This is a genomic window from Massilia phyllosphaerae (genome assembly GCF_034659755.1).
Classification (GTDB): Bacteria; Pseudomonadota; Gammaproteobacteria; order Burkholderiales; family Burkholderiaceae_D; genus Telluria; species Telluria phyllosphaerae.
This window is the reverse complement of the sequence record NZ_JAXSQX010000003.1, coordinates 510,182-625,524: the sequence shown is the minus strand read 5'-3', so window position 1 is coordinate 625,524 and position 115,343 is coordinate 510,182. Positions and strand designations below refer to the sequence as shown.

Here is a 115,343-nt window from a genome sequence, read left to right as displayed (position 1 = left end):
TGAAGCCGGAGAACATGCCTTTCGATGGCAAGCGGATGATTTATGGCGGGTTTGAGATGGTGGTGGATGTGTGATGCCGATTGCATAAAAAATCCCCGCAACCTGAAAAACTGCGGGGATTCTTTCATCGGTACGTGAAAAACGCGGCGCGATCAGAACGGTTATCCCCACCAAAATTGTGGGTTGCGCCGACCCGCCACTCCCGAAACGCCCTTGAGTTAGCACTGCATATGTTGGTTGCAGCATAAATCTTGGATTCCTCGGTCAAACAGCTGTTTTATCATCAGTTTGTGGGTAGCTGCTCATTCGCCAGTGGCTAGCCAGCTTTGGGGGAAATACGAGCGGCGCAACCGCGTCCGGCCGCCTATATGACAACGGCCGATCCGAATTCTGGTTTGGGTCGCCAAGGCCTACCCTAGAACGTGGATAGTAGGATCGACCTACTGGATTTCAGCGCCAGTTCATCAGGAATGAATGCGCAGCGGCAGAACATCGCCAGGATATTCTGATCGGCAGCGAATTCGCTGTAAATTTTGGGTGAGTCCTTAGTTCATCGTTTATGCAAGGTGCGTGATGCAGATCAAGCTTATTTGAAGCCCAAAAAGCTTGGTTCATGATCTGATGCCGGGGTAAGATTGACGCAGTCTAGGCATCTCTACATCATCATGACCTTCGTCGCCGTCTTGTATTCGGATACGCATCCGCTGATCTTGGTCGATTCTCTGATTTCGAGGCCGGCCAGCGCCGCCGGTGGCATTGCTACGCCGCTGCTCGATACGCTCGATACGCGAGGTGGACTTGGTTACCAGCCCGTGGGCCTGGGCCGCAAGTTTTGGCTGCTGCCGGACAGGAGTTTGTTTTTGTATTCCGGTACGGTCGGTTCGGCGCAAAAATTATTCGATTATTTGTGTACGCTCTTGTCGCCTACGCAGCCTTATGGCCGTGAGATACACCAAGATGCCAGGGAATTTCGTGCAAGGCGTACCGATAAAGCCTTTTCATTCCTGGTCGTGACGCCAAACGGCGAGGACGTCGAGCTGCACCACGATGGTGAGGTGCATCATGATGAGATTCCTACCTATGGTTACGTGCTGGCGATCGGCAGCGGCGCGAAAGAAGGGCTGGAGATTCTGCGGCGGCGTCCTGGCGTGGAGCCCGATTCATCGGATGCGGTAATCGGCAATGCGCTGAATGCGGCAGCGCGCCTGACGCAGGATTACCAGGACGACTGGGGTACCGGTTCGAAGATGTCAGCCGCGTCCTGCGGGGGCTATTTCGAGGTGGTTCCGCCGACAATGTACGAAAGAAGCTACGAATACCTGTATCGCGGTACGGCTCAGCTGTTTCTGAGGTGCGATATTCAAGGGATCCGCTTGAGCCGATTCATCGCTGCCCATCAAAAGGACGAAGAAACCGTCATCGTCGCCGGCAGCGATTTGGCCATTCCGATCGGGGATCTCGGATTTTCCGTTGACCCGGCATCATTACGTGAATATAAGATACGTGCCGATCAAAAGGACAGCGTCAATTCGGTGTCTTTCGACGGCCATTTGTCGTTCGGACATATCGCGTTCCTGATCATTTACGTCGAGGGCTTGCCTGATTGCGGGTTGGCGCATCATGCGTTCCGCACGCTCAGCGTATCGAGCCGCGGTGGCGATCCCATTGCGCTGTTACAGGAGAACGACGACCCTTGGCGGGTCGATGCCACGGGATCGCGGGTCAGCATCGGCCATGTCCTGTTCGAGATTATGGCGATGAAGCCGGCTGACAGTCCTTTGCGCCAGATAACTGATCGCGTCAGAAAGCACATGGTTTGCGGGCGCTGCGCGAGCGACGGGGTGAGCTGACACGTGCTGAGTCGAGCGGCGAGCGAAGGATGGTCAGGCTTCGCATTCTTGGTAGTTTGGGTCCGCTGTTGCGTTTAACCCGCCGGTAATTAATAGCGCCTCAAAGACGAATTTTGGTGACGGGGCCTGGACATTAAAGTCTCTTAGTGCTTATTGACCTTCCTGCGAATGGCGGCGGTACTTAACGCGCGGGGAGGGAGAAATGACCGACTGAAGATTTGTGTCCATAAACGAATTTGTGGACACAATTGATTGTGCCGAAAATTCAATCATGGCCGAGTTACCTTTTGCTCGTCCAGACGGTGTTCAGTAGACGCTTACAGTTAAAAACACTTCAAGGTCTGATCTGTCCATAAGCTCCAGAGCCAAGCGCTCTGGTGACGGCCGGGTTGCTAAGGTGTGCGCGCCGGTACTTGACACTGCTTTAAGCTGGCGGCGATCTGATCAAGCGCATCAGTCGTCTTCTTGATCAAGTAATCCGGCGCGGTGCCGGTCATGCCCCACTTAGCAAGGTGCTGCTCGAACATGAACGAACTGGTTGCGACGAATTTCGTCATCTATCAACCTTTTTTGCCAAGTAGTAGTTGAGCTGGAACCACACTAAACCACAAAACAATGTGTTGGTAAAGAAAAGCCCACATTCCTCACGGAAGTGGGCTTTATCAACAAAAATATAACGATATGGGCCTCAGAACGGAATATCGTCATCCATATCCGAGAAGTTCGCAGCCGGCTTCGGTTGCGGACGGGCTGCCGGTGCCGGCGGCGCCTGGCGCTGCGGGGCCGGACGGCTCGGCGGGGCGTCGTAGCCGCCACCAACGCCACCACCGTAGCTGTCGTCGCCACCGTAGCTGTCGCCGCCGCCCATGCCCTGGCGGCCGCCCAGCATCTGCATGTTTTCAGCAATGATGTCGGTGGCGTAGCGTTCGATGCCGTCTTTATCGGTGTACTTGCGGGTCTGCAGGCGGCCTTCGACGTAGACCGACGAACCTTTTTTCAGGTACTGGCCGACGATTTCGGCCAGGCGGCCGAAGAAGGAAATGCGGTGCCATTCGGTCAGCTCTTTCTGCTCGCCCGAGTTGCGGTCCTTCGATTTGTACGAGGTCGCCACCGCGATGTTGGCGATGGCGTCGCCGCTCGGCATGTAGCGGATTTCCGGATCGCGGCCGAGATTGCCGACGATGATGACCTTGTTGACTGATGCCATGGTGAAACTCCTAGGTTGATCCCCGGCTCTGCGTGTTGACTAAGTGCCGGAGAGGCTGTTGATTTGCGTCCGTTATTATGCCTGTTTGCTTGCCCCGATAGGCAACTTTTTGCAGGTGTTGCAGGCTGGCGGACGCCCCGTTTCCCGACATCCGCTCAGACCACGAAAATGGGGGCGGAGTGCCCCATTTGGAAGAGATACCGGTCAAAATTCCCGAGGTAACAATGCGCTAATTAATGGCGCGTCATGACTGCAGGTTCACCGCCGTGACTGCCCCTTCGAACGGCGTGATGTACAGCACCCCGTTCGGCGAGATCGACAGCCAGCCCCCCTCCGGCGTGCGCCACACGACTTTGCGGGTCGCGATGTCGATGGCATAGGTTCCGCTGTTCGACTGCGGCGTGCTGCTGATGAACAGCAGGTTCCTGGTAGCCAAGATCGCGTTCGACCCTGACGTCGGTGCCGGCGTCGGCATGCTCCACAGCAGCTTGCCGGTTGCCCTGTCGATCGCCTGGATCGCATCGCTGGCAATGCCGTACAGTACGGGTCCCGGCGGCGCGGCCAGTTCCAGCAGTTCCGGACCCTGCCACTTGAAAGTGCCCCGTTTCAGGTCGGTCGCCACTAGGCCGCCCGCGGCGAGTGCGTAGGCGCTGCCATCCGAGACCATGCCCGGCATCGGCGCGTCGGTGAATTGCCGGTGGTGCTCGAGCACCGTTTTGCCGGTGCGGGTATCCACGGCGAGCAGGCCGCCGCTGGAAAAAGCGGCGTACACCCGGTTACCCTCGACGGCCGGGGCAAAGGCATGGTTCGCGGCGCCGGCCCACTCGCTTTCCCACAGCAATGCGTGAGTGGAAACATCGAACTTCGCAAGCAGTTTGCCGCCGGCGCGGTCGTTCACGTAGATGCCGTCACCCGCGATGACCGGGGCCATGCGCAGGTCGGCCGTCGAGTGGCCGGCCGTGCGCCGGGCCGGCATGGTCCGCTTGTCGAGCAGTTTGCCGGTGCGCTGGTCGAAGAACCACAGGGCGTCGCCGTCCAGGCCGGCGGCGCTGCTCAGTACGACCTTGCCGTCGTGGGTGGCCGGCGGGTCGACGATGTCGGGCTGGCCGAGCAGCGCGGTCCAGTTTTGCTTGCCGCTCGCTTCGTCGATCGCATGCAGGCGCCAGGTGCCGGCGGCGTCGCGGACCACGGCGAAAGCCTGTCCACCGTCGAGCGCAAGCTGGGCCTGGGACACCGCGGCGCCGGCAGGCAGCGGCCAGCTGAAGCGGCGCGAGAATTTTGCCGGATCGAAGGTGGCGGGCACGTAGTTGGTGTGCCCCGGATTGCCGCCCGTCGTCGACCAGGCGGGCACGCCCGGGATGGCGGACAGCGCCGTCAGTCGGGCCGGCGCCGGCTGCGGCGCCACGATGGCGGGTGCGTCCACTTGCACCGTCGCCGTCGCCGTGGCCGTGGCCGTGGCCGCGGGCAGGCTGGCCGCGGCGCGGTCGCCGCTGCTGCCGCAACCGGCTTGCACAATGGCGAGCATGATCAGGCCAAGCGGACCCAGAACGGTTTTCATGATTGAAGCCAGGAACGAAGTATGAAAGGGCGGGAAGTATTCCACTGACAGCCACACCACTCAATTCCATAGCCTCAGATACCAAAAGTCATTAAGTAATTCATACTTTTTATAAATCACCATCCATGCACCACAAATTTATTTTCAGATTTTGATCGCTTTGTCATTGAAGAGCGCTTGAAACAGCCCACATAGATGCGGTCCCCGTGGAATCCGTTGCGTCTGCTTGCAAGACTGCCATGCAAGGATATTCACGCTGGCACGAGCGCTTCAGCGGCACGTACGGGCAAGAATAAAACCGGCTATAGTTAACGGTTCTCCCCGATTGGCCCGCCCACCGCGACAGTCTCGTGCGCCGGCCCTCAAACCATGTGAAAGGCTTCAAAACAAGCTAATGGAAGAAATCCGAATCCGCGGCGCCCGCACGCACAATCTCAAGAACATCAACCTCGATCTGCCGCGCAACAAGCTGATCGTGATCACCGGCCTGTCGGGTTCCGGCAAGTCCTCGCTCGCGTTCGACACGCTGTACGCCGAGGGCCAGCGCCGCTATGTCGAATCGCTGTCGGCCTACGCACGCCAGTTCCTGCAGCTGATGGAAAAGCCGGACGTCGACCTGATCGAGGGCCTGTCGCCCGCGATCTCGATCGAGCAGAAGGCGACATCGCACAATCCGCGCTCGACCGTCGGCACCGTCACCGAGATCCACGATTACCTGCGCCTGCTGTACGCGCGCGTCGGCACGCCCTACTGCCCGGACCACTCGCACGAGCCGCTGGCCGCGCAGACCGTGTCGCAGATGGTCGATGCCGTGCTGGCCATGCCGGAGGGGACCAAGCTGATGATCCTGGCGCCGGTCGTGGCCAACCGCAAGGGCGAGCACGGCGACCTGTTCCAGGCGATGCAGGCCCAGGGCTTCGTGCGCTTCCGCATCCAGAGCGGCACCGGCACGGCCAAGATCTACGAGATCGACGACCTGCCCAAGCTGAAGAAGACCGAAAAGCACACGATCGACGTCGTCATCGACCGCATCAAGGTCAATGACGAGATCAAGCAACGCCTGGCCGAGAGTTTTGAAACCGCGCTGCGCATCGCCGACGGCCGCGCCGTGGCGTATGAAATGGATACCGAGAAGGAGCACATCTTCTCGAACAAGTTCGCCTGCAACGTCTGCGGCTATTCGCTGCAGGAGCTGGAGCCGCGCCTGTTCTCCTTCAATAACCCGATGGGCGCCTGCCAGGAATGCGATGGCCTGGGCCACATCGAGTTCTTCGATCCGAAGCGCATCGTGGCTTTCCCGAACCTGTCGCTGGCGTCCGGCGCCGTGAAGGGCTGGGACCGCCGCAACCAGTTCTACTTCCAGATGCTGACCAGCCTGTCGCAGCACTACGGCTTCGACCTGGATAAACCGTTCGAGCAGCTGCCGAAGGCGGCCCAGGATGCCGTGCTGTTCGGTTCCGGCAAGACCGCGGTGCCGTTCGCCTACGTCAACGAGCGTGGCCGCACCGTGATCCGCGAGCACACCTTCGAAGGCGTGGTGAACAACCTGCAGCGCCGCTACCGCGAGACCGATTCGATGGCGGTGAAGGAAGAGCTGGCGAAGTTCATCAACGAGAAGGAGTGCCCGACCTGCAACGGCGCGCGCCTGCGTACCGAAGCGCGTTACGTCAAGATCGGCAACGGCGCCCAGCAGCGCGCGATCTACGAGGTCGCCAAGACCCCGCTGCGCGACTGCCTGAAGTACTTCGACGGCCTGGAACTGACGGGCGCCAAGAAGGACATCGCCGAGCGCGTGATCAAGGAAATCGTGGCGCGCCTGAAATTCCTGAACGACGTCGGCCTGGATTACCTGTCGCTCGACCGCAGCGCCGACACCCTGTCGGGCGGCGAGGCGCAGCGTATCCGCCTGGCGTCGCAGATCGGTTCCGGCCTGACCGGCGTGATGTACGTGCTGGACGAGCCGTCGATCGGCCTGCACCAGCGCGACAACGACCGCCTGATCGCGACGCTCAAACATTTGCGCGACATCGGCAACAGCGTGCTGGTGGTCGAGCACGACGAGGATGCGATCCGCACCGCCGACTACATCGTCGACATGGGGCCGGGCGCGGGCGTGCACGGCGGCGCCGTGATTGCCGAGGGTTCGCTCAAGGACATCATGAAGAACAAGGAGTCGCTGACGGCGGCTTACCTGTCCGGCAAGAAGAAGATCCACGTGCCGAAGAAGCGCACCGTGGCCGATCCGGACCGTCAGATGGTGATCACCGGCGCCACCGGCAACAACTTGAAGAACGTGTCGCTGGAGCTGCCGGTCGGCCTGATGACTTGCGTGACCGGCGTCTCGGGTTCGGGTAAATCGACGCTGGTGAACGACACGCTGTACCCGGCCCTGTCGCGCCACCTGTACGGTTCGCAGACCGAGCCGGCGCCGCACGACGCGATCCACGGCCTCGAGCACTTCGACAAGGTGATCTCGGTCGACCAGGCACCGATCGGCCGCACCCCGCGCTCGAACCCGGCGACCTACACCGGCGTGTTCACCCCGATCCGCGACCTGTTCGCGACGGTGCCGACCGCCAAGGAGCGTGGCTACAGCGCCGGCCGTTTCTCGTTCAACGTCAAGGGCGGCCGCTGCGAAGCCTGCCAGGGCGATGGCGTGATCAAGGTCGAGATGCACTTCCTGCCGGACGTGTACGTGCCGTGCGACGTCTGCCACGGCAAGCGCTACAACCGCGAGACGCTGGAAGTCCAGTACAAGGGCAAGAACATCACCGAAGTGCTGGACATGACGGTGGAAGATGCGCACGAGTTCTTCAAGCCGGTGCCGGTCATCGCGCGCAAGCTGCACACGCTGCTGGACGTGGGCCTCGGCTACATCAAGCTGGGCCAGAGCGCGACCACGCTGTCGGGCGGCGAGGCGCAGCGCGTCAAACTGTCGCTGGAACTGTCGAAGCGCGATACCGGGCGTACGCTGTACATCCTGGATGAGCCGACCACCGGTCTGCACTTCGCCGACATCGACCTGCTGCTGAAGGTGATCCACCGCCTGCGCGACCAGGGCAACACGCTCGTCATCATCGAGCACAACCTGGACGTGATCAAGACCGCGGACTGGATCGTCGACCTGGGACCGGAAGGCGGTGCCGGCGGCGGTACGATCGTGGCGCATGGTACGCCGGAAGAGGTGGCGGAGAATCCGGAGAGTGTGACTGGCAAGTACCTGAAGCCGTTGTTGAAGCAGTAAATGGCGTGGTGGCAGTGCTGTTTTGGCCTGCTACCCTCGCACGTCGCCCCTGCGAAGGCAGGGGCCCAAGTTGCACGCGTTTCGACGGCGCATCGAACTTGGGCCCCTGCCTTCGCAGGGGCGACGTTCATATTGAGCAGGCCTCAATTTGTCCAAGCGTTATTCTGCCGTATAAAACGGCTGCCGCACCCGCACCGGCCGCACATCCATCCTGATCCGGTAAATCGAAAACGCATCCTCGCGGTTGGTGGCGAACTCCCCGCTGTCCGGCATCCGCGTGAACGTGAACTCGAACCCACGCTCGGCCATCGGGCTGCCAGGCGCATCGAAAGCCACGCCGACCGCGCGCTGCTGGTCGCTGTCCACCAGCTTCTCCAGCAGATTCACCACCGTGGTGTTCCCCAGGATATCCGTGTAAAAAATCGGCGGGCGGTGCTCGGGTACCGCTTCGTTGATGCGTTCCTTGCCCGGCCCCGGGTAAAAGGTGCGGGTGGCCAGGTTGAAACGGTCGCCGCTGTCCAGGTAGCTGATGCGCGCGTTGGCAAGGTTGAAGCCGGGCTGCGTCTTGTCGCTGGTGGCCTGCGCCAGCTCGAGCACGATGGCGCCGCGGTAGCCGATCATGGTCACGTCGCGTCCCGGCCCGATCACGGCGGCGGTGTTCTCGTCGATCCCCAGTCCCAGCACGTAATGCTTGGCCAGCATTGCCGGCAGCATGCGCGCGAAGCGGCCGCGCACCAGCAGGTGCTGGTCGACGAAGACGTCGTCGCCGATGAAGCCCAGGCCCGGTGCCACGTCCTTGCCGTCGACCACGCCGTTCTTCAGCACCGGCAGCACCTCCGCCGGCGGATCGTAGAACATGGTGCTGCTCATGATGGCGGCGCCGGCGCTGGTGCCGGCGATGACGCCGCCGCGCCGGTACAGCGTCCACAGCGCGTCCAGTACGGCGGTGTTGCTGCCGTCGGGGTGGCGCAGCGCCGCGGTGATGCGGGCCTGGTCGCCGCCGGTGAAGAACACGCCGCCGGCATCCGCCAGCGCGCGTGCCAGCGCCGGATCGTCGGCATCCTTGCGCACGTCGCGCCCTGCCAGGCGCGGCGCGATCGGCACCACGAAGGCTTGCGCGCCGTGGCGGTTCAGGTTCGTTACAGTGAGCTGGCCTTCGCGCTCGGGATTGCCGGCCGCCGTCGCCAGCACCGCGATGCGCGCGCCCTTGCCGCCCGCCAGCGCGACGATCTTTTGCCACACCGCGGCATTGTCGGCCTGCAGGCCGCCGCCGATGATGACCAGCGATCCCTTGGGCGCCTCGGCAGCCGCCGCGCCCGTCACCACAGCGCCGGCCAGCGCCAGCGCAAAACACAGTCGCTTCAACATGGCCGGCCCATCACTTGAACGCGTAGTTCACGCTCACGAAGGCGCTGCGGCCGCGCGGATCGGTGTAGCTCGGGTCGTAGCCGGCCAGGAAGAAATATGCCTGGTTCGAGAACGGCGGGTCGGTGTTCAGCAGGTTCAGCACGCCGGCGCGCAGCTTCAACTGTTTATTGATCGCCCAGCTGCCGGTCAGGTCCCACAGCGAGTACGACTTGACGTGGTTCGGCGGCAGCAGCGCGTCGGTGTACGGGTCGTAGGTCGTGTTCTGGTCGGTGTAGCCGGACGAGTACTGGTTCGCCAGGGTCAGGCTGTACGGCCCCGCATCCCAATCCAGGCTGATGCGGTGGCGCCAGCGCTGGATCACCTGGTCGTTCAGGAACACGCCGAGGTTGGTGCGATAGGGTTCGTCCGGACCGAACTGGCGATCGTAGCGCAGGATGTAGGTGCCGGACAGGCTGAGACCCAGGCGTCCCCAGGCGCCGCGCTCGCTGTGCCAGTCGGCGCCGAGGTCGATGCCGGCCGTCTTCAGGCGGCCCTGGTTTTCCTTCATCAGCAGGATGTTGGAAATGAAGCCGTCTTCGTCGCGCTGGATATACTTGCCGTTGTAGGCGTCGGGGTTCTCGACGATGACCTGCTCGCCCAGCGTGCTGATCACGTCCTTCTTCTCGATGTTCCAGTAGTCGATCGAGAAATTGGTGCGCTTGTCCAGTTCCACCACGGCGCCGAGCGTGAACTGGCGCGATTTCTCCGGCTTCAAATCCGGGTTCGAACGGCGCTCGACGTTCCACTGGTCGGTACAGGTATCGATGCTGCCTTCCTGGCGCACGCACTGCGGGTCGGTCAGGATGCCGGCCGAGGTGCCGAAGATGGTCGGGCGTTTCAGGTCGGACAGCGAGGGCGCACGGAAGCCGGTGCCGGCCGAGCCGCGCAGCAGCAGCGATTTAATCGGCTGCCAGCGCACGCCGATCTTCGGGTTGGTGGTGTTGCCGACTTCGCTGTAGTGGTCGTAGCGCAGCGCGAACTGCATCTCGAGTTCCTTGGTCAGCGGCGCGATCACTTCGGTGAACACCGAGGCCACCTTGCGCGCATCGTCCAGCGTTTCGACGTCGGCCAGCTGGCCCGGCGCCAGCGTGCTGTCGCGGTCGCCGGCGATGTTGTTCGAACGGAGCAGGTCCGACGGATTGAACCGCTGGCGCTCGTGGCGCAGCTCGCCGCCGACCGCCAGCGCCAGGTCGCCGCCGGCCAGCGTCGACAAGGAGCGCGACATCTTGCCGTCGAGCGAAGTCGACACGCCCTTGGCCTTGCGCGCCTCGTCGTTGATGCGGATGCCGTTAATCAAATCCTGGCCGGCCTGCGACGACGGCGCGAACGGATTGACGGTGCCGCTGCGCACCGCCGCGTCGAACTGGTCGTACAGGACGTAGCCGTTCACGTACTTGTCGTTGGCGCGGTTCTCGGCGCGCGACAAGGCGACGTCGTAGTCCCAGCCCTGCAGGGTGCCGCTGGCGCCCAACACCAGGCGCTGGCCGGTGCTGGTTACTTCGTTGCTGCGGTTGCCGGCTTCGGCCATGCGATAGCGGATGCCGCTGAAGGTAGCGGGCAGGCCGGGACCGGTCAGCGCGTTGCGGTAGGCGGCCGGCAGGATGCTGACCGGCAGGTTGCGGATGCGGACCGGATTTGGCGACAGCACATACTTGGTGCGGGCCTGGGTCTGCACCAGTTCCGCGAACAGCTGGTTGTCCGGATCCAGCTGGAAGGTGGCGCGGCCGATGAAGCCGATCTTGCGCGACTCCGGATAGATCTCGGTGTCTTCCATGTAGTCGTAGCTGCAGCCGGCCGCGCCACCAGGGCCTTTTTCGGCATACACGGTGGCGGGCGGATTACAGTCCGGTGCGCTCGGATTGACCCGGCTGACCCGGCTGCCGGCGGGCAGCAGGCCGGCGCCGATCAGGGCATTGCGCTGGGCGGCCGAGATGTCGATATTCGCCGGGAAGGTGTTACTCGACATCTGCGCCGGCAGCGTGGTGGCCAGCGGACGGTCGCGGATGAAGCTGCGCTGGCTGGAGCGCATGCGATCCAGCTGTTGCACGTCGAGCACGCCGAACACGTTGAAGCGGTCATTCGTCAGGCTGCCGGTGCCGGCGCTGATGCTGGCGGTGCGCTTGCCGGCGCCGCCCTGCTCGGTGCCGGCGGCGGAGGCGGCCACGTCCACGCCGGTGTAATCCTTGCGCGTGATGAAGTTGATCACGCCGCCGATGGCATCGGTGCCGTAGATCGCGGAGGCGCCGTCCTTCAGCACCTCGACGCGCTGGATCGCGCCGGCCGGGATGTTGTTCAGGTCGACGCCGGCATTGTCGCCCGGCGACGCGAAGTTGGCCAGGCGGCGGCCGTTCAGCAGGATCAGCGTCGACGACACGCCAATGCCGCGCATATTGGCGCCGTTGAAGCCGCGCTGGCCGGAGGTGCTGTCCGAGATGCTCGGGCCGTCGGTCAGCGGGGCGGTGTTGGCGCTGATGTTCTTGACCAGTTCGGCGGCGGTGGTGGCACCCATCTTGTCGATGTCCTCGCGCGTGATCAGCTGCACCGGCAGCGCGGTCTCGCTGTCGATGCGCTTGATCGACGAGCCGGTGATCTCGACGCGCTGCATTTTCGGTGCTTCCTGCGCCCACGCGGACTGGCCCATCAGGCCCAGCGCGGTGGCCACGGCCGACGCCAGGACGGTCTTCGACATCTGCTTCATATGCAATGCTCCCTCTCTCGGTGGGTGACTCAGGATTTTTTGGTGCCTCTTTTTTGGGTGCTGCCGCGGATCTGGTGTTCGCCAATCAGGTAGGCGGCAATCGCCCCGGTATGGCGCGCCGCCTTGGCGACATTGGCTTTGTTGGATGTCATCAGCGATACCGCCAGCGCTTCGATGACCGCCAGCGCGGCGCTCGAGCTGCTGGGCAGCACCGGGTGCGTGCTGTGCGCGTACAGCACGTGGTGGCCCAGCGCCGCCAGCGGGGACGCGGGCGAATCGGTAATCGACACGATGGTGGCGCCGCTGTCGCGCGCGAAGCGGGTCAGCGACACCGCGTCCAGCGTGTAGCGCGGCAGCGAGATCACGACCAGCACATCCTTGGCGGTGATGGTGGCCAGGTGGCTGGCGGCGACCTCGGTGCCGCCGCCGACGGCGACGTCGATCACGTGGCGGCAGAACGGCTGCAAATGCATCGCCAGCGCGCCCGCCAGGAACGAGGACAGGCCGAAGCCGAGCACGTACACCGCGCGCGCCTTGGTGAGCATGGCGCCGATGCGGTCGATCCGGTCGCCGGCCAGCGCGGCGCTGGTGGCGGTGATGGCCGCCTCGGCATAGCCCAGGCTTTCCAGTGCCGGAGATTGGACGGCGCGGCGCGCGATGGTGGAACGCAGCTTCTCGACCGGCTGCAGCACCGACTGCAGCGTCTCGGCCACCGCGCCGCGCATCGCCGCGTAGTTCCGGAAGCCGAGGTCGCGCGCGAAGCGGCTGATGGTGGCGGTCGACACCGCGCAGGCCTCGGCCAGTTCCTCGACGCCGAGCGCGGTCACGCGCACCTGGTTGCGCAGCAGGTAGTCGGCGATCGCGCGATTCGACGCCGAGCCCTCGGCCAGCATGCGCCGCAGGGCCTGACCGAGCCCGGACTCGGCAAAGCCGATGTCGGGCGTGGCAGCGCTGGAGGAGGCAGCAGGGGTCATCGTCGCCTTGGAGAAAAAATTAGCTTTTTTACTCTAATCTAGTTGCATTCAAGAACTCAACAAGATTCTGAAAATAATCCTTCATCGATTTACCTTGTGTAAAAATTCATACATAATCGATCGAACAGAGCCATCGACCGGCGTCCGGAGACTGCAATATGCCTATACAAACCCATGCGATTGCAGACGAACCCGGCATCGCCGCCTACGCGCTGACGTCCTGCCATTACGGCAGCTCCGGCCGCGGTAAAAAGGCGTACATCCAGGCCTCGCTGCATGCGGACGAGGTGCCGGCCATGCTGGTGGCCCACGTCCTGAGGCGCGAACTCGAACGGCTGGATGCCGCAGGCCGCATCCACGGCGAGGTGATCCTGGTGCCGGCGGCGAATCCGATCGGCCTGTCGCAGCTGGTGCACGGCACGCCGTTCGGGCGCTTCGACCTCGGCACCGGCATCAATTTCAACCGCGATTTCCGGCACGTCGCCGGCGAGCTGGCGGCCAACCTGGCCGGCCGCCTGGGCAGCGACGCGGCCCGGAACGTCGCCACCATCCGCGCCGCGGCGCGCGCCGCGGTCGACCGCTGGGATGTCAGCGGCGCCACCGCGGTCCTCAAGAAAACGCTGCTGTCGATGGCGATCGACGCCGACGTCGTGCTCGACCTCCACTGCGACAACGAAGCGCTGCTGCACATGTACGCCGGCACCGCGCTGGCCGCGCGCGCCGAACCGCTGGCCGCCCTGCTCGGCGCGCGCGCCCTGCTGCTGTCCGGCGCCTCCGGCGGCGAGCCCTTCGACGAAGCCTGCAGCCGCCTGTGGTGGGACCTGGCCGCTCACTTCGGTCCGGCGATCCCGATCCCGCCGGCATGCGCCGCCATCACGGTGGAGCTGCGCGGCGAGATGGACGTGCGCTACGACTACGCCGAACGCGACGCGCAGGCGCTGCTGCGGTACCTGGCGCACGAGGGCGTGCTCGACCTGCCGCCGGCGGCGGCGCCCGACGCCCTGTGCGCGGCGACCCCGCTCGAAGGCGTCGAGCCTTTATATGCGCCGCAGTCGGGGGTGCTGGTGTTCCTCAAGGCGCTGGGCGACCAGGTGCTGGCCGGCGAAGCGGTCGCCGACCTCGTCAACCCGGTCAGCGGCGCCACCACCACCCTGCGCGCACAGCGCGGCGGGCTGCTGTTCGCCTCCACCGCGCACCGCCACCTGCTGCGCGGCATGCAGGTCTGCAAGCTGGCCGGCGCCACGCCCTTCCGTAGCGGTTCCCTGTTAAGCCAGTGAGGCTATGACCATGCGCCTGCGCCTGCCCAATACCTTTGTCCTGCTGTTCGCGATCCTGGCGCTGATTGCGCTGGCCACCTGGCTGATCCCGGGCGGGAAGTACGATACCCACCTGGTGAACGGCAAGCAGCTGATCGACCCGGCGTCCTTCCACTATGTGGCCAGCAGCCCGCAGGGCCTGGTGGCGCTGATGAAGGCGCCGATCAAGGGCTTCGTCGAAGCGGCGCAGATCATCGGCTTCGTGCTGATCGTCGGCGGCGCCTTTGCCGTGATCCAGAAGACCGAAGCGATCGATACCGCGATCCGCTCGATCGCCAGGGCGCATGCGCACTCGCCGCTGATCCGCGCCACCCTGATCCCGGTCTTCGTCACCCTGTTCTCGCTCGGCGGCGCCACCTTCGGCATGAACGAGGAGGCGATCCCGTTCGTGCTGATCTTCGTGCCGCTGGCGCTGGCGCTCGGCTACGACACCGTGACCGGCGTGTCGATTCCCTTCCTCGGCTCGCAGGCCGGCTTCGGCGCCGCCTTCCTGAATCCATTCAACGTCGGCATCGCGCAGGGCATCGCCGGCGTGCCGGTGTTTTCCGGGATGGGCTACCGCCTGATCGTGTGGGTGACGGTGACCGCGGTGACGATCGCCTTCCTGATGTGGTACGCGGCGCGGGTCAAGCGCACGCCGACGCTCAGCCCGACCTTCATCCTCGACCAGGCCAAGCGCAAGGAACAGCCGGCCGGGCTGTCGGTGGAGCACCCGAATGCGCATATGCCTGAACGCTTGAGCCGGCGCCATGTCGCGGTGCTGGCGATCTTCGCGCTGTCGCTGGGCGCGATGGTGATCGGCGTCGTGAAGTTCGACTGGTTCGTCGACGAAATCGCCGCCCTGTTCCTGGCGATGGCGATCGTCGCCGGCCTGGTGGCGCGCCTCGGCACCGACGACTGGGTAAGCGCCTTTATGCAGGGCGTGAAGGACCTGGCGCCGACCGCGCTGGTGATCGCGATCGCGCGCGCCACCATGATCATCGCGCGTGACGCCCACATCATCGACACCATGCTGCATGGCCTGATGCCGCTGGTAGCGTCGAGCCACCCGGTATTCGCCGCCCAGAAGATGTACCTGATCCAGTCGGTGATCAACTTCTTCATCCACTCGGGCACTGGCCAGGCTGCGCTGACCATGCCGATCATGGCACCGCTGGCCGACCTGGTCGGCGTCACGCGCCAGACCGCGATCCTCGCGTTCCAGCTCGGCGAGCTGTCGACGCCGATGCTGCCGACCTCGGGCATCACGGTCGGCGTGCTGGCCCTGGCGCGCGTGCCCTGGCTGACCTGGGCCAAGTGGATGATTCCGCTGCAGCTGATCTACCTGGTGCTGGCCCTGCTGCTGCTGGTGCCGCCTTGCTTGATGCAGTGGAGCTGAAACACTACCGCTGCTCTCCGCACCACTACCGTCGCCCCCGCCTGCGCGGGGACGACGTTACGCGTCACTTCAGAGCGCCGTCCCGATCTTCACCAGCACCACATCGTTGACCCGCATCGGCACCTGCACGCTTGCCGTGCCATTCGCCCCCACCTTCACCTGGCGCGTTTCCGGCTTGTCCACGGTCAGCGCCTGCAGCTGCGCCACCTGCGACTGGGTGAGGCTCTTCGGCTTGCCCATCTCCAGGTAAGCGGTGTGCGCGTCGTTGGCCTTGAAGCCGGTGCGGTACACCTGCATCGTGTAGCTGCCCGGCTTCATCCCCTTCAGCTCCAGCGCCAGCGGGGTGCCGGCGCGGGTCGGCTGCACCGTCGTGTAATACGGGCGGTTGCTCTTGTTGCCCTGGTCCGGCTTCTGGAAGTCCCAGGCCAGCACCTGCACCCCGCCCTTGGCGTCGCGCGCGACCCAGGACTGCGCATCCGGCGTCTTGACTTCCTGCTCGCCCAGCTGGTGCAGGTATTTGTAGGCGAACCAGGCCGGCTTGCGAATGCCCTGCGGGTTCATCAGGCCGAAGCCGCCTTCGAAGGGCGCGGTCGGCGGACCCGGTTCCTCGAACAGGTCGGAATAAGTCCAGTAGCTCATCCCCTGCAACTGGCCTTCGCTGCCTTTCAGCTTGCTCAGGATGTAGGGGGCGCTCAGGTACGCATCGTGCACCGGGTCGCGCGGCGTGTAGCTGGTGCTCCATTCGGTGAAGTACAGCGGCAGCTTGGGCAGGTAGGAGGCTTCGATTTCGCGCCTCACCTTGCGCACGTCGCCGACGATGGCGTCGTCGGACGCCGACAGCTTGGTGTCGCCCTTGCCGTTTTCGTCGAGGAAGCCGCCATCCACGCCATAGGTGTGGGTGGTGATGAAGTCGACCGCCGCCCCGCTCTTCTGCGTATGCGCCAGGAATTCCGGCACCCAGGCCGCGCCCGCGGTCGACGGCCCGCCCACGCGCAGCTGCGGATCGATCGCCTTGATGGTGCGCGCGGTCAGGTCGTAAAGCGCAAAATAGGCCGGCTGGTCGGCCTTTTCCCAGAAGCCGTCCAGGTTCGGTTCGTTCCACACCTCGAAGAACCAGGTGCGCACTTCGTCCCGGCCGTAACGCTGCTGCAGGTGCCGCACGAAGGCGTCGACCAGCGGCGCCCACTGCGCGTGGTCCGGGTGCGAGGTATTGCCCTTCCAGTAGAAGATGCTGTTATCCGAGGTCTTCATCGCTTCCGGCGTGAAGCCCAGTTCGACGAAGGGCTTGATGCCCATGGCGAGCAGCTTGTCGTACAAATAATCGATCTTGGTCCAGTCGTAGACCGGCTTGCCGCCGACAACTTTATAAGTGCCCAGCACGTCGTGGAAGATGCCGTGGAAGCGGATGTAGCGGAAGCCCAGTTCGTCCTTCGCAGTCTTGAGCTGGGCCAGGCTGTCGTCGCGGATCAGGGTGCCGGGAAAGTCGGAACCGACCGAGAGGTCGGCGAAGCGGTCGCGCGTCACGGTAGGCGCGTTGAGGTCGATCGGAATGCGGCGGGCGGCGTTATCGGCGGCCAGCGCCGGGACATTCAGCGTGGAAGCGAAAGCCAGCGCCAGGGCGCTGCCGAGCAGGGTACGACGTGATCGCATGCTTGTTATCCTTTATGGGCGTCGGTTGTCTCCAAATGAATGTTTGCGCTAACAATTCATTTCGCACAAGAATAAAGGATAAATACTGCGAAGTAAAACAAAACGGCCGGCATCGCCATGCCGGCCGTTTCATCAGGTTTGCATACTTGCCAACTAGGCGGCTTAGCCGTCGATGTGCACCGAGACGCCGGTATTGCTGTACTCCAGCGACGCCTTGTAACCATCGGCGCTGACGCCGCTGAACACGCCCTTGCGCGCTCCTGCGCTCACGACCTGATACGAGCTGCCGACGCTCGGCTTGAAGCCGTTCGCGAAGGTCAGGCGCAGGGTGCCGCCGACGATGGTGAGCGTGCCTTTCACGCTGAGGCTGCCGGCATTCGCGGCGCCCAGCGTGATCTGCAGCGTGCCCTTGTCGAGCTGGGTGTAATTGCCGCCCACGGTGACCGGTGCCGCTGCGCTGCTGGCCACGGTGGCGCCGCCGGCCACATACACGTCGCCGCTGCCGAAGGCCGTCGGCGACAGCGCCTCGAGCGTCCCGCCTTCGACCTGGGTGCCGCCGGTCCAGCTGTTGTTGCCGCCCAGTTTCAGGGTGCCGCTGCCCTGCTTGACCAGCTTGCCGCTGCCACCGATGTCGTTGCGCCAGCGGTCCGAGGCGTTGAAGCCGCCCTTGCTCCCATCCATGTTCAGCACCACGTTGCCGCTAAAGGCGGCGTAGCCGTCGGCGGCGGCGAACAGGTTCAGGCGGCCCCAGCCTTCGGCATCGTCCAGCACCGGATAGCCGGACGCGATCGCCGTGGTCTTCAATACCACGCGGCGCTGGGCGTCGCTCAGGTAAGGCAGGCGGGTTTCGAGCAGCACTTCGGCGCCCTTCGGCACCACGGCCGGCGCATTGGTGGCACCGGTCTGCGGCAAACCATAGGTCATGCGGCGCACGTAGTTGGCCTTGCTGGCGGCGTAGTCGGCGAAGCGGTCGTTGGCGGCGGTGCCCGACACGGCATACGCCGCGAAGGTGTCCGTTGTGGTGTTGGTCAGCTTGATCAGCGTCGTGTGGGCCTGGGTCACGGCGGCGGCACGGGTGGTGACGCCGGCGGCGATGATGTTGGCGGCGGCGACGGCCTGCGCCTGCACGCGGCCGCCCATCACGTCCAGCGGCGAGTGCATGCCGGCCAGGATGCGGCTTTCGCCCAGTTCCAGGCCACGGCCGACCAGTTCCTGGTAGCGCTCGGGCAGCACGTAGGCCATGCCGACCGCGTTGCGGGTCGCCTCGGCCGAGTGGCCGCTAGGGAAGCCGCCGTCGCTGACCGGGGTCGTGCTCTTGGCCGGCACCAGCGCCGGCAGCACCGCGACCTGGCTGCTCCAGCGGTAGGGACGCGCGTACTTGTAGAAGCGCTTGGCCGGTTCGGTCGACCCGTTGCCGCCCATCGCATTGACGAAGTCGACCACCTTGCCGAAGTCGGCATTGGCATCGCCGCCGACGCCGTTGTTGTTGCCGCCGTCGTCGTATTTGACGGTGGTGGCGTCGGCCGGCACGTTGGTGATGGTGGTGGTCGCGCGGCTGGCGCTGCGCCAGGCGTCGGTCAGCGGACCCATGCCTTCGGTCACGCTGTAGCCCTTGTTGCGGCGGTCGTCGAGGTAGGCTTGCACGCCCTGGGCGGCGCTGCGGCCGGCGGTGGCCTTGACCACGTAGTCGATGTTGGCGCTGTGCACGGCGGCGTTGGCGACCGTGCCGCCGTTGCTGCCGTCGTTCGGTACGCCGGTCCAGCTCGATTTCACGACAGCCGGGAAGCCGTCCATCGCGGGTGCGCTGACGTCGGCATCGACGAGTTCGGTCAGCGGTTTCCAGACGTTGAGCATGCCGCCCAGCACGCGCACGCCGGCGTTCGTGGCCAGGGTCGCGTAGCGGGCATCGCCGCGCTGGTTGCTGGCGGCGCTGTCGACGAAGGCCGTGACCTGCGGTACCGGCGCCGTATCGGCTGCGCCCTGGTCGGCCGGCGCGGCCGGGGCAACGCTGACGGGCGTCAGGTCCGGGCCGTCGTTGCCGCCGCCGCAAGCGGACAGCAGCACCAGGATGGCCCCGGCAATGGCGTGGCGGGACGTAGTATGGGCAGTACGGAATGGGGACGTGCGCAGCATGCTTGCTCCAGAATAGTGAACATCGAGTGACGCGCATTATTCCGATGCAATGTGACGTGGCGATGAACATGAAAAAAGGGACAGGCAAATGCCCGTCCCTTCTTCGCTCTTCTTCTTGATATTCGCGGCTGCGGTCAGTGCCCCAGCCGTCGTCTCCCCGCCCGGAACGCTAACAGAACCTTCATGGCTACGTTGTGTCGTCTCGCCGTACTAGCGTACTGTCTTCGACGACACGCCTTGCCCTGAAGGCCCTGTTAGACGTTCCTACTTCTCCGACAGAAATATTTTAACTGGACAACCTTTCTTCCAGCGCACGTTTGGTTGCCACCAGTTCCTGGGGCAATCCATACGCCAATTTATCGAAGAGTTCGGTATGCAGCTTCAGTTCGTCGCGCCAGGCGTCCTTGTCGATGGAGGTGATGCGCTCGAAGGCTTCCTGGCTGAAGTCGATGCCGGTCCAGGTCAGGTCGCCGTACGACGGCGTGGTGCCGAAGATGTGCTCGACGCCGCTGGCCTGGCCCTGCACGCGGTCGAGGATCCACTTCAGCACGCGCATGTTGTCGCCGTAGCCCGGCCATACGAAGTTGCCGGCCTCGTCGGTGCGGAACCAGTTGACGCAGAAGATCTTCGGCAGCGCCGCCGGATTCTTGGCCTGCACTTTCTTGCCGAGGTCCAGCCAGTGCTGGAAGTAATCGCTCATGTTGTAGCCGATGAAGGGCAGCATCGCGTACGGATCGCGGCGCACCACACCCTGCTGGCCGGCCGCGGCGGCGGTGGTTTCCGAGCCCATGGTCGCGGCCATGTACACGCCTTCGGTCCAGTCGCGCGCCTCGGTCACCAGTGGCACCGTGGTCGAGCGGCGGCCGCCGAAGATGAAGGCCGAGATCGGCACGCCGGCCGGATCGTCCCAGGCCGGGTCGATCACCGGGTTCTGGGTCGCGGCCACCGTGAAGCGCGCGTTCGGGTGCGCGGCCTTGGTGCCGGACGCCGGAGTCCAGTCCTTGCCCTGCCAGTCGATCAGGTGCGCCGGGGCTTCCTTGGTCATGCCCTCCCACCAGACGTCGCCGTCATCGGTCAGGGCGACGTTGGTGAAGATGACGTTTTCGCGCAGCGACGCCATGCAGTTGGCATTGGTTTTTTCATTGGTGCCCGGGGCCACGCCGAAATAGCCGGCCTCCGGGTTGATGGCCACGAGCTTGCCGTCGGCACCCGGCTTGATCCAGGCGATGTCGTCGCCGATGGTCGTGACTTTCCAGCCCTCGAAACCGGCAGGCGGGATCAGCATCGCGAAGTTGGTCTTGCCGCAGGCCGAGGGAAAGGCGGCCGCCACGTATTGTTTTTCGCCCTTCGGCGACTCGACGCCGAGGATCAGCATGTGTTCGGCCAGCCAGCCGGTGCCGCCGCCCTTCGCTTCCTGGTAACCCATATTGGAGGCGATGCGCAGCGCAAAGCATTTTTTGCCGAGCAGCGCATTGCCGCCGTAGCCCGAGCCGAACGACCAGATCTCGCGGGTTTCCGGATAGTGGACGATGTACTTGGTGGCATTGCACGGCCAGCGCACGTCCTGCTGGCCGGTGGCAAGCGGCATGCCGACGCTGTGCACGCAGGGGACGAAGTCGCCATCGCTGCCCAGTACGTCGTACACGGCGCGGCCCATGCGGGTCATGATGCGCATGTTGACGGCAACGTACGGCGAATCGGACAGTTCGACGCCGATGTGGGCGATCGGCGAACCCAGCGGGCCCATCGAGAACGGCACCACGTACAGGGTGCGGCCGGCCATGCAGCCGTCGAACAGGCCATGCAGGGTCTGGCGCATTTCCTGCGGATCGGTCCAGTTGTTGGTGGGGCCGGCCTGCTCTTTGGTCGCGGAGCAGATGAAGGTACGGTCTTCGACGCGGGCGACGTCGCTCGGGTCGGAGCAGGCGAGATAGGAATTCGGGCGTTTTTCGGGGTTCAGGCGCTTCATCGTGCCTGCCTCGACCATCTGGGCGCAGAGGCGGTCGTATTCTTCTTCGGAGCCGTCGCACCAGTAGATGGCGTCGGGTTTGGTGAGCGCCGCGATCTCGGACACCCAATTGATGAGCTTGTTATGCTTGATGTAAGCTGGGACGTTCAGTGCGGCGACGCCATGCATGACAGGTTGATTCATGAGGTACTCCAATGCCAATAAAGAAATCTTGGCGACTCCGAAACCCGGCGCGTCCGCTGCCGTCATGGCGATGCGGTCCGGCTGTGCGCGCTGCAGCGTTTCGCGGTCCCTGTTGTCTTATCCGGACGCGGCTGCCCTGCAGGGTTCGCGATGCGGACGATGGACGTATATCGTACTGGCCGCAAAAGATATCAATCAGACATCGCGGTCTCTTATTTCTGATGGATTCTACACCCGTACCAATGCGTTTCAAATGCTTCAACAACAAAAATGTAGGAATTTTGGTTGACTAATGTAGTAGGCTATTTTTGCTTTTTCAGATCCTGTCATTTCATTACGTCCAACAAACAAACTTCAGCGAACTCCCATGAAAATAGCGATTCTCGACGATTACCAGGATGCAGTCCGCAAGCTCGACTGTTTCAAATTACTGGACGGGCATGAGGTCAAGGTGTTCCAGCACAGCGTGCGCGGACTCGGCCAGATGGCGATCCGGCTGGCGCCCTTCGATGCCCTGGTCCTGATCCGCGAGCGCACCGCCCTGTCGCACGCGCTGCTGGCAAAACTGCCGAACCTGAAACTGATCTCGCAGACCGGCAAGGTGTCCGGCCACGTCGACGTGGCGGCGGCAAGCGAGCGCGGCATCGCGATTGCCGAAGGCGTCGGTTCGCCGGTGGCGCCGGCCGAGCTGACCTGGACGCTGATCATGGCGGCGTCGCGCCGTATCGTCCCGTACGCAAACAACCTGAAGGATGGCTTGTGGCAGACGGCGTCGATCAACCCCGACCTGAACGGGCTGGGACGCGTGCTGCGTGGACGTACCCTGGCGATCTGGGGTTACGGCAAGATCGGACGTCTGCTGGCCGGGTACGGCAAGGTGTTCGGCATGCGGGTCATGGTGTGGGGCAGCGACAAGAGCCGGGCGGCGGCCGAGGCCGATGGTTTTATCGCGGCACCGTCGCGCGAAGCGTTCTTCGAGGATGCCGACGTGCTCAGCCTGCACCTGCGCCTGGCCGATGCCACGCGCGGCATCGTGACAGCAGCGGACCTGGCGCGCATGAAGCCGGATGCGCTGTTCGTGAATACGAGCCGGGCCGAACTGGTGGCCGAAGGCGCGCTGGAAACGGCGCTGCAGCAGGGGCGGCCGGGGCAGGCGGCGCTGGATGTGTTCACCAGCGAACCCCTACCGGCCGAAGCTGAACTGTTGAAGATGCCGGTGGTGCTGGCAACGCCGCACTTGGGCTATGTCGAGAAGGACAGCTACGAGATGTATTTCCGGGCGGCGTTCGAGAACGTGGTGAATTTCGCCAACGGAAACCCGACCAATATCCTGAATCCCGAAGCATTGACGCAGTAATGCATACGCCGGTTGAACGCGTGGACAGCGGAGCTGTCCACCCTACTGGTGACGCTAACGTTACGGGTAGGGTGGACGGATTTCCCGTCCACGCGTTCAAGCGGTCGATGATTCGCCAGCAGCTTAGCCCAGCTCCGGCTCGCCCGTGAAATTCGGCTTGCGCATCGGCATTTCGTGGCGGCGGGTCCACAGGCCGGCCCAGCCCGGTGGCCAGGAAATGGCCGGCCCGGCATATGCCGGCAAGCCGGCGCGCACCGGCACCACGGGTACCGGCGGCATCTCGATCAGGCCGCCGTCTTTCGATGGCGCCATGTCGAAGCTGTACATGTAACCCGGCAACAAAGCATCGCATACGCCGGCGAACCAGGCGGTGTGGTCTTCGTCGCGGCCGAGCGCGCGCGCCAGGCCTTCGGGGTCGAACTTGGCCAGCGCGTGAATCAGTTCCTCGGTGGTGGCGCCGGGGGCGTCGCCCCAGCCCATCACCGGATTGCCGTTGTAGTCGGCGCCCGAACCGTACCAGCCTTCGCGCCAGGGGCGCTGCATCCAGTCGCGCTGGCCTGTAAACAGGTGCCAGCGCCAGTGCAGGCCGGACGCCTTCGGCCAGGAATGCAGGTACAGCCTTTCATAGCCGGCCATGTGCAGGTCGCGCACCATCGCCATCAGGCGCGCGTGCGGCATGCGGTCCGGCGGCGAGCGGCGGAAGCGGATCGCTTCGCCATCGGCGTGCTGTACGTCGTCGGTCGACAAGTTGAGGTCGAGCGGACGCGATTCATTGCCGAAACGTGCAGAAATCCAGCCGGTCAGCAGGTTGACGTGGGTGATGACGCCATAGCCGCGATGGCGGTGAAAAATGACGGTTCCGGGGGCGACGGGTTTCATGTGGGGCGATCAGTATGCTCATCCAATCCTGCCGATTTTAGCGCAGACCCATGGGGGTACACTACCGTTTGCGGCTATCATTACCCACCTTTTTTCACTGCCTTTCCAAACCATCATGACTTTGCGGATCATCGCCACCGGCGGCACTTTCGACAAACATTACAACGAGCTCAACGGTGTTCTCGGCTTTGCCGAGAGCCATTTGCCGGACGTTATCAAACGCACGCGCATGACCATCCCGGTCGAGCTCGAAGTCGTTTCCCTGCTGGACTCGCTCGAGATGCAGGATGCCGACCGCCAGCGCGTGCTGGGCGCCTGCCAGGCAGCGCCGGAAAGGGCGATCGTCATCGTGCACGGCACCGACACCATGCGCGAAACCGCCGAGGTGCTGGGTGCGGCCGTGAACGACAAGACCATCGTGTTCACCGGCGCCATGATTCCCTACGAAATCGCCAATTCGGATGCGCTGTTCAACTTCGGCTTCGCCTGCGGCGTGGCCCAGGTCCTGCCGCCCGGCGTGTATGTGGCAATGAACGGCAAGATTTTTAGTTGGGACAATGTGACCAAGAACCGCGCAGCCGGTGTCTTCCAGTCAGCCTGACCGGGTCGGCCTGACCGGGCGCCCGATCGTCAAATCTGGCACTTGACAATGCACCTTTCCTAAAGGCTCCAGAACGCTGCGCATTTTCGTCCCTTTTTATAATTGCTTTCCCATGAAAGCAGGAGGAACAAGCGATGAATGAGCAGCGTCCCACGTTAACCACCCGCCAAGGCCACCCCGTCCGCGACAACCAGTCGCTGCGTTCAGTGGGTGAACGCGGCCCGGCGACCCTCGAGAACTACCAGTTCATCGAAAAGATCACGCATTTCGACCGCGAACGTATCCCCGAGCGCGTCGTGCATGCACGCGGCACCGGTGCCCACGGCTTCTTCGAAGCCTATGGCACCATCGGCGACGAACCCGCCACCAAATATACCCGCGCCAAGGTCCTGACCGAAACCGGCGTACAGACCCCTGTCTTCCTGCGCTTTTCGACCGTGATCGGCGCCAAGGAATCCCCGGAAACGGCGCGCGATCCGCGCGGTTTCGCCATCAAGCTGAAAACCGTCGAGGGCAACTGGGACCTGGTCGGCAACAACCTGAAGGTGTTCTTCATCCGCGACGCGATCAAGTTCCCGGACATGATCCACGCCTTCAAGCCGGACCCGGTCACCAACCAGCAGGAACCGTGGCGCTTCTACGACTTCATTGCGAATCATCCGGAATCGCTGCACATGGTTACCTGGGTCAAGAGCCCATGGGGTATCCCGGCCAACTACCGCGAGATGGAAGGTTCCGGCGTCAACACTTATAAGCTGGTGAACGACCAGGGCATCGCCCACCTGGTCAAATTCCACTGGCAGCCCAAGCAGGGCGTGCGCAACCTGACCTCGCAGCAGGCCGCCGAGATCCAGGCCCACGACACCAGCCACGCCACGCGCGACCTGTACGATGCGATCGAGCGCGGCGACTATCCGGAATGGGAACTGTGCGTGCAGCTGATGAGCGACGGCGAGCACCCGGAACTCGATTTCGACCCGCTGGACGACACCAAGCGCTGGCCGGAAGACCAGTTCCCGCTGCTGAAGGTGGGCCGCATGGTGCTGAACAAGAACCCGGACAATGTCTTCGCTGAAACCGAGCAATCGGCCTTCGGTACCGGCGTGCTGGTCGACGGCATCGACTTCTCGGACGACAAGATGCTGCAGGGGCGTACCCTGTCCTACTCTGATACCCAGCGCTACCGCGTCGGCCCCAACTACCTGCAGCTGCCGATCAATGCGCCGCAAGAAAAGGCGCGCGCCCGCACCAACCAGCGCGATGGCCAGATGGCGTATGCGATCGACGATGGCGGCGAGAACAAGCACCTGAACTACGAACCGAGCCTGATCGGCGGCCTGCAGGAAGCGCCGCAGCCCGAGAAGGATTATCACCAGTACGTGCAGGGCCACCTGGGCCGCTACCAGACCACCAGCACCGCCGCCGACTACAAGCAGGCCGGCGACCGCTACCGCAGCTTCGAGGACTGGGAGCGCGACGACCTGGTCGCCAACGTCGGCGGCGACCTCAAGAAATGCCCGGAAGTAATCCAGCTGCGCATGGTCTGGCACCTGTGGCATTGCGACGAGGATTATGGCCGCCGCGTGGCCGAGATCGCCGGCATCGACCTGGAAAAGGCGAAAGCACTGCCCCCGCTGCCGGGCAAGCCGGCACCGCACGCGAATCGCCAGGGTGCGACCTATACCAGCGGACAGTCGGAAAACGGCGACACCGGCGGCGTGAAGGAGCCTTCGACCACCGAGGAAGTGGCTGCGGCCAAGTAATCGTTCGCGTCTGAAAATGCAAACGGCCCGGATGCGAATCCGGGCCGTTTTTCATATAGCAAGCGCTACGTAGGGTGGACGGCTCTGCCGTCCACGCGTTCTACTGGCTTTCGATTGGCCGAAACCTCTGTTCATACAGGATTTGAACGCGTGGACGGGAAACCCGTCCACCCTACCTGGTCTACCTTAAGCTTTTGCTTCCCCACCCAGCGCTTCCACCAGGTCCGCCAGCATCTTGGCCAGCTCGCCGGTCATCAGCATGATGTCGTTATCGAAACGCTCGTCGTCGCTGTAGGTGATGGTTTCGCCTTCCTTGATCACGTCCAGCGGCTTGATGCTCTTGATCGCCAGCTGTTCGGTCAGCACGAAGGAGATGCGGCTGTTCCAGGTCATGGCCAGGCGGGTGCACTGCTTGCCGCCGGCGATGTGGCGGCGGATGTCTTCCGGATCCAGCGAGTGCTTCACGTAACGCACGGTGGCCTTGCTCTCGCCGGTGGCGCGCAATTCCGTATCCTGGTCGATCGTGAAGTTGTACGGCGCCTCGTCCGATTCCAGCCAGCCGGTCATGACCGCCACCGGCGAACTTTGCACACGCACCGATTCCAGCGGCATCTTGTCGACTGCTTTCAGCAGCAGCTTGATGATGTCGTCGGCCTTGTTCGGGCTGGCCGCGTCGACCACCAGCCAGCCGTTGACCGGGTCGATCCAGGCCCAGGTATTGCCGCGGATCGAAAATGCGCGCGGCAACAGCTCATCCGCCACGCGTTCCTTCAGTTCTTTCATCGCCTTCTTGCCCGGCGGGAAGCCCTGCTGCTCTTCCAGCTCGGCGGCCTTGGCCTTGGCGACCTGGTTGATGACCGAGCTCGGCAGCAGTTTCTTTTCGGTGCCCAGCATCATCAGCATCTGCTTGTTCACCACGTGCACCAGCTTGCCGTTGCCGCGCGGCGAATCCCAGCCCTGCTGCAGCAGTTCGTTGCTGTTGGCCGGCACGAAGGCTTGCGACGCCAGCGCTTCTTCCAGCTGTTCAGGGGTATAGGCCCAGGGAGCGGGCAGGCGGTAAATCTGAAGATTCTTGAACCACATAAAGTTGCTTTCGGTTATCTCTAAAATCCAGGGGAACGACATTCTACACGCTGCCGCGTGGCTCATTTCACGTGACAGGGCAGGCTTTTTTAATGTGTTGCAGGTTCGTCAAACAGCTTGAGCTGTTCGACGACCTCGGTGTCGCTGAGGCGTACGCCGACGCCCAGCAGGCGCACCGGACGGCTGGCGCGCAGCCAGCCGGTTTCCAGCAGCCGTGCAAAGATCTCCAGGTTCGGCGCATAGCCGACGCACTCGACCGTCGTCTGCTGGAAGTCGGAAAATTTAATTTTCACGAACAGTTTATTGATGAAACGTTCGGCGCCGTTGCGCTTGATGCGGCCCTGCAAATGCTCCATCAATTCCGGCAGCAACGCCACGCAGGCGGCCAGGTCGGGCACGTCCGGCGTATAGGTTTCCTCGGTGCTGATCGACTTCCGCTCGCGCACCGGATTCACGTCGCGGTGGTCGATCCCGCGGCTCAGCTCGTACAACCGGGTCCCGAAGGAACCGAAGTGCTCCTGCAGCTTCGCGATCGGCCATTGGCGCAGGTCGCCGCAGGTGTCCAGGCCCAGGCGGTTCATCTTGGCGGCGGTGACCTTGCCGACGCCGTGCAGCTTTTTCACCGGCAGCACCGCGACGAAGGCATCGACTTCGTCGGGCCGCACCAGGAACAGGCCGTCCGGCTTGTTCCAGTCGCTGGCGATCTTGGCCACGAACTTGTTCGGCGCCACGCCGGCCGAGGCCGTGATGCCGACGGTCTCGAAAATGCGGCGCCGGATCTCCTGCGCTATCAGGGTGGCGCTGCCCTTGCAGTGGGGCGATGCCGTCACGTCGAGATAGGCTTCGTCCAGCGACAGCGGCTCCACGAGTTCGGTGTAGTCCTGGTAGATCTCCATGATCTGGCGCGAGGCGATCCGATACTTTTCCATATTCGGCGGGATCACCAGCAGGTCCGGGCACAGCTTGATGGCCTGGGCCGTCGCCATCGCCGAATGAATGCCGTAGCGGCGCGCTTCGTAATTGCAGGTGGCGATCACGCCGCGCTGGTCATGGCGCCCGCCCACCGCCAGCGGCCGGCCGCGCAGCGACGGGTCGTCCCGCATCTCGACGGACGCGTAGAAACAATCGCAATCGCAGTGGATGATCTTGCGGACGGGAGCGTTCATACTGTAATTGCATACAGTATCACTGAATTGATACGCAGATGCAAGATGTGCGTTCTGCCGATGTCAGCGTGGGCTCGGGGAGCCCACCCTACGGCTTCCACGGCATCGTAGGGTGGGCACGCCGTGCCCACGCGGCGTCATGCATGGACGTTACGCCACAATTCAACGGGTCGAGCTGGAATAGCTGCACGCCTTGACCACGTTCGGCAGCGGATCGCCGAAGGTCGCATTCGAGCAAGCCGCCGAGCCGGTGAACACGCGCGACACGAAGCTGTTGTTGGCGCCGTAGCGCACTTCGCGCGTACCGCTGAACGAACAGGTGCCGCCCTCGTTCGCGCACGCGGTCCAGGTCACCGGTGCCGGCGCTTCCACGGTCGCGCTCGAATAGCTGCACGACTTGACCACGTTCGGGATCGGGTCGCCGAACACGGCATTGGTGCACGCGGTCGAGCCGGTGACGACCTTCGTCACGAAGCTGTTGTTGGCGCCGTAGCGCACTTCGCGTGTACCGCTGAACGAGCAGGTGCCGCCTTCGGGCGCGCAGCTGGTCCAGGTCACGGCCGGGGCCGGCGAGGAGGTGCCTGCCAGCGCCGCGTTGACGGCGGCCTGGGCATCGACGATGCCGGCGCCGCAGCCGTTGCAGGCGGCCGGGAAGGCGCGCGCCGTGGATTTCAGCGTCGCCTCGACCTGGTCCGGGGTCAGGTTCGGATTCGCCGCCAGCATCAGCGCGGCCACGCCGGCCACGTGCGGGGTGGCCATCGAGGTGCCCATGTAGTAGGCGTAGCTGTCGGCGGCCGGTGTCGAGGTACCGCTGTTGAGCGTCGACAGGATGCCGGCGCCGTTGTCGCCGCCCGGCGCCGCCACGTCGACCACGCTGCCGTAGTTCGAGTACGAGGCCTTGCCGCCGCTGCGGCCGACCGCCGCCACCGCGATCACGCCGGCGCAGTTGGCCGGGCTCGAGTTGGCGGCGTCGACGTTCGAATTTCCTGCGGCGACCACCACCACGGCGCCGCGCGAACGGGCGCCGTTGATGGCATTCTGGGTGGTCGTGTCGCAGCTGCCGCTGCCGCCCAGCGACAGGTTCAGCACGCGTGCCTTGTTGGCGTTGGCCGGCACGCCGTTGACGCTGCCGCCCGAGACCCAGACGATGGCGTCGGCGATGTCGGAGGTATAGCCGCCGCAGCGGCCCAGCACGCGCGCCGGGACGATCTTCGCGTTGTAGGCGATGCCGGCGATGCCCACGCCGTTGTTGGCGCGCGCGGCGATGGTGCCGGCCACGTGGGTGCCGTGCCAGCTCGAGGCCTGGTCCTGGCCCGGGACGCCCGCCGCGCAGCTGCCGGCCGGGGTCCAGTCGCCCGGGTCGCTGGCGTCGCTGTCGCGGCCGTTGCCGTCGTTGGCGATGCTGGTGCTGGCGATGAAGTCGTAGCCTTGCAGGATCTGGCCGGACAGGTCGGCGTGCGGACGGTAGCCGGTGTCGATCACGGCGACGTTGATGCCGCTGCCGGTCGAGCGGTCCCAGGCGCCGGTCACGTTGATGCCGCCGGTGGCTTCGTACAGGTCCCATTGCTGGCTGTAGCTGGGATCGTTCGGGACCGCCATCGCGGTCATGATGCGGTCCGGCTCGGCGTAGTCGACGCTGGCGTCGCGCGCCTTGAGTTCCGCCGCCAGCTGCCTGGCCTCGGCCAGCGACATGGTGCGGCTGAGCTGCAGCACGTTGGCGCCGGTCGCGGTCGCGCGCAGCGCGCGCAGGGTCATGCCGAACTGCTGGCCGGCACGGTCGATCACGGCCTGGCGTGCGGCCGACAGCGCATTCGCCGGCACGGCGGCCGGCGCCTTCAGGCGCGAGGTGTCGACGGCGTCCTTGTAGCGGACGATCAGGCGGTCGGTCTGGGTGATGTAACGGGTCGGGTTCGCCGCGTCCTGCTGGCCTGCGCTGGCGGCCAGCGGGCCGCTGACGGCGAGCGCCGCCATGCAAAACTTCAACACGGTGGCGATCTTGCTGTGCTGTGTCATTCTGCTTCCTCTCGGGGTTACTCTTGATGAGCCGAACCCGCAAGCCTAGCCGAGAATGCTAGCGTTGAGTCTGCTTTAGTGACGTTCGCAACGGGAAAATTTTTGTCAAGTTATTGATTACTAACGAAAAAGTGATCATATAAACAAAAAAAGGCGCTCCGGGGAGCACCTTCTAATCAAAGCAACAACAAGCGTCGCGACTTTACCAGGACAGCTTCAGGGTGTACTTGCCGCTGGTCGAGCCGGTACCGCCGCTGTAGTACACCACGCGCACGTAGCGTGCCGCGGTCGTGCTGCCGGTGTTGGCCGAGCTGGCGCTGTCTACCGCGCCGGCGCCGTTTTCGCTCAGTGCCAGCTGGGTGCCCGCATTGTTGTAGATGTACAGGTCGTAGTCCGAGCTCGCGTTCGGGGTCAGCACGGCGCTCAGGGTCTTGCCGGCCGGGACCTGCACCACGAAGTAGTCGGTGTCCGAGGTGCTGGCCATGGTGCCATTGACGGTGGTGCCGGTGGTGGTCACGCTGTTGGCGGTGCTGAGCGTGTTGTTCGACTCGGCTTCCGAGACCGTCGGACCGGTGCTGGTGCTGCTGCCGGTGGCGGCGTCGACCGCGGCCGAGGCATTCACGATGCCGGCGCCGCAGCCGCTGCACGAGGCCGGGAAGGCGCGCGCGCTCGACTTCAGGCGGGCTTCGACCTCGTCCGGCGTCAGCGCCGCGTTTTTCGCCAGCATCAGCGCCACCACGCCGGCCACGTGCGGGGTCGCCATCGAGGTGCCCATGTAGCCGGCATAGCTGTCGGCGCCCGGCGCCTTGGTGCCGGCGTTCAGGGTCGACAGGATGGCTGCGCCGCTGTCGCCGCCCGGCGCTGCCACGTCGACGATGGTGCCGTAGTTCGAGTAGGACGCGCGGCCGCCGGAGCGGTTGGTCGCCGCCACCGTGATCACGCCCGAGCAGTTGGCCGGGCTGCTGTTGCTGGCGTTCTGCGCCTCGTTGCCGGCCGCGACCACGACCACGGTGCCGCGCGAACGGGCGCCGTTGATGGCGTTCTGGGTGGTGGTGTCGCAGGCGCCGCCGCCGCCCAGCGACATGTTGATCACCTGCGCACGCGCCGCGATGTTCGGCACGCCGGACACGGTGCCGCCCGAGGCCCAGATGATGCCGTCGGCGATGTCGGAGGTGTAGCCGCCGCACTTGCCGAGCACGCGCACCGGCACGATCTTGGCGCCGAAGGCGACGCCGGCCACGCCGCTGCCGTTGTTGGTGAGCGCGGCGATGGTGCCGGCCACGTGGGTGCCGTGCCAGCTCGAGTTCGAGGCCGGCTCGCCGGCGCCGCATTCGCCGGCGGCGGTCCAGTCGCCCGGATCGCTGGCGTCGCTGTCGCGGCCGCCGCCGTCGTTGGCGATGGTGGCGTCGGAAATGAAGTCATAGCCGGCCAGGATCTGGCCCGACAGGTCGGCGTGCGGACGATAGCCGGTGTCGATCACGGCGACGCGGATGCCCGATCCGGTCGACTTGTCCCAGGCCGCCGGCAGGTTCATGCCGCCGGTGGCTTCGTACAGGTCCCACTGCTGGGTGTACATCGAATCGTTCGGCGTCAGCAGCGGTTTCATGATGCGGTCCGGCTCGGCGTATTCGACGTTCGGATCGCGCGCGGCCACCTCGGCGGCCAGCTTGGCGGCGTCGGCCAGCGTGGTCTTGCGGTCGAGCTTGATCACGCGGGCGCCGGTGCCGATGCGGTGCGATTCCTTCATCAGGAAGCCGAACTGCTGGCCGGCGCGGTCGAGCACGGCCTTGCGTGCGCTCGACAGTGGCGCAACGGACAGCGCGGAGGCGGCAGATGCCTTGCCGGCCTTGACCGCCACCGGTGCGGCTTCGTCCTTGTACTTGACGATGATGCGATCGGTCTGCTCCACGATTGCCATGCCGCGCGCGGCGGGCGTGGCGGCGTCGTTCACGGACACGCCCGCGCAGGCGGCCCCGGCACCCAGGCCGAGGACGGCTGCGGCGCACAATTTCAACACTGCGGGATACATCGATTGCTGAGACTTCATGTTTCTTCCTTAGGTAAGAAAAACACAAAAGCTTTAGGTTTCCGCAAGCACCTTAATGCTTGAGATCTGATTGTCCCGGTGCGGCATCGATACACCGGGCGTCCGTCTTGACAGCGGACAAACCAGACTACTCCTGCTCAGCAATGTGTGGATGAATTTCACAATTGTATTCAATGCATATACAACACAAAAACCCAGTATTTGCGTAAAAACCTAGATTCTTCGGCGCCGGATCAACTAAACAGAATGAAATATTGCCTAAACAACGCCAAAAAATCACACAATCGTCAGTACTTCCAGATCACGAAATGTCACAATCGTATTGAGTCATAGCAAATAGGCCACACTATTCTGTGACAAATAAAAAAGGCCGCGATTGCTCGCGGCCTTTTTCGTCACACAGCTGACGGGATCAGAAGTTGCCCTTGAACTGCACACCGTAGGTGCGCGGCTCGTTGGTGAAACCGGTCAGGTTGTTGAAGTCGATGGCGCCGGTGATGCGGCGCTGGTCGAGGATGTTGCGGCCGAAGGCGGCGATTTCATACTTGCCGCCGGCCCAGTTGTAGCCCACGCGCAGGCCGCCTTCGGTCAGCGGCTTGCCGGTGTACTCGACTGCTTCGTACAGGAAGAAATTGATCTTCGTACGGTAGGACCAGTCTGTGAAGACGAAGAACTCGCCGTCGCCCATCGGGATGCTGTAGCGCGCGGTGGCGTTGAAGATCCACTTCGGTGCCTGCGGCAGCGGGTTGCCGTTGATCGACACCAGGCCGTTGGCGCCGACCGGATCGGTGACGGTGCCGGTCGTGGAACGGGTCACGTACAGGTTCGGGTCTTCGATCTTGGTGAAGTTGTAGCTGGCGCTGCCGGTCAGGCGCAGCGACGGGCTGACGATGCCTTCGACGTCGAACTCGGCGCCCTGGCCCTTGGTCTTGTTGGCGTTGATCAGCTTGGTGATGTTCGAGTTGCCACCCACCACGGTCAGCTGCTGGTTCTTGACTTCGTAGTCATAGATCGAGAAGTTGGCGCGGGCGCGGCGCTCGAACAGGTCGGCCTTGATGCCGGCTTCGTACGAGGTGATGGTTTCGGCATCGGCCACGGTGACCGGCACGGTCGCCGACGCGGCGGCGATACTCGGGGCGCGGAAGCCGGTCGCCACGCGGGCGTAGGCGTTCACGTCGCGGTTGAGTTTATAGGTACCCGACAGGTCCCAGCTGACCTTGCTCTTGCTCTCGCTGACGCCGGCCGGTCCGATCAGGGTGACGTTGGTATGCTCGAGGGTAGTGAAATCCTTCTTGTCGTCGGTGTAGCGGATACCGCCGCGCACGGTGAGGTCGTCGCTGACCGTGTAGTTCACGGAACCGAAGGCGGCCCAGGCCTTGTTCTTCTGGTTCGAGACCACGCGCGAGGTCTGCTGCTGGGCGTTGTTGAAGTTGTCGCTGCCGCCGGTCGCATCCTCATCGAAGTAGTACAGGCCGGCCTGCCAGTTCAGCGGACCCGCGTTCTTCGATTCGACACGGAACTCCTGCGAATACTGCTTCAGGTCGGTCATGCGGCTGGCGGTCTGCACCTGGAAAGGCACGCCCGTCTGGCCCGGGACGCCGCCGTCGATGTCGCCGCGGCTGTTGTAGTGGTTGACGGTCTCGTAGCCGGTGATCGAGTACAGCTTGACCGCGCCCAGGTCCCACGACAGGCGCATGTTGGCGCCTTGCGTCTTCAGGTCCTGGCCGTTGAGGGCGTTGCTGACCAGGCTGTCGAGGTCGGTACCCGGCGCGAAGCCGTTGGTGCCGCGCCCGATCAGGTTGGCGCGGAACAGGCGCGCGCTGCCGGTGGTGGTGCGCTGGTGCACGTTGAACAGCGCGTTGAAGGTCGAATCCGGGCTGTACAGGAACTGCACGCGCTCGGCGTGTTCGTTGTAGCCGTCCAGCTCGCCGGTCTTGTTGGTTTTCGCCACGTCGCTGTAGTTGTCGACGTAGTCGTCACGGTGCTGGCGCAGGGTCGAGACGCGCATCGCCCACTTGTCCGACAGCGGCACGTTGACGGCGCCGTCGACGTTGGCGGTCCCGTGGGTGCCGTACGACAGGTTGTAGTAGCCCTCGACCTTCTTCAGGTTCGGCTTTTCGGATTCGATCTTGACCACGCCGGCCGGGGTGTTACGGCCGAACAGGGTGCCCTGCGGGCCGCGCAGCACTTCGACGCCGGCGACGTCGAAGATCGGGAAGCCTTTCAGGATCGGGTTTTCCTGCACGATGTCGTCGACGATCAGCGACACCGGCTGCGAGGCGAACAACGAGAAGTCGGTGTTGCCGTAGCCACGGATATAGAAACGCGGGAAGGTGCGGCCGTTGGAAGACTCGATGTTCAGGCTCGGCACTTTACCGGCCAGCAGACGGATGTCGTCGCCGCCCGATACCAGCACGTCCAGCCGTTCGCCCTTGATGGCGGAGACCGATACCGGCACTTCCTTGATGTTTTCGGTACGGCGCTGGGCGGTCACGGTGACCGTCTGCAGCTCGTTGGCCTGGGCTGCCTGGGCCAGGGCGGAGCCAGCCGGCAGGACGGACAGTGCGAGCAACGCACCATGCGCGGCAACGACGCGCTTGTGCATCTTGGACATCTTGATCATTGAGTTTTCCTAAGGGAAGGGTGAAAGAATTCCGCGTGTCTCCGCTATTTCCTTCGGCCGCCTTAAGTCGGCCTGCGCCGGCAACGCATCTTGTTGACGTCTATATATTGCCGGTTTGTAAAAGCATAATTGTCGGGCATGTGCATAAGCTTATGCAAGAAATTACGCAGTCCATACGCAGGCATACAACAGCCAAACAACAGTCACCCGGCAATCACCGAGCATGCGTGGCGCGCAGGGGCAAACCCGAAATGTTCACTTTTTTCGGTAAAGCCCTTGCATCATTTCAAATGGATACGCTATGATGCGTGCCTCTTCGGACGTGATGACAAACGCCTGACAGAGAGACTGGATAGTGAATCCGGGCGCTTAGCTCAGTTGGTAGAGCGGATCCCTTACAAGGATTAGGTCGGGAGTTCGAGCCTCTCAGCGCCCACCAGACAGCCTCTCGAAGCACGAAGAAAAGATCAGAGTAAAACGGAGCGGTAGTTCAGTTGGTTAGAATACCGGCCTGTCACGCCGGGGGTCGCGGGTTCGAGCCCCGTCCGCTCCGCCAGTATTTGGTAGTACCGAAAAAGGTCCGATTCGTCGGGCCTTTTTTCGTTTTTGCTCCGCTTATTTTGCTCCGCTTATTCTGAATCTGACTCAGGAAGATCTTGGTGCACACCTACACCCGGTTCCGGATCCGGCTCACGCTGCAGACGCTTGCCCAGCTGACCGCGCGCCTGCGCAGTTCCGGCGAAATCGTGGTGCTGGCGCTCGGTCAGGCCCTGCTCGGCCTGCTGGCCGTGGCGGCGCTGCCGCCGATGTATTTCACCTCTTATCCGCCTGCGACTGCCCTCGGCCTGCTGGTACTGCATGCGCTGGCGATGAGCCTGCCCGTGGCGCTGCTGCGGCCGCGCATCCTGCCCGCCGCCGTGCAGGCCTGGCTGGCGCCGCTGCCGGTGCCGCCCACCCTGCTGCTGCGCGCTTCGCTGCTGGTGTCCGGCCTGCTGCTGGCGCCGCTGGCGCTGGCCTATGCCGCGTCGCTGGCGATCTGGCTGCTCCAGCACGCGCGCCCGGCCTGGCTGCTGCCGCTGCGCGCCGTTGCCGGCACCTTGCTCTCGTTCCTGCTGACCTGGGCCTGCGCCTGCGGGTTGCTGGTGCACGGCGCCCTGCGCCCGCCGGCGCCGCCCCGCGCATCCTCCAGCGCTAGCGCCGCCCGGTATGCGGCACGCCCGCGGCCGGGCTGGCGCTTCCTGTGGCATCACCTGTTCTGGCTGCCGCTGTGGCGCCAGGGCAGCCTGGCCGGACTGCGCCAGGCGGCGCTGCTGGGCGGGACCGTCCTGGCGGCCGCGCTCTGGATGGCGGGGCCGGCGTTGCTGCCGCGTCCGGCCGGCGCGATCATGGCCAGCGTGCTGCTGGTGCTGCTGGTGCACGAGGCCGACGATGCGCTGCGCAGCCAGCTGGCGCGCTTGCATGCCGCCACTGCCGGCCTGCCGCTGATGGCGGGCACGCTCGGCTGGCGCGCGCGCGTCACGCTGCTGGCCACACTGGCGCCGCCCCTGCTGGCGCTCACCGCGGGCGGGCTGGCGGCCGGCGCCTGGACCCATACGGCGGGCTACGCCTGGCTGGCGCTGGCCTGGATGGTGGCGCCGCTGCTGGTGTGCACGCCGCCGTTCACGCCGCGCGGCCGCATGGCACTGGTCGCATTCTTCATGCTGGTGTTGTGCGCAACCGGAAGCAGGATATGGAATTAGACAATAAAGTGCAGCCGCAGATCGAGGTCGATGCCCTCGCCTTCCACTTCAAGACACGCAGCGTGTTCACCGGCCTGGACCTGCGCCTGGACGCGGGCCTGACCTGGCTGCGTGGACGCAATGGGCGCGGCAAGACCACGCTGTTGAAACTGCTGGGTGGGGCGCTGGCGCCGGCCGGCGGCAGCATCCGGCTGAACGGCATCGACAGCCGGCGCGACGCCCTCGCCTACCGCCGCCACACCTTTTATTGCGGCGGCGAAGCGCCGGAACTCGACTGGCTGACGGCCGGCGAATGGCTCGACCTGCACCTGTCCCTGTACCCGCAGGCCGACCTGGCGGCGCTGCAGGCCAATCTAAATTTGTTCCACATCGCCGACGTGGCGCGCCAGCCGGTCGGCGGCCTGTCGCTGGGCCAGTATAAAAAGCTGCAACTGTCCCTGGCGCTGGCGCTGCCGGTGCAGCTGCTGCTGATCGACGAGCCGTTCAACGGCCTCGATGCGCAGGCGGTCGAGGTGCTGCAGCAAGACCTGGCGCGGCGCGCAGCCGCGGGCGCCAGCTGCATCGTGCTGACCAGCCACCTTGCGCTGCGCGTGGCCCCGACCGTGACGCTGGACCTGGACGCGCAGCCCGGGGTGCCGCTTTAAGTTTGCATCAGGCCAGCGCCAGGCGGCCCGCCGGCGCCGTCATGTGCCGCGCCTGCCCGCGCACGTCGCCATGCGCCAGCTTGAAGGTGCCGACCACCTGTTCCAGCTCGCCGGCCTGGTCCTGCATCGCCTGCGCCGCGGCGCTGGCCTGCTCGACCAGCGCGGCATTCTGCTGGGTCACGCGGTCCATCTCGACGATCGCGTGATTCACCTGCTCGATGCCGGCGCGCTGCTCTTCGCTGGCGTTGGCGATCTCGTTCATGATGACGGTCACCTGGCCGATACTCCTGACGATCTCGGTCATGGTGGTGCCGGCGCGGTCGACCTGGCTGCTGCCGGCCTGCACCTTCTGCACCGAGTCGTCGATCAGGGCCTTGATCTCCTTGGCCGCGGTGGCCGAACGCTGGGCCAGGTTGCGCACCTCGGAGGCGACCACGGCAAAGCCGCGGCCCTGCTCGCCGGCGCGCGCCGCTTCCACCGCCGCATTCAGGGCCAGGATATTGGTCTGGAAGGCGATGCCGTCGATGACGCTGATGATGTCGACGATCTTGCGCGACGAGGCATCGATCGATCCCATGGTAGCGACCACTTCGGCCACCATCGCGCCGCCCTGGCCGGCGATGCTGGACGCTTGCGCCGCCAGCGTGTTGGCCTGGCGCGCATTTTCCGCGTTCTGCTTCACGGTGGAGGTCAGTTCTTCCATCGAGGCCGCGGTTTCCTCGAGCGAGCCGGCCTGCTGTTCGGTACGCGCGGACAGGTCGTGGTTGCCGGCCGCGATCTCGCCGGCAGCGACCGTGATGGTGCCGGTGCCGCTGCGCACCCGGCCGACGATTTCGGCCAGGCTGTCGTTCATCGCGCCCAGCGCGCGCATCAGCTGGCCGGTCTCGTCGCGGCTGGCGGCCTGGATACGGCTGCTCAAGTCGCCCGACGCGACTGTTTCGGCCAGCGCCACGGCCTGGCGGATCGGCACCGTGATCGAACGCGTGATCAGGATGGCGCAGGCGATGCCGAGGCCGATGGCGGCCAGCCCGAGGACGATCATGAGGGTGCGCGTGCTGGCGTAGGAATCGAGGATGCTGGCGGCGACGACGTCGGAAGCCTCGATCTGCATCTTCGCCATCTTGGCGATGGCGCCCTGGTAGGCCGCATTGCGTGGCAGGATCTGCTCGTGGTAGACCCGCGTCGCCAGTTCGGCGTTGCCGTCCAGCTTGGCCTGGAACAGGGCTGCGCGCGCTTCCAGGTAGCGGGCGCGCTCTTGCTTGACGACGTTCAGCTGGGCCTTGACGCCTTCGTTGCGCAGCCCCTTTTCGATCTCTTCCTGCAGCTGCGACGAACGGCCGGACGCATCCTTCATGCGCTGGATGATGTCCTTGACGGTCGCGATGTCGGACGCCACATAGGCGGTTTCGAGGCGGGCCGCGCTCAATTCGATGACGCGCCCCCATTCGGCCATGCTGCGCTGGTTCTTGATGCTGGTATTCACCAAGCGGTAGGTCAGGTCGCCCGCCGACTGCATGCGCGCCAGCGCGGTCACGGTCAGCACGAGCAACAAGGATAGGACAATGGCAAAGCCGATGCCGAGCCGGGCACCGATCTTGAGGTTCTTCACGGGTGGATTCCTTCTGATGGAGCAGCGCGCCGGAGGCGGCGACGCAGGAGACTTGCTGGTGACGCCGGGGGATCGCCCCGGTCAGGCTGCGGTACAGCGCGGATGGCTGGTGCAGCACGCAGGCAGTATAACAGCGCAGTGCTGAATTTTGATGCCCTGCGGCAAAATTACGACAGGTATCCGGCGCGCAGATGCCACGATTTACAGGCTGTTCACGCCCGTTTCAGCATCGCCGGTCCGACTTCGACGCGGTTGCGTCCACTGGTCTTCGCCACATACAGGGCGTGATCGGCGCGGGCCAGCGCCGCCGTCAATTCCTCGCCCGTGTCGATCATTACCAGGCCGATGCTGACCGTCATCCGGTAGCTGCCGGCACAGGACAGCAGTGGCGCCTCGGCCACTGCGATGCGCAAGCGTTCGGCCGCGTGCAGCGCGCCTTCCAGTCCGGTCCCGGGCAGCGCCAGGGCGAATTCCTCGCCGCCGAGGCGGCCCATCAGGTCATGGTCGCGCAGCACGCCGCGCGCGGTATCGGCGAACACGCGCAGGGCCTCGTCGCCGCAGGCGTGGCCGAAGCCGTCGTTCAGGCGCTTGAAATGGTCGAGGTCGAGCATCATCAGCGCGATCGGCTTGCGCAGGCGCAGCGCCAGCAGGCGCGCGCTTTCGGCGCGTTCGAAGAAGGCGCGCCGGTTCAGGGTGTCGGTCAGGCCATCGATGGTGGCAAGGCGCTGCATCTGCAGGTCGTCCTTTTGCTTGCACAGCAACAGGAACCCGAAGCCATTGACGATCATCATCATATAGCTGAGCAGGTAGGTCGCGCCGCCCACCGGCGTAATGGCGACGTCCAGCCGCCCATGCTCGAACACGATCCAGGCCCCGATCGCCAGCGCGAACAGGGCGTCGTTGACGCCGATGATCCGTTGCAGCAGCGATGCCCCGCGCTCGCGCAGCAGGAGCACCGCGGCGCCGGCGGCGAACCACGCCATGATGATGGAAACGATCCATTGCATCTGCAGGCGCGACACGCCGGCCGCCATCGCCCCCACCAGCACCAGACCCGACGCCAGCGCAGCCAGGTAAGCCAGGCGGCGCCAGTGGGGCATGCCGAAGAACAGGCAGTAAGCGGCCACTTCGATGATCACGCCGCCGATCCAGGCGAACGGCGTCAGTACGTCGATCACGGGCAGGTTGACGACCGGCGCCAGCCACCAGCACGCCTGGCCGACCCCGCCCAGCAGGCGTGCCCACATCCAGTAGCGCAGCGCAGGGGTATTGTCGACATTGCGCATGTAGCCCGCCATCAGCAGGGCAAACACAATGTTGCCGATACCGATCGCCAGCATGAAGGTTTGATTATCGATCACTGATTATCCTCGGGGCGCTATCCATACAGCATCGATATATTTTATATAACGCATATTTCCCAAAAGAACTATATTACACAACTTCAAGTTGGGGGTATGCACGGCAGGATTCCCGACCCGGGCGACATATGTTGCTTCACAGCAGCGCACACTTGAAAACAGTTTGCCTTACAGCAACCAGCCATTCTATAGTGACAGACCTTACCAAGACGAAACATTTATGCCACAAGGTTGCAAAGAATGAAACTCAACCGCATCGGCATCGCCCTGATTGCAGGCGCATTGGTCGTCATTGCCTTGGTCGTCATCCTCCTCGTGCATCGCCAGCAGTCCAGCCGCAGCGCCGAAGTACGCGCCAGCGGCGTCAGCCTCGTGCGCGCGCTCAGCAGGATCCCGTTCAAATATCTCGACAGTGACTCCCAGGGTCCGAGTGTACTGAATACCCTGTTCGCGTACCAGAACAATGGTGAGCTCGCTTATGCCGCCATCCTGGATGCGAACGGCCGTACGCTGGCCGACGTCGCCGGCCGCGGTACCTTCGTGCCGGGCGCCGCACTGCCGCCGGAAGCGGCCACCAGCTTCGGCCAGCGCACCCTGCCGAACGGACTGATCGAGTTCTATGGCCCACTCGATGACCGCAGTGCAGGCCAGGCTTTCGTGCGTGTCGGCTTCCACCAGCCGGGCTACGCGGTGCTGGCGCGCGACGTCCAGTTCATGGCCTTGCTGGCGCTGACGATGTTCCTGCTGGTACCGCTGGTGTATATCGTGATCAAGCGCGAAATGGCGCCGCTGGATGCGCTTGGCCGCCAGTTGCGCCAGCTCGGCGATGTTGGAATTGCACAACAGGCGAGCGCCAACGACGTGCGCGAACTGGCCGGCAGCCTGCAGGCCTACCTGCAATTCGCCAGCCAGCGCATCGTCCAGCTCGAACGCGGCAGCCTGAACGCCAGCGCCGACAACCAGGTCCTCCAGTACGGCAGCAAGAAGCTGACCGCCGCCCTGCAGTCGCTGCCGGACGGCCTGCTGATGCTGGCGCCGGGCGGCCTGGTGACCTTCGCCTCGGACAAGGTCGAGCCCCTGCTCGGCGTCGCCGTCGACGCCATCCTCGAGCAGCCGGTCGATGCCTGGTGCCGCGATCCGGCGCTGCGCACCCTGCTCGCCCGCTATGCCGGCAACCAGCGCGACACCCTGCATGCGCACAGCGTCGACTTCACCCCGGCCAACGTCGAAGGCAAGTACCTGTCGGCGACGGTACAGCCGCTCACGGCGGCCCACGGCGCGATGGCCTTCGGCACCCTGGTGGTGCTGCGCGACGTCACCCGCGAACAGCTGGCGCGCCAGGCCGGCAACGATTTCGTCGCCCACGTCTCGCACGAACTGAAGTCGCCGCTGAACGTGATCGGCATGTACGCCGAAACCCTGGCCGATGCCGATGCCGACGACGAGACCCTGCGCGTCGAATCGCTGAACGTGATCCAGGACGAGATCGAGCGCATGAATGCGCTGGTCGGCAACCTGCTCAACGTCAGCAAGCTGGAAACCGGCAGCATGAGCCCGGAACGCAACCGCGTGCGCCTCGACGATTTGCTGCGCGACGCCTACGAGCACGCCCTGCCGCGCGCCGAAGGCAAGCAGCTGCGCGTGTCGCTCGACCTGCCGCGCGAGCTGGAAGCGGTGGCGATCGACAAGGACCTGTTCCGCATCGCCCTGAACAACTTGCTCACGAATGCCATCAAGTACAACCGCCCGGGCGGCAGCGTGCTGCTGTCGGCCCGTAACGAAGACCACGAGATCGTGATCAGCGTGCGCGATACCGGCATCGGCATCGCCGGCGCCGACCGCGAGCGCGTCTTCGACAAGTTCTACCGCGTCAGCGAGCGCGATGCCAAGGTGGCGCGCGGCGGCCACGGCCTCGGCCTGTACCTGGCGGCGCAGATCGTCGAACTGCACCACGGCCGCATCGCGCTCGACAGCGAACCCGGCATCGGCAGCACCTTCTCCATTCACCTCAAGATTGCGCCCGCAGCCACCGGCGTGGTGACCTTATGACCCAACGACATATCCTGCTCGTCGACGACGAACCCCACGTCACGCGCGTGCTGCGCCTGGCACTCGAAAAGGCCGGCTATGCCGTGACGGTCGCGCACGACGGCCATGCGGCGCTGGCCTGCATGGCGCAGCAGCTGCCGGACGCCCTGATCAGCGACATCCAGATGGACGGCATGGACGGACGCACCCTGTGCCCGCTCGCGCGTTCCACCTATCCGGACCACGACTTCCCGATCTTCGTGATGACGTCCATGACCGCGCTCGAGGAGCGCGACTGGGCACGTGCCTTGCCCAACACCGAATTCCTCGAAAAGCCCCTGAGTCCGCGCCAGCTGGTGGCGCGCCTCGCCAGGTGCTTCGCCTGATACCGCCGGAGCCTCCATGTCCCTCCTTCTTCCCTCCCTGCCCGACCTCGATCTCGATTACGACCGCTACGCCCGCTGGCTGCAGCGCAGCTGCGGCAGGGAACTCGCGCTGCTGGTCTGCGACGCCGCCGGCATGCCGTGCTGGACCGCGCCCGGGCACGACGACCTGGCGGCCTGGCTGGACGGCCTGGCCGCAGGCGGTTTCGCCTGGAGCGCCAGCGGCGACGGCATGCAACGCCATGACGCCGGCGGCTTTTCCCTTTTATATGCGCCGGTGACGGTCAAGGGCAAGGTCGCCGGCTGGGTCGGCGTGCGCGAAGCCGCCGCGGCGCCGGATGGCGGCGTGCCCTTTGCATGGGATGCGCTGGCCGAGGGCCTGGAAGACGTCGCCGCCGCGCTGAGCGACGAATGCCGGCGCCAGGGCGAACTCGACCAGATGGCCGGCGAGCTGTCCGACCGCTACGAAGAACTGCACCTGGTGTACGCGATCGACCGCCAGGTGCAGGACATGGACAACGGCGAAGACGTGTTCGGCAGTCTGCTGGAGAGCTGGGCCGAGCACATGGACGCCGACGTCGCCGCCTTCATCAAGCCGGGCGAGAACCTGTGCGTGTCGGCCACCAACCTGTCGAAGCCGATCCACAACCTCGACCTGGTGCTGGTCGAGATGCGTGGCGACCTGTACCGCTTCGCCCACTCCTCGCGCCAGCCGATCGTCATGAACGATCCGGGCGACCCGCGCCGCGCCTACATCTTCACCGACATGCCCTTCAAGATCCTGTGCTGCCCGGTGTTCCAGGACAAGTCGGTGGTGGCGATCCTGGTGCTGCTGAACCACGCGCACAAGGACGATTTCAGCAACAGCGACCGCAAGCTGGGCGAAGTGCTGGCCAATCACCTGTCCAGCCTGTCGCGCATGCACAGCATGCTGGCCGAGACCAGCAAGTTCAACACGCAGATGGCGGCGGCGCTGATCGAGGCGGTGGAAGCCAAGGACCCGTACACGCGCGGTCACTCCGAGCGCGTGCACCACATCGCGATGGAGATCGGACGCGCGCTGCGCCTGCCGGCGCGCGAGCTGGACAACCTGTTCTGGGGCTCGCTGCTGCACGACGTCGGCAAGATCGGCATCCCGGACGCGGTGCTGTGCAAACCAGGCCGCCTGACCCGCGACGAGTTCACCTTCATCATGGTGCACCCGGAGCGCAGCTACGAGATCCTGCGCCACATCGACCGCCTGCAGGGTGCGGTCCCGGGCGCGCGCCATCACCAGGAAAAATACGACGGCACCGGCTATCCGCACGGCCTGGCCGGCAACGACATCCCGTACAACGCGCGCATCATCGCGGTGGCCGACACCTACGATTCGATCACCAGCTCGCGCGCCTACCGCGCCGGCCGCAGCCACGAGATCGCGATGGCGGAAATCGTGCGCGTGGCCGGGACCCAGCTCGATCCGGGCGTGATCGCCGTGTTCGAACAGGTGTGCCGCCTCGAGCCCGAATGGATCGCGCGCTTCGGCATCCAGCGCGATCCGGCGCCGGCCGCCGCCGAGATGGCATGAACGACAGCGTTTTATCGCCTGGCGCAAGCAGCATCACGCGCAGCCGCATCGGCGCGATGACCTATCTCGCCCCGGGCGCGGCACTGGTCGCCGACGAGGCGGTGAAGGATCTGCAGGAAGCCCTCGGCGAATGCATCGGCCGCCACCAGGTCGCGATCGTGATCGACCTGGCCAAGGTGACCCTGCTGTCGGGACGCGCGCTCGGCATGCTGGCCGACATGGGCGAACGCCTGGCCGGCCTGGGCGGCTGGCTCAAGCTCGCCTATCCGAGTCCGCTGCTGCAGGAGATCCTGGGCGCCACCGGCCTGCAGGAGCAGCTGCCGCTGTTCGATGCGAAGACCGGGGCGCCCAGGAAAGCGGCGCAGGCCGGCGCCAAGCTGGGCGACCTGCTGGTCGAACGCGGCGCCGCCAGCGCCGAGCAGGTGGCCGAGGCGGCGCGCCTGCAGGACCAGACCGGCAAGCGCATGGGCCTGATCATGGTCGAGAAAAAATGGATCAGTGAAGCCGTGCTGTACCAGGCGCTGGCCGACCAGCTCGGGCTCACCTACGTCAGCCTGCGCGCCGGCATGTACGACCCGGCCGCGCTGGCGCTGCTCGAGCGCGACGTCGCGCGCCGCCTGAACGTGCTGCCGCTGTTCAGCGTGCGCGGCACGCTGACCGTGGCCACCGCCGAGCCGCAGGCGATCCATTACTTCGACGAGATGCGTACCCGCACCGGCTGCAAGATCCGGGTGGTGGTGGCGCCGCCGGCCGACATCCGGCGCCTGGCCGACGATGCCTATGGCGGCAGCCTGCCGGAATTCGTGCACACCGAGGCCAGTGACCTGGAGCTGATTCAGTCGACCATCCCCGACGACTACACCCAGATCGACGAGATGGCCGGGGCCAGCCCCGTCATCAACATGGTCAACGCGGTGATCCAGCGCGCCATCCGCGACAGCGCCAGCGACATCCACATCGAGATCTCGCGCAACCGCGCGCGCATCCGCCTGCGCATCGACGGCGTGCTGTACGAGATCATGGCGCCCAAGGTCGAACAGCACCCGGCCATCGTCTCGCGCCTGAAAGTGATGGCGAACCTCGACATCGCCGAACGGCGCCTGCCGCAGGACGGCCGCATCCAGGTCGCGACCCAGGGCCGCACGGTCGACCTGCGCTTTTCCTCGCTGCCCGGCATCTACGGCGAAAAGGTGGTGCTGCGCGTGCTCGATAAAAACCAGTCGATCCTCGACGTGGATAAACTCGGCATGAACGAGGCCGCGGTCGGCTCCTTCAAGCGCCTGCTGGGGCGCAGCCATGGCCTGATCCTGGTGACCGGCCCGACCGGCAGCGGCAAGACCACCAGCCTGTACGCCGCGATCAGCCACCTCAAGAGCATCGAAAAGAACATCGTCACGATCGAGGACCCGGTCGAATACCAGCTCGACATCATCAACCAGAACCAGGTCAACGATGCGATCGGATTGACCTTTCCGAAGATCCTGAAGCACGTGCTGCGCCAGGACCCGGACATCATCATGATCGGCGAGGTGCGCGACCGCCAGACCGCGGAAATCGCGGTGCAGGCGGCGCTGACCGGCCACCTGGTGCTGACCACGCTGCACACCAACGACACCCTGGGCGCGGTCTCTCGCCTGGTGGAGATGGGCGTGGAACCCTACCTGCTGTCGTCGGCCCTGATCGGCGTGATGGCGCAGCGCCTGGTGCGGCGCGTCTGCCAGGGCTGCCGCACCAGCTATCTGGCCACGCCGGAAATGGCGGCGGCCTACCGCTGGCGCGGCAAAGGCGACCTGCGCCTGGTACGCGGACGCGGCTGCCCGGCCTGCTACGACTCGGGCTACAAGGGACGCCTGGGTATCTACGAATTGCTGGAAGTCGGCCCCGACCTGCAGCGCATGATCGTCGCCAACGCCAGCAAGGAGCAGATGGCCACCCACGTCGCCGCCACCGGCCACCACGACCTGTATGCCGACGGCATGGCGCGCGCCTTCGACGGCCACACCACGCCCGAGGAAATCGCGCGCGTGGTGCATTCGCTGTAAGCCATGCCGATCGAATTCGACCTGCCTGCCGCCGCCGCCGCGGGCGCACCCGCCGCTACTGCGGCGGCCCCCTGGTACAAGCTGGGCAGCCGGCCGCTGGGCGTGCGCGAGCGCGTGCTGTTCACCGAACGCCTGGCGCTGCTGCTGGAGACCGGGGTGCCGCTGCACACCGCGCTGCAATCGCTGCACGAGCAGAGCGAGCAGCCCGCCCTGCGCGCCATGATCACGGCGATATCGGACGACATCCTGGCCGGCGAGCGCTTCTCGAACGCGCTGGCGAAACACGCGCTGTTCCCGACCACCTACGTCAACCTGGTCGCGGCCAGCGAGGCCGGCGGCTTCCTGCCCGCGGTGCTCGACCAGCTGGTCGAGATGGACGAGAAGGAAGAGCAGCTGCGCCGGACCCTGGTGTCGGCGCTGTCGTACCCGCTGATCCTGATGACGTTTTCGGTGGCGGTGGTGCTGTTCATCCTGATCTCGGTATTCCCCAAGTTTGCCGTGATGTTCGAGAACATCCGCGACCGGCTGCCCTGGACCACGCGCGTGCTGATGGAGGTGAGCAAGCTGCTGACCGCGCATGGCGCCATCGTGGCGGCATGCGCGGCCGGCCTGTGCGCGCTCGGCTGGATGCTGGCGCGCCGCCCCGAAGTCCGGCTCGCGATCGACCGCGCCACCCTGCGCCTGCCGCTGCTGCGCGACGTGTTCGCCAAGATCTACCTGACCCGCCTGCTGCGCGTGATGGGCATTTCGCTGGAGCGCGGCGTGACCGTGCTGGCCACGCTGGAAGCCTGCCGTGCGGTGGTCGCCAACCACGACGTGCAGCAATTCATCCTGGGCCTGGAAAGCGATGTCACCGAAGGCAAGGGCATCGCCTCCGGCTTCCAGCGCAGTCCGTTCATTCCCCCCGCCGTGCGCCAGATGGTGGCGACCGGCGAAGCCACCGGCACCCTCGGCCGCGTGATGGGACGCATCGCCGACGCCTACGACCGCGACCTCACCCGGCAGCTGGCGCAACTGTCGAAGCTGGCCGAGCCGGTGATGCTGATCGTGATGGGCGCTGTGGTCGGCACCATCGTCAGTTCACTGATTTTGCCGATTTTCAAGCTCTCCAGCGCGATCCACTGAGCATAACTGTTAAAGCTACGCCACAGTTGCTCAATAGATAGAAACTTGCCGAGGATTACTAATACTTTCGTGTTACTCTGCGGAACTATCAGATTCGTCACATTAAGTCGTCATCCGATGACTTAAATCAAAATGAGAACCCAAAATATGTCCTCCGTTATTAAGCGCAGCGTTACGCGCGGCTTTACCCTGATCGAACTGCTGATCGTCGTTATCATCCTGGCGATCCTGGCGGCGATTGCCATTCCGCAGTTCTCGTCCAGTACCTCGGATGCCCAACTGTCGGCGCTGGACGCCAACCTGGCCACCGTGCGCAGCGCCTTGGAACAGTACAAGGTCCAGCACGCTAACCAGTATCCGGGCGCCGTCGCGTCTGCGAGCACCACCACCTGCACCAACGGCACTGCGACGACTGCAGCGGTGGGGGCAGAGGCACTGGCAGCCCAGCTCAAGGGTTACAGCAACAGCGCCGGCCAGGTGTGCAGCCTCCAGGGCGGCGACTTCAAATATGGCCCTTACCTGCGCCAAGGCTTGCCGACCGAGCCGGTCTCCGGCAAGGCGGACGTCGTGGTCACGGCAACCGGTGCCGCGATCGTGCCGACTGCGGCCACCGCAGGCTGGGCCTACGACAGCAAGTCCGGTCAGTTCGTCGCGAACAGCAACGCCGACGACACGGGCACCCCGGTCCGCAAGCTCTACGCTCACTGATCGCTTGATTCTTCGTCAGCGTGCGTCCCCGCTGCCCCGGCTATTCCATGGCCGAGCTGCTGATCGTATGCGCCGTGCTGGCGATCGCCGCAGCGGTCGCCCTGCCCTCGGCACAACCGGTGGCCGAATTCCGCGCCAACACCGCCGCCGGTGAAGTCGTCCAGGCACTGCGCTTCGCGCGCGAGGAAGCCATGCGCAGCGGCGCCTACCGCATGCTGCGCTGCGACGCCGTCCGCAACGAGGTGTCGGTCTACATACCCGATACCACCGGCGCCGCCACCACCATGCTGAAGCACCCACTGAGCAAAATGGACTACACGGTCAACCTGGCCCAGGCGCCTGCCGGCAGCAATATCGCGCTCACCGGCTGCCGCTTCCAGTTCGCCGACCGCACCACCGCCGCCACGCTGGCCTTCGACGGCAACGGCAATCCGGTGCGCGGCACCGGCACCGCGTCCGACCAGGCCCAGGCACTCAGCAGCGGCGCCGTCGTGCTCGGCGCCGGCAACGTGACCCGCACGGTCGCGGTCGACGCCAATGGCCGCGTCACCACCTCCTGATCATGCGTAGCCCCGGTAACCACCATCCGCCACGCCGCAGCGGCGGCTTCACGCTGCTCGAGGCGGTCATCGCCATGCTGCTGCTGGCCGTCTGCCTGCTGCCTGCCGCGAGCGCGCTGCGCGACGCGGCGGGGGCGCCAAGCGTCGCCGCCAGCGCAGCGCGCAACCTCGATTGCGTCAGTTCGCTGATGGAGACCGTGCTGGCCGAACCCTACAACCGCCTGCTGTCGCTGGCGACGACCGAGGATGCCTCGGCGTATCCGGTGGCGCCCAATCCCGCTTGTCCGGCGCGCACGGTGCGCATTGCGCGCTACGGCGCCAACGGCAACCGCAAGATCGGCCCCGGGGCAACCGACGATTACCTGCTGTACGTGAGCGTTGCCCTGGCCGATCCCGCCGACGGCAATCCGTACACCCTGGTCACGCTGGTGTCGCGATGAGACGCAAGGGTGTTCAACGCGGCGTGACCCTGGTCGAGCTGCTGCTCGGGCTGTCCATCACGGCCGTGCTGATGGTGCCGCTCGGCGCCATGTTCCAGAATGCGTCCAGCGCCGCCGCCGCCGGCCAGAGCGCGCTCGGCCTGAACGGCGAGCTGCGTTTCGCCATGGACCGCATCGCCCGCCGCGCCCCGACGGCTTCGATCCTGAGCGATGCTTCCGGCGTCGTCACGCAGCCCGGCGTCGCGCCGGCACCGGCGCTGACGTATGCGATCAGCGGCACCGACCTGGTCGAAACCGAAAACGCCACGACCACGTCGCTGCTGGGCGCCATCGTCACGACGCTGCTGCCGTCGCCGCCGCGCGTCAGCGTGATCGCGTCGAATGCCGTCGCCGTCAAGCTGTCGGCGCCGGCCAGCGCCAGCCAGCCGCTGCTGAAGATCGACCTGACCCTGCGCGCGCCGGACGGTACCACCGTCAGCGCCAGCCGGACCATCCGCATCGGCAGTCCGTCATGAGCCAGGCGTCGATAATGTGGAATCCGGTGCGTGCCCGGCGCCGTGAATCGGGTGTGCTGGCGCTCACGGTGGCACTGCTGCTGGCCGTGATGGCGGCAGCGGCGTTCGGCATGCACCGCGCCGCCGGCATGGATGTGCAGGCGGTGAACGCCGAGTACGACCGCCGCAGCGCCGCCTACCTGGCCGAAGCCGGCGTGGCCGCCGGCAAATGGTATAACCAGATCAAGTGCGGCAACGCCGTCCCGTCGGCGTTTTCGCTGGTGCCGGGCGCCACGCTGAACATCAACGTCACGAAAGGAGCGCCGCACCAGATTGCGGTCAGCGCCACCGCGACCACGGCCGCCGGCAGCACCAGCACGCTGACGCGCGACCCGATCAATATCTACAACCTCGGCAACACCGAACAAAAGGCCCTGGGCGGCGCGGTCCTGGACACCTATATCGACCCCAGCCTGACCGCGCCGAAGAACACCGACACCAGCCTGGTGCTGTCGGGCCAGTCGAATGCCCTGCTGTCCTGGGACACGAAGGACATTCCCAAGGACGCCACGGTCCTGTCGGCCGTCCTCACGCTGGTGCAGAACGGCAGCAGCGGCGAGACGCGCACGGTCAACCTGCACCGGGTGACGACGCAGTGGGACGCCAGCGCGACCTGGACCCGCGCGCGCTTCCTGGTCGGCTGGAACGGTGGCGACTACGATCCGCAGGTGCTCGCCAGTTTCAACGTCGGCAGCGGCGCCAACTACGCCATCGACCTGACCGCGCTCGTGGCTGCCTGGTACGGCAACCCGCCGGCGAACTACGGCATGCTGCTGCGCCTGCCCAACCCCGGCCAGAGCGTGACCTTCTACAGCCGCGAAGCGCCCACTGCCCAGGAACCGGCGCTGAACGTCACCTTCAGTAAATCGTGCCCGTGATTGAATTGATGCCCTTCCAGCGGAGCCTGTCCGCATGAACCTGCGCACGCTTGCGGCAAGGCTCGCCTTGCCTGCGCGGTCCCCGACGCCGCCGATCGGCGCCGACTTCGCCGCCCATGGCCTGAACCTGGTGCAGGCGGCGCGGCGCGACGGCGGCTTCAGCCTCACGGCGGCCGCCTCGCTGCCCTACCCGATCCCGCGCGCCGACCTGCTGGCGGCGCCGGCCGAGCTGGCGCGCTTCGTCGCCGGCGCCCTGGCATCGGCGCCGTTCAAGGGCCGCCGCGTGATCTCGGCGCTGCCGCCGGCCGACGTGCGCATCCTGCCGCTGACGCTGCCGGTGGCCCCGAACCAGTCCGAAGCCCAGGCCGTGGCCAAGGCCGCCACCGAGCAGCTCGGCGTGGACGCCGCCAATGCCGTGCTGGATTACTATCCGATCCGCGGCGCCGACGGCGACACCAGCGGGCGCCAGGTGCTGGTAGCCGCCGCCGACAAGGCGCGCGTGCTGGATTACCTGGCAGCGCTGGAAGCGGCGCGCCTGGAACCGGTGGCGCTCGACATCGGCCCGGCCGCGATCGCGCGTTTGCTGGCGGCGATCCACGGCAGCGATATCGGCCAGTCGACCCTGCTGCTGAATTTCGGCAGCGTCCGCAGCTTCGTCACCGTGATCTGGGGCCGCCGCCTGATGCTCGACCGCGAGATCGATTTCGGCGAAGCCCAGCTGGCCGCCACGCTGGCGGCGGCGCTCGAACTGCCGCCGGAGACCGCCACCAGCCTGCTGCGCGAACACGGCATCGGCATGGGCGCGCGTGGCCATGCCGATGGCGCCCACACGGAATTACGGCGCACCATCCACGAGGTGCTGCACCCGGCCTGCCTGGGCCTGGCCGACGAGCTGGCGCACACCCAGGTGTACGTGGCCTCGCGCACGCGCGGCAGCACCATCAGCCGCGTCTACCTGAACGGCAGCCTGGCGCGCTACCCGGACATCCAGGCGCGCATCGGCGAACTGATCGACGTGCCGGTGCACCTACTGGATCCGTTCGGCGCTTTCCAGGAAGGTGCGGGCAAGGACCAGGACCGCATCGGCCGCGAGATCGCCCTGGCGTCCGGGCTGGCGCTGCGGGGAGCCGTGCATGGCTGACATCGACATGATCCCGCGCGAATACCGCGACGGCGTGCGCGTGCGCCGCACCCTGCGCCTGGCCGCCATCGCCTTGGCGCTGGTGGTCGCGGCGGGTACCCTCGCCGGCGTCGGCCTGCGCTGGCGCACGGCGGCGCTGGAACACAGCGCGACCGCACTGGAGGCCGCGGCCGCGCAGGCGCAGGCCGACAGCGCGCGCGGCGCCGAGCAGCAGGCCGAGCGCAGCCGCCAGGAGCAGGCCCACGCCGTCCTGCGCACGCTGCGCCGCCAGGGCGAACTGGCGGCGCTGGCCCGGGGCCTCGACGCATCGCTGGGCGACACGGTCTGGCTGACCGGCCTGCGCATCGAGCGCGATGTGCAGGGCGCCGCTGCCGGCGCCAATACGGCGGCGGCTGCGCTGCCGGAGGGCACCGAGACCTTCAGCGCGCCCGGCGCCACCCCTGCCGCCCCGGTCCAGACCTGGCACCTGCGCAGCGCCATCGAACTGAATGGCCAGGCGGCCAGCTACGAAGCCGTCACCGCCTTCCTGGCGGCGCTCGGACGCCAGCCCGGCATCGCCGGCCTACAGCTGGTCAGCAGCAGCATCGTCGAAGGCGGCGCGATCGACTTCCACGCCACCGGCGCCCTGGTCCATCAAGGAAAGACACCATGACACCCTCCCTGCGCCACGCGCTGGCGGCCATGCCGGCGCGCCAGCTGAACCTGGTCGCGATCGGCGCCGTCGCCATCGTGGCCGCCCTGATGTGGACGCTGGCGATCCGGGCCCCATTGGCGGCGCTGCGCCAGCAGCAGATACGGCTGGTGTCGCTGCGCGCGGCCCAGGCCAACGCGCCGCTGCCGCTGCCGGCCGGAGTGCCGGCTGCCGGATCGCCAGCCGCCGGATCGCCAGCCGCCGGATCGCCGGCCGCCGGTTCTGCAACCGCCTTGCCGCCGCTGCCGGCGGCACCGGCCCCGCTGGCGCTGATCGCCGCCGCCGGCGCCAGCGCCCGTGCCGCCGGGTTGACGGTGGGCGGTGCGGTGCCGGGTGCGCAGCGCAGCATCGCCGGCCTGCGCCAGCAGACCCTCGACATCGAAGCCAGCGGCAGCTACGGCGCCATCCTCGAGTGGCTGGACGGGATCGAGGCGCGCCAGCCGGCGGTCGGGATCGTGCGCCTGAACCTGCGTCCGGCGCCGGACGAGCCGCGCCGCCTGGTGCAGCTGCAGCTCGGCGCCTATGGAACGGAGGCGAAGCGATGATGCGCATGATGGCCATGCTGGCGCTGCTGTGCGTCGCCCTGGCGACCATGGCCGCGGCCGTCCCGACGGCCACCACCGCCATGCCTGCAAGCGCAGCCGCAGGGCTGGCGCCGGCGCTGCGCACGCTGCGCGACCCCTTCGTGCGCCCGGCACCGCCGCCGGCGCCCGCGGCGGCGCTGCCGGCCGAACCGGCGCCCGAGCCGCCGCCGCTGCACCTGCGCGCGGTGATCCTGAACGGCACCCGCTCGGTGGCCAACATCGACGGCGACATCGTCGGCGCCGGCGACCAGGCGCGCGACTATACCGTCATCCGCATCGACGCCCACGGTGTGCTGGTGACGCGCGCCGGCAAGCGGCAACTCCTGACAATGACTGAAAAGGACAAGCAATGAAACTCCGGCAATCGCTCCTGGCGCTGTGCCTGCTGGCGCCGGCCCTGCATGCCGAGGTACGCACGGCGTCCGCCCCTGCCGCCGCCGCCGTCCCTGCCGGCTCTGCTGCGACAGCGAACGTGATGTCCTATACCTTCCGCGACACGCCGATCGCCGAGCTGTTCAACATGATCGCGCACACCGCCCACATCAACATCGTGCTGGCGCGCGGCGTCAGCGGCAACGTCTCGATCAGCTTGTACGACATGACGGTGCGCGAGGCGATCGAGGCCATCGCCGAAGCCGGCGGCTATGCGGTCACCGAGCGTGGCAGCGGCTTCCTGATCTCGGACGCCAAGGTGGCGCAGAAGGAAATGGCGGCGTCGATGCAGGTGCGTGCGATGAAGGTGCGTTATACCGACGTCAAGAAGGCCGGCGACATCCTGATGCGCCAGGTCGGCGTCAACGGCACGGTGACGGTGCTGGAGCCGACCCGCACGCTGGTGGTGGAATCGAACGAGGCCGGCCTGGCACGCGCGGCCAGGGTGCTGCGCGAGATCGACAGCCCGCCGCGCCAGATCCTGATCGAAGCCAAGATCCTCGAGATCACGCTGGACCGCAGCGACGTGTTCGGCGTCGACTGGACCCGCATCTTCAACGAGAACGGGCCGAACAACGCGGGCACCACCGGCCTGTCGACCGCGGTCGGCCCGCGCTTCTTCTTCAATGTCGTCAACAGGAATATCGAAGCCCACCTGACGGCGCTGACCAACAAAGGCCGGGTGCACACGCTGGCGACGCCACGCCTGCTGGCGCTGGAAGACCAGGAAGCCAGCACCAACGTCGGCGACCAGCTCGGCTACCGTCTTACCACCACCATCAACAACGTCACCACCGAGTCGATCCAGTTCCTCGACACCGGCGTGATCCTGCGCGTGACCCCATCGATCGACGTCGACGGCCGCATCATGATGAAGGTGCGGCCGGAAGTCAGCTCGGGCTCGGTCTCTGGCGGCATTCCGTCCAAGAAGACGACCGAAGTGAACACCCAGCTGATCGCGCACGACGGCCAGCCGGTGCTGATCGGGGGCCTGATCAAGAGCAGCAGCAATTACCGGCGCCAGGGCATTCCGCTGCTGAGCGACGTGCCGCTGCTGGGCCGCGCGTTTTCCAGCACCGACGACGGCGGCAGCACCACCGAGACCATCGTGCTGATCACGCCGCGCATCGTGGGCGTGGACGGACCGGCCGTGGATGCGGTGACGGAGAAGAAGGTGGATGAGGCGGAACGGGTGCTGAAGGTGCGGGGGGAGGTGCTGGACCAGAAGCTCGAGCAGATCATACCGGCGCGGACCGGGCCTGATTGAGCGGACTGGGATTGAATAGCGGACTGGGATTGAATAGCGGACTGGGATTGAATAGCGGCCCGCGGCTTGAAACCGTCGCCCCTGCGAAGGCAGGGGTCTAAGTTGCACGCGTATCGTTAACGCTCGCAGAACTTGGACCCCTACCTTCGCAGGGGCGACGTGCATCGGCCAACAAAAGAATAACGCTTACTTCCGCGCGCCTTTCGGCTTGCTCTTGATGGTCGACAGGATCGACGGCTTCACCTTCGACGACGGCGCCATGAACGGCGTGCTGGCCGGAACCCGGTCGCCACCGCGTGCATTGGCGCCGGCGCGGCCGGCAGCACCCCTTTTCGGCGCCACCTCGATCACCCGTCCGCGCGGCACCGCATCGCTGCGCGGTCCCATCGGCGCATTCGGCGCCGGACGGCGATCGCCGCGCTGCTGCTGCAGGGCGGCCTCTTCGCCACCTTGCGCCGGCACCAGGTGCCGTTCGCCATTGCCGATCAAGTCGCCGCGGCCCATGCGGCGCAGACCCTCGCGCAGCACCGGCCAGTTTTCCGGATCGTAGTAGCGCAGGAAGGCTTTATGGAGCTTCCTGGTCTTGCCGCTCTTCGCGGTCTCGACGGTTTCCGAATCCTCGGTCACCTTGTGCAGCGGGTTCTTGCCGCTGTGGTACATGGTGGTCGCCATTGCCATCGGGGTCGGCGTGAAGGTCTGCACCTGGTCGAGGTGGAAGTTGTTCTTCTTCAGCCAGAGGGCGAGATTCAACATGTCCTCGTCGGTGCTGCCCGGATGGGCCGCGATGAAGTACGGGATCAGGTACTGCTTCTTGCCGGCTTCCTTCGAATACTTGTCGAACAGCGCCTTGAACTCGTCGTAGGCGCCGATCCCCGGCTTCATCATCTTCGACAGCGTCGCTTCTTCGGTATGCTCGGGCGCGATCTTCAGCAGGCCGCCGACGTGGTGGGTGACCAGTTCCTTCACATACTCGGGCGAGCGCACGGCGAGATCGTAGCGCAGGCCGGAACCGATCAGGATCTTCTTGATGCCGGGGATGGCGCGCGCCTTGCGATACAGCGAAATCAGCTTGCTGTGGTCGGTGCCCAGGTTGGAGCAGATGGTGGGATAGACGCACGACAGGCGGCGGCACGATTCCTCGATCGTCTTTTCCTTGCACGACAACCGGTACATATTGGCGGTCGGGCCGCCCAGGTCGGTGATGGTGCCGGCGAAGTTTTTCGTGGTGTCGCGGATCAGCTCGATCTCGCGCAGGATCGACGGCTCCGAACGGCTCTGGATGATGCGGCCTTCGTGCTCGGTGATCGAGCAGAAGGTGCAGCCGCCGAAGCAGCCGCGCATGATGTTCACCGAATAACGGATCATTTCCCAGGCCGGGATGTGGGCCTTGCCGTAGCTCGGGTGCGGCGCGCGCGCGTATGGCAGGTCGTAGACGTTGTCCATCTCGTCCATGGCGAGCGGCAGTGGCGGCGGATTCAGCCAGACGTCGCGGTCGCCGTGCGCCTGCACCAGCGCACGCGCATTGCCCGGGTTCGACTCCAGGTGGAACACGCGCGAGGCGTGCGCATACATTACCGGATCTTCGCTGACGGTCTCGAAACTCGGCAGGCGCACCACGGTCTTTCTCGCTTTTTCGCGGGCGGCGGCCTGGCGCTCTTCGCGCGTCATGATGACGATCGGTTTCAGGATCGGCTGTGCGTCGGGCTCCGGCGCCGCGTTATCGATCGCGCACTGCTTCGGGTCTTCCAGCGCCATCGCGTACGGGTTCGGCTGCTTGTCGATGCGGCCCGGCACGTCCACGCGGGTGGAATTGTGGACGGTCCATTCCTCGTCAGGCATCCAGCCCTGCGGCACCAGGAAGGCGGTACCGCGCAGGTCGCGGATGCTCTTGATGCTCTCGCCGGCCGCAATGCGCTTGGTGACGTCGACCAGGGCGCGCTCGGCGTTGCCGAAGATGACCAGGTCCGCCTTCGATTCGAACAGCACCGAGCGGCGCACCTTGTCCGACCAGTAATCGTAGTGCGCGATGCGGCGCAGCGAGGCTTCGATCGAGCCGGCGATGACCGGCACGCCCGGGAAGGCTTCGCGCGCGCGCTGGCAGTACACGGTCACGGCGCGGTCAGGGCGTTTATTGGGCGCGCCGTCCGGCGTATAGGCGTCGTCCGAGCGGATCTTGCGGTCGGCCGTGTAGCGGTTGACCATCGAGTCCATGTTACCGGCGGTGATGCCCCAGTACAGGTTGGGCTTGCCGAGCGCGCGGAAGGGCTCGACCGAGGTCCAGTCCGGCTGGCTGATGATGCCGACCCGGTAACCCTGCGCTTCCAGCAGGCGGCCGACCAGCGCCATCCCGAAGCTCGGGTGGTCGATGTAGGCGTCGCCGGTGATCAGGATGATGTCGCACGAATCCCAGCCCAGTTTGTCCATCTCGGCACGCGACATGGGCAGGAACGGGGCGGCAGGCGCACGGCTGGAACGTTTGGCAACGCTCGCGAAAAGATTGGTGGGGGAGTTCATTGGCCGGTATTCTACCGGAATTCCGATTGACGTTCTCCCCTCCCCTCCAAAAATGGCTTGAATATCAACGACTTGGCTCAGCCATAATGAGTTTTTGTTGTTTCAAATCCCCATATTCGCCAGGATATTGCCGAGCTGGCGCAGCGCCGGTTCCAGCGTCGGGTGCCGGGCCGCGAAGCGCGCCGTGATTTCCTGGCTGCGCGAAGCCAGGCCATAGGTGTTGGCATCCGGATCGTCGGCGTGGCGCTCCAGCACCTTGTTGATGTCGCCGTCGAGCTGGCGCAACAGCATTTCCAGTTCGTCATCGACCTCGCCGCGCTCTTCGAGGCTGCGGTGCAGGGCCTTCAGGTGCGCTTTCAGGGTGTCTTCACGCGTTTCTTCGCGCATTTCCTCATTTTCGTTCTGCATGGCGTTCCTCTAATCGTTGAACCTGGTCGCGAGATACAGCTGCTCGACCTTGTCGCGGGCCCAGGGCGTCTTGCGCAGGAACTTCAGGCTCGACTTGATGCTCGGGTCCTTGATGAAGCAGTTGATGTCGATACGGCGGCCGAGTTCGGCCCAGCCGTAGTGCTCGACCAGGCGGGTCAGCAAGGATTCTAAGGTAATACCGTGTAAGGCTTGAACACTCATTGCAGGGGCAATGTTAATAGGGGTGTTGGGGAAAGTTTATACCTGCCGGGGAAGCATTGGCGCGCGAAGAAAGGACCGTGACCTGAAAACCGTCGCCCCTGCGGAGGCAGGGGCCCAATTTTTCGACTATTCGCGGAACTTGGGTCCCTGCCTTCGCAGGGACGACGTTTTGGAGGAGCAGGCCACAAATACTATTTCTGCCTGCTCCATCCGACGATCACTCGCCCGTCAACCCACGCCGCTCCAGCAGCGGCTCGATCTTCGCATCGCGCCCGCGGAAGCCACGGTACATCTCCATCGCATCCATGGTGCCGCCGCGCGACAGCAGGGTCTTGCGGAAATGGTCGCCATTCTTGCGGGTCAGGCCGCCGTGCTCCTTGAACCACTCGACGGTGTCGGCATCCAGCTTCTCGGCCCACAGGTAGCCGTAGTAGCCGGACGAGTAGCCGCCCGAGAACACGTGCGAGAAATAGGTGGTGCGGTAGCGCGGCGGGACCAGCGGGAAGTCGACGCCGGCGTCCTGCAGCGCCTTGGCTTCGAAGGCCAGCACGTCGGTCGGGATCTGGTCCGGGCCGAGCTGGTGCCAGCGCTGGTCGAGGATCGACGCCGCCAGGTACTCGGTGGTGCGGTAGCCTTCGTTGAACTTGCTCGAGGCCTGCACCTTGTCCAGCAGGGCCGATGGCATCGGCGCACCGGTCTGGTAGTGCTTGGCGTAGTTGGCCAGCACTTCCGGCCAGGCCATCCACATCTCGTTCACCTGCGACGGGAACTCGACGTAGTCGCGCGGCACGCGCGAGCCCGAGAAGCGCGGGTATTTCACGTTCGAGAACATGCCGTGCAGCGCATGGCCGAACTCGTGGAACATGGTGCGCGCTTCGTCATAGGTCAGCAGGGTCGGCTCGCCGGCCGCGGGCTTGGGGATGTTCAGGTGGTTGGCCACCACCGGGTGGGTGCCCAGCAGTTTATTCTGGCCGACGTAGGCATTCATCCAGGCGCCGCCGCGCTTGTTGGCGCGCGCATACGGATCGTGCAGGAAGATCGCCAGCTGCTTGCCGTCGGCATCGAACACGTCGAACACGCGCACGTCCGGATCGTACACCGGCAGGTCCTTGCGTTCCTTGAAGGTGATGCCGAATTCCTTGGTGGCGGCGAAGAACACGCCGTTCACCAGCACGTTGTTGAACTCGAAATACGGACGCAGCTGGTTCTCGTCGAAGGCGTAGCGCTGGGCACGCACCTTGTCGCTGTAGTAATTCCAGTCGTAGGCCGCCGCCTGGAACTTGCCGCCTTCGGCATCGATCACCTTCTGCAGGTCGGCCGCTTCGCGCTTGGCGTTGCGCACCGCCGGCTTGGCGAAGTCGGCCAGCAGCGTGTTGACGGCGCCGGTGGTCTTCGCGGTCTGGTCTTCCAGCATGTAGGCCGCATGGCTCGGGTAGCCCAGCAGCGCGGCACGGTCGGCGCGCGCCTTGGCCAGTTCCAGCACCAGCGCGCGGTTGTCGTAGTCGCCGCCGCGGCTGCCGCGTGCAAGCGAGGTCGCCAGCAGCTTTTCGCGGGTCGCGCGGTTGGTCAGCACCGACAGGGGCGCCTGCTGGGTGGTGTTCACGACCGGGATCGCGAACTTGCCGTCCAGGCCACGCTTTTTGGCTTCCACCGCGGCGACGTCGATCGCCTTGTCCGACATGCCGGCCAATTCCGCGCGGCTGTCGACTACCAGCGCCGAGGCGTTGGCTTCCTTCAGCACGTTCTGGCTGAACTGGGTCTGCAGGGCGGCGATCTTGCCGTTATACGCCTTCAGCTTTTCCTTGTCGGCGGCGGACAGCTTGGCGCCGGCGCGCACGAAGTCGGTGTGGTAGCGCTCGAGCAGGTATTTCGATTCGGCGTCCAGGTGCAGCTTGTCACGCTTGTCGTACAGGGTCTTGATGCGCGCGTACAGCTTTTCGTTGAGGCGGATCTTGTCGCTGTGCGCCGCCAGCTTGGGCGCCAGGTCCTTGTCCAGCGCATTCAGGGTGTCGTTGGTATTCGCACCGACCATGCTCGAAAAGACGGTCGAGACGCGGTTCAGCAGCTGGCCCGAACGCTCCATCGCGACCACCGTGTTCTCGAAAGTCGGCGCCGCCTTGCTGTTGGCGATGGCCTCGATTTCCAGCGACTGCTGGCGCATGCCTTCCTCGAACGCCGGCGCGTAGTCCTCGTTCTTGATCTTGTCGAAGGCGGGATAGTTGAACGGCAGGGTGCTCGGCTTGGCAAACGGGTTGGATGCCGGCAGCAGCGACGCCGGTTCGGCGTGCGCGAAATTGGCGACGGCCGCGGTCACGGCCAATGCCAGGAGAGTGGAACGGTACATGGTCTTGGTCTCTCGGTGGTGGTGATTATTGATTGCCGGTCAGGCCGCGGCGCTCGAGCAGCGGCTCGATCCTGGCGTCACGCCCGCGGAAATTGCGGAACAGGTCCATCGCATCGGCCGAACCACCGCGCGACAGCAGGGTCGCACGGAAGTGGTCGCCGTTCTTGCGCAGCAGGCCACCGTTTTCCTTGAACCATTCGACGGTGTCGGCATCCAGCTTCTCGCTCCACAGGTAAGCGTAGTAACCGGCCGAGTAGCCGCCCGAGAAGCTGTGCGAGAAATAGGTCGTGCGGTAGCGCGGCGGCACCGGCGCGAAGTCGACGCCGGCATCCTTCAGCGCCTGCGCCTCGAAGCCGGTCACGTCGGCCGGCACCTGGGCCGGAGTCATCTGGTGCCAGCGCTGGTCCAGCAGCGAGGCCGCCAGGTACTCGGTCGTGATGAAGCCCATGTTGAACTTCTTCGACGCCTGCACCTTGTCCAGCAGCGCCTTCGGCATCGGCGCGCCGGTCTGGTAATGCTTGGCGTAGTTGGCCAGCACCTCTGGCCAGGTCGCCCACATCTCGTTGACCTGCGACGGATACTCGACGAAGTCGCGCGGCGTGTTGGCGCCGCCAAAGGTCGGGTAGGTCACGTTCGAGAACATGCCGTGCAGCGCGTGGCCGAACTCGTGGAAGGCGGTGCGCACTTCATCGTAGGTCAGCAGCGTCGGCTGGCCGGCGGCCGGCTTCGGTATGTTCAGGTGGTTCGCCACCACTGGCATGTTACCCAGCAGCTTCGACTGGGTGACGTACTCGTTCATCCAGGCGCCGCCCTGCTTGTTCGGACGCGCGTAGTAATCCAGGATGAAGATCGCCAGCTGCTTGCCGTTGGCGTCGAACACGTCGAAGGTGCGCACGTCCGGGTCATACACCGGCAAGTCCTTGCGCTCCTTGAAGCTGATGCCGAATTCCTTGTTCGCGGCGAAGAACACGCCGTTCTGCACCACGTTGTTCAATTCAAAATACGGCTTCAGCTGGCTCTCGTCGAACGCATATTTCGCCTGGCGCACCTTGTCGGTGTAGAACGCCCAGTCGTGCGCGGCGACCTGGAAACCACCCTTTTCGGCATCGATCACCTTCTGGATTTCAAGCGCTTCCTTCTTCGCGTTGTCGACGGCCGGCTTGGCCAGTTCGCCCAGCAGCTTGTTCACGGCTTCCGGCGTCTTCGCGGTTTCCTCTTCCAGAGAATAGGCGGCATAGGTCGGGTAGCCGAGCAGCGCCGCCTTTTCGGCGCGCAGCCTGGCCAGGCGCTGCACCAGCGTACGGCTGTCGAATTCGCCGCCGCGGCTGCCGCGCGCCAGCGAGGCCGCCATCAGGCGCTCGCGCGTGGCACGGTTGGTCATCAGGGCCATCGGTGGCTGGATCGTGGTGTTCACCAGCGCGATCACGTACTTGCCGTCGAGGCCGCGCTTCCTGGCTTCCGCCGCGGCGGCATCGATGTCGGCGTCCGGCAGGCCGGCCAGTTCGGCACGGCTATCGACCACCAGCGCCGAGGCATTCGCTTCCTTCAGCACGTTCTGCGCGAACTGCGATTGCAGGCCGGCGATCTCGCCGTTGTAGGCTTTCAGCTTGTCCTTGTCGGCGCTGGACAGGTTGGCGCCGGCGCGCACGAAGTCGCGGTGGTAACGTTCGACCAGGTGCTTCGATTCGGCGTCGAGTTTCAGGCTGTCGCGCTTGTCGTAGACCGTCTTGACGCGCTGCCACAGCTTCGCGTTCATGAAGATCGCATCGTGGTGCGCGGCCAGTTTCGGCGACATCTCGCGGTCGATCGCATCCAGCGCATCGTTCGTGTTGGCGCCCTGCAGATTCGAGAAGGTGACCGACACGCGCGCCAGCAGCTGGCCCGAACGCTCCATCGCGACGATCGTGTTCTCGAAGGTCGGCGCAGCCTTGCTGGCGGCGATCGCATCGACTTCGCGCAACTGCTCGCGCATGCCGGCGTCGAAGGCCGGCTTGAAGTGCTCGTCCTTGATCTTGTCGAAGGCCGGATAGTGGAAAGGCAGCGAGCTGACTTTGGCGAAGGGGTTCGATGCGTCGAGGGAAGCGCCGGCGGGGATGGGTGCGGCGATCGCTGCCGGTGCCAGCGCAGCGGTGGCAGCGGCGGCAACGATGAAGCTGTAAGGACGATTCATTGGATCTTTCACGGACATGAAAAAAACACTGCCGGGGAGCGGACCCGGCAGCATGCGCGCGAAGATCATAGCAAAGTTATTGCCGCATCGTCACATTCGATGCGCAGCCAGTTCACGCTTTCTGCCGGCCCTCCTCGCCGACTTTTTTCTCGATGCGCCGGTCCGGAATCAGCCACATGACGGCCACCCCGACATACACCAGGAAGCCGAGCCAGGCCGCGAACCAGGACACGGCAATGCCGACCAGGTACAGCACGATCGACATCTTGCCCTTGCGATCGTCGCCGATCGCTTCGGCCAGCGCCGCATTCTTGTCGTGGTGCTGGATCAACCTGCGCATCAGCAGCGAATAGGCCATCGCGCACATGAACAGCACGATGCCGTAGGCGACGGTGGGCGCGGTCTCGAAATGGTTTTCGCCGGTCCAGGCGGTGACGAAGGGAATCAGGGAAAGCCAGAACAGCAGGTGCAGGTTGGCCCACAGGATGCCGCCGCTGACTTCTTCGACGGCGTGCAGCATGTGGTGGTGGTTGTTCCAGTAGATGCCGACGTAGACGAAGCTGAGCACGTAGCTCATGAAGATGGGCCACAGCGGCAGCAACGCACTGAAGTCCGCGTGGTGCGGGACTTTGAGTTCCAGCACCATGATGGTGATGATGATGGCGATGACGCCGTCGCTGAAGGCTTCCAGTCGAGTTTTGCCCATATACTTCCCTAGTGTTGCTTCGGTCGTTTCGGTGGGATTAGTCGAGTGAAACGATGCGCTTCGATACCGTGCTTTGAGGGTTGCGATTATTTTTGATACTCAGGACTACACGATGACTGGCGAGCTCCCAGTCTGCCACTCTCGGATGCCCGATGTAACGCTTCGACAGCAATTTTCTGGACCTCGTTTCCGCTCGAAAAAGCGTCAGTCGACCATTTTTTTCATCAACGTACACCGCAAATTTGCCATTTGGCGATACCTTTACCTCGTCAGATCCACACTGGCATAACATCTCTTCTTTAAAGTAAACGAATCCAAAGTGCCCGACACCTTCCCAATGGCCAGGTGGGTTCACTTCCGAACGTTTTATCTCTACATAACCGTTACCGAGATCGCGCTTGGTCTCGGACAGTATTGTTCCGGGAGCCTGAAGGACGGTTTCCTGTCGACGTTGACCAACTTCCCCAGCGTCAGCAGAAGGCAAGATACCGGCAGAGATCAAACTGAAAAAGAACCATTTACACCATTTCTTTGCATTTGTTCGCATGTTATCCATGCCTTTCTTCTAAAGCTGAGCACATGGCGCATACTTCAATCTGAGCGCCTAGGCTTCACCCACCAGCCGAGCGACGCAGGCATTGCAGCCGTTGAGTGAAACCAGCAGCCCCAGGAGGCCAAGAACCGCAAGCGGAACCGACAGCAAGGGAAAGTACACGTAGTTCGGGTCGCCATGCAGTGACCAGGTCAAATACGCGAAGCCTCCAGCCAGCAATAAAGAAGACAGGAGCAGGATCGGACGCTTCCAGCCCGCCTGCAAAATTGACGTTCAGAAGCCGATGGGGTTTTCCCAGCTTTTTCGATCGTAACTCGACTAATACTTGTATATGTATAAGTCCCTGGTAAAGCTCGTGCTGCCAAGGGCAGATTGTTCGTTCTTCAGCAGCGTGCCTTGGGTAGCGATTTTTATCGGAATGGGCGAGTTGGCCGGGATGTACAAAACGTACTCGGTATCGCTTGGCGGCGCTTCACCCATCTTGACGACGGGAAGCGTCTGGATCTTGTCTGCCGGTGCCGGCATCATCGGCGCGCAGCCCACAGAAAGAAAAGCCATCAAGGCCATGCCCAGGGCAGTTTTCGCATCCCATGAGTGCAATTTATTTAAACAGTCAGGCTGCCGGGACCTTCTCATGACTGCGGAGGAATCGGCTCCAGGTACTTATCAAAATTCGCAATGAAATCGTCGAGATTTTCGGCCATCATCTGGCGGAACTGCTCGGTGAAATAATCCAGCGCTCTCTCCTTTTCAGGCTTCATGTTTTCCGCACTGCCGGTGCCATTGGCAACGATGAAGGCATTGAAGCGCGCCGCCGCATACATGGTGGAGGCCGTGACGTGGTTCGGATCGGCCGCGTCGCACTGGGCGTTCGCTGCATTGATGATGGCATTGACGCGCTCCCAGAACGCCTGGTCGGGATTGTTGTTGCTCATGGTTTCATGATGGAGGGATGGTTGAGGTAGCGGCCACTGTAGCATACGCAAGATGGTGGGCGGCCGCCGACCGGACGGGAAGGCATTGCCTCTTCCGGCCCAACAAACGGCGCTGCCGGCGCTGCCACGCCCTTGTGCGGCACTGGCATGCATCCTGCAATCGTCTGCATTGTGCCCGGCGCCCTGCCTGGCCGTCTCAAACCATCGAGGAGATTCAAATGGACAACTGACCATCAAGGACCTGCCCGTCGCTATGGAACTCGACAAGCGCCGGATGGGCGGCGTGCTGGGCGGCATGGGGCGCACGCCGCAGCAGATCCTGGCATTCGAATTGACTGGCAAGCCGGCAACCTGGCAAGGCCTGGTGCTAGAAGACGACAACCAGCTGCATGTGCCGGTTATCTGAGACGGTGCGGCCGGCAGCGCCAGCCGCGGGGGCTACGACAGCAACTTGTTATCGTAGCCCGTACCGGCGATTTCGTAATAGATATCGTCGAGATAAGTGGCGCTGTCTTCGGTTTCCAGTACCGACGGAATAAACAGGTCGACCGCCCCCACCGTTTCGGGTTGGCGCACGACTTCCCAGCCATCGTTTTCCCGTCGGACTTCGAGCTTGCGCCGGCCATAGATATTAAACTTCATATCGCTGCGATAAGTCATGGGAAAATGTCTGGCTATTAGGCTAATGTTCGTACGCCAAAGTGCGTACTAATAGAACGATGCCGCATGCAAATATTCCCGTCAATAAATAATTCAATTGTGACGCAGGGTGACAATGTTTTTCCGACGAAACTACAACACATCGGAAAAATCGATGCCAAAAACAACACGGTTTTTTGCAAAATAGAATGAAACTCGGCAAGTATTGAAGCGATAATTGTCTGCACGTTTCTTCAGTAATAACACTTTATTGTGAAATTAAGTGCCACGCATAAACATTTGTTTTAACATTAATAGTGTGGTGGTTTTTCGTTGACAGGTCCCTGCCCAGCATCACGCAGCGCGCGTATATGTTCTGCCAGCTTGGACACCAGCGCTTCCAGCTGGTCGATACGGCGCCCCTGTTCATAAATGGTGCGGTTCAGCGTGTCGACCAGGTTTTCCTGTTCGCCCAGCTTGATTTCGATATCGATGAAGCGGTCTTCGGCACTCACGGCGGCTCCTGCATGGATAAAAGAATAAGGGCGGCATCATACCAGTGCCCAAAAACAAAAAGCCGAATGTCTCCATGCGGCTCTGCGGTCATCGCCTGATAACCATCAGGCCGTCAGCAGGGACAGGTGGGCGATATCATTGTGCGGCGTGCCGACCAGCTGCGCCTGCCCTTCCGGAATGTCGACCGCCATGCTGGATGCCTGCGCATGCGCGCCGACGCTGTTGCCGCTGCCGGTGGTCTGCTGCGCAATGCCGACCAGGGTGTGCACCAGCTGGATCGTGCTGGCGACGCTGCCGACACCCTGCAGGGCGGCCAGGATGCTGCCCGGGGTGTACACCGCGTTGACATTGAAGGTGGCGACGCTGCTGGCTGGCGAGGTGTTGCCGGCGGCATCGGTGGCGGTGGCGTGGATCTGCTGGTTCAGGGCGTCTTCGAAATGGCTCAGCGTGAGGCTGAACGCGCCATTGGCATCCGCCTTGCCACTGCCGACCGCCTGGTTGTTCGCATCGTAGACAGTGACGGTGGCATTCGCTTCGGCCGAGCCGGTCACGACCGGCTTGTCGCCCTGCACGAAGCCGGCGGCGTTCTTGGTCACGGCCAGCGACGGTGCCAGCGGCGCCGTGGTGTCGGGTGACAGGATATCGGCGCGCTGGATGCTGCCGTCCGAAAAACGCAGCACTTCGATCGACGACAGGATGTCGGTACCGTCGTTCGCGCTGCCGGTGTTATTGACCACTTGCAGGTTGCCGTTGGCCAGGTTGGTGAACGTGTACTCGCTGCGCAGGCCACGGAAGACGGCGGTGTCGATGCCGTTTCCGCCAAACAGCATGTCGTTGCCGCCATCGCCTTCGAGCACATCGTTGGCATCGGTGCCGGTGAGGCTGTCGGCGCCATTGGTGCCGGTGATGTAGCGCGCGCCGGTGGTCGAATTGATGCCCAGCGCCCCGGCCAGGCCGTCGTGGCCATACAGCCAGTTGAGGGCAGCAATGTCGTCCTGGCGATAAGTCGTGTACGGTCCGCCCAGGTCGGTGTACGACATTAGGGTATTGCTGGTGTTGTCCTGCGAGGTGGGCAAGACTGCCTTGTTGTCGTCGGTGGTCTCGAACGAGTGCTTCAGGCCCAGTGCATGGCCCAGCTCATGCAACAGGGTTTCATAGCCGTTGCCGCCCGGCGTCAGGTTGCTGTTCTGGGCATTCCATTCAGCATTGTCCAGATAGACATAAGCATCGGCGTCGTAGCTGACCAGCTGGGTACCGCTATAGCTGTAGTTGCTCAGCCAGCTGCACAGGCCGGTAACGTTGGCGCCGGCGATGTCGGTGTTGCTCAGGTGAATTTGCGCATCGGTGCCGACTGCGGTTTCCAGGAACTGGATGCCGGTCACCTGCGAAATGTAGGCGAATGCAGTGCGTACCGCCGCCTGCTGGGACACCGAAAAGGCCTGTAATCCGGTTTTCCCGGCTTCGGTACCGGACGTCACGGAAAACGTGTACTGCAGCGTGTTATTGCTCGAAAAATAATTCCAATCAGGCCCACTATCGAGCAAAGCGTCGATGTGGTTCAGACCCGACAAGGGGGTAGTGGTGATATCAGAAACAGTGGCCATCGACGAGGTGCCCGGAAATGCGGCAGATAAATTGATTTGTGAAATGTGAAGTTTCAAAAGTATTTATTGCGCACCCCTCGAAGTCAAATAAGAATTTGAATCGTGCGACCGCCTTGCATTCGCTTCAAGGCTTATGCGCAACGAATCATGTCGCGCAACTACGACTTATTAGTCAATGGGCACGAAAACAGGTGCCGCCGCGATAATCGGCAGCGCCCGTCCGTTACACCTTCGGCGTGGCCAGCAGGGCCTTCAGGTTGGCCAGCCGTTCTTTCGGCGTCATCACTTCGGTTTCCTTGGGCGCGGCGTCGCCGACTTCCAGCGCCATTTCCTTGATGAAGCGCGACGGATCGCAATGGACCTGCTCGCCGGCGCGCTTTCTCTTCTTGCACCAGGTCACGTGCAGGGTGCGCTGGGCGCGCGTGATGCCCACGTACATCAGGCGCCGCTCTTCCTGGATGCGCGCGGCGATCTTTTCGATCGGGTCGTCGGGGTCGCCCTTGTGCGGCAGGATGCCTTCCTCGACACCGACCAGGAACACGTGCGGATATTCCAGGCCCTTCGAGGCGTGCAGGGTCGACATGCGGATCGCGTCCGGCTCTTCGTCCTTGCCTTCCAACATCGACATCAAGGCCACCATCTGCGTCAATTCGAGCAGGTTCTTTTCCTCGCCGTCGCGGTCGCGTCCGCCGCGCCCGCGTTCCTTCAGCCAGTTGGTAAATTCCAGCACGTTCTGCCACTTGCTCTGGGCGGCGCGGTCGTCGAAATTCTCGTACAGGTAGTGCTCGTAGTTGATCTCTTTCATCATGTCATCGAGCAGCTCGGCGGCGTTGTCGCCGCTGCCGGACGGACCGGGCCGGGTGGCGCGCGATTCCATATCGTTGATGAAATGGCAGAACTCGCGCAGCGGATACAGCTGGCGGTCGGACAGCTTGGCTTCGATGCCGCCCTTCAGCGCCGCCTCGAACAGCGAGCAGTTCCACTGCTTCGAGAACTCGCCGAGCGCTTCGATGGTCGCCATGCCGACGCCGCGCTTGGGCGTGGTGATGGCGCGGATGAAGGCCGGGTCGTCGCCCTCGTTGGCGATCAGGCGCAGGTAGGCGATGATGTCCTTGATCTCGGCCTTGTCGAAAAAGCTCTGGCCGCCCGAGATCGTGTACGGAATACGTTCCTTGCGCAGCGCCTGCTCGATCACGCGCGCCTGGTGGTTGCCGCGGTACAGGATCGCGTAGTCCGACCATTTGTTCTTGCGCTGGAAATGTTCCGACGAAATCATAATGGCGACCTGGTCGGCTTCCATCTCGTCGTTCGGCATGCCCAGCACCTTGATCGGCTCGCCCAGGCCGTGCTCGGACCACAGCGATTTCTCGAACAGCTTCGGGTTATTGCCGATGACCGCATTGGCCGCCTGCAGGATGCGCGTGGTCGAGCGGTAGTTCTGCTCCAGCTTGATCACGCGCAGGTCCGGGAAGTCGGTCTGCAGCGTCTTGAGGTTTTCGACCGAAGCGCCGCGCCAGGCATAGATCGCCTGGTCGTCGTCGCCCACCGCGGTGAACATCGGCTTCTTGCCGATGCCGGTCACCATCAGCTTCACCAGCTCGTATTGGCAGGTGTTGGTGTCCTGGTACTCGTCCATCAGCAGGTAACGCAGGCGGCGCTGCCAGCGGTCGCGGATATCGCCATTGTTGCGGAACAATTCCACCGGCAGGCGGATCAGGTCGTCGAAGTCGACCGCCTGGTAGGCCTGCAGCGTCGCCAGGTAGCTGCGGTAGATGCGGCCGGCCTGCGCTTCGTCTTCGTCTTTCGCCTCGCGGATCGCATCTTCGGGATCGACCAGGCCGTTCTTCCACAAGGAAATCGCGTTCTGGATGCGGCGGATCTCGTGTTTATCCGTGGTCACGGCCAGGTCGGACACCACCGTGTAGCAGTCATCGGCGTCCATGATCGAAAAGCGGTCCTTGAGGCCGACGCCGGCCGCTTCCTGGCGCAGGATCTTGACGCCCAGCGAGTGGAAGGTCGATACCGTCAACTGCTTGGCCTGCTTGGGCTGCTTGAGCAGCTTGCCGATACGCTCCTGCATCTCGAGCGCGGCTTTATTCGTGAAGGTGAGCGCGGCGATCGTGCGCGGATCGTAGCCGCGGTGCTCGATCATGTAGGCGATCTTCTGGGTGATCACGCGCGTCTTGCCCGAGCCGGCGCCGGCCAGCACCAGGCAGGGGCCGTCGAGATAAAGCGCGGCTTCGCTTTGCGGACCGTTGAGGCCGAAATTCGGGGTGGTGGACATGGGGTGTCGTTCTGGAGGGCTAGCTCAGCATTGTAAAGGAGGCGGGCTGTGCACGTAAAAGGCTGTATGCAAACGGCGACGTTGTTGTCGGCTATGCTTGTGGAAACGGCCTGGCGCCACCACATACCCCATTTGCTGAACACGACAAGAGAACGCACGATGAAATTCGAACATCTGATCGAAATTAATGACCCGCTCAACCCGCTGATCGACACCATTACCCGCGAGCAGCTGTGGCGCGGCCTGGTGCTGCGCGCGGAAGACCCGAAGCGCTTCATTCCCCACCTGGACGAATGCATCATCGGCGAGCGCGAAAGCGGCAGCTTCACGCGCCGCCAGCGTTTCGGCGAGCTGTGGATCGACGACCATGTGCGCCTGACCCCGCTGGAAGAAGTGCGCTTCGAAGTGCCGGCCCAGGGCGATATTGCGCAATCGCTGCTGACCATGCGCATCGAAGCGCGTGGCGATGCCATGTTGCTGGTGCGCTTTACCTATGACGACGGCAATCCATCGGCCGGCGACGAGATGAGCAGGATGTACGAGGACTTCAAGAAGTCGGCCTACCAGGAAGCCGATATCGATACGATCAAGATCGTGCGCCAGCTGGCGTCCGAGGGCAAACTGGATGCCAGCTACTTGAATTGATGTTCATGATGCGCCGGTGGCTGAACACCGGGATCAGAGCCCTGCTCTGGTGGCTGAACACCGGGGTCAGAGCCCCTTAAAAGCAACACCGGGCTCTGACCCCTGCTCTGTCCCCTAGGTTCCCGGCTCCACTTCGGCCGGGTCGGTGCTGCTGGCATCCTTGGCCAGCTCCGTCGCCAGATCCCGTAACGCCGTGCGCACGCCCTCCTCGATCACGGGATGATAGAACGGCATCTCCAGCATCTGGTCCACCGTCATCCGCGCCTGCACCGCCCAGGCCAGCAAATGCCCGAGATGCTCGCCGCGCGGCGCGATCATCTCGGCGCCCAGGAAGCGCCCGCTGCCATATTCCCCGTACACGCGCAGCATCCCCTTGTTCTGCAACATGACGCGGCTGCGGCCCTGGTTCTCGAACGACACTTGGCCGATCGCGAATTTCGGCTTGCCCGGCTCGCACAGGCTTTTGTAGCTGGCACCCAGCGTGACGATGTTCGGTTCGGTGAATGCCGCAGTCAGCGGCGTGCGGCGCAGGCCGGGGCGGATGTCCGGATAGCGGCCGGCATTGTCGCCGGCGATCTTGCCGTGGTCGGCCGCTTCCGGCAGCACCGGGCGCTCGTTGTTGGCGTCACCGGCAATGAAGATATGGCTGGTCCCGCATTGCATGGTGCGGCTGTCGAACAGCGGCACGCCGTTGGTCCCCAGCGCCAGTCCGCTGTGCTCGATGCCGATGGCGGCCACGTTGGGCGTGCGCCCGGCGGCCATCAGCACGTACTGGAAGCGCGCGCAGCGCTCTTCGCCACCCTCGCGCATGCACAGCACCACCTCGTCGCCATCCTGCTCCGCCTTCACGATCTCGGTCTGGAAATGCAGGTCGATCTCTTCGCGCAGCACCTGGCCGGCCTTGCGCAGCACCACCGGGTCGGTCAGTTGGGCGACGCTGCCGCCGCGCGCGTACAGGCTCACGCGCACACCCAGGCGCGCCAGCGCCTGGCCCAGTTCCAGGCCGATCACGCCGGTGCCGATCACGGCGACCGAGCGCGGCAGGTCCTGCCAGTCGAACACCTCGTCGCTGGTGATCACGCCGGGACCGACGTTCTCCAGCTTCGGCAGGCGGGTCGGCGTGGAACCGCTGGCAATCACCACGCGCGCCGCTTCCACCTCGCTGACGTTGCCGGCGCCGTCGTCGACCACCAGCGTGTGCGGTCCCGTGAAACGCGCATGGCCACGCAGCTTGTCGGCATCCGGGATGCTGTCGACGCCATCCAGCACGAAACCGACGAAGCGGTCGCGCTCGCGCCGCACGCGCTCCATCACGGCCACGCCGTCGACGCGCTTTTCCCCTGCATGCACGCCGAACGCCGCGGCCGCGTCGAGCATGTGCGCCGCCTCGGCCGCCGCGATCAGGAGCTTGCTCGGCATGCAGCCGACCCTGGCGCAGGTGGTGCCGTAGTGGCCGCCTTCGATCATCACGGTGCGCGCGCCCTGTGCCCTGGCGGCGCGGTAGGCCACCAGTCCCGCCGTGCCGGCGCCGATCACGGCGACGTCGACCTTTAGTTTACGCATTTCGTCCCTCGCAATATGCTCATGCACGACGCTATGCTACTCGTATTGGATGCCGAAATGGTATTCGGTCTGGACCAGCGTATCCGCCGCGATGCCGGCGGGCTGCGGGTAACGGCGCAGTGCGCGGTCGGCCAGGGCGCGCACCATCTGCTCGAATTCGCCCACGCTCCTGGTGCCGCGATCCTGCGTCTTTTCGGCATTGATCGCGCCCATCATCGCATACTCGCGCGTCTCGCCCTTTTGCGTATCGATGCGCGGCACCGCGGGCAGGAAGCGCACGGTCACGTCGCCGCCGACCGCGTAGATATAGGCCATGGCCGGGTATTTGGCTTCCGCCGAAATGGTCGACATCACGCCGACCATGTAGTTGCAGGCGGCCAGACGCGCTTGCGGCCAGGCCTGCAGTGCGGTGACGAAGCGGTCCATGTCGTCCACCGCGTCGGCGCCCGGGATGCAGCCCGCTACGCCGTGCATCCTGCCGGCCTTGTCACGCTCGCGGCTGGCCCACCACAAGGCTGCCGCCACGTCGGGACCATTGCCGGGCGCTGCATAGCCGGCAGCCAGGCGGTCGGCACCATCCCTGACCCCGCCCTGCCAGGCCTGGATATAGAAAGGCACTGCATGCTCCCAGTCACGCGCGACGCAGATACCGTTTTCGTACATGCTGCCGGCCAGCAGGGCAACCTCCGGAAATCCTTTTTTCAGCGCGGACTTCAGGTCGCCGACCGCGCCCGTGCAATCCTTCCGCGCGATCCGGCTGGTGATCTCCTGGACGGCCTTCTGGCCGTAGTAGGAGGTTTCTGCGGCCGCAGGCAGGGGCCACAGGGCGGCGCCGGCCAGCGCATACCCGCAAGAGGCAAGGACAAAGCGCGTCATGCGCAGGCGGCGGCACAGCATCCGGTATCCCCAAAAAGTTTTCCAAGTGACAATAATAGCGCCAATGCCGATGGGGATCGACCGGAATCGGGATAAAAAAAAGCCCGCTCGAGAGCGGGCTTGAATCTATTCCTTGTGGAGAATAGAGGAGACAGGTGCAATCATGACGCAGCGCAAAATATATGTCCAATGATCGTTTCTGATCTCAGCAATAAATAAAAGCTATATCTCCTCAGTTTCTCGTCAAATATCGAGCGGATCGACTTCCAACGACCAGCGCACGCGGCTCTTCATGGCGCGCAGGGCATCGACCCAGGCGGTCAGGAAGGCCTGCAGCGCCGGGCGCGAGTTCGATTCCACCAGCAGCTGGGCGCGCTCGACGTTGTGCACGCGGGTCATGGTCATCGGGATCGGATCGTTGACGGTCACCGCATCGGCTGCCACGGCATCGCGCGCGCCCTCCAGGAATGCGATGGCGGTCGCCAGCTCGGGCGCCTCGGCGCGCAGCAGCGCCTGGTACATATAGGGCGGCAGCGCGGCCTGGTGGCGTTCTGCCAGCAGGTCGCCGGCGAAGCGGTCGTAGTCGTGGCGCATCACCGCCCCGTACAGCGGGTGGGTGCAATAGCGCGACTGGATCAGCACTTCCGACGCCAGCCCGGCGCGTCCGGCCCGCCCGGCCACCTGCATCAGCTGGGCGAACAGGCGCTCGCTGGCCCGGTAGTCCTGCGAGAACAGGGCAGTGTCCGGATTCAGCACGCCGACCAGCGTCAGCTTTTTGAAGTCGTGGCCCTTGGCCACCATCTGGGTGCCGATCAGGATATCGACCTCGCCGCGGTGCACGGTGTCGAACGCCGCCTGGGCGCTGCCCTTGTGGCGCGTGGAGTCGGCGTCGATGCGCAGGATGCGCGCTTCCGGGAACAGCGCCTGCAGCCCTTCCTCGATGCGCTGGGTGCCGCGTCCGAGCGGCTGCAGGTCGATGTTGCCGCAGGTCGGGCAGGCGTGCGGGATGCGCAGCTCCAGGCTGCAGTGGTGGCAGCGCAGCCGGCGCTCGGGGCGGTGCAGCACCATGTTGGCGGTGCAGCGGGTGCAGTTGCTGATCCAGCCGCAGGACTCGCAGCACAGCACCGGCGCATAGCCGCGCCGGTTCAGGAACAGCAGCGACTGTTCGCCGCGTTCCAGGCGCTGGCGCAGCGCCCGCACCAGGGTCGGCGTCAGGCCCTCTTTCGGCTTGTCGCGCTCCATGTCGATCAGGTACACGCGCGGCAGCACGGCGTCGCGCACGGCGCGCTCGCGCAATTCCAGCTTGCGGTAGCGCCCGGTCTGGGCGTGATGCCAGCTCTCCAGCGACGGGGTGGCCGACCCCAGCACGATCGGGATCCCGAGCTGGTGCGCGCGCCACACGGCCAGGTCGCGCGCCGAATAGCGCAGGCCTTCCTGCTGTTTATACGAGGGGTCGTGCTCTTCGTCGATGACGATCAGCTGTAGATGCGGCAGCGAGGCCAGGATCGCCAGGCGGGTGCCGAGCACGATGCGCGCGCGGCCCTGGTGCGCGGCCAGCCAGTGCAGCATGCGCTCGCCTTCCGACAGGCTGCTGTGCAGGGTGGCCAGCATCACGCCGGGGAAGCGCGCGCGAATGTTGGCTTCCAGCTGCGGCGTCAGGTTGATCTCGGGGACCAGGACCAGGATCTGCGCGTGTTGGTCCCGGGCCAGCACCTGGGCGCAGGCTTGCAGATACACCTCGGTCTTGCCGCTGCCGGTGACGCCGTACAGCAGCAGCGGGCTGAAACCCGCGGCACCGCCGATGGCGTCGGCAGCTTGCTGCTGCTCCGGGTTCAGGACCGGCATGTCGGCCGGGGTGGCGTCGTGCGCATCCGGCAGCTTGGCCAGTTTCTTCAGCGCGCGGTCCAGCGCCACCGTGGTCGACAGGCGCAGGTTCTTGGGCAGGCCGGGCATTGCCACTTCACCCAGCGGCCGGTGGTAATAACCGGCGGCAAAACGCGCCAGCGCCAGCCATTTGCCGGACAGCGGCGCCAGCTGGCCGCGTACCGCCAGTGCATCTTTCAGCTTATCCGCCGGGACATCGCTGTCCTGCTTGATGGCGACGATCACGCCCACCGCTTCGCGCCGGCCGAAGTTGACCAGCGCCAGCTGGCCGACTTGCGGTTCTTCCCCGGAGGCGCAGGGCCAGCGGTAGTCGAACACGCTGTCGAGCGGCGTATCGAGGGCGATTTGCAGGATGCAGTACGACACGTGTTGAAAACCTTCTGGCGAGCTGTGGAGAACTGTGGAAAACTTTGTGGAAAATGGAAAACTTGACCGGGACAAAGGTTTACGTTAGCTCAAGGCACTTGGCAATTCTCTAAGTCCATAAAACATTTTCCTCTTTTAATTCAATGACTTAGAAAAATAGTACCGGAGCTCATGAAATTCTTTATCGCTTGCCAGCTTCTGTGCATAACTGGGCATTTCCAGTGAAGAACTGAAGCGCAGTGCAGCAAAATCTTGATGGAATACTTGAAGAAATCCCGTAAACCCCGGTAAACGAAGCACTTTTTGGGATTATGCACAGAACCTGTGTATAACTTTGTGAACAAGGCACTGAACAGTTTGCCTGGCAGGCGCCGAAGGTCTCCGAAGCACCTTGGCGCCATGTTCACAGCGTGAGCTAAACACTATAAAAATCAATTACTTACGTCGACTGCGCAAGCACTGTACATTTCCACAGCCAGCCTTGCGTGAGCTGGCGTTTTTGTGAATAAGTGTGATTTTGCAGGATTTAGGCAGCACGTTGACGGCGGCTGAAGTCGTGTACCGCTTCGACCATGGCCGTCACCGATTCCGGCGGCGTGAACTGCGAGATGCCATGGCCCAGGTTGAACACGTGGCCGTGACCGGCGCTCGGCGTGCCGTAGCTGGCCAGCGCTTTTTCCACTTCGGTACGCACCTGGTCCGGCGCCGCGAACAGGATCGCCGGGTCGAGGTTGCCCTGCAGGGCGACGCGGTCGCCGACCAGTGCACGGGCGCGGCCCAGGTTCACGGTCCAGTCCAGGCCGAGTGCATCGGCGCCGATGTCGGCCATTTCGTCCAGCCACAGGCCGCCGCCCTTGGTGAACACGATTGCCGGGATGCGCACACCGTCTTTCTCGCGCTGCAGCTGGGCCAAAACCTTCTGCATGTACTGCAGCGAGAAGGCCTGGTAGGCGCCGTCGGCCAGCGCGCCGCCCCAGGAGTCGAAGATCATGACGGCCTGGGCACCGGCGTCGATCTGGGCGTTCAGGTATTGCGCCACCGCGTCGGCGTTGGTTTGCAGGACGCGGTGCATCAGGTCGGGACGCGAGTACAGCATCTTCTTGACCGTGTGGAATTCGCGCGAGCCCTGGCCTTCGACCATGTAGCAGGCCAGGGTCCAGGGGCTGCCCGAAAAGCCGATCAGCGGCACGCGGCCGTTCAGCGCGGTGCGGATCTGGGTCACGGCCTTGAAGACGTAGTCGAGCGATGCCATGTCGGGCACGCGCAAGGCGGCGACGTCTTCCTCGGTGCGCACGGTGCGCTCGAACTTCGGGCCTTCCCCTTCTTCGAAATACAGGCCCAGGCCCATCGCGTCAGGCACCGTCAGGATGTCCGAGAACAGGATCGAGGCGTCCAGCGGGTAGCGGTCGATCGGCTGCAGCGTCACTTCGGTGGCGAAATCCGGACTCTTGGCCAGGCCCAGGAAGGAGCCGGCCCGCGCGCGGCTGGCGCGGTATTCCGGCAGGTAGCGCCCCGCCTGGCGCATCAGCCACACCGGCGTGTAGTCGGTCGGCTGGCGCAGCAGCGCACGCAGGAAAGTGTCGTTCTGGAGCGGGGCGAATTGTGGCATGGATGACAACCTGAAAAGGAAAACTGACGCTGGAAGCGGAGGCAGACCGCCGGGCAAACCGCTGGCAAACCGCTGGGCAAACACCTATTATCGCATTCCTCGGGCAATCGCACCGCATCGTTTGCCGGCCGACATGCCGGAGGGAGCACACTTATAATGTGTCCCTACCCATCTGCCAGGACCCCATCCCATGCCAGACCCATCCCGCACACAGGCGCCCTGCGGCACCTGGACTTCCCCGATCACCGCCGACGTGGTTGCCGCCGGTGCCACGCCCCTGTCCTCGGTTGCGCTCGATGGCGGCGACGTCTACTGGCTGGCCGGCCGCGCCAGCGAAGGCGGCCGCACCACGCTGCTGCGCAAGCGCAGGAACAGCGTCACCGAGCTGACGCCGGCGCCGTTCAACGTGCGCACCCGCGTGCACGAGTACGGCGGTGGCGCGCTGCTGGCGGCCGAGGGCGTGGTGTGGTTCTCGAATTTTGCCGACAACCGTATTTATCGCATCGGGGCCGAGGGCGGCGAGCCGGCGCCGCTCAGCGCCGGTGGCGCGCTGCGCCATGCCGATTTTGTCCTGGACGCGGCACGCGGACGCCTGCTGTCGGTGCGCGAAGACCATTCACAAGGCGCCACCTACCCGGTCAACACGATCTGCGCCCTGAACTTCGACGGCAGCGAGACGGTCCTGGTGGACGGCAACGACTTTTATTCGTCGCCGCGCCTGTCGCCGGACGGCAGCCAGCTGGCCTGGCTGAGCTGGGACCACCCGCGCATGCCATGGCAGGGCACCGAATTGTGGCTGGCCGATATCGCCGCCGACGGCACCCTGGTCAATGGCCGCCTGATCGCCGGTGGGGAAAACGAATCGGTCTGCCAGCCGGAATGGTCGCCGGGCGGCCTGCTGCACTTCGTGTCCGACCGCAGCGGCTGGTGGAACCTGTACCGCTTCGACCATGGCGTGGTCCATCCTCTATGCCCGCGCGACGCCGAATTCGGCGGCCCGCACTGGGTGTTCGGCAATGCGATGTACGGTTTCATGTCCGACAGCGAGATCGCCTGCACCTATATCGAGGACGGCGTCAGCCGCCTGGCGCGCCTGGACACCGGCAGCGGCGCACTCACGCCGGTCGACAATCCCTACGAAGAGATCCGCGAGCTGCGCGTGCAGGGCACTACCCTCGCCTTCCTGGGCGGCGCGCCGACCATCGCCACCGAAATCGCGCAAATCGATGCGAGCAGCGGCCAGCGCCAGGTGCTGGCCCGTTCGATCGAGCAGCTGCCGGACGTCGGCTACCTGTCGGTCCCGCACAGCATCCGCTACCCCAGCGCCAACGGCCGCACGGCGTACGCCTTTTACTACCCGCCGCGGAACAAGGACGTCGAGCCGCTCCCGGGCGAGCTGCCACCGCTGATGGTGATCGGCCACGGCGGCCCGACCAGCATGGCCACCAGCACGCTGAAACTGGCGACCCAGTTCTGGACCAGCCGCGGCATCGCCGTGCTCGACGTGAACTACGGCGGCAGCACCGGCTTCGGCCGCGCCTACCGCGACCTGCTGCGCGGCCAGTGGGGCGTGGTCGACGTCGAGGATTGCGTGGCCGGCGCCCAGCACCTGGCAGGCCAGGACCTGGTCGACCGCGAACGCCTGGTGATCCGCGGCGGCAGCGCCGGCGGCCTCACCACGCTGTGCGCCCTTGCCTTCCACGACGTGTTCAAGGCCGGCGCCAGCTACTACGGCGTGTCCGATCTCAAAGGGCTGGACGCCGATTCGCACAAGTTCGAATCGCGCTACAACGAATACCTGATCGCACCCAAGGCGCAGGCCGACGCCGTGTATGCCGAGCGCTCGCCGATCAACCACAGCGACAAGCTGGCGCGCCCGATGATCTTCTTCCAGGGCCTGGACGACAAGGTGGTGCCGCCGCCGCAATCCGAGGTGATGGTCGACGCCCTGCGCGCGCGCGGCGTGCCGGTGGCCTACCTGACGCTCGAAGGCGAAGGCCACGGCTTCCGCAAGGCGGACAGCATCGTGCGCACCTTGCAGGCCGAGCTGGTTTTCTACCTGCGCGTCTTTAATATCCCGGTGCCGGATGACTTGCCGGCTGTAGAGATCGAGAATCTCGCGCAATGAGCGAAGGCACGACGGCGCAGGCATGGCGCGAGCGTGTCGACGCCTGCGATTCACGCGACAAGCTGATCCTGGCGCTGCTGGCGCTGGCCGGCGAACCGATGGGCCGGCGCCGCATCCACGAGCATCTGTCTCCGCTCGAGGAAAGCGCGATCGAGGACGACCTGGCCGAACCGCTGGAACGCCTGCGCGCCGCCGGCCTGGTCGGCGAACTGCCCTCGCGCGGCTACGTGATCGCCCAGGAGGCGGCATGGCCGGCAATCGCCTGGTCGCTGCAGGCGCGCCAGTTCAACGCGCTGCGCGAGGTCTACCAGACGGTGACGCCGCTGCGCACCGACTGGCAGGGCACGCCCATGCTGCGCAGCTACCGCCAGGGCGTGGCGCTGCTGCGCATGGCCCTGATCGGCGGCGAAGGGCCGAAGACGATCGCGACGCTGCTCACCGCCTGCCTGCGCTGCCACGAGGCGGCCTACCTGCACCCGCTGGTCGACATCTGCGCGCGCCCCTTCGAACCCGAACTGCTGGAGCGCATCAACGGCGCCGTGCGCGACGATGTGCTGGCGGTGCTGGTCAACCAGGTCCAGCGCGAACCGGCAAACGCCCCGGCGATCCGCCACTACGCCGAAGAGACGGTGGCGCAGGGCGGCGCCTCGATGGGCCTGCGCACCGCGCTGGCCGAACACCTGATCCTGTGCGGCCGCCTGGACGCGGCGCGCGCGCTGCTGCACGACCTCGACGACTCCACCGCCCTGTACTACGTCAGCGTGCTGCAACTGCTGCGCGGCGACGTCGACGATGCCCTCGCCGGCTTCGACAAGGCATTGAAACTGCTGCGGCGCGAGACCGGCAAGAGAAAGGCGGTGTTCGAGGGCATCGGCGGCCACCTGTACGTGACCGCCCTGCTGCGCAGCAGCGACCCGAAGCACCAGAAGGCGCTCGACGGCTACCTCGACGCCGCCACCCGCGCCGTGCAGAGCCACGACACCGCGGTCTACCAGCAGCTGTCGATGCTGCGCCAGATCCGCGGCGGCACCGTCGATGCCGAGGTGCTCCCCTCGCGCAACTGGGAGACCGCCCTGCAGCCGGTGATGTTCCGCGCCCTGCTGCATCACTGGCTCGCCATGCCGCAGCTGCTCGACAAGGCAACGCTGCTCGAACAGCAGATGACGGTCGCGGAAGCCGCGGGCTTCGACTTCATCGCGGCCCAGATCGGATCGGTGCTGGGTGCGCTCGGCATGGTCGGCATGGAAAAGCGCGCCGTCGCCCTGCGCCAGCAGCACCGCTTCGTCGATATGGCGCTGTGGTTCGAGCGCGAAGAGCCATGGGAACGCCAGCTGAACGCCTTGATCAACCTGCAGCCGGCCGTGAACGTGGAAGTGGTGAAGGAATCGCGCCTGGCCTGGATGATCAGTTACGACGAACACCTCGGCATCCGTGCGATCGAGCCGCGCGAGCAGAAGCGCGATGCCCAGGGCGGCTGGAGCCGCGGCCGCGCCATCGGCCTGAAGCGCCTGGCCGAGGAAGCCGCCGAACTGGATTTCCTGACTGCCCAGGATATCCAGGTGGCGGCCGCCATCGGCGCCCACCGCTACTACAGCGGCACCGGCACCCGCTACGAATTCGACCTCGACCGCGCGGTGGCGGCGCTGGCCGGCCACCCGCTGCTGTTCTGGATGGATTCCGGTACCCGCATCGAACTGCTGCCGGGCGAACCGCAGCTGATGGTGCGCGCCGGCGGCGGCAAGGTCCACATCACGCTGCAGCCGAAACTGGCCGAGCAGCAGGGCGAAGTCGTGGTCACGCGCGAGACGCCGACGCGCCTGCGCATCGTGCGCATCCGCGACGAGCACCGCCGCATCGGCGCCATCGTCGGCGACGGCCTGGTGGTGCCGCTCGAAGCCGAACGGCGCGTGCTGCAGGCGATCAGCGCGATCTCGACCGTCGTCACCGTGCAGTCCGACATCGGCGGCAGCCCCGGCGACCTGGAACAGGTGGCGGCCGACCCGCGCCTGCACCTGCACCTGCTGCCCTACCAGCAGGGCCTGCGCATCCGCATCCTGGTGCGCCCGCTGCCCGACGCCGGTCCCTATCTGCGCCCCGGCGACGGGGCCGAGAGCGTGATCGCCGACGTGAACGGCATCCGCATGGAAGCGCGGCGCAACCTGAACGCCGAGCGCGAAGCCGAGCGCCAGCTGCTGGCCGATTGCCGCGCGCTCGAAGCGGCCGAGGACGAGCACGGCGAATGGCTGCTGGGCTCCCCCATCGCGTGCCTGGAACTGCTGGCCGAACTGCAGGAATTGCAGGAGCGCGACCCCGGCCGCGTGATCGTCGGCTGGCCCGAAGGCGAATCCTTCCGCGTGACCAAAAAGGTGAGCGCGAAATCGGTGCGCATCCAGATCCGGCGCGACAAGGACTGGTTCGCGGCCAACGGCGAGGTGCAGGTCGACGAGAATAAAGTGATGGACTTGCGCGACCTGCTGTCGCGCCTGAAGGAAGACCGTTTCATCGCCCTCGGCGACAACCAGTTCATGGCGCTGACGCACGAACTGCACCGCCGGCTGATGGACCTGTCGGCCTACAGCGATGCCGCTGACGTTGCAAATGAGGCGGCCTTGCGCTTCCACCCGCTGGCCAGCTTCGCGCTGGAAGAGATGGCGCAGGACGCCGGCGAAGTCGATGCCGACGCCGCCTGGCGCAAGCACATCCAGCATATGCAGGAGAATGCAGAGTACCGCCCGCAGCTGCCGTCCACGCTGCAGGCGGAATTGCGCGACTACCAGCTCGAAGGCTTCGAATGGCTGGCGCGCCTGGCGCACTGGGGCGTCGGCGCCTGCCTGGCCGACGACATGGGCCTCGGTAAAACGCTGCAGGCGCTGGCGCTGATCCTGTCGCGCGCCCCCGGCGGCCCGACGCTGGTGGTGGCGCCGACCTCGGTGGCGACCAACTGGATGGCCGAAGCCGCGCGCTTCGCGCCGACCCTGAACATCCAGCTGTTCGGCAGCGGCGACCGCGCGGCGATGCTGAAGGAGGCCGGCGCCTACGACGTGATCGTCGCCAGCTACGGCCTGCTGCAGCTGGAAGCCGAACGCTTCGCAGGCACGCGCTGGCATACCATCGTGCTGGACGAGGCGCAGGCGATCAAGAACGCGCACACGCGCCGCTCGCAGGCGGTGATGGCGCTGCGCGGCGATTTTCGGATGGTGGCCACCGGCACGCCGCTCGAAAACCACCTGGGCGAGCTGTGGAACCTGTTCAGGTTCATCAACCCGGGCCTGCTCGGCAGCAGCGATCAATTTAACTTGCGCTTCGCCGGCCCGATCGAAAAAGCACAGGATAAACGCGCCGAACTGGCGGCGCGCACGCGCCTGCGCCGCCTGACGCAGCCTTTCATTTTGCGCCGCACGAAATCGCAGGTGCTGTCCGAGCTGCCGCCGCGTACCGAGATCGTGCTGCCGGTGGAGCTGAGCCAGGAAGAGACGGCGCTGTACGAATCGCTGCGCCGCGAAGCGCTCGACCGGCTCGCCACAATGGAAGCGCAGGATGGGAAAAATGCGTCGCAAAAGCAGATCCAGATCCTGGCCGAGATGATGAAGTTGCGCCGCGCCTGCTGCAACCCGCAGCTGGTGGCGCCCGACAGCGGCATCCGCAGTAGCAAGCTGGAGACCTTTGCGCGCCTGGCCGACGAACTCCTGGAGAACCGCCACAAGGCGCTGGTGTTCAGCCAGTTCGTCGACCACCTGACCCTGATCCGCAAGCACCTCGACGAACGCGGCATCCGCTACCAATACCTGGATGGTGCGACGCCGATGCAGGAACGTAAGCGCCGCGTGGACGCCTTCCAGGCCGGCGACGGCGACCTGTTCCTGATTTCGCTGAAGGCGGGCGGCGTCGGCATCAACCTCACTGCCGCCGATTATGTGATCCACATGGACCCGTGGTGGAATCCGGCGGTGGAAGACCAGGCCTCGGACCGCGCCCACCGCATGGGCCAGCAGCGCCCGGTGACGATTTACCGCCTGGTGACGCGCCACACGATCGAGGAAGGTATCGTCGACCTGCACCGCCACAAGCGCGACCTGGCCGACAGCCTGCTCGAAGGCAGCGACCTGGCGGCGCGCATGTCGCCCGCCGACATGCTGGCCATGCTGCAGGCGGGGCTCTCGGGCAATCGACCGGCCTCTATCGCGGACTGGCAATCCATGTGATGATTGGCCTTTTGCAGGAACCGGTCGCCAATCGTGACGTATTGTTTCAAGGTTCCGCAGGGCCGGCGAATGGTGCTAACCTGTCGCCCCGCCGCCTGCCTCGCCGGTGGGCGCGCCATCTGGCCCTTTCTCTTTATCAGGCAGACAGATCAATGAAGACATCCAAACTCGCGCTTGCCGTCCTGCTGGCCAGCGTCGCGCTGGCGCCGGCCCAGGCGCGTCCTTCCAAGGCGGCCAAGGCCAAGCACACCAGCAGCGCCAAGGCCAAAGCATCGGCCAAGGAACCGGCCAAAGCCAAACCGGGCAAGACCGGCAAGGCCGCCAAGGCCGCGGCAGTCGCGGCGCCGGTGGCCGCCGCCGCCGTGGCAGCGCCCGCCGCTGCTCCGGCATCTCCCGCCACTGCGCAGAACCGCAACGACCGCTTCATGGACACGCTGTCGATGCAGTTCCTGACCGCGCTGTGGCGCGTCGATCCCGAGAGCGGCATCTACGTCGGCAAGTTCGACGCCGCCGCCAAGCTGACCCTCCCCGACGTCGCCACCCGCACCCGGCAGCTGGCCTTCATCGACGAGTGGCTCGACAAGTTCGGCAAGCTGAATGCCGACAAGCTGTCGCCCAACCAGCGTACCGACCTGGCGCTGCTGTTGAACAAGCTGCGCGCCGACCGCTGGCGCCTGACCACCCTGCGCGAGTTCGAGTGGAACCCGTCGCAGTACAACGTGGCCCAGCCGCTCGACCTGATCCTGAATACGGAATACGCCGCCAAGCCGCAGCGCCTGCGCACCATCCTGAAGCGCCTGGCCGACGTGCCGGCGTATTACCAGGCGGCGCGGGGCACGATCGTCAACCCGACGCACGAACATACCCGCCTCGCGCTCGAGCAGGCGCCGGGCACGCTGGTGGTGCTGGCGGACCTCGGCAAGGCGGCCCAGGAATCGATCCTGTCGGCGCAGGAAAAAACGATCTTCGCGCAGCGCATCGCGAATGCCGGCAGCGCGGTGCTGGGCTGGGTCGATTACCTGAACGACCTCGATCGGTCGCAAACGCAGATGAAGCGCGGCCGCTCCTTCCGCATCGGCAAAGCCCTGTACGAGCAGAAGTTCGCATTCGAGATCCAGTCCGCCAGCAGCGCCGAGCAAACCTACCGCAAGGCCCTGGCCGCGCGCGAAGAACTGCTCACGCGCATGGACGGCCTGGCCGACGGCTTGTGGGACAAGACCATGGGCCGCACCGCCAAGCCGCAAGACCGCTATCAAAAGATCGGCATGGTGATCGACCGCCTGTCGCTGCAGCACACGACGCCGGCCAACTTCCTGCCCGAGATCCGGCGCCAGATCCCGCAGCTGCAGGACTACGTGGTGAAGAACAACCTGGTGACGATCGACCCCAGCAAGCCGCTGGTGGTGCGCGAGACCCCGCTGTACCAGCGCGGCGTGGCCGGCGCCAGCATCGATGCGCCGGGCCCCTACCGTCCCAAGGACAAGACCTATTACAACGTCACCCCGCTGGACGGCTTGAGCCCGGCACAGGCCGAGAGCAGCCTGCGCGAGTACAACAACTGGATGCTGCAGATCCTGAACATCCACGAGGCGATCCCCGGCCACTACACCCAGCTGATGAACGCCAACCGTTCGCCCTCGCTGGTGAAGGCGCTGTTCGGCAATGGCGCCATGGTCGAAGGCTGGGCCGTGTATGGCGAGCGCATGATGCTGGAGTCGGGCTATGGCGACAACGCGCCGGAACTGTGGCTGATGTGGTGCAAGTGGAACCTGCGCAGCGTCTCCAACACCATCCTCGACTACAGCGTGCACGTGCTGGGCATGACGCGCGAGCAGGCGCTCGACCTGCTGGTGCGCCAGGCCTTCCAGACGCCGCAGGAAGCCACCGAGAAGTGGAAGCGCGCCCAGCTGTCGTCGGTGCAGCTGACCAGCTATTTCAGCGGCTACAGCGACATCATGGACTTGCGCGAACGGCGCAAGCAGCAACTGGGCGACAAGTTCGACCTGAAGGCCTTCCACGACCAGTTCCTGGGCTACGGGAATGCGCCGGTCAGCGTGATCGGGCAGCTGATGCAATAAGCAGCCGACGGTCGGGGCGGACCTGCCGCGGCGAAGGGACCCGTGGGTCCCTTTTTTCCATCCATTGCGTGCTCACAAGGGCAGCAGCCGCACCCGGCCTTAGGATGGCGTGTTTCCATTAAGAAAGGAATCCGCCATGATGCCACGCCCTTCCCTGCTGTTGCTCTTGCCGCTCGTCCTGCTGTCCGCCTGCTCCACCTCACCCAATATCGGAGCCGCCGGCGCCAAGACCGTTGCCACCGGCGCCGCCGGCGGCGCCACCTCGATCGGCGCCAGCAGCCAGCTCGAGCACTGCGAGCGCTCGCTCGGCACGCTCGCCATCGTCGAGGAATCGAACCAGCCCTGGGTGCATCAGCTGACCGCGCAATACCGCACCCAGAGCACGGTGCCGCTGCTGCGCATGATCATCCAGCAATCGAACTGCTTCGCGGTCGTCGAGCGCGGCCAGGCAATGCGCCAGATGCAGGGCGAACGCGAACTGATGGCGTCGGGCGAACTGCGCAAAACCAGCAACATCGGCAAGGGCCAGATGGTCGCCGCCGACTACACGGTGACGCCGTCGATCACCTTCACCCAGGGCGGCGCCAGCGGCGTCGGCGGCCTGCTGGGCGGGCGCATCGGCGCGGTCGCCTCGCTGGTGGGCGGCTCGCTCAAATCCAACGAGGCCTCGACCATGCTGCTGCTGACCGACAACCGCTCCGGCCTGCAGCTGTCGGCCGCCGAGGGCAGCGCGCGCAACTGGGACATGGGGGCGATGGGCGCGTTCTTCCGCCACGGCTTCGCCGGTGCGAACGGCTTCAGCAATACGCCGGAAGGCAAGCTGCTGGCCGCGTCGTTCATGGATTCGTACAACCAGATGGTGAAAGCAGTGCGCGCCTACAAGTCACAGTCGGTCGACGGCGGGCTCGGCAACGGTGGCCTGCTGCGCACCAATTGATACTTTCGACGGGCCATGCAAAACGGCGCCCGCGGGCGCCGTTGCTTTTATAAAATTTTCCGACAGGAAAAAGTCAGGCATTTTCCGGCGGCGCCTGGCTGACACGCACGAACACCGGCGCCAGTATCAGTCCCAGTTCGAACAGCAGGCACATCGGTACCGCCAGGGCCAGCATGCTGACCGCATCCGGCGGCGTGACCACGGCGGCGATGGCAAAGGCGCCGACGATCGCGTACGGACGGATCGAGCGCAGCTTTTCGACGCTGACGATACCCATGCGTACCAGGATCACGACCACCACCGGCACCTCGAAGGTGGCGCCGAAGGCCAGGCACATCGACATCACAAAATCGAGATAGTTCTCGATGTCGGGCATGACAGCAATCGAGGCCGGTGCGAAATTGGCGATGAAGTGGAACACGCGGCCGAACACGAAGAAGTAGCAGAACGCCACCCCGGCCATGAACAGCAGTGACGACGAGATCACCAGCGGCAGCACCAGCCGCTTTTCGTGGGCGTACAGGCCGGGTGCGATGAAGGCCCAGGCCTGGTAGAACACCCAGGGCAGCGACAGGATCAGGGCCAGCACCAGTGTCACCTTCATCGGCACCAGGAAGGGTGCGGTGACGCCGGTGGCGATCATCTTGGCGCCCGCGGGCAGCGAGGCCAGCATCGGGGCGGCCAGGTAGTCATAGATTTCCGCCGCGCCCGGCCATGAGAACAGTGCGGCGCAGACGATCGCCACGCCGATCGCAGCCTTGACCAGGCGGTCACGCAGTTCGACCAGGTGGGAAATGAATGTTTCTTCGCCCGAGGCTTCTTGGGTCATCAGAAAAAGGATGTGTTGGATTTGACGCCGGGACGGAATTTCCGGACGCGTGCGGCGCCGGACAGCACGTGCTGCCGCGTTCCCTGGCGATTCTTGAACCAGGCCGGGACGTTCGAGGTGCGCACCAGCTTCTTGCGCCGGAACTCGCGCGCCTTGCGTTCGATGTCGTCCTGCGATACGTAGCTCGGCGCCGGCTCGGTGGATGCCGCTGCGCCGTGGTCGTCCCCGTGCCAGGCCGCTTCGACCTCGCCCATGTGCGACGACACCGTGTCCTCGACGTCGGTCTTGAAGGTATCGACCCCCGACTTGAAACTGCTGGCGCCCGCCTGCACTTCCTTGTGCAGGTTACGCAGCTCTTCCATTTCGATCTCGCGCGAGACCTCGGTCTTCACCTGTGCCAGGTAGCGCTGGGCACGGCCGTACAGCGTCCCGGCCATGCGGGCCACCTTCGGCAGTTTTTCCGGCCCGATGACGACCAGCGCCACCGCGCCGATCACGGCGAGTTTGGTAAGACCGAGATCGATCATGGTGCCGGATCAGAAGCGGCTTTTTTCGCGGGTCTCGACGTCGATGGTGCCCTTGTCGGCCACCTGTTGCGGCGGGACCGGGGTCTGGGTGGTCGTGGTGCCGGGCTTGACTTCATCGTCCTTCACGCCATCCTTGAAGCCCTTGACGGCCTTGCCCAGATCCGAGCCGGCGTTTTTCAGCTTGCCGGTGCCAAAAATGATCACCACGACGACCAGCAGGATCACCCAGTGCCAAATACTCAATCCACCCATCATTTTCTCCTTGCCGGGCAAGTGCCCGATATGCGTGCAGCAAAGTCCTTGCTTTCACGCGCAGTATAAGCCATGCAGGGCAGGAACGCCCTTTTTCCACCCGTAAATATAAACCGCGGTGCCTCAGGTCCCCAGGCCGCGCCACGGACGCTTGCCGCCATACACGTGCAGGTGCAGGTGATACACCTCCTGCCCGCCGTCCGGACCGACATTGAACAGGGTCTTGTAGCCCCCGCTGCGTTGTCCGTCCGCATCCTGCTGGACGGCGATGCCGTGTTCGGCAGCCAGCTTCGGCGCCAGCGCCAGCATCCGGCCCAGCAGCGGCGCGTGGGCGTCGGTGCAGTCGGAGAGCGAGGCCACGTGCTGTTTCGGAATCACCAGCAGGTGCACCGGCGCGGCCGGGTTGATGTCCTTGAACGCGAACAATTCGTCGTCTTCGTACACCACGCTCGCCGGAATCTGCTTGGCGGCGATCTTGCAGAAAATGCAGTTATCCATATTCTCTCCAAAAGCTTATCTTGTGGCGGCCCCGCCTCTCCACAAGAGACGGGCGCGTTAGTCTATCCGGCCGGCATGACGGCAGCATGACGCGGCGGGTCAGTCCTCCGGACGCGCTGCCTTTTCGGCAATGCCGGACACGCCTTCGCGGCGCGCCAGCTCATCGATCACCTGCTGCGGCGTCAAACCGAAGCGCGCCAGCAGCACCATCGAATGGAACCACAGGTCGGCGGTTTCGTACAGCAGCTTGGATGGGTCGGCGCCGGCGCGCACGTCCTTGGCGGCCATCACGGTCTCGACCGCTTCTTCGCCGATCTTCTTGAGGATCGCGTCGTCGCCCTTGGCGAACAGTTTCGCCACGTAGGAAGTGGCAGGGTCGCCGCCGTGTTCCGGCTTGCGCGACTCGATCACGGCCGCCAGTTGGTCCAGGTTGAAGCTCATGTGTCCTTCTTTGGCTGCGTTTTCTTCGGCTGCGCTTTTTTCGCATCCGTATAAATGGTGGCAGGGTCCTGCAGTACCGGCTCGACGCTGTGCCAGTCGCCGTTGTCGAACTTCTGGAAGAAGCACGAGTGGCGTCCGGTATGGCAGGCGATGCCGCCGGCCTGCTCCACCTTCAGCAGCACCACGTCTTCGTCGCAGTCGAGGCGGATCTCCAGCACTTTCTGCACGTGGCCGGACTCTTCGCCCTTGTGCCACAGTTTCTTGCGCGAGCGGCTCCAGTACACCGCTTCGCCCAGCTCGACGGTCTTGGCCAGGGCCTCGCGGTTCATCCAGGCGAACATCAGGATGTCGCCGCTGCCCGCTTCCTGGGCGATCACCGGCACCAGGCCGTGTTCGTCCCACTTGATTTTCTTGAGCCAGGGTTGGCCGGGGATCGATGGGGTCGTGGTCGGGGTTGCCATGTGTTCTCTGTCAGTCCAGGCGCATCGGAATGCCGCGCTCGGCCATGAAGCGCTTGGCTTCGCCGACCGTGTGCTGCCCGTAGTGGAAAATGCTGGCGGCCAGCACCGCATCGGCGTGGCCTTGCAGGACGCCGTCGGCCAGGCAGCTCAGTCCGCCGACGCCGCCCGAGGCGATGACCGGGATACCGACCGCGTCCGATACGGCGCGCGTCAGGCCCAGGTCGAATCCGGATTTGGTGCCGTCGCGGTCCATGGAAGTGAGCAGCAGCTCGCCGGCGCCCAGGCTTTCCATCTTGCGCGCCCATTCCACCGCATCCAGCCCGGTCGGGTTGCGTCCGCCGTGGGTGAACACTTCCCATTTGCCGGGCGCGACCTGCTTGGCGTCGATCGCCACCACGATGCACTGCGAGCCGTGCTTCTGGGAGGCGTCGAACACCAGCTGCGGGTTGGTGACGGCCGAGGTGTTCATCGAGACCTTGTCGGCGCCGGCATTCAGCAGCCGGCGCACGTCCTCGACCTTGCGCACGCCGCCGCCCACGGTCAGCGGAATGAACACGGTCGAGGCCACTGCCTCGATGATCGGCAGGATCAGGTCGCGGCCGTCGCTGGACGCCGTGATGTCGAGGAAGGTGATCTCGTCCGCGCCCTGGCCGTCGTAGCGGCGGGCGATCTCGACCGGGTCGCCGGCGTCGCGCAGCTCGGTGAAATTGATGCCCTTGACGACGCGGCCGCCGGTGACGTCGAGGCAGGGGATGATGCGTTTTGCGAGCATAATTTATGTGTTGACTTCAAAACCGTCGCCCCTGCGAAAGCAGGGGCCCAAGTTTTTACGCACATCGACGGCGCATCCAACTTGGGTCCCTGCCTTCGCAGGGACGACGTTCAAGAGGTGCGTCGCCGAAACTGGCGCCGCATCCACTCATCATTCAGGCCTGTGCACCCTCGGTCAGCACATCCGCACGCTCCTGCGCGCTGGACAGATCCAGCGTGCCCTCGTAGATCGAGCGGCCGCAGATCACGCCTTCGATGCCTTCGTCCTGCACCGCGCACAGCGCTTCGACGTCGGCCAGGTTGTGCACGCCGCCCGATGCGATGATCGGGATGCGCACCGCCTGGGCCAGCTTGACGGTGGCCTCGATGTTGACGCCGCCCATCATGCCGTCGCGGCCGATGTCGGTGTAGACGATCGATTCCACGCCGTAGCCCTCGAACTTCTTGGCCAGGTCGATGACTTCGTGGCCGGACATCTTGCTCCAGCCGTCGGTGGCAACCTTGCCGTCCTTGGCGTCCAGGCCGACGATGATCGAGCCCGGGAAGGCGCCGCAGGCGTCGTGCAGGAAGCCCGGGTTTTTCACCGCGGCGGTGCCGACGATGATGTAGGTGATGCCGTCGTCCAGGTAGCGCTCGATGGTGTCGAGGTCGCGGATGCCGCCGCCCAGCTGGACCGGGATCTCGTCCAGGCCGTTTTCTTCGGCGTAGTCCTGCACGGTCATCAGGATCGATTTGATCGCTTCTTCGTTCTTCGGCTTGCCCGCGAACGCGCCGTTCAGGTCGACCAGGTGCAGCCGGCGCGCACCCTTCTTGAGCCAGTGCAGCGCCATCTCGGCGGGATCTTCGGAAAACACGGTGGCGAGGTCCATATCGCCTTGTTTCAGGCGAACGCAGTGACCGTCTTTCAGGTCGATGGCGGGGATCAGCAGCATGGTCGTTGTCGGTTGGTTGACGGTGTAAAAAGAACGCGGACGTTCAAGGATTCCAGTGGATGAAATTGCGATACAGGCGCAGCCCGGCGGCGGCGCTCTTCTCGGGGTGGAACTGGGTCGCGACGATGTTGTCCCGGCCGACAGCGCAGCAATAGGGCGCGCCGTAGTCGGCTTCGCCGATGGTGTCGTCGGGATTGGCCGGTGCCGCGTAATAGCTGTGCACGAAGTAGAACCAGGCGCCGTCCTCGACGCCTTCCCACAGCGGGTGGGCGCGGGTCTGGCGCACGCGGTTCCAGCCCATCTGCGGCACCTTGAAGCGCGAGCCGTCGGCCTGCAGCTTGCCGTCGAGCTGGAAGCGCACGACTTTGCCCGGCAGCAGGCCCAGGCCCGGCGTGCCTTCGTTTTCCTCGCTCGATTCGAACAGCATCTGCTCGCCCACGCACACGCCCATCACCGGACGCGTCTTCATGGCGCGCAGCACGGCCTCCTCGGCGCCGGATTCGCGCAGGCTGCGCATGCAGTCGCGCATCGCGCCCTGGCCCGGCAGGACGACACGGTCGGCCGCATCGATGTCGGCCGCGGCGTGGGAGACCAGCACATCGGCTTCCGGCGCGGCCACGCGCAGCGCCTGCACCACGGAACGCAGGTTGCCCATACCGTCGACCACAACAATCTTGTTCGTCATTGTGTGATGTCCGCCGCTTAGAGGCTGCCCTTGGTCGATGGGATCACGCCCAGCGCGCGCTCGTCCAGCTCGGTGGCGGCGCGCAGCGCGCGGCCGAAGGCCTTGAACACGGTCTCGCACTGGTGGTGCGCGTTCACGCCGCGCAGGTTATCCACGTGCAGGGTCACGCCGGCATGGTTGACGAAACCGCGGAAGAACTCGATGGTGAGGTCGACGTCGAAGCGGCCGATGGTCGCGCGGGTGAACGGCACGTGCCATTCCAGGCCCGGGCGGCCGGAAAAATCGATGACCACGCGCGACAGCGCCTCGTCCAGCGGAACGTAGGCGTGGCCGTAGCGGCGGATGCCCTTCTTGTCGCCGATGGCCTTGGCTACCGCCATGCCGAGCGTGATGCCGGTGTCCTCGACGGTGTGGTGGTCGTCGATGTGGAGATCGCCGACGGCCTCGACTTCGAGGTCGATCAGGCCGTGGCGGGCGATCTGGTCCAGCATGTGGTCGAGGAAGGGCACGCCGGTGTTCAATTTCTGGCGGCCGGTGCCGTCGAGGTCGATCGCGACGCGGATTTGCGTCTCGTTGGTGTTGCGCGTGATTTCTGCGGAGCGGGTCATTACAGGGAAGCCTTCAGGGCATTCAGGAATACGGAATTCTCTTCCGGGGTGCTGACCGTCACACGGATGCAATTGGCCAGCAATACATGCATTTTACTCAAATTTTTAATCATTACCTTCTCGGCGAATAGTGTAGCGCAGGTCTTGTCTGCATCCGGCACCCGCACGGTAATGAAATTCGCGCTCGACGGGTACACCGTCACGCCCGGCAGCGCCGCCATCGCCTGCGCCAGGGCGGTGCGCGCATCGTTCAGGCTGGCGGCCTGCGCATCCAGCACGTCGAGGTGATCCAGCGCGAATTCGGCCGCCACCTGGGTCAGCACGTTGATGTTGTAGGGCGGACGCACCTTGTCGAACTGGTCCAGCAGCGCCGGCGCCGCCGCCAGGTACCCGAGGCGGATACCGGCCAGGCCCAGCTTCGACAGCGTGCGCATGACCACCATGTTCGGGAATTCCGGCAGGCGTGCCATGAAACTGGTGCGCGCGAACGGTTGATACGCTTCGTCGACCACGGCGATGCCGGTCTCGCCCAGCGCCTCGATGATGGCGACCACATCCTCTTCGGCGAACAGGTTGCCGGTCGGGTTGTTCGGGTAGGCCAGGAACACCAGCGCCGGCTTGTGCTCGGCGATCGCGGCCAGCATCGCCGGCATGTCCAGCGAAAAGTCTTCCTGCAAGGGCACGCCGACGTAATCCATGCCCGCGAACTGGGCCGAGCGCTGGAACATCACGAAGGCCGGGGTCGGCGCCAGGATCACGGCGCGTTTATCCTGTCGTGCGCAGGCGGTGGCGACGATCGAGATGATCTCGTCCGAGCCGTTGCCGAGGATGACGTCGTAGCCGGCCGGGACGCCCAGCTTGGCGCAGATCTTCTGCTTGAGGGTGGAGTACGACGGCACCGGGTAGCGGTTCAGGACGGCGTCGGCCAGGGTCCTGGCCAGCTCGTCGCGCAGGTCGGCCGGCAGCGCGTACGGGTTTTCCATGGCGTCGAGCTTGATGTAGCCGCTGGCGTCCGGGACTTTATAGCTATGGCCGGCACGGACGTCTTCGCGGATCGTGTTGGCGATGAGGGTGTCGATGTCGGTCATGTCAGGTTCCTTGGGTGGTGAGGGCGTGTGCGTCGTGTTCTACGCTTTGATCGTTACCATTAAGACCGTCATTCCCGCGCAAGCGGGAATCCAAGTTTTTTCGCGGTATGCGTGCAACTTGGGGGGAAGAGTGCGATGGCACTGTTCCCGCCTGCGCGGGAACGACGGTTTTACTGTCAGCGGTAGAGGCAAGCTTTGCCTTTTTGCGGACGGTAACGCGTTTTTTGACCGGCGCCTCCGGCGCCGCCAGCCGCTGCGCGATCAGCTCGCAATACGCCGGATTCAGCTCGAACCCGGCATAGTGCCGTCCCAGCCGCTTGGCCGCCACCGCCGTGGTGCCGCTGCCCATGAAGGGGTCGAGCACGGTGCCGCCCGGCGGGCAGGACGCCTTCAGCATGCGCTCGATGATCTCGAGCGGCTTCTGGGTCGGATGGTCGACCCGCTCCGCATGCTCGCGGTGCAGGCGCGATACGCTCCACATGTCTTTCGGGTTGTAGCCGACCTCGAGCCACTTGGCGCCGACGAAGATCGAGCGCGAGCGCGCCTTCTTGGTGGCGGCGTCGTAGGGAATGCGCACCGCGTCCAGGTCGAAATAGTAATCCTTGCGCTTCACGAAGAAGCCGATCGTGTCGTGCACCGAACTGAAGCTGCGGACACTGCCCCCCATCGAGGGTACGCGGCGGTCCCAGATGATCTCGTTCATCATCGTCATGCGCTTTTTCAGCATCACGAAGATTTCCGGCGCGTGGCGCCAGGTCAGGAACAGGTACAGGCTGCCGTTGTCCTTCAGCTTAGGCAGCGCGCGGTCGATCCAGGATTCGGTCCAGGCCAGGTATTCCTCGACGCTGAGCTGGTCCGAATCGTTGCCGTAGTCCTTGCCGAGGTTGTAGGGCGGATCGGTCAGGATCAGGTCGATGGACTTGTCGGGAATGCGCGCCAGGCCGGCCAGCGCATCCTCGCAGAAGACCTGGTCGACCCAATCGCTCATGATTGCTTGATGCGCAGTTCTGCGCTGCGGGCGTGCGCCTGCAGGCCTTCCCCGTAGGCGAGTTCGGCCGCGATCTTGCCCAGCGTTTGCGCGCCGGCTTCGCTGACGAACAGCACCGACGAACGCTTCTGGAAGTCGTACACGCCCAGCGGCGACGAGAAACGCGCGGTGCGCGAGGTCGGTAGCACGTGGTTCGGGCCGCAGCAATAGTCGCCCAGCGACTCCGACGAGAAGCGACCCAGGAACATGGCGCCGGCATGGCGGATCTTGTCGGCCCACTGCTGCGGTTCGGCGGCCGAGATTTCCAGGTGCTCGGCGGCGATGTCGTTGGCGATGGCGCAGGCTTCATCCATGTCGCGCACCAGGATCAGGGCGCCGCGGTCGCTCATCGAGGTGGCGATGGTGTCCTTGCGCGGCATGGTCGGCAGCAGCTTGTGGATGCTGGCTTCCACTTGCGCGATGTAACCGGCGTCCGGGCACAGCAGGATGGCCTGGGCCAGCTCGTCGTGCTCGGCCTGCGAGAACAGGTCCATCGCGACCCAGTCCGGGTCGGTGGTGCCGTCGCACAGCACCAGGATCTCGGACGGGCCGGCGATCATGTCGATGCCGACGGTGCCGAACACGCGGCGCTTGGCGGCGGCCACGTAGGCATTGCCCGGGCCGACGATCTTATCGACGGCCGGAATGGTCTCGGTGCCGTAGGCCAGCGCGCCGACGGCCTGGGCGCCGCCGATGGTGATCACGCGCGTGACGCCGGCGATCGCCGCGGCGGCCAGCACCATCTGGTTCTTGATGCCGTCCGGGGTCGGCACCACCATCACGATCTCTTTCACACCGGCGACCTGCGCCGGAATCGCGTTCATCAGCACCGACGACGGATACGCGGCCTTGCCGCCCGGGACGTAGATGCCGACGCGGTCCAGCGGCGTCACGCGCTGGCCCAGCACGGTGCCGTCGGGTTCGGTATAAGTAAAACCGTTCAGCTCCTGCTTCTGGCGCTCGTGGAACACGCGGATGCGGTCGGCGGCCGTCTGCAGCGCGGCGCGTTGCGCGGCCGGCAGCGCGTCCAGCGCAGCCTGGAGTTCGTCCTGGGTCAGGTCGAAGGCCGCCATGCTGGCGGCGCCGCCCGGAATCCGGTCGAACTTGACCGTGTAGTCGAGCACGGCGGCGTCGCCGCGCGCTTTCACATCGGCCAGGATTTTGGTGACGGCGGATTCGATGGCGTCATCGGTCTCCGCTTCGAAGGCGAGCAGTTTGGACAGCTGCTGCTTGAAACCGTCGGCGGTGGAATCGAGCTTGCGGATGGTGATGTTCATTGCTTAACCTTGCAGCTTGGAGGCGCGTTCGAAGGCCTCGATGATCGGTTGCAGGCGCTCGCGCTTGAGCTTGAGCGCGGCCTGGTTCACCACCAGGCGCGAGGAGATGTCCATGATCTTTTCGACTTCGACCAGGTTGTTGGCGCGCAGCGTGCCGCCGGTCGAGACCACGTCGACGATGGCGTCCGACAGGCCGACCAGCGGCGCCAGCTCCATCGAGCCATACAGTTTGATCAGGTCAACGTGGACGCCCTTGGCCCCGAAGTGTTCGCGCGCGGTGTTCACGAACTTGGTCGCCACCCGCAAGCGCGCACCCTGGCGCACCGCGCTCTCGTAGTCGAAACCGGCATTCACCGCCACCGACATGCGGCAGCAGGCGATGCGCAGGTCGACCGGCTGGTACAGGCCTTCGCCGCCATGCTCGAGCAGCACGTCCTTGCCGGCCACGCCGAAGTCGGCGGCGCCATGCTGGACATAAGTCGGCACATCGCTGGCGCGCACGATCAGCACGCGCACGCCGGGGTCGTTGGTGGCCAGGATCAGCTTGCGCGAGGTTTCCGGGTTTTCGGTGACTTCGATGCCGGCTGCAGCCAGCAGGGGCAGCGTGTCTTCGAAGATGCGGCCTTTGGACAGGGCGAGGATCAGTTGCTGGTTGTCGGCCTGGGTAGTTGTGGTCATGTGACTGCTTTAATGTGGAACGCTGCGCTTGAACTTGGAACGCTACGCTTGCACGTCGCCCCTGCGAAGGCAGGGGTCCAAGTTTTCATGCGTTTCGATAGCGCCAGCAACTTGGGTCCCTGCCTTCGCAGGGACGACGTTGTTCGATGCCGGTACTGATCGAATGATAACTTTATTTGATACGAACGATGTCAGCACCTACCGCCGACAACTTGTCTTCCATCCGGTCATACCCGCGATCCAGGTGATAGATCCGGTCCACCAGGGTCGTGCCCGCGGCCGCCAGGCCCGCGATCACCAGCGACGCCGAGGCGCGCAGGTCGGTCGCCATCACCGGCGCGCCGACCAGGCGGTCGACGCCGCGCATGAAGGCGGTGTTACCCTCGATCGAGATCTGCGCGCCCAGGCGGTTCATTTCCTGCACGTGCATGAAGCGGTTTTCGAAGATGGTTTCGGTCACGCGGCTGGCGCCGTCGGCGACGATGTTCACCGCCATGAACTGCGCCTGCATATCGGTCGGGAAGCCCGGATACTCGGTAGTGCGGAACGACACCGGGCGCGGACGGCCATCCATGCGCGCGCGGATCGCATCGCCTTCCACGCTCAACTGCAGGCCCATCTCGCGCAGTTTATCCAGCGCGACGTCGAAGATGTCGGTGCGGGTGCGGGTGATGCGGATGTCGCCGCCGGTGGCCGCCACCGCGCACAGGAAAGTCGCGGCTTCGATGCGGTCCGAGATCACGGCGTGCTCCGTGCCGTGCAGCGCGTCGACGCCCTGGATCACCAGGCGGTCGGTGCCGATACCCTCGATCTTGGCGCCCATCGCAACCAGCATGTTGGCCAGGTCCGTCACTTCCGGTTCGCGCGCGGCGTTTTCGAGAATGGTCTCGCCCTGCGCCAGCGTCGCCGCCATCAGCAGGTTCTCGGTGCCGGTGACGGTGATCATGTCGGTCAGGATGCGCGCACCCTGCAGGCGCGGGCACTTGGCGTGGATGTAGCCGCCTTCGATCGTGATCTCGGCGCCCATCGCGCGCAGGCCCTTGATGTGCTGGTCGACCGGACGCGAACCGATCGCGCAGCCGCCCGGCAGCGAGACCTTGGCTTCGCCGAAGCGCGCCAGCATCGGACCCAGCACCAGGATCGAGGCGCGCATGGTCTTGACCAGCTCGTACGGCGCTTCCAGGCTGCTGATGGCGGCGCCGTTCAGGGTGACGTTCTCGCTGTCCTTCCCTTCGCCCTGGGTGACCTTCAGGCCGGTCTGCGCCAGCAGCTTGAGCATGGTGCGCACGTCATGCAGGCGCGGCACGTTGGAAAGTACGAGGTCGCCGGCGGTCAGGAGACCCGCGCACAGGATCGGCAGGGCCGCGTTCTTGGCGCCCGAAATCGGGATGTCGCCGTTCAGGCGCTTGCCGCCGGTGATCTGGAGCTTGTCCATGCTTATCCTTGGGTTGCGTACTCGTCGGGCGTCAGGGTCTTCATCGACAGCGCATGGATTTCCTCGCGCATGCGGTCGCCCAGGGCGCCGTACACGATCTGGTGGCGCTGGATGCGGCTCTTGCCGGTGAAGGCATTGGAGACGATGACGGCGCTGAAGTGCTGGCCGTCGCCCTCCACTTCGAGGTGGGTGCAGTCCAGGCCATTCGCGATGTAGCCGTGGATCAGTTCAGGTGTGGTAGCCATAATTTTTCAGGAATCTATTCAATGACGCAGCTTGTATCCGCGACGCAGCATGTTGATCGCCACGGCCGCCAGCACCACGAAGAACACGGCGACGATGGCCAGGCTGGTCCAGGGCGAGACGTCCGACTTGCCGAAGAAGCCATAGCGGAACCCGTCAATCATATAAAAGAACGGGTTGAAATGCGAGACTGCCAGCCAGAACGGAGGCAGTTTCTGGATGGAATAGAACACGCCGGCCAAAAATGTTGCAGGCATGATCAAGAAATTCTGGAACGCGGCCAGCTGGTCGAACTTTTCGGCCCAGATACCGGCGATCACGCCCATGGTGCCGAGGATGGCCGCGCCCAGCAGCGCGAACACGATGATCCACAGCGGCGCCACGAAGCTCAGGTGGGCGAACCAGGCGGTGATGATGAACACGCCGGCGCCGACGACCAGGCCGCGCACGATCGAGGCCGCCACGTAGGCCGACACGATTTCCCAGTGCGACAGCGGCGGCAGCAGGATGAACACCAGGTTGCCCGTGATCTTCGACTGGATCAGCGACGACGACGAGTTGGCGAACGCATTCTGCAGCACGCTCATCATGACCAGGCCGGGGATCAGGAAGGACGTGTAGTTCACGCCTTCCAGCATCTGCACTTTACCTTCCAGCACATGGCCGAAGATCAACAGGTACAGCATCGAAGTGACGACCGGTGCGGCGATGGTCTGGGTGGCGACCTTCCAGAAACGCAGGATCTCTTTATAGAACAGGGTACGGAAACCCACGGACAGAAAATTCATCGAACAGGTGCCCCATCCATGATTTGCAGGAAGATGTCTTCGAGGTCGGCTTGCTGCAGCTGCATCTCGTCGATCTCGGCGCCGGATTCGCGCAGCCTGGCGAGGATGCCCTCGACTTCGTTATAGGCGTTCACGCGCAGCGTGTACTTGTTGCCGCCGTTGTTGGCGCCGTCATCGTGCTCGTCGTGGGCGACCAGGTGGCGCAGGCCTTCCGGCAGCGTGCCGTGCTTCAGGTGCACCACCAGCGAGGAGCCGGACACGCGGCGCAGCAGCTGCGACATGGTGTCGAGCGCGACCACGTTGCCGGTCTTGAGCATCGCCACGCGCTGGCACATGGCCTGCGCTTCTTCCAGGTAGTGGGTGGTGAGGACGACGGTGTGGCCCTCGCGGTTCAGGCGCGAGATGAACTTCCACAGGGTCTGGCGCAGTTCGACGTCGACGCCGGCGGTGGGTTCGTCCAGCACGATCACCGGCGGTTTATGGACCAGCGCCTGGGCCACCAGCACGCGCCGCTTCATGCCGCCCGACAACGCGCGCATGTTGACGTCGGCCTTCGCGGTCAGGTCGAGGTTTTCCATGACCTCGTCGATCCACTTGTCGTTGTTCTTGAGGCCGAAGTAGCCCGATTGCAAGCGCAGCGTCTCGCGCACCGTGAAGAAGGGATCGAACACCAGTTCTTGCGGCACCACGCCGAGCTTCATGCGGGCCTGCCTCTGGTCGGTGACGACGTCATGACCGTGAATGCGCACGCTGCCCACGTCCGGGCGGATCAGGCCGGCGATGGTGGAAATCAGGGTGGTCTTGCCGGCGCCGTTCGGGCCCAGCAGGCCAAAGAACTCGCCTTGTTCGATGCTGAGCGAAACGCCCTTCAAGGCCTTGAAACCCTTGTAGCTTTTCTCGACGCGGTCAATCTGGATGGCTGTCATTCGTTGGTGGGCCCGGGGAATGGGAGGGCCGTACGGGGAAACGAGCCATTATAGAAGAAAACCCAACGACGGGCTCGGGAGGGGGAGTTATTCAGGCCGGCGACTCGAATAACGTAGGGTGGACGGTTTCCCGTCCACGCGGCGATAGGTAACGGCCGCGCGGTCGTGCACGCAACGCGTGGACGGCGAAGCCGGCTGCGCGCCCCGGTCCACCCTACGTCACTGCTTATGCCCGGCCCAGCAACTCGCCGACGCCGTAAAGCTTGCCCAGCGCATCGACGTTGGCCGGCACGTTGACGAAGCTGAGGCTGCGGCCCTGCGCCTGTGCGCGGCGCTGCCACGCCAGCATCAGGGCCAGTGCCGACGAATCGGCGGACTGGACGCCGCCGAGGTCGAACACGGTTTCGCCGGCGGCCAGTGCCGCGCAGCCCTGGTCCAGCGCCGCCTGGGCGTTCTGGAAGGTCAGGGCATCCAGCGAGAGCATGGGATTCGCTTCCGCCATGCTTACTTCTGCGTGGTCTTCAGCGGCTTGCTGGCCAGCTGCTGGTTGCGGTCGCGCAGCTTCTTGATCAGGCCGTCGACGCCGCCCTTGCTGATTTCCGAATTGAAGGTGCTGGTGTAGGTCTGCACCAGCCACGCGCCCAGCACGTTGATGTCATAGATCTTCCAGCCCTGCGCGCCCTTGCTCAGGCGGTAGTCCAGGGTGATCGGCTCGCCGCGGGTCAGGTTGACCTGCGACTTCACGACGACGTCGTTGTCGGCCGGGTCGGCGCGGAACGGCTTGAACTCGACGGTTTCATTCTTGATCTGCGACAGCGCACCGGCGTAGGTGTACACCAGCAGCGTGCGGAATTCGGTCGACAGCTGCTTCTGCTGCTCCGGGGTGGCCTGGCGCCAGTGGCGGCCGGCTGCCTGGGCGGTCATCTTGTCGGAATCGACGTAAGGCAGGATCTTGCTGTTGACCAGGTCCATGATCTTCTTGGTGTTGCCTGCCTGGATATCCTTGTCGGCCTTGACGCTGTCGATCACGTCGGTGCTGACGCGCTTGACCAGCGCGTCCGGCGCTTCGGCGGCGGCATATGCAGGCGCGATGGCGCTGGTGGAAATCGCCACGGCGGCGGTCATGATCAGTTGTGCGATAGGCTTCATATGCTTCCTTTTGTCTGGTTGGGATAAGCCAGGCGGTTCAGCGGCGACGCTGTCTGCCCGGCAGTACCATCATTAACTACTTGGTGGCCGCTCCGGATGACACGGGGGCGGGCGCCGGCGGATTGTTGGGGGCCGAATCGGTGGCGGGAGCGGCGTCTGCCGGGGCTGCCGCTGCCGGCGCATCCGCATCCTGGCTAGGCGTTTCCGGCTTCTTGACACCCAGCTTTTCCAGCCGCTCGGTCACTTTTTCCTGCACCTTGTCGATCTGGCCCTGCACCTTCTCGGAACGCTCCTGCGCCTTGTCGGTGTCGAGCACCTTGCTGGCACGGCGCTGCAGGTAACCGTCGCGGATGAACTCGTAACGGTCGAGGGCAGCGTCTTCCAGCAGGTTCGACGCATCCAGCACGCTGGCGCGCTGGTCGACGGCGCGCAGCAGGATGCCGCTGTTGCGCAGCGGGATGTTGTCCACGTGGGTCCAGGCGTCGCCCCACCAGTCGCCCGGCAAGGCCACCGTGTCACGCACCGTAGATGGGCCCAGAATCGGCAACATCAAGTAGGGACCGCTTGGAACGCCCCAATAACCCAGGGTCTGGCCCAGGTCTTCGTTATGCTTGCGCAGGCCGGCCGAGGTGGCAACGTCCAGCAGGCCGGCCAGGCCCAGGGTCGAGTTCATCGCGAAACGGCCGAGATCGTTCAAACCGTCGCGGCCCTTGAACTGGGCAAACTGGTTCGCCGAGCTCCACAGGTCCGACAAGTTACCGAAGAAATTATTCACGCCAGTCTGCACGAAGCTCGGGGTGACTTCCTTGTAGGCGGTGGCCACCGGCTTCAGCGCATTGCGGTCGACCGCATCGTTGAAGGTGAACATGGCGCGGTTGAACTTCTCGAACGGATCGGTCGGATTGTTCGTGGTGGCGCAGCCGCTCAGCAGCAGGGATGCGCCGACGGCGAGGGCCAGGCCGGATGTTCGGTAGCGGGCAGTTTTATTGTTGTATTTCATTTACTTTCGTCCTTCCCTTCGGCTGCCTTGCTATAAATAAATTGATTAATCAAGTCTTCCAGCACGGTCGCCGACTGTGTACGGTTGATGCGGTCGCCCTGCACCAGGTTGTTGCTGTCGCCGCCCGCCTCGATGCCGACATACTGCTCGCCGAGCAGGCCGGAGGTCAGGATCTTCAGCGAGCTATCCTTCGGAAACTTGAAAGCCGGGTCCAGGTCGAGGCGCACCAGTGCCTGGAAAGTCTTGTCGTCGAAGGTGATCGAACCGACGCGGCCCACCACCACACCGGCACTCTTGACTGGTGCCTGGGGCTTCAGTCCGCCGATGTTGTCGAATTTCGCGCTGACCGCATACGTCTTGCTGAACGAGATCGTACTCATGTTACCGGCCTTGAGTGCCAGAAATAGGAGCGCTACCGCACCCAGCAATACAAAAAGTCCGACCCAGACATCAATAGATTTGCGATGCATAAATTTTTCCCAATCTTCTAATTACTTCGTGAACATCAGTGCGGTCATGATGAAGTCCAGGCCGAGCACCATCAGCGAGGCGATCACCACCGTACGCGTGGTGGCGCGCGACACGCCTTCCGGCGTCGGCTGGGCCTCGTAGCCCTGGAACAGCGCCGTGAAGGTCACCGCGATACCGAAAACGAAACTTTTCAGCACGCCGTTCATGACGTCGCGGCGCACGTCGATATTGCCCTGCATCTGCGACCAGAACGCACCCGGGTCCACGCCAATCAACTGCACGCCGACCAGGTAGCCGCCGATCACGCCAATGGCGGAAAACACGGTGGCCAGGATCGGCATGGCGATCAGGCCGGCCCAGAACCGCGGCGCCAGCACGCGCTGGATCGGGTTCACGGCCATCATTTCCATGGCGGTCAGCTGCTCGCCGGCTTTCATCAGGCCGATTTCGGCGGTCAGCGAGGTACCGGCGCGGCCGGCGAACAGCAGCGCGGTGACGACCGGACCCAGTTCGCGCAGCAGAGAGAGCGCCACCAACTGGCCCAGCTTTTCGTCGGCGCCGAACTGGCTCAGCGTGTAGTAACCCTGCAGTGCCAGCACCATGCCGACGAACAGGCCGGACACGGTGATGATCAGCAGCGAATAATTGCCGATGAAGTGGATCTGTTCCGAGATCAGGGCCGGGCGGCGCAGCGCACCCGGCAGCTTGGCGACCAGACCACCGAACGAGCGGGTCACGAAACCGACGCGGGCGAACATGTCGAGCACGAAGCCGCCGATCGCCCCGAGGAAGCGGTTGTTCATCGCTTGCCTCCCAGGCCCAGGTCTTCGGCCAGCGACTTGCCCGGATAGTGGAAAGGTACCGGGCCGTCCGGCTGGGCGTTGACGAATTGTTTCACGTACGGGTGGTCCGAGCGGCGCATTTCATCCGGCGTGCCGGCGGCCACGATCTTCCCGGCAGACAGGAAATACACATAATCGGCAATCGAGAAGGTTTCGTTGACGTCGTGCGACACCAGGATCGACGTCGAACCCAGGGCATCGTTCAGGTTGCGGATCAGGTTGGCGGTAACGCCCATCGAGATCGGGTCCAGGCCGGCGAAGGGCTCGTCATACATGATCAGGCGCGGATCGAGCGCGACGGCACGGGCCAGCGCCACCCGGCGCGCCATGCCGCCCGAGATCTCGTTCGGCTTCAATTGCGCCGCATTGCGCAGGCCGACCGCGTTCAGGCGCATCAGCACCAGGTCGCGCAGCATTTCTTCCGGCAGGTCGGTGTGCTCGCGCAGCGGGAAGGCCACGTTCTCGAACACGGTGAGGTCGGTGAACAGCGCGCCGAACTGGAACAGCATGCCCATCTTGCGGCGCAGGCGATACAGCCCCTCGGTGTCCAGCTGGTTGACGTTCTCGCCGTTCACGGACACAGTGCCGCGCTGCGGACGAATCTGACCGCCGATCAGGCGCAGTACCGTCGTCTTGCCCGAGCCGGAGCCGCCCATCACGGCAATCAGCTTGCCGCGCGGGAAATCCATGCTCAGATTCGACAGGATGGGGCGATCTCCATACGAAAAATGCAGATCGCGGATTTCGACGAGGTTGGACACGGTGGAGTCTGGTATTTGGAGAATCTCGTATTGTAGTGCAGAAACGGCAAGCTCTGCTTGAGGCGACCTATTTCCGGCTGGGTTATCGACGTGATATTACAACACTACTGAACGATGGGTCAGGTATTTTCGATACATAAGTCCTTGTTTTTACTAACTTATGCATATCGATGGCTGTTGCAATCAAATACACTTTAATGACAAATGCCATACGGCAACTAGGCTTTGCAGGCGGTATGCGTGCTTGCGAAAGCGGAGTGAAAAAGGTGAATTTTTTTGCAGGTGCACAGGCCGAACGGCAAGGATAACCGTAATGGCATGCGCATGCTGGCGACAGCCGTGGTAAGTATGCACAGCCGAAAAAAAAGCGGCTCCAGAAGAGCCGCCTTCGCGTAGAACCGGGAACCGCTACCGCTCAGCGCGGCAGTTCGGACGACCCCATCAGGAACTCGTCGACCGCGCGCGCGCACTGGCGCCCTTCGCGGATCGCCCACACCACCAGCGACTGGCCGCGGCGCATGTCGCCTGCCGTGAACACCTTCGGCACCGAAGTGGCATAGCTGGTCTCGCCATCGACCGTGGCACGCGCATTGCCGCGCGCATCCTTCTGCACCCCGAAGGCATCCAGCACCTGCTGCACCGGCGACACGAAGCCCATGGCCAGCAGCACCAGGTCGGCCTTGATTTCGAATTCGGTGTCCGGCACTTCGATCATCTTGCCGTCTTTCCACTCGACGCGGCAGGCGATGACTTTGTCGACCTTGCCGCCCTTGCCTTCGAAGCGCTTGGTGGCGACGGCGAAGTCGCGCTCGCAGCCTTCTTCGTGCGAGGACGAGGTGCGCAGCTTGGTCGGCCAGTACGGCCAGACCAGCGGCTTGTTCTCGTGTTCCGGGGGCATCGGCATCAGTTCGAACTGGGTGACGCCGACGGCGCCGTGGCGGTTCGAGGTGCCGACGCAGTCGGAACCGGTGTCGCCGCCGCCGATCACGACCACGTGCTTAGCCGTAGCCTTGATCTGGTCCTTGACCTTGTCGCCGGCATTCACGCGGTTCTGCTGCGGCAGGAATTCCATCGCGAAGTGCACGCCCTTCAGTTCACGGCCCGGTACCGGCAGGTCGCGCGGCGCTTCGGCGCCGCCGGCCATGACGATGGCGTCGTAGTCTTTCGCCAGGTCTTCCGGGAAGATGGTTTCACGGGCCATGTTGCTGACCGTGGCCGGGAAATCCTTGCCGATCAGGGTGCTGGTGCGGAAAGTCACGCCTTCCGCCTGCATCTGTTCCACGCGGCGGTCGATCAGGCCCTTTTCCATCTTGAAGTCGGGGATGCCGTAGCGCAGCAGGCCGCCGATGCGGTCGCTCTTTTCGAACACGGTGACGTCGTGGCCGACGCGCGCCAGCTGCTGGGCCGCGGCCAGGCCGGCGGGGCCGGAACCGACGACCGCGACGCGTTTGCCGGTCTTGACGGGGGCGACCTGCGGCGTGATCCAGCCGTTTTCCCAGCCCATGTCGGCGATCTTGCGCTCGATCGACTTGATGCCGACCGGCTCGTTGTTGATGCCGAGCGTGCAGGCGGCTTCGCACGGCGCCGGGCAGATGCGGCCGGTGAACTCGGGGAAGTTATTGGTCGAATGCAGGTTCTCGACGGCGTAGCGGTAATTGCCGTGGTAGACCAGGTCGTTCCAGTCGGGGATCTGGTTGTTGACCGGGCAGCCGGTGTTGCAGAACGGGATGCCGCAATCCATGCAGCGGGCGCCTTGCACCTTGGCCTGCTCGTTGGTCAGGGTGATGGTGAATTCTTTGTAGTTCTTCAGGCGGACGGCGGGGTCCAGGTGATCTTCTTCCTGGCGATGGAATTCCATGAAGCCGGTGATTTTACCCACGGTGTTTTCCTTATTTGTTCAATCGGGACTTAGCCCACCGTCATTCCCGCGCAGGCGGGAATCCAAGTTGCGCGCATATTCTCAGCGCTTGCAGAACTTGGAGGAAATGATGCCAGTGGCATCATTTCCGCCTTCGCGGGGATGACGTTGTTTTAGTGCGGTGGCGTCGTCTAGTGCGGCGACGCCCTTAGTGCAGCAGTGTACTGAGGGCGCGTACTGTTACGCCACCAACTCAACCTTGTCGTTCGCCTCTTCCATGCTGCTGTTGTGCATCTCTTCCAGCGCGCGCTTGTAGTCGGTCGGGAACACCTTGACGAACTTGCCGCGGCTGTTGGCCCAGTCGTCCAGCAGGTTGCGGGCGCGGGTCGAGCCGGTATGCTTGAAGTGGCGCTCGATCAGGCGTTTCAGGATCGCCTCGTCGGACTCGCGCGCACCGCCACGGGTCTGGCTGTGCCAGCTGGATTGGTCGCCCTGCTCCTTGGTGGCCAGCACGCGCTCCAGGTTGACCATGGTCGTGTTGCACTTCTGCTCGAACTCGCCCTTCGGGTCGTACACGTAAGCCACGCCGCCCGACATGCCCGCCGCGAAGTTGCGGCCGGTGTCGCCCAGCACCACGACGGTACCGCCGGTCATGTATTCGCAGCCGTGGTCGCCCAGGCCTTCGACGACCGCCGTCGCGCCCGAGTTACGGACGGCGAAGCGTTCGCCGGCCACGCCGTTGAAGAAGGCTTCACCGGCGATCGCACCGTACATCACCGTGTTGCCGACGATGATGTTGTCCACGGCCCAGCCACGGAACTCGGTGTTCGGACGCACGATGATGCGGCCGCCCGACAGGCCCTTGCCGACGTAGTCGTTGCCCTCGCCCACCAGGTCGATTGTGATGCCGTGCGCCAGGAAAGCCGCGGCCGACTGGCCGGCGGTACCCTGCAGCTGGATGTGGATGGTGTCGTCCGGCAGGCCGGCGTGGCCATAGCGCTTGGCGACCTCGCCCGACAGCATGGCGCCGACGGTGCGGTTCAGGTTCTTCACCGGCGAGATGAAGGAAACGCGCTCGCCCTTCTCCAGCGCCGCCTTGGCTTGCGCGATCAGCTTGTGGTCGAGTGCCTTGTCCAGGCCGTGGTCCTGGCTGTCGCTGTGCAGCAGGGCGCGCGGGCTGTCGACCTTCGGCTGGTAGAAGATGTTGCTGAAGTCCAGGCCTTGCGCTTTCCAGTGGCCGACGGCGCGGCTGCGGTCGAGCAGGTCGGCGCGGCCGATCAGCTCGTCATAGCTGCGGATACCCAGCTGGGCCATGATCTGGCGCGCTTCCTCGGCGACGAAGAAGAAGTAATTGACCACGTGTTCCGGCTTGCCCTGGAACTTGGCGCGCAGGACCGGGTCCTGGGTTGCCACGCCCACTGGGCAGGTGTTCAGGTGGCACTTGCGCATCATGATGCAGCCTTCCACCACCAGCGGCGCGGTCGCGAAACCGATCTCGTCGGCGCCCAGCAGGGCGGCGATGACGACGTCGCGGCCGGTACGCATCTGGCCGTCGGCCTGGACGCGAATGCGGCTGCGCAGCCCGTTCAGCACCAGGGTCTGCTGGGTCTCGGCGAGGCCCAGCTCCCACGGCGTGCCGGCGTGCTTCACCGACGACAGCGGCGAGGCGCCGGTGCCGCCGTCATGGCCGGCGACCACCACGTGGTCGGCCTTGGCTTTGCTGACGCCCGCGGCGACGGTACCGATGCCGACTTCCGACACCAGCTTGACCGAGATCGACGCGTTCGGGTTCACGTTCTTGAGGTCGTGGATCAGCTGCGCCAGGTCCTCGATCGAATAGATGTCGTGGTGCGGCGGCGGCGAGATCAGGCCGACACCCGGCACCGACACGCGCAGCGAGGCAATGTACTCGGACACCTTGTGGCCCGGCAGCTGGCCGCCTTCTCCCGGCTTGGCGCCCTGCGCCATCTTGATCTGGATCTGGTCGGCCGACGACAGGTACTCGGCCGAGACGCCGAAGCGGCCCGACGCCACCTGCTTGATCTTCGAACGCAGCGAATCGCCTTCCTGCAGCGGGATATCGGCGACGACGCGGTCCGAGCCCAGGATCGAAGCCAGGGACTCGCCCTTGGCGATCTTGATGCCCTTGAACTCGCCCATGTAGCGGCGCGGGTCCTCGCCGCCCTCGCCGGTGTTGCTCTTGCCGCCGATACGGTTCATGGCGACGGCCAGTGTGGCGTGCGCCTCGGTCGAGATCGAGCCGAGCGACATCGCACCGGTGGCGAAACGTTTGACGATTTCCTTGGCCGGCTCGACCTCGTCCAGCGGGATCGCCTTGCTCGGATCGATCTTGAACTCCATCAGGCCGCGCAACGTCAGGTGGCGGCGGCTCTGGTCGTTGATGATCTGGGCGTACTCTTTATAGGTGCTGAAGTTGTTGGCACGGGTCGAGTGCTGCAGCTTGGCGATCGCATCCGGGGTCCACAGGTGGTCTTCGCCGCGCACGCGGAACGCATACTCGCCGCCGACGTCGAGCGAGTGCGCCAGCACCGGGTCGTTGCCGAAGGCCAGGGTGTGCAGGCGCAGCGCCTCTTCCGCCACTTCGAACAGGCCGATGCCTTCGACGGTCGACGAGGTGCCCTTGAAGTACTTGTCCACCAGCGACTTGTTGAGGCCGACGGCTTCGAAGATCTGGGCGCCGCAGTAGGACATGTAGGTCGAGATGCCCATCTTCGACATCACCTTCATGAGGCCCTTGCCGATCGCCTTGGTGTAGTTGTAATGGACTTTGTCGACGGCGATCTCGTGCGGCAGCGAATGCGCCAGCTCGGCCAGCGTTTCGAGTGCCAGGTAGGGGTGCACGGCTTCGGCGCCGTAGCCGGCCAGCAGCGCGAAGTGGTGGGTTTCGCGGGCGGAACCGGTTTCGACCACCAGGCCGGTCGAGGCGCGCAGGCCGCGCATCACCAGGTGCTGGTGGACGGCGGAGGTTGCCAGCAGCGCGGGGATCGCGACCTGGTCGGCGCCCAGGTTGCGGTCCGACACGACCAGGATGTTGTGGCCGGATTTCACCGCGTCGACGGCTTCCGCGCACAGCGAGGCCAGCGAGGCTTCGATGCCTTCCTTGCCCCAGGCGACCGGGTAGCAGATGTTCAGCTCATACGACTTGAACTTGCCGCCGGTATGCAGGCTGATGTTGCGCAGGCGCGCCATGTCGTCGAAGCCGATCACCGGCTGCGACACTTCGAGGCGCATCGGCGGGTTGACGTTGTTGGTGTCCAGCAGGTTCGGCTTCGGGCCGATGAACGAGACCAGCGACATCACCATCGCTTCGCGGATCGGGTCGATCGGCGGATTGGTCACCTGCGCGAACAGCTGCTTGAAATAAGAGTACAGCGGTTTCAGCTTGTTCGACATCACGGCGAGCGGCGAGTCGTTGCCCATCGAACCCGTGGCTTCTTCGCCCAGCACGGCCATCGGCGACATCAGGAATTTCAAGTCTTCCTGGGTGTAGCCGAAGGCTTGCTGGCGGTCCAGCAGGGACACAGGCGCTTTTTCGCCCTGGGCCGGGATGTCCTTGGCGCGGCTCTGGGCCAGCTGCGATTCCGACAGCTTGATTTCGTTCAGCTTGATGCGCACCGACTTGATCCATGCCTTGTACGGCTTGGCGTTCGAGTAGGTGTCCTTCAGTTCCTTGTCGTCGATGATGCGGCCGGCTTCGAGGTCGATCAGGAACATCTTGCCGGGCTGCAGGCGCCACTTTTTCACGATGCGCGATTCCGGGATCGGCAGCACGCCTGATTCCGATGCCATCACGACCAGGTCGTCGTCGGTGACCACGTAGCGCGCCGGACGCAGGCCGTTGCGGTCGAGCGTACCGCCGATGTGGCGGCCGTCGGTGAAGGCCATCGCGGCCGGGCCGTCCCACGGCTCCATCATGGCGGCGTGGTATTCATAGAACGCGCGGCGGTTCTCGTCCATCGTCGCGTGGTTTTCCCAGGCTTCCGGGATCATCATCATCATCGCCTGGGCGATCGGGTAGCCGGCCATGACCAGCAGTTCGAGCGCATTGTCGAAGCAGGCGGTGTCCGACTGGCCTTCATAGATCAGCGGGAACAGTTTATTCAGGTCGTCGCCCAGCACGGCCGACTTCATGACGCCTTCGCGGGCGCGGGTCCAATTAAAATTGCCCTTGACGGTGTTGATCTCGCCGTTGTGCGCGATCAGGCGGTACGGGTGGGCCAGCGGCCATTCCGGGAAGGTATTGGTCGAGAAGCGCTGGTGCACCAGCGACAGCGCCGACACGCAGCGCGGATCCTGCAGGTCTTTATAGTAGACGCCGACCTGGTCGGCCAGCAGCAGGCCTTTATAGACAACGGTGCGCGCCGACATCGACGGCACGAAGAATTCCTTGCCGTGCATGAGCTTCAGGGCCTGGATCGCGTGGCCCGACGATTTGCGGATCACGTACAGCTTGCGCTCGAGCGCATCGGTGACCATCACGTCCGGGCCGCGGCCGATGAAGATCTGGCGGATCACCGGTTCCTTGGCGCGCACGGTGGGCGACATCGGCATGGTGTCGTCGACCGGCACGTTGCGCCAGCCCAGCACGACCTGGCCTTCGGCGCGCACGGCGCGCTCGATTTCCTGTTCGCAGGCGATGCGCGAGGCGTGCTCTTTCGGCAGGAAGATCATGCCGACGCCATACTCGCCCGGCGGCGGCAGCTCGACGCCCTGCTTGCCCATCTCGTCGCGGTAGTACTGGTCCGGGATCTGGATCAGGATGCCGGCACCGTCGCCCATCAGCGCATCGGCGCCGACCGCACCGCGGTGGTCCAGGTTCTTCAGGATGAGCAGGCCTTGCTCGATGATGGAATGGCTTTTGTTGCCCTTGATGTGGGCGATGAAACCGACGCCGCAGGCGTCGTGTTCATTGGCGGGATCGTACAAACCTTGGGCAATCATGTGGGGCTCCGCAGCATTTTATGAATATCGAAAGTCGAGAATAGAGCAGAGTCGGGTAAACATCAATCACAATAATTAGGGTCGGAGTCAAATTAAATTTGCGGTTGACCGCCGAATGAATAAATGGGGACATGGTCATTCAAGGTGCGTCGATGGACTGGATACCTGAATCGAATCAATGCATTAGCATCGCTGCGGGAATGTTGTAAGACTAGCCGGGTGCTGGATCGGATGGCGCGCTACAGGCCGACACCGCGCCAGTGCGCGTGTACGTGGTCGAGCGAAGTGTGTGCGTATTGCTCCGGCCGCTTGTCGGTTCTGCCGCATCGAACGCGGGTTCCCATTGGACGACCCGCTTCGCTGGACCCGGGGGTGAAGTCCGGATGGGGCCGGGCGCCAGGTCGAACACAGGGGGCGCGGCTTGCGGCGGCCCCCTTGTTCGGCCCGTTTATTGGGGTTCGGTCGGCGTGACCTTGAATGGGCGCCCGCGCTTGGCCGGCAGTATCTGGCGCTTGGTCTTTTTTTCCAATGCCGCTTTGAACGCATGCGAGCCGAGCGCCCCACCCTTCAGCACGGCCGCGTCGATGGTGTCCAGTTCGTCCATCGACAAACCCTGCTGCGCCAGCGCGATGTAGGCGGCTTCGCGCTGGAACGGCGTATTACCCAGATCCCAGTAGGTGGCGTGATCGGTGATCAGCGCATCGGCGCGCGTGCCGGCGTGGTGGGCATAGCTCGACCAGCGGTAATCGGCTGCGCTGCCCGCCTGCTGCAGGCGCACCGGGTGCAATTCGATATAGCGCATGCAGGCCAGGAAGTACTGGACCGGATCGATGACGGCCGTGCGGAAACGGCCGCCGAACAGCGTGCCCGAGCGGCCGTGCCTGGCATTGAACCAGGGCACGTACAGGCGCCCGACTTTCTGCATCATCAGCGCCAGCCCGTCTTCGTCGGCGGGGGTGGCCAGCAGTTGCAGGTGGTCCGGCAGCAGCACGTAGGCGTGGATGGCGACGTGGTAGAACCGGGCGCTCTCCTTCAGCCAGCCGAGGAAGCGCGCGTAATCCTCGTCGTCGCGGAAGATGGCGATGTTGTCGTTGCCGCGCTGGACCAGGTGGTGCGGCTGGTGCGGCAGGATCAGTCGGGGTTGGCGGGCCATGGCGGCAACTCATTCATTCTTCGATGCAGGCGGCGGCGGCGTCATGAAGCGCGCCAACCGGCACCCGGCGCGCCATGCCGGCGACCGGGCTGCAGACGCTGGCATGGCCGTCTCGCGCAATGCGGGAAAGCGCCCACTGTAGCGCTAACTTGACGATCAGGCCAGCGTGAATCCGGCCGACAGGCTATACCCTTCGCCATAGGCGCTGCGCAGCGGCAGGTCCTGGCCCAGGCCGGTACGCGCCTTCTTGCGCAACCGGTACACCAGCATGTCGACGCGGCGGCTCGCATCCGGATCGTCGCCGCCCATGCCGGCCACGATCACCTGGCGCGGCACCGGGCGGGTATTGATGGTCAGCAGGTGCAGAAAATTGCACTCTTTTTCGGTCAGGTCGATCACCTTGCCCATCAGCTCGAGCTGGCGTGCCGAGACGCGCAGCATCCACTTGCTCGGCGCCGGGGCCGGCTCGGCCGGACGCACGCGGCGGTCGAGGGCTTCGATGTGGGCAGCCAGTTCCGGGAACTTGATCGGCTTGGTCAGATAGTGGTCGGCGCCGAGGCGCAGGCCGAGGATGCGGTTGTCGAACGCGACCCGGCCGGTCAGCACCAGCAGGCCGATTTCGGGATAGAGCTGGCGCATGCGCGGGATCACATTGAAACCGTCTTCGTCGGGCAGGCCCAGGTCGAGTACGACCACGGCGGCCGGGGTGCGGGTCAGGGCCGCCCACATGTCGCCGGCGGTGGTCGCGATCGTCACCTCGTGACCTAGTTCCCTGAGGAAGTCGGCCATGTCGCCGGCGTAATCGCCATTGTCTTCAACAATCAGTATTTGCGTCATGGGTGTGCCATGTTTCTCTTATTACGTGTTTCCCGGCATTGTTGTCGGGTGGCTATCCACGTTGCCTGCCCGATTATCACTGTTGGTCTCGCCGGAAGCAAGATGTTTTGGGGCGGCATCCGCGGTGCTTTCCTGGGCCGGCAGCCACAGCCGGAACTCGGCGCCGCCGCCGGCCGGCGTCACCATCCCCAGCGAACCGCCGTGGACTTCGACCACCGAGCGCGCCATGTACAGGCCGAGTCCCTTGCCGGGCGTGCCGGCCGCGTTGGTGCCGCGGTAGCCCTTGTCGAAAATGTGCGGCTGGTCGTCCGGCGCCACGCCCGGCCCCTGGTCGCGCAGCGCCAGTTCGATGCCGCCGCCGCTGCGGCGCCCGCCGACATGCAGCGGACTGCCGGCCGGCGTGTGGCGCAGCGCATTCTCCAGCACCAGCTTGAGCGCCAGGCGCAGGCCGGCCGGTTCGCCGCGCAGCGCCGCCGGCAAGTCGTGCGCATCGAAGCTGACCGGACGGCCCGCCACCCGCGCCTGGGCCACCAGTTCTTCCAGCAGCAGGCGCGGCGCCACGGCGTTCGGCTGGCGCTGGCGCCCCAGTTCCGCCATCCGTTCCGGTGACAGGTAGTCGTCCAGCATGGCGATCAGGCGGTCGGTGGCGACCGCGATCTTGCGGTAGCGCTGGCGCGTCGGCTCGTCGGCACCGGTAGCGGTAGCGGTGGCTTCCAGGCGCTGGACGGCGCCGTCGATGGTCGACAGCGGGGTGCGGAATTCGTGGTTCAGCATGCTGGCGAAGCGCTTCTGCTCGTGTTCGCGCGCGCGCCGCGCCGACAGGTCGCGCACCAGCCCGGCCAGCGAACGCGGCTGTCCGGCGTCATCCGCCAGCAGGGTCGAGATCACTTCCACCGGGGTGATACGGCCATCCGGCCGGCGCACCTCGAAGGCGCGCGTCACGCGCAGGCGCGATCCGTCGCCGGCGGCGAAGCGCCGCAGCCGCGCCGGCAAGCCGCCGCACAAGGCGGCCAGGGGGCCGTCGCCGCCTTCGGCCAACTGTTGTTCAATATCCACACGACCATAGCCCAGCATGTCGTCGAGACCGGGGCTGAGGTAGGCCAGGGTGTGGGTGCTGCAGTCGAGGATGAACGCGACATCGCCGCCGAGCTCGGCAATGGTACGGAAGGCGTCCGCCGTGGCCAGCGCTGCCGGGCCGGCTGGGGGGACGGAAGCGCTACGGGGCATGGAAACCTTCCGGATGAGTGATTGCAGTCGGAATCAAAAGACTGCCAAGTTGCCAAGTATAGTGCGCTGACTCAACAATTGACTAGGCAAACCGCTCTAGAGCGTTGCGTGGGGGAGATATGTCAATACAAAACGCCGTCCCGCGCAGGCGGTGACGGCGTTTCGTTGGGGTGAACGGGGTAGGCCGTTCAGTCTTCGAGCGGCGCAAAAATGGCTTGCAGATCTTCCTGCGTCAGCGCCATCTTCTGCGATTCGCCTTCGGCCAGGATCGATTGCGCCAGCTCCGACTTCTTCTGCTGCAGCAGCTGGATCTTTTCTTCCAGCGTACCCTTCGCGATCAATTTATAGACGAACACCGGCTTGTCCTGCCCGATGCGCCAGGCGCGGTCGGTCGCCTGGTTTTCGGCGGCCGGGTTCCACCACGGGTCGTAGTGGATCACGGTGTCGGCCGCGGTCAGGTTGAGGCCGACGCCGCCGGCTTTCAGGCTGATCAGGAAGATCGGCACCGCGCCCTGCTGGAAGGCGGCAACCTGGGCCGAGCGGTCGCGCGTTTCGCCGGTGAGGATCGCGTACGGGATATTGCGTGCGTCCAGCTCTTCCTCGATCAGGCCGAGCATGCTGGTGAATTGCGAGAACACCAGGATCTTGCGGCCTTCGCCCAGCAGGTCGTCGACCATCTGCATCAGGTCGGTCAGCTTGGCGGAGACGGCGGCCGTGTTCTTCTTGGTCGGCATCGCTTTGACAAGACGCGGGTCGCAGCAGACCTGGCGCAGTTTCAGCAGCGCTTCGAGGATGACGATCTGGCTGCGCGCCACGCCCTTGCGGTCGATTTCCTCGCGCACCTTCTTGTCCATCGCCAGGCGCACGGTTTCGTACAGGTCGCGCTGGGGACCGCTGATCTCGATGCGGCGGATCATTTCGGTCTTTTGCGGCAGTTCCTTGGCCACATTGTCCTTGGTCCGGCGCAGCAGGAAGGGCTTAATGCGGCGGTTCAGCAGCGCGCGCCGCACCGGGTCGTCCTGGCGTTCGATCGGGTGGCGGAACTGGCTGTTGAAGGTCTTCTCGTCGCCGAGCAGGCCCGGCAGCAGGAAGTGGAACTGCGACCACAGCTCGCCCAGGTGGTTTTCCAGCGGCGTGCCGGACAGGCACAGGCGATGGCGCGCATTCAGCGAACCGGCCGTCTGCGCCGCCTTCGAGCGGGTGTTCTTGATGTAGTGCGATTCGTCCAGGATCACCAGGTGGTACTCGTGCTCGCGCAGCTTTTCCTCGTCGCGCGGCAGCAGCGCGTAGGTGGTCAGCACGATGTCGGCCTGGTCGATCTGGTCGAACAAGTCCATGCGCTCCTTGCCCTGCAGCAGCAGCACCTTCAGGTCGGGCGCGAAGCGCGCCGATTCTTCCATCCAGTTGGCCATCAGGCTGGTCGGCGCGATCACCAGCGCCGGCGCGGTCAGGCGGCCGGCTTCCTTTTCGGTGAGGATGTGGGCGATGGTCTGCACGGTTTTACCAAGACCCATGTCGTCGGCCAGGATGCCGCCGAGGTCGTACTCGCGCAGGAATTGCATCCAGGCCAGGCCGTCCAGCT

Annotated in this window: 94 protein-coding genes, 2 tRNA genes and 1 pseudogene (2 of these 97 running past the window's edge); 33 read left to right on the top strand and 64 right to left on the bottom strand. The window is 64.7% G+C overall.

Translation table 11 applies throughout. The annotated features are described in order from the left end of the window. Together U1H99_RS15380 and U1H99_RS15375 are read left to right on the top strand one after the other, a co-directional pair. Window positions 1-74, top strand: the end of a protein-coding gene (locus U1H99_RS15380; protein WP_323142590.1) for a DUF1428 domain-containing protein. 286 nt of this gene lie to the left of the window's left edge; the window shows 74 of its 360 coding nt (coding positions 287-360); its start codon lies off the left edge, out of view; the stop codon is at window positions 72-74. 591 nt (window positions 75-665) lie between these two features. Beyond that, window positions 666-1,850 carry a hypothetical protein gene (locus tag U1H99_RS15375; RefSeq protein ID WP_323142589.1) on the top strand — a complete coding sequence of 395 codons (1,185 nt, stop codon included), beginning with the start codon at window positions 666-668 and terminating at the stop codon, window positions 1,848-1,850. A gap of 392 nt (window positions 1,851-2,242) precedes the next feature. Here U1H99_RS15375 and U1H99_RS15370 read toward each other — a convergent pair whose 3' ends face one another. The 3 genes from U1H99_RS15370 to U1H99_RS15360 form a co-directional block, all read right to left on the bottom strand. Further along, the gene (locus U1H99_RS15370; RefSeq protein WP_323142588.1) at window positions 2,243-2,407 is read right to left on the bottom strand and encodes a hypothetical protein; all 165 of its coding nucleotides are present in this window, start codon (window positions 2,405-2,407) and stop codon (window positions 2,243-2,245) included. A gap of 131 nt (window positions 2,408-2,538) precedes the next feature. Further along, window positions 2,539-3,057, bottom strand: coding sequence for a single-stranded DNA-binding protein (ssb, locus tag U1H99_RS15365; protein WP_323142587.1), 519 nt, complete (start codon window positions 3,055-3,057; stop codon window positions 2,539-2,541). 244 nt (window positions 3,058-3,301) lie between these two features. Further along, a complete protein-coding gene (locus U1H99_RS15360) occupies window positions 3,302-4,615 on the bottom strand; it encodes a PQQ-binding-like beta-propeller repeat protein (protein ID WP_323142586.1) in 1,314 nt (437 codons plus the stop codon). Between the two features lie 394 nt (window positions 4,616-5,009). Between U1H99_RS15360 and uvrA the strand changes: the two genes are divergently transcribed. Beyond that, window positions 5,010-7,859, top strand: a complete 2,850-nt coding sequence (uvrA, locus tag U1H99_RS15355) for an excinuclease ABC subunit UvrA (RefSeq protein ID WP_323142585.1) — start codon at window positions 5,010-5,012, stop codon at window positions 7,857-7,859. Between the two features lie 159 nt (window positions 7,860-8,018). On the opposite strand, the gene U1H99_RS15350 is transcribed toward uvrA, so the two are convergent. Genes U1H99_RS15350 through U1H99_RS15340 form a run of 3 tightly spaced genes read right to left on the bottom strand, consistent with a single transcriptional unit; the run spans window position 8,019 to window position 12,938 of the window. Continuing rightward, window positions 8,019-9,227 carry a cyanophycinase gene (locus tag U1H99_RS15350; protein ID WP_323142584.1) on the bottom strand — a complete coding sequence of 403 codons (1,209 nt, stop codon included), beginning with the start codon at window positions 9,225-9,227 and terminating at the stop codon, window positions 8,019-8,021. 10 nt (window positions 9,228-9,237) lie between these two features. After that, window positions 9,238-11,964 (bottom strand): TonB-dependent receptor, encoded by a 2,727-nt coding sequence (locus U1H99_RS15345; protein ID WP_323142583.1) that lies wholly within the window; start codon window positions 11,962-11,964, stop codon window positions 9,238-9,240. A 29-nt stretch (window positions 11,965-11,993) separates the two neighbouring features. After that, window positions 11,994-12,938 carry a MurR/RpiR family transcriptional regulator gene (locus tag U1H99_RS15340; protein ID WP_323142582.1) on the bottom strand — a complete coding sequence of 315 codons (945 nt, stop codon included), beginning with the start codon at window positions 12,936-12,938 and terminating at the stop codon, window positions 11,994-11,996. Window positions 12,939-13,096: 158 nt separating this feature from the next. Between U1H99_RS15340 and U1H99_RS15335 the strand changes: the two genes are divergently transcribed. Further along, on the top strand, window positions 13,097-14,215 hold the full coding sequence (locus tag U1H99_RS15335) for a succinylglutamate desuccinylase/aspartoacylase family protein (RefSeq protein WP_323142581.1): 1,119 nt from the start codon (window positions 13,097-13,099) through the stop codon (window positions 14,213-14,215). 10 nt (window positions 14,216-14,225) lie between these two features. Beyond that, on the top strand, window positions 14,226-15,632 hold the full coding sequence (locus tag U1H99_RS15330) for a YfcC family protein (RefSeq protein ID WP_323142580.1): 1,407 nt from the start codon (window positions 14,226-14,228) through the stop codon (window positions 15,630-15,632). Between the two features lie 69 nt (window positions 15,633-15,701). Here U1H99_RS15330 and U1H99_RS15325 read toward each other — a convergent pair whose 3' ends face one another. From U1H99_RS15325 to U1H99_RS15315, 3 genes are all read right to left on the bottom strand, one after another. After that, window positions 15,702-17,282 carry a GH39 family glycosyl hydrolase gene (locus U1H99_RS15325; RefSeq protein ID WP_323142579.1) on the bottom strand — a complete coding sequence of 527 codons (1,581 nt, stop codon included), beginning with the start codon at window positions 17,280-17,282 and terminating at the stop codon, window positions 15,702-15,704. A gap of 162 nt (window positions 17,283-17,444) precedes the next feature. Then, a complete protein-coding gene (locus U1H99_RS15320) occupies window positions 17,445-19,415 on the bottom strand; it encodes a phosphatase PAP2 family protein (RefSeq protein ID WP_323142578.1) in 1,971 nt (656 codons plus the stop codon). A gap of 286 nt (window positions 19,416-19,701) precedes the next feature. Further along, window positions 19,702-21,567: a phosphoenolpyruvate carboxykinase (GTP) gene (locus U1H99_RS15315; protein ID WP_323142577.1), complete on the bottom strand. Its 1,866-nt coding sequence runs from the start codon at window positions 21,565-21,567 to the stop codon at window positions 19,702-19,704. Between the two features lie 367 nt (window positions 21,568-21,934). Here U1H99_RS15315 and U1H99_RS15310 point away from each other — a divergent pair, with 367 nt between their 5' ends. After that, the gene (locus U1H99_RS15310; protein ID WP_323142576.1) at window positions 21,935-22,924 is read left to right on the top strand and encodes a D-2-hydroxyacid dehydrogenase family protein; all 990 of its coding nucleotides are present in this window, start codon (window positions 21,935-21,937) and stop codon (window positions 22,922-22,924) included. Window positions 22,925-23,047: 123 nt separating this feature from the next. On the opposite strand, the gene U1H99_RS15305 is transcribed toward U1H99_RS15310, so the two are convergent. Continuing rightward, window positions 23,048-23,803 carry an L-asparaginase gene (locus tag U1H99_RS15305; RefSeq protein WP_323142575.1) on the bottom strand — a complete coding sequence of 252 codons (756 nt, stop codon included), beginning with the start codon at window positions 23,801-23,803 and terminating at the stop codon, window positions 23,048-23,050. A gap of 115 nt (window positions 23,804-23,918) precedes the next feature. Between U1H99_RS15305 and U1H99_RS15300 the strand changes: the two genes are divergently transcribed. Next, window positions 23,919-24,404 (top strand): asparaginase domain-containing protein, encoded by a 486-nt coding sequence (locus U1H99_RS15300; RefSeq protein WP_323142574.1) that lies wholly within the window; start codon window positions 23,919-23,921, stop codon window positions 24,402-24,404. A gap of 134 nt (window positions 24,405-24,538) precedes the next feature. Further along, a complete protein-coding gene (locus U1H99_RS15295; protein ID WP_323142573.1) occupies window positions 24,539-26,167 on the top strand; it encodes a catalase in 1,629 nt (542 codons plus the stop codon). A 186-nt stretch (window positions 26,168-26,353) separates the two neighbouring features. Here U1H99_RS15295 and U1H99_RS15290 read toward each other — a convergent pair whose 3' ends face one another. The 5 genes from U1H99_RS15290 to U1H99_RS15270 all read right to left on the bottom strand — a co-directional run bounded on the left by U1H99_RS15290 (window position 26,354) and on the right by U1H99_RS15270 (window position 35,099). Then, window positions 26,354-27,250, bottom strand: a complete 897-nt coding sequence (locus U1H99_RS15290) for a recombination-associated protein RdgC (RefSeq protein ID WP_141836857.1) — start codon at window positions 27,248-27,250, stop codon at window positions 26,354-26,356. Window positions 27,251-27,339: 89 nt separating this feature from the next. Next, the gene (gene dinB / locus U1H99_RS15285; protein ID WP_323142572.1) at window positions 27,340-28,416 is read right to left on the bottom strand and encodes a DNA polymerase IV; all 1,077 of its coding nucleotides are present in this window, start codon (window positions 28,414-28,416) and stop codon (window positions 27,340-27,342) included. A gap of 162 nt (window positions 28,417-28,578) precedes the next feature. Further along, the gene (locus tag U1H99_RS15280) at window positions 28,579-30,429 is read right to left on the bottom strand and encodes a S8 family peptidase (RefSeq protein WP_323142571.1); all 1,851 of its coding nucleotides are present in this window, start codon (window positions 30,427-30,429) and stop codon (window positions 28,579-28,581) included. A 202-nt stretch (window positions 30,430-30,631) separates the two neighbouring features. Further along, window positions 30,632-32,476, bottom strand: coding sequence for a S8 family peptidase (locus tag U1H99_RS15275; protein WP_323142570.1), 1,845 nt, complete (start codon window positions 32,474-32,476; stop codon window positions 30,632-30,634). Window positions 32,477-32,888: 412 nt separating this feature from the next. After that, window positions 32,889-35,099, bottom strand: a complete 2,211-nt coding sequence (locus tag U1H99_RS15270; RefSeq protein WP_323142569.1) for a TonB-dependent receptor — start codon at window positions 35,097-35,099, stop codon at window positions 32,889-32,891. 363 nt (window positions 35,100-35,462) lie between these two features. On the opposite strand from U1H99_RS15270, the gene U1H99_RS15265 reads away from it, so the two are divergent. The 4 genes from U1H99_RS15265 to U1H99_RS15250 all read left to right on the top strand — a co-directional run bounded on the left by U1H99_RS15265 (window position 35,463) and on the right by U1H99_RS15250 (window position 37,482). Beyond that, window positions 35,463-35,538, top strand: a tRNA-Val gene (locus U1H99_RS15265). A gap of 40 nt (window positions 35,539-35,578) precedes the next feature. After that, window positions 35,579-35,655, top strand: a tRNA-Asp gene (locus U1H99_RS15260). Between the two features lie 103 nt (window positions 35,656-35,758). Further along, a complete protein-coding gene (locus tag U1H99_RS15255; RefSeq protein ID WP_323142568.1) occupies window positions 35,759-36,838 on the top strand; it encodes a hypothetical protein in 1,080 nt (359 codons plus the stop codon). After that, on the top strand, window positions 36,829-37,482 hold the full coding sequence (locus U1H99_RS15250; RefSeq protein WP_323142567.1) for an ABC transporter ATP-binding protein: 654 nt from the start codon (window positions 36,829-36,831) through the stop codon (window positions 37,480-37,482). Before U1H99_RS15255 ends, U1H99_RS15250 begins: the two co-directional genes overlap by 10 nt. 7 nt (window positions 37,483-37,489) lie before the next feature. Here U1H99_RS15250 and U1H99_RS15245 read toward each other — a convergent pair whose 3' ends face one another. Together U1H99_RS15245 and U1H99_RS15240 are read right to left on the bottom strand one after the other, a co-directional pair. Further along, window positions 37,490-39,091, bottom strand: coding sequence for a methyl-accepting chemotaxis protein (locus tag U1H99_RS15245; RefSeq protein WP_323142566.1), 1,602 nt, complete (start codon window positions 39,089-39,091; stop codon window positions 37,490-37,492). Between the two features lie 212 nt (window positions 39,092-39,303). Continuing rightward, window positions 39,304-40,452, bottom strand: a complete 1,149-nt coding sequence (locus tag U1H99_RS15240) for a GGDEF domain-containing protein (protein WP_288431857.1) — start codon at window positions 40,450-40,452, stop codon at window positions 39,304-39,306. Between the two features lie 240 nt (window positions 40,453-40,692). On the opposite strand from U1H99_RS15240, the gene U1H99_RS15235 reads away from it, so the two are divergent. From U1H99_RS15235 to U1H99_RS15165, 15 genes are all read left to right on the top strand, one after another. Continuing rightward, window positions 40,693-42,501 (top strand): sensor histidine kinase, encoded by a 1,809-nt coding sequence (locus U1H99_RS15235; protein ID WP_323142565.1) that lies wholly within the window; start codon window positions 40,693-40,695, stop codon window positions 42,499-42,501. Further along, window positions 42,498-42,866 carry a response regulator gene (locus U1H99_RS15230; RefSeq protein ID WP_288431855.1) on the top strand — a complete coding sequence of 123 codons (369 nt, stop codon included), beginning with the start codon at window positions 42,498-42,500 and terminating at the stop codon, window positions 42,864-42,866. Before U1H99_RS15235 ends, U1H99_RS15230 begins: the two co-directional genes overlap by 4 nt. A 16-nt stretch (window positions 42,867-42,882) precedes the next feature. Continuing rightward, a complete protein-coding gene (locus tag U1H99_RS15225; protein WP_288431854.1) occupies window positions 42,883-44,430 on the top strand; it encodes an HD domain-containing phosphohydrolase in 1,548 nt (515 codons plus the stop codon). After that, window positions 44,427-46,472, top strand: a complete 2,046-nt coding sequence (locus U1H99_RS15220) for an ATPase, T2SS/T4P/T4SS family (RefSeq protein WP_323142564.1) — start codon at window positions 44,427-44,429, stop codon at window positions 46,470-46,472. The genes U1H99_RS15225 and U1H99_RS15220 overlap by 4 nt, the downstream gene beginning before the upstream one ends. A gap of 3 nt (window positions 46,473-46,475) precedes the next feature. After that, window positions 46,476-47,597: a type II secretion system F family protein gene (locus U1H99_RS15215; RefSeq protein WP_323142563.1), complete on the top strand. Its 1,122-nt coding sequence runs from the start codon at window positions 46,476-46,478 to the stop codon at window positions 47,595-47,597. 147 nt (window positions 47,598-47,744) lie between these two features. Continuing rightward, window positions 47,745-48,305, top strand: coding sequence for a type II secretion system protein (locus tag U1H99_RS15210; protein ID WP_323142562.1), 561 nt, complete (start codon window positions 47,745-47,747; stop codon window positions 48,303-48,305). Between the two features lie 47 nt (window positions 48,306-48,352). Continuing rightward, on the top strand, window positions 48,353-48,865 hold the full coding sequence (locus U1H99_RS15205) for a hypothetical protein (RefSeq protein WP_323142561.1): 513 nt from the start codon (window positions 48,353-48,355) through the stop codon (window positions 48,863-48,865). A 2-nt stretch (window positions 48,866-48,867) separates the two neighbouring features. Beyond that, entirely contained in the window at window positions 48,868-49,305 is a 438-nt protein-coding gene (locus U1H99_RS15200) for a type IV pilus modification PilV family protein (protein WP_323142560.1), read from the top strand. Continuing rightward, on the top strand, window positions 49,302-49,820 hold the full coding sequence (locus U1H99_RS15195) for a PilW family protein (RefSeq protein WP_323142559.1): 519 nt from the start codon (window positions 49,302-49,304) through the stop codon (window positions 49,818-49,820). The genes U1H99_RS15200 and U1H99_RS15195 overlap by 4 nt, the downstream gene beginning before the upstream one ends. A 14-nt stretch (window positions 49,821-49,834) precedes the next feature. Next, window positions 49,835-50,737 (top strand): DNRLRE domain-containing protein, encoded by a 903-nt coding sequence (locus U1H99_RS15190; protein ID WP_323142558.1) that lies wholly within the window; start codon window positions 49,835-49,837, stop codon window positions 50,735-50,737. A gap of 34 nt (window positions 50,738-50,771) precedes the next feature. Beyond that, on the top strand, window positions 50,772-51,878 hold the full coding sequence (gene pilM, locus U1H99_RS15185) for a pilus assembly protein PilM (protein ID WP_323142557.1): 1,107 nt from the start codon (window positions 50,772-50,774) through the stop codon (window positions 51,876-51,878). Beyond that, window positions 51,871-52,530: a PilN family protein gene (locus U1H99_RS15180; RefSeq protein WP_323142556.1), complete on the top strand. Its 660-nt coding sequence runs from the start codon at window positions 51,871-51,873 to the stop codon at window positions 52,528-52,530. The genes pilM and U1H99_RS15180 overlap by 8 nt, the downstream gene beginning before the upstream one ends. Next, entirely contained in the window at window positions 52,527-53,114 is a 588-nt protein-coding gene (locus U1H99_RS15175; protein WP_323142555.1) for a hypothetical protein, read from the top strand. The genes U1H99_RS15180 and U1H99_RS15175 overlap by 4 nt, the downstream gene beginning before the upstream one ends. Beyond that, on the top strand, window positions 53,111-53,506 hold the full coding sequence (locus U1H99_RS15170; protein ID WP_323142554.1) for a hypothetical protein: 396 nt from the start codon (window positions 53,111-53,113) through the stop codon (window positions 53,504-53,506). Before U1H99_RS15175 ends, U1H99_RS15170 begins: the two co-directional genes overlap by 4 nt. Beyond that, window positions 53,503-54,852, top strand: coding sequence for a type II secretion system protein GspD (locus tag U1H99_RS15165; RefSeq protein WP_323142553.1), 1,350 nt, complete (start codon window positions 53,503-53,505; stop codon window positions 54,850-54,852). Before U1H99_RS15170 ends, U1H99_RS15165 begins: the two co-directional genes overlap by 4 nt. Window positions 54,853-55,038: 186 nt before the next feature. Here the strand turns inward: U1H99_RS15165 and U1H99_RS15160 are convergent, their stop codons facing one another. The 9 genes from U1H99_RS15160 to U1H99_RS15120 form a co-directional block, all read right to left on the bottom strand. Continuing rightward, the gene (locus U1H99_RS15160; protein WP_323142552.1) at window positions 55,039-57,366 is read right to left on the bottom strand and encodes a YgiQ family radical SAM protein; all 2,328 of its coding nucleotides are present in this window, start codon (window positions 57,364-57,366) and stop codon (window positions 55,039-55,041) included. 102 nt (window positions 57,367-57,468) lie between these two features. Beyond that, window positions 57,469-57,774: a DUF4404 family protein gene (locus tag U1H99_RS15155; protein ID WP_323142551.1), complete on the bottom strand. Its 306-nt coding sequence runs from the start codon at window positions 57,772-57,774 to the stop codon at window positions 57,469-57,471. Window positions 57,775-57,783: 9 nt separating this feature from the next. Then, on the bottom strand, window positions 57,784-57,996 hold the full coding sequence (locus U1H99_RS15150; RefSeq protein ID WP_323142550.1) for a VF530 family protein: 213 nt from the start codon (window positions 57,994-57,996) through the stop codon (window positions 57,784-57,786). A gap of 217 nt (window positions 57,997-58,213) precedes the next feature. Beyond that, window positions 58,214-60,340 (bottom strand): M3 family metallopeptidase, encoded by a 2,127-nt coding sequence (locus tag U1H99_RS15145; protein WP_323142549.1) that lies wholly within the window; start codon window positions 60,338-60,340, stop codon window positions 58,214-58,216. A gap of 25 nt (window positions 60,341-60,365) precedes the next feature. Further along, a complete protein-coding gene (locus U1H99_RS15140) occupies window positions 60,366-62,510 on the bottom strand; it encodes a M3 family metallopeptidase (protein ID WP_323142548.1) in 2,145 nt (714 codons plus the stop codon). 112 nt (window positions 62,511-62,622) lie between these two features. Further along, window positions 62,623-63,216, bottom strand: coding sequence for a TMEM175 family protein (locus U1H99_RS15135; RefSeq protein ID WP_323142547.1), 594 nt, complete (start codon window positions 63,214-63,216; stop codon window positions 62,623-62,625). A gap of 37 nt (window positions 63,217-63,253) precedes the next feature. Then, window positions 63,254-63,772, bottom strand: a complete 519-nt coding sequence (locus U1H99_RS15130) for a hypothetical protein (protein ID WP_323142546.1) — start codon at window positions 63,770-63,772, stop codon at window positions 63,254-63,256. A gap of 315 nt (window positions 63,773-64,087) precedes the next feature. After that, window positions 64,088-64,336 (bottom strand): hypothetical protein, encoded by a 249-nt coding sequence (locus tag U1H99_RS15125; protein ID WP_323142545.1) that lies wholly within the window; start codon window positions 64,334-64,336, stop codon window positions 64,088-64,090. 65 nt (window positions 64,337-64,401) lie between these two features. Next, a complete protein-coding gene (locus tag U1H99_RS15120; protein WP_323142544.1) occupies window positions 64,402-64,704 on the bottom strand; it encodes a DUF3144 domain-containing protein in 303 nt (100 codons plus the stop codon). Window positions 64,705-64,957: 253 nt separating this feature from the next. On the opposite strand from U1H99_RS15120, the gene U1H99_RS15115 reads away from it, so the two are divergent. Continuing rightward, window positions 64,958-65,110 (top strand): hypothetical protein, encoded by a 153-nt coding sequence (locus U1H99_RS15115; protein WP_323142543.1) that lies wholly within the window; start codon window positions 64,958-64,960, stop codon window positions 65,108-65,110. A 32-nt stretch (window positions 65,111-65,142) separates the two neighbouring features. Here U1H99_RS15115 and U1H99_RS15110 read toward each other — a convergent pair whose 3' ends face one another. From U1H99_RS15110 to U1H99_RS15095, 4 genes are all read right to left on the bottom strand, one after another. Further along, window positions 65,143-65,364, bottom strand: coding sequence for a DUF7661 family protein (locus U1H99_RS15110; RefSeq protein WP_323142542.1), 222 nt, complete (start codon window positions 65,362-65,364; stop codon window positions 65,143-65,145). 290 nt (window positions 65,365-65,654) lie between these two features. Continuing rightward, window positions 65,655-65,858, bottom strand: a complete 204-nt coding sequence (locus U1H99_RS15105; RefSeq protein ID WP_323142541.1) for a SlyX family protein — start codon at window positions 65,856-65,858, stop codon at window positions 65,655-65,657. A gap of 105 nt (window positions 65,859-65,963) precedes the next feature. Next, window positions 65,964-67,337: an Ig-like domain-containing protein gene (locus tag U1H99_RS15100; protein WP_323142540.1), complete on the bottom strand. Its 1,374-nt coding sequence runs from the start codon at window positions 67,335-67,337 to the stop codon at window positions 65,964-65,966. 349 nt (window positions 67,338-67,686) lie between these two features. Next, window positions 67,687-69,747: a UvrD-helicase domain-containing protein gene (locus U1H99_RS15095; protein WP_323142539.1), complete on the bottom strand. Its 2,061-nt coding sequence runs from the start codon at window positions 69,745-69,747 to the stop codon at window positions 67,687-67,689. A gap of 159 nt (window positions 69,748-69,906) precedes the next feature. Here U1H99_RS15095 and U1H99_RS15090 point away from each other — a divergent pair, with 159 nt between their 5' ends. Further along, the gene (locus U1H99_RS15090) at window positions 69,907-70,392 is read left to right on the top strand and encodes an SRPBCC family protein (protein WP_323142538.1); all 486 of its coding nucleotides are present in this window, start codon (window positions 69,907-69,909) and stop codon (window positions 70,390-70,392) included. A 114-nt stretch (window positions 70,393-70,506) separates the two neighbouring features. On the opposite strand, the gene U1H99_RS15085 is transcribed toward U1H99_RS15090, so the two are convergent. The 4 genes from U1H99_RS15085 to hemE all read right to left on the bottom strand — a co-directional run bounded on the left by U1H99_RS15085 (window position 70,507) and on the right by hemE (window position 76,690). Then, entirely contained in the window at window positions 70,507-71,955 is a 1,449-nt protein-coding gene (locus U1H99_RS15085) for a dihydrolipoyl dehydrogenase (RefSeq protein WP_323142537.1), read from the bottom strand. Window positions 71,956-71,991: 36 nt separating this feature from the next. Beyond that, window positions 71,992-72,852, bottom strand: coding sequence for an SEL1-like repeat protein (locus U1H99_RS15080; RefSeq protein WP_323142536.1), 861 nt, complete (start codon window positions 72,850-72,852; stop codon window positions 71,992-71,994). A gap of 222 nt (window positions 72,853-73,074) precedes the next feature. Next, entirely contained in the window at window positions 73,075-75,081 is a 2,007-nt protein-coding gene (locus U1H99_RS15075; protein WP_323142535.1) for a primosomal protein N', read from the bottom strand. Between the two features lie 526 nt (window positions 75,082-75,607). After that, window positions 75,608-76,690: a uroporphyrinogen decarboxylase gene (gene hemE / locus U1H99_RS15070; protein ID WP_323142534.1), complete on the bottom strand. Its 1,083-nt coding sequence runs from the start codon at window positions 76,688-76,690 to the stop codon at window positions 75,608-75,610. Window positions 76,691-76,880: 190 nt separating this feature from the next. On the opposite strand from hemE, the gene U1H99_RS15065 reads away from it, so the two are divergent. From U1H99_RS15065 to U1H99_RS15050, 4 genes are all read left to right on the top strand, one after another. Next, window positions 76,881-78,818 carry a dipeptidyl-peptidase 5 gene (locus U1H99_RS15065; protein ID WP_323142533.1) on the top strand — a complete coding sequence of 646 codons (1,938 nt, stop codon included), beginning with the start codon at window positions 76,881-76,883 and terminating at the stop codon, window positions 78,816-78,818. Beyond that, a complete protein-coding gene (locus U1H99_RS15060; protein WP_323142532.1) occupies window positions 78,815-83,020 on the top strand; it encodes a DEAD/DEAH box helicase in 4,206 nt (1,401 codons plus the stop codon). Before U1H99_RS15065 ends, U1H99_RS15060 begins: the two co-directional genes overlap by 4 nt. 152 nt (window positions 83,021-83,172) lie before the next feature. Then, window positions 83,173-85,098 (top strand): DUF885 domain-containing protein, encoded by a 1,926-nt coding sequence (locus U1H99_RS15055; RefSeq protein ID WP_323142531.1) that lies wholly within the window; start codon window positions 83,173-83,175, stop codon window positions 85,096-85,098. A gap of 136 nt (window positions 85,099-85,234) precedes the next feature. Then, window positions 85,235-86,035 (top strand): CsgG/HfaB family protein, encoded by an 801-nt coding sequence (locus U1H99_RS15050; protein WP_323142530.1) that lies wholly within the window; start codon window positions 85,235-85,237, stop codon window positions 86,033-86,035. A gap of 73 nt (window positions 86,036-86,108) precedes the next feature. On the opposite strand, the gene tatC is transcribed toward U1H99_RS15050, so the two are convergent. From tatC to U1H99_RS14900, 30 genes and pseudogenes are all read right to left on the bottom strand, one after another. Then, window positions 86,109-86,864 carry a twin-arginine translocase subunit TatC gene (tatC, locus tag U1H99_RS15045; RefSeq protein ID WP_323142529.1) on the bottom strand — a complete coding sequence of 252 codons (756 nt, stop codon included), beginning with the start codon at window positions 86,862-86,864 and terminating at the stop codon, window positions 86,109-86,111. Beyond that, window positions 86,864-87,391: a Sec-independent protein translocase protein TatB gene (gene tatB, locus U1H99_RS15040; RefSeq protein WP_323142528.1), complete on the bottom strand. Its 528-nt coding sequence runs from the start codon at window positions 87,389-87,391 to the stop codon at window positions 86,864-86,866. The genes tatC and tatB overlap by 1 nt, the downstream gene beginning before the upstream one ends. 9 nt (window positions 87,392-87,400) lie before the next feature. After that, window positions 87,401-87,643: a Sec-independent protein translocase subunit TatA gene (gene tatA, locus U1H99_RS15035; protein ID WP_323142680.1), complete on the bottom strand. Its 243-nt coding sequence runs from the start codon at window positions 87,641-87,643 to the stop codon at window positions 87,401-87,403. 123 nt (window positions 87,644-87,766) lie between these two features. Next, window positions 87,767-88,141 (bottom strand): histidine triad nucleotide-binding protein, encoded by a 375-nt coding sequence (locus U1H99_RS15030; RefSeq protein WP_323142527.1) that lies wholly within the window; start codon window positions 88,139-88,141, stop codon window positions 87,767-87,769. Window positions 88,142-88,240: 99 nt separating this feature from the next. After that, entirely contained in the window at window positions 88,241-88,582 is a 342-nt protein-coding gene (locus U1H99_RS15025) for a phosphoribosyl-ATP diphosphatase (RefSeq protein ID WP_323142526.1), read from the bottom strand. Continuing rightward, entirely contained in the window at window positions 88,579-89,043 is a 465-nt protein-coding gene (hisI, locus tag U1H99_RS15020) for a phosphoribosyl-AMP cyclohydrolase (RefSeq protein WP_323142525.1), read from the bottom strand. Before hisI ends, U1H99_RS15025 begins: the two co-directional genes overlap by 4 nt. Window positions 89,044-89,053: 10 nt before the next feature. Next, window positions 89,054-89,818 carry an imidazole glycerol phosphate synthase subunit HisF gene (gene hisF / locus U1H99_RS15015; RefSeq protein ID WP_323142679.1) on the bottom strand — a complete coding sequence of 255 codons (765 nt, stop codon included), beginning with the start codon at window positions 89,816-89,818 and terminating at the stop codon, window positions 89,054-89,056. A 151-nt stretch (window positions 89,819-89,969) separates the two neighbouring features. Continuing rightward, on the bottom strand, window positions 89,970-90,746 hold the full coding sequence (gene hisA, locus U1H99_RS15010; protein WP_323142524.1) for a 1-(5-phosphoribosyl)-5-[(5-phosphoribosylamino)methylideneamino]imidazole-4-carboxamide isomerase: 777 nt from the start codon (window positions 90,744-90,746) through the stop codon (window positions 89,970-89,972). A 43-nt stretch (window positions 90,747-90,789) separates the two neighbouring features. Continuing rightward, entirely contained in the window at window positions 90,790-91,431 is a 642-nt protein-coding gene (hisH, locus tag U1H99_RS15005; protein ID WP_323142523.1) for an imidazole glycerol phosphate synthase subunit HisH, read from the bottom strand. A 17-nt stretch (window positions 91,432-91,448) separates the two neighbouring features. Beyond that, on the bottom strand, window positions 91,449-92,039 hold the full coding sequence (gene hisB / locus U1H99_RS15000) for an imidazoleglycerol-phosphate dehydratase HisB (RefSeq protein WP_323142522.1): 591 nt from the start codon (window positions 92,037-92,039) through the stop codon (window positions 91,449-91,451). Further along, window positions 92,039-93,127 (bottom strand): histidinol-phosphate transaminase, encoded by a 1,089-nt coding sequence (hisC, locus tag U1H99_RS14995; protein ID WP_323142521.1) that lies wholly within the window; start codon window positions 93,125-93,127, stop codon window positions 92,039-92,041. Before hisC ends, hisB begins: the two co-directional genes overlap by 1 nt. A 175-nt stretch (window positions 93,128-93,302) precedes the next feature. Continuing rightward, a pseudogene (locus U1H99_RS14990) lies at window positions 93,303-94,115 on the bottom strand (DNA-methyltransferase); the annotation flags it as partial. Then, window positions 94,112-95,431, bottom strand: coding sequence for a histidinol dehydrogenase (gene hisD, locus U1H99_RS14985; RefSeq protein ID WP_323142519.1), 1,320 nt, complete (start codon window positions 95,429-95,431; stop codon window positions 94,112-94,114). The gene hisD and the pseudogene U1H99_RS14990, both read right to left, overlap by 4 nt. 3 nt (window positions 95,432-95,434) lie before the next feature. Beyond that, window positions 95,435-96,109, bottom strand: coding sequence for an ATP phosphoribosyltransferase (gene hisG / locus U1H99_RS14980; protein WP_323142518.1), 675 nt, complete (start codon window positions 96,107-96,109; stop codon window positions 95,435-95,437). 172 nt (window positions 96,110-96,281) lie between these two features. After that, on the bottom strand, window positions 96,282-97,544 hold the full coding sequence (gene murA / locus U1H99_RS14975) for a UDP-N-acetylglucosamine 1-carboxyvinyltransferase (protein WP_323142517.1): 1,263 nt from the start codon (window positions 97,542-97,544) through the stop codon (window positions 96,282-96,284). 2 nt (window positions 97,545-97,546) lie between these two features. Further along, on the bottom strand, window positions 97,547-97,789 hold the full coding sequence (locus tag U1H99_RS14970) for a BolA family protein (protein ID WP_323142516.1): 243 nt from the start codon (window positions 97,787-97,789) through the stop codon (window positions 97,547-97,549). Between the two features lie 18 nt (window positions 97,790-97,807). Beyond that, window positions 97,808-98,575: an ABC transporter permease gene (locus tag U1H99_RS14965; protein ID WP_323142515.1), complete on the bottom strand. Its 768-nt coding sequence runs from the start codon at window positions 98,573-98,575 to the stop codon at window positions 97,808-97,810. Then, on the bottom strand, window positions 98,572-99,501 hold the full coding sequence (locus U1H99_RS14960; RefSeq protein WP_323142514.1) for an ABC transporter ATP-binding protein: 930 nt from the start codon (window positions 99,499-99,501) through the stop codon (window positions 98,572-98,574). Before U1H99_RS14960 ends, U1H99_RS14965 begins: the two co-directional genes overlap by 4 nt. 226 nt (window positions 99,502-99,727) lie before the next feature. After that, a complete protein-coding gene (locus tag U1H99_RS14955; protein WP_323142513.1) occupies window positions 99,728-100,003 on the bottom strand; it encodes an STAS domain-containing protein in 276 nt (91 codons plus the stop codon). Between the two features lie 2 nt (window positions 100,004-100,005). Next, a complete protein-coding gene (locus U1H99_RS14950; RefSeq protein ID WP_323142512.1) occupies window positions 100,006-100,650 on the bottom strand; it encodes an MlaC/ttg2D family ABC transporter substrate-binding protein in 645 nt (214 codons plus the stop codon). 76 nt (window positions 100,651-100,726) lie between these two features. Beyond that, window positions 100,727-101,650: an MlaA family lipoprotein gene (locus U1H99_RS14945; protein WP_323142511.1), complete on the bottom strand. Its 924-nt coding sequence runs from the start codon at window positions 101,648-101,650 to the stop codon at window positions 100,727-100,729. Next, window positions 101,647-102,120: an outer membrane lipid asymmetry maintenance protein MlaD gene (mlaD, locus tag U1H99_RS14940; RefSeq protein ID WP_323142510.1), complete on the bottom strand. Its 474-nt coding sequence runs from the start codon at window positions 102,118-102,120 to the stop codon at window positions 101,647-101,649. The genes U1H99_RS14945 and mlaD overlap by 4 nt, the downstream gene beginning before the upstream one ends. Before the next feature lie 21 nt (window positions 102,121-102,141). Next, window positions 102,142-102,924: a lipid asymmetry maintenance ABC transporter permease subunit MlaE gene (gene mlaE / locus U1H99_RS14935; RefSeq protein WP_323142509.1), complete on the bottom strand. Its 783-nt coding sequence runs from the start codon at window positions 102,922-102,924 to the stop codon at window positions 102,142-102,144. Further along, the gene (locus U1H99_RS14930; protein ID WP_141836721.1) at window positions 102,921-103,724 is read right to left on the bottom strand and encodes an ABC transporter ATP-binding protein; all 804 of its coding nucleotides are present in this window, start codon (window positions 103,722-103,724) and stop codon (window positions 102,921-102,923) included. The genes mlaE and U1H99_RS14930 overlap by 4 nt, the downstream gene beginning before the upstream one ends. A gap of 415 nt (window positions 103,725-104,139) precedes the next feature. Then, window positions 104,140-105,603 carry a glutamate synthase subunit beta gene (locus tag U1H99_RS14925; protein ID WP_323142508.1) on the bottom strand — a complete coding sequence of 488 codons (1,464 nt, stop codon included), beginning with the start codon at window positions 105,601-105,603 and terminating at the stop codon, window positions 104,140-104,142. Window positions 105,604-105,822: 219 nt separating this feature from the next. Beyond that, window positions 105,823-110,544: a glutamate synthase-related protein gene (locus tag U1H99_RS14920; protein WP_323142507.1), complete on the bottom strand. Its 4,722-nt coding sequence runs from the start codon at window positions 110,542-110,544 to the stop codon at window positions 105,823-105,825. A 448-nt stretch (window positions 110,545-110,992) separates the two neighbouring features. Beyond that, window positions 110,993-111,697 (bottom strand): transposase, encoded by a 705-nt coding sequence (locus U1H99_RS14915; protein ID WP_323142506.1) that lies wholly within the window; start codon window positions 111,695-111,697, stop codon window positions 110,993-110,995. A 156-nt stretch (window positions 111,698-111,853) separates the two neighbouring features. Further along, window positions 111,854-112,534, bottom strand: coding sequence for a response regulator transcription factor (locus tag U1H99_RS14910; protein ID WP_141836709.1), 681 nt, complete (start codon window positions 112,532-112,534; stop codon window positions 111,854-111,856). Between the two features lie 21 nt (window positions 112,535-112,555). Then, window positions 112,556-113,761, bottom strand: coding sequence for a PAS domain-containing sensor histidine kinase (locus U1H99_RS14905; RefSeq protein ID WP_323142505.1), 1,206 nt, complete (start codon window positions 113,759-113,761; stop codon window positions 112,556-112,558). Between the two features lie 188 nt (window positions 113,762-113,949). After that, a protein-coding gene (locus tag U1H99_RS14900) for a DEAD/DEAH box helicase (protein WP_323142504.1) crosses the window boundary here: on the bottom strand, window positions 113,950-115,343 show its 3' portion. The gene runs 1,717 nt beyond the window's last position; only the last 1,394 of its 3,111 coding nucleotides appear in the window; its start codon lies beyond the right edge, outside the window; the stop codon is at window positions 113,950-113,952.

Coding starts and splice junctions, on each gene's coding strand:
- U1H99_RS15375 (WP_323142589.1), top strand. CDS start 666: ATGACCTTCGTCGCCGTCTTGTATTCGGATACGCATCCGCTGATCTTG.
- U1H99_RS15370 (WP_323142588.1), bottom strand. CDS start 2,407: ATGACGAAATTCGTCGCAACCAGTTCGTTCATGTTCGAGCAGCACCTT.
- ssb (WP_323142587.1), bottom strand. CDS start 3,057: ATGGCATCAGTCAACAAGGTCATCATCGTCGGCAATCTCGGCCGCGAT.
- U1H99_RS15360 (WP_323142586.1), bottom strand. CDS start 4,615: ATGAAAACCGTTCTGGGTCCGCTTGGCCTGATCATGCTCGCCATTGTG.
- uvrA (WP_323142585.1), top strand. CDS start 5,010: ATGGAAGAAATCCGAATCCGCGGCGCCCGCACGCACAATCTCAAGAAC.
- U1H99_RS15350 (WP_323142584.1), bottom strand. CDS start 9,227: ATGTTGAAGCGACTGTGTTTTGCGCTGGCGCTGGCCGGCGCTGTGGTG.
- U1H99_RS15345 (WP_323142583.1), bottom strand. CDS start 11,964: ATGAAGCAGATGTCGAAGACCGTCCTGGCGTCGGCCGTGGCCACCGCG.
- U1H99_RS15340 (WP_323142582.1), bottom strand. CDS start 12,938: ATGACCCCTGCTGCCTCCTCCAGCGCTGCCACGCCCGACATCGGCTTT.
- U1H99_RS15335 (WP_323142581.1), top strand. CDS start 13,097: ATGCCTATACAAACCCATGCGATTGCAGACGAACCCGGCATCGCCGCC.
- U1H99_RS15330 (WP_323142580.1), top strand. CDS start 14,226: ATGCGCCTGCGCCTGCCCAATACCTTTGTCCTGCTGTTCGCGATCCTG.
- U1H99_RS15325 (WP_323142579.1), bottom strand. CDS start 17,282: ATGCGATCACGTCGTACCCTGCTCGGCAGCGCCCTGGCGCTGGCTTTC.
- U1H99_RS15320 (WP_323142578.1), bottom strand. CDS start 19,415: ATGCTGCGCACGTCCCCATTCCGTACTGCCCATACTACGTCCCGCCAC.
- U1H99_RS15315 (WP_323142577.1), bottom strand. CDS start 21,567: ATGAATCAACCTGTCATGCATGGCGTCGCCGCACTGAACGTCCCAGCT.
- U1H99_RS15310 (WP_323142576.1), top strand. CDS start 21,935: ATGAAAATAGCGATTCTCGACGATTACCAGGATGCAGTCCGCAAGCTC.
- U1H99_RS15305 (WP_323142575.1), bottom strand. CDS start 23,803: ATGAAACCCGTCGCCCCCGGAACCGTCATTTTTCACCGCCATCGCGGC.
- U1H99_RS15300 (WP_323142574.1), top strand. CDS start 23,919: ATGACTTTGCGGATCATCGCCACCGGCGGCACTTTCGACAAACATTAC.
- U1H99_RS15295 (WP_323142573.1), top strand. CDS start 24,539: ATGAATGAGCAGCGTCCCACGTTAACCACCCGCCAAGGCCACCCCGTC.
- U1H99_RS15290 (WP_141836857.1), bottom strand. CDS start 27,250: ATGTGGTTCAAGAATCTTCAGATTTACCGCCTGCCCGCTCCCTGGGCC.
- dinB (WP_323142572.1), bottom strand. CDS start 28,416: ATGAACGCTCCCGTCCGCAAGATCATCCACTGCGATTGCGATTGTTTC.
- U1H99_RS15280 (WP_323142571.1), bottom strand. CDS start 30,429: ATGACACAGCACAGCAAGATCGCCACCGTGTTGAAGTTTTGCATGGCG.
- U1H99_RS15275 (WP_323142570.1), bottom strand. CDS start 32,476: ATGAAGTCTCAGCAATCGATGTATCCCGCAGTGTTGAAATTGTGCGCC.
- U1H99_RS15270 (WP_323142569.1), bottom strand. CDS start 35,099: ATGATCAAGATGTCCAAGATGCACAAGCGCGTCGTTGCCGCGCATGGT.
- U1H99_RS15250 (WP_323142567.1), top strand. CDS start 36,829: ATGGAATTAGACAATAAAGTGCAGCCGCAGATCGAGGTCGATGCCCTC.
- U1H99_RS15235 (WP_323142565.1), top strand. CDS start 40,693: ATGAAACTCAACCGCATCGGCATCGCCCTGATTGCAGGCGCATTGGTC.
- U1H99_RS15230 (WP_288431855.1), top strand. CDS start 42,498: ATGACCCAACGACATATCCTGCTCGTCGACGACGAACCCCACGTCACG.
- U1H99_RS15225 (WP_288431854.1), top strand. CDS start 42,883: ATGTCCCTCCTTCTTCCCTCCCTGCCCGACCTCGATCTCGATTACGAC.
- U1H99_RS15220 (WP_323142564.1), top strand. CDS start 44,427: ATGAACGACAGCGTTTTATCGCCTGGCGCAAGCAGCATCACGCGCAGC.
- U1H99_RS15215 (WP_323142563.1), top strand. CDS start 46,476: ATGCCGATCGAATTCGACCTGCCTGCCGCCGCCGCCGCGGGCGCACCC.
- U1H99_RS15210 (WP_323142562.1), top strand. CDS start 47,745: ATGTCCTCCGTTATTAAGCGCAGCGTTACGCGCGGCTTTACCCTGATC.
- U1H99_RS15205 (WP_323142561.1), top strand. CDS start 48,353: ATGGCCGAGCTGCTGATCGTATGCGCCGTGCTGGCGATCGCCGCAGCG.
- U1H99_RS15200 (WP_323142560.1), top strand. CDS start 48,868: ATGCGTAGCCCCGGTAACCACCATCCGCCACGCCGCAGCGGCGGCTTC.
- U1H99_RS15195 (WP_323142559.1), top strand. CDS start 49,302: ATGAGACGCAAGGGTGTTCAACGCGGCGTGACCCTGGTCGAGCTGCTG.
- U1H99_RS15190 (WP_323142558.1), top strand. CDS start 49,835: ATGTGGAATCCGGTGCGTGCCCGGCGCCGTGAATCGGGTGTGCTGGCG.
- pilM (WP_323142557.1), top strand. CDS start 50,772: ATGAACCTGCGCACGCTTGCGGCAAGGCTCGCCTTGCCTGCGCGGTCC.
- U1H99_RS15180 (WP_323142556.1), top strand. CDS start 51,871: ATGGCTGACATCGACATGATCCCGCGCGAATACCGCGACGGCGTGCGC.
- U1H99_RS15175 (WP_323142555.1), top strand. CDS start 52,527: ATGACACCCTCCCTGCGCCACGCGCTGGCGGCCATGCCGGCGCGCCAG.
- U1H99_RS15170 (WP_323142554.1), top strand. CDS start 53,111: ATGATGCGCATGATGGCCATGCTGGCGCTGCTGTGCGTCGCCCTGGCG.
- U1H99_RS15165 (WP_323142553.1), top strand. CDS start 53,503: ATGAAACTCCGGCAATCGCTCCTGGCGCTGTGCCTGCTGGCGCCGGCC.
- U1H99_RS15160 (WP_323142552.1), bottom strand. CDS start 57,366: ATGAACTCCCCCACCAATCTTTTCGCGAGCGTTGCCAAACGTTCCAGC.
- U1H99_RS15155 (WP_323142551.1), bottom strand. CDS start 57,774: ATGCAGAACGAAAATGAGGAAATGCGCGAAGAAACGCGTGAAGACACC.
- U1H99_RS15150 (WP_323142550.1), bottom strand. CDS start 57,996: ATGAGTGTTCAAGCCTTACACGGTATTACCTTAGAATCCTTGCTGACC.
- U1H99_RS15145 (WP_323142549.1), bottom strand. CDS start 60,340: ATGTACCGTTCCACTCTCCTGGCATTGGCCGTGACCGCGGCCGTCGCC.
- U1H99_RS15140 (WP_323142548.1), bottom strand. CDS start 62,510: ATGAATCGTCCTTACAGCTTCATCGTTGCCGCCGCTGCCACCGCTGCG.
- U1H99_RS15135 (WP_323142547.1), bottom strand. CDS start 63,216: ATGGGCAAAACTCGACTGGAAGCCTTCAGCGACGGCGTCATCGCCATC.
- U1H99_RS15130 (WP_323142546.1), bottom strand. CDS start 63,772: ATGGATAACATGCGAACAAATGCAAAGAAATGGTGTAAATGGTTCTTT.
- U1H99_RS15125 (WP_323142545.1), bottom strand. CDS start 64,336: ATGGCCTTGATGGCTTTTCTTTCTGTGGGCTGCGCGCCGATGATGCCG.
- U1H99_RS15120 (WP_323142544.1), bottom strand. CDS start 64,704: ATGAGCAACAACAATCCCGACCAGGCGTTCTGGGAGCGCGTCAATGCC.
- U1H99_RS15115 (WP_323142543.1), top strand. CDS start 64,958: ATGGAACTCGACAAGCGCCGGATGGGCGGCGTGCTGGGCGGCATGGGG.
- U1H99_RS15110 (WP_323142542.1), bottom strand. CDS start 65,364: ATGACTTATCGCAGCGATATGAAGTTTAATATCTATGGCCGGCGCAAG.
- U1H99_RS15095 (WP_323142539.1), bottom strand. CDS start 69,747: ATGTCCACCACCCCGAATTTCGGCCTCAACGGTCCGCAAAGCGAAGCC.
- U1H99_RS15090 (WP_323142538.1), top strand. CDS start 69,907: ATGAAATTCGAACATCTGATCGAAATTAATGACCCGCTCAACCCGCTG.
- U1H99_RS15085 (WP_323142537.1), bottom strand. CDS start 71,955: ATGCGTAAACTAAAGGTCGACGTCGCCGTGATCGGCGCCGGCACGGCG.
- U1H99_RS15080 (WP_323142536.1), bottom strand. CDS start 72,852: ATGCTGTGCCGCCGCCTGCGCATGACGCGCTTTGTCCTTGCCTCTTGC.
- hemE (WP_323142534.1), bottom strand. CDS start 76,690: ATGCCACAATTCGCCCCGCTCCAGAACGACACTTTCCTGCGTGCGCTG.
- U1H99_RS15065 (WP_323142533.1), top strand. CDS start 76,881: ATGCCAGACCCATCCCGCACACAGGCGCCCTGCGGCACCTGGACTTCC.
- U1H99_RS15060 (WP_323142532.1), top strand. CDS start 78,815: ATGAGCGAAGGCACGACGGCGCAGGCATGGCGCGAGCGTGTCGACGCC.
- U1H99_RS15055 (WP_323142531.1), top strand. CDS start 83,173: ATGAAGACATCCAAACTCGCGCTTGCCGTCCTGCTGGCCAGCGTCGCG.
- U1H99_RS15050 (WP_323142530.1), top strand. CDS start 85,235: ATGATGCCACGCCCTTCCCTGCTGTTGCTCTTGCCGCTCGTCCTGCTG.
- tatC (WP_323142529.1), bottom strand. CDS start 86,864: ATGACCCAAGAAGCCTCGGGCGAAGAAACATTCATTTCCCACCTGGTC.
- tatB (WP_323142528.1), bottom strand. CDS start 87,391: ATGATCGATCTCGGTCTTACCAAACTCGCCGTGATCGGCGCGGTGGCG.
- tatA (WP_323142680.1), bottom strand. CDS start 87,643: ATGGGTGGATTGAGTATTTGGCACTGGGTGATCCTGCTGGTCGTCGTG.
- U1H99_RS15030 (WP_323142527.1), bottom strand. CDS start 88,141: ATGGATAACTGCATTTTCTGCAAGATCGCCGCCAAGCAGATTCCGGCG.
- U1H99_RS15025 (WP_323142526.1), bottom strand. CDS start 88,582: ATGAGCTTCAACCTGGACCAACTGGCGGCCGTGATCGAGTCGCGCAAG.
- hisI (WP_323142525.1), bottom strand. CDS start 89,043: ATGGCAACCCCGACCACGACCCCATCGATCCCCGGCCAACCCTGGCTC.
- hisA (WP_323142524.1), bottom strand. CDS start 90,746: ATGCTGCTGATCCCCGCCATCGACCTGAAAGACGGTCACTGCGTTCGC.
- hisH (WP_323142523.1), bottom strand. CDS start 91,431: ATGACGAACAAGATTGTTGTGGTCGACGGTATGGGCAACCTGCGTTCC.
- hisB (WP_323142522.1), bottom strand. CDS start 92,039: ATGACCCGCTCCGCAGAAATCACGCGCAACACCAACGAGACGCAAATC.
- hisC (WP_323142521.1), bottom strand. CDS start 93,127: ATGACCGACATCGACACCCTCATCGCCAACACGATCCGCGAAGACGTC.
- hisD (WP_323142519.1), bottom strand. CDS start 95,431: ATGAACATCACCATCCGCAAGCTCGATTCCACCGCCGACGGTTTCAAG.
- hisG (WP_323142518.1), bottom strand. CDS start 96,109: ATGACCACAACTACCCAGGCCGACAACCAGCAACTGATCCTCGCCCTG.
- murA (WP_323142517.1), bottom strand. CDS start 97,544: ATGGACAAGCTCCAGATCACCGGCGGCAAGCGCCTGAACGGCGACATC.
- U1H99_RS14970 (WP_323142516.1), bottom strand. CDS start 97,789: ATGGCTACCACACCTGAACTGATCCACGGCTACATCGCGAATGGCCTG.
- U1H99_RS14965 (WP_323142515.1), bottom strand. CDS start 98,575: ATGAATTTTCTGTCCGTGGGTTTCCGTACCCTGTTCTATAAAGAGATC.
- U1H99_RS14960 (WP_323142514.1), bottom strand. CDS start 99,501: ATGACAGCCATCCAGATTGACCGCGTCGAGAAAAGCTACAAGGGTTTC.
- U1H99_RS14955 (WP_323142513.1), bottom strand. CDS start 100,003: ATGGCGGAAGCGAATCCCATGCTCTCGCTGGATGCCCTGACCTTCCAG.
- U1H99_RS14950 (WP_323142512.1), bottom strand. CDS start 100,650: ATGAAGCCTATCGCACAACTGATCATGACCGCCGCCGTGGCGATTTCC.
- U1H99_RS14945 (WP_323142511.1), bottom strand. CDS start 101,650: ATGAAATACAACAATAAAACTGCCCGCTACCGAACATCCGGCCTGGCC.
- mlaD (WP_323142510.1), bottom strand. CDS start 102,120: ATGCATCGCAAATCTATTGATGTCTGGGTCGGACTTTTTGTATTGCTG.
- mlaE (WP_323142509.1), bottom strand. CDS start 102,924: ATGAACAACCGCTTCCTCGGGGCGATCGGCGGCTTCGTGCTCGACATG.
- U1H99_RS14920 (WP_323142507.1), bottom strand. CDS start 110,544: ATGATTGCCCAAGGTTTGTACGATCCCGCCAATGAACACGACGCCTGC.
- U1H99_RS14915 (WP_323142506.1), bottom strand. CDS start 111,697: ATGGCCCGCCAACCCCGACTGATCCTGCCGCACCAGCCGCACCACCTG.
- U1H99_RS14910 (WP_141836709.1), bottom strand. CDS start 112,534: ATGACGCAAATACTGATTGTTGAAGACAATGGCGATTACGCCGGCGAC.
- U1H99_RS14905 (WP_323142505.1), bottom strand. CDS start 113,761: ATGCCCCGTAGCGCTTCCGTCCCCCCAGCCGGCCCGGCAGCGCTGGCC.